At 52.1% G+C, this 115,343-nt stretch carries 98 protein-coding genes (2 of these 98 running past the window's edge); 38 read left to right on the plus strand and 60 right to left on the minus strand.

Translation table 11 applies throughout. The features are described from left to right. From bioD to bioB, 4 genes are all read right to left on the minus strand, one after another. Positions 1 to 466 carry the 5' portion of a dethiobiotin synthase gene (gene bioD / locus C4F51_RS16530; protein WP_193911685.1) on the minus strand. The gene continues 233 nt to the left of window position 1, outside the view, so the window shows 466 of its 699 coding nt (coding positions 1-466); its start codon is at positions 464 to 466; its stop codon lies off the left edge, out of view. Positions 467 to 493: 27 nt separating this feature from the next. Continuing rightward, entirely contained in the window at positions 494 to 2,104 is a 1,611-nt protein-coding gene (gene bioC, locus C4F51_RS16535) for a malonyl-ACP O-methyltransferase BioC (protein ID WP_328701406.1), read from the minus strand. Beyond that, a complete protein-coding gene (gene bioF / locus C4F51_RS16540) occupies positions 2,097 to 3,281 on the minus strand; it encodes an 8-amino-7-oxononanoate synthase (protein WP_193911687.1) in 1,185 nt (394 codons plus the stop codon). The genes bioC and bioF overlap by 8 nt, the downstream gene beginning before the upstream one ends. Before the next feature lie 71 nt (positions 3,282 to 3,352). Next, positions 3,353 to 4,411 carry a biotin synthase BioB gene (bioB, locus tag C4F51_RS16545; protein ID WP_193911689.1) on the minus strand — a complete coding sequence of 353 codons (1,059 nt, stop codon included), beginning with the start codon at positions 4,409 to 4,411 and terminating at the stop codon, positions 3,353 to 3,355. Positions 4,412 to 4,517: 106 nt separating this feature from the next. Between bioB and C4F51_RS16550 the strand changes: the two genes are divergently transcribed. Further along, positions 4,518 to 5,276 (plus strand): ComF family protein, encoded by a 759-nt coding sequence (locus C4F51_RS16550; protein WP_235992354.1) that lies wholly within the window; start codon positions 4,518 to 4,520, stop codon positions 5,274 to 5,276. A 111-nt stretch (positions 5,277 to 5,387) separates the two neighbouring features. Here the strand turns inward: C4F51_RS16550 and C4F51_RS16555 are convergent, their stop codons facing one another. Continuing rightward, positions 5,388 to 6,167 carry a ParA family protein gene (locus C4F51_RS16555; protein WP_193911691.1) on the minus strand — a complete coding sequence of 260 codons (780 nt, stop codon included), beginning with the start codon at positions 6,165 to 6,167 and terminating at the stop codon, positions 5,388 to 5,390. 175 nt (positions 6,168 to 6,342) lie between these two features. On the opposite strand from C4F51_RS16555, the gene C4F51_RS16560 reads away from it, so the two are divergent. The 3 genes from C4F51_RS16560 to C4F51_RS16570 all read left to right on the plus strand — a co-directional run bounded on the left by C4F51_RS16560 (position 6,343) and on the right by C4F51_RS16570 (position 8,713). Beyond that, positions 6,343 to 7,320: a serine/threonine protein kinase gene (locus tag C4F51_RS16560; protein ID WP_193911693.1), complete on the plus strand. Its 978-nt coding sequence runs from the start codon at positions 6,343 to 6,345 to the stop codon at positions 7,318 to 7,320. A gap of 74 nt (positions 7,321 to 7,394) precedes the next feature. After that, a complete protein-coding gene (cysE, locus tag C4F51_RS16565; protein WP_193911695.1) occupies positions 7,395 to 8,192 on the plus strand; it encodes a serine O-acetyltransferase in 798 nt (265 codons plus the stop codon). A 164-nt stretch (positions 8,193 to 8,356) separates the two neighbouring features. Then, complete coding sequence (locus tag C4F51_RS16570; RefSeq protein ID WP_193911698.1) at positions 8,357 to 8,713, plus strand: hypothetical protein; 357 nt, start codon at positions 8,357 to 8,359, stop codon at positions 8,711 to 8,713. Positions 8,714 to 8,828: 115 nt separating this feature from the next. On the opposite strand, the gene ptsP is transcribed toward C4F51_RS16570, so the two are convergent. Together ptsP and C4F51_RS16580 are read right to left on the minus strand one after the other, a co-directional pair. Further along, entirely contained in the window at positions 8,829 to 11,093 is a 2,265-nt protein-coding gene (gene ptsP, locus C4F51_RS16575; RefSeq protein ID WP_193911700.1) for a phosphoenolpyruvate--protein phosphotransferase, read from the minus strand. A gap of 11 nt (positions 11,094 to 11,104) precedes the next feature. Next, positions 11,105 to 11,626, minus strand: coding sequence for an RNA pyrophosphohydrolase (locus C4F51_RS16580; protein ID WP_193911702.1), 522 nt, complete (start codon positions 11,624 to 11,626; stop codon positions 11,105 to 11,107). A 273-nt stretch (positions 11,627 to 11,899) separates the two neighbouring features. Between C4F51_RS16580 and C4F51_RS16585 the strand changes: the two genes are divergently transcribed. Continuing rightward, on the plus strand, positions 11,900 to 12,589 hold the full coding sequence (locus C4F51_RS16585) for a histidinol-phosphatase (RefSeq protein WP_193911704.1): 690 nt from the start codon (positions 11,900 to 11,902) through the stop codon (positions 12,587 to 12,589). Positions 12,590 to 12,642: 53 nt separating this feature from the next. Here C4F51_RS16585 and C4F51_RS16590 read toward each other — a convergent pair whose 3' ends face one another. From C4F51_RS16590 to azu, 3 genes are all read right to left on the minus strand, one after another. Continuing rightward, a complete protein-coding gene (locus tag C4F51_RS16590; RefSeq protein WP_193911706.1) occupies positions 12,643 to 13,836 on the minus strand; it encodes a class I SAM-dependent rRNA methyltransferase in 1,194 nt (397 codons plus the stop codon). Positions 13,837 to 14,013: 177 nt separating this feature from the next. Further along, on the minus strand, positions 14,014 to 15,360 hold the full coding sequence (gdhA, locus tag C4F51_RS16595) for an NADP-specific glutamate dehydrogenase (RefSeq protein ID WP_193911708.1): 1,347 nt from the start codon (positions 15,358 to 15,360) through the stop codon (positions 14,014 to 14,016). 133 nt (positions 15,361 to 15,493) lie between these two features. Next, positions 15,494 to 15,946 carry an azurin gene (gene azu / locus C4F51_RS16600; protein WP_193911710.1) on the minus strand — a complete coding sequence of 151 codons (453 nt, stop codon included), beginning with the start codon at positions 15,944 to 15,946 and terminating at the stop codon, positions 15,494 to 15,496. A gap of 358 nt (positions 15,947 to 16,304) precedes the next feature. On the opposite strand from azu, the gene C4F51_RS16605 reads away from it, so the two are divergent. Together C4F51_RS16605 and C4F51_RS16610 are read left to right on the plus strand one after the other, a co-directional pair. Next, entirely contained in the window at positions 16,305 to 17,495 is a 1,191-nt protein-coding gene (locus C4F51_RS16605; RefSeq protein ID WP_193911712.1) for an NnrS family protein, read from the plus strand. A gap of 15 nt (positions 17,496 to 17,510) precedes the next feature. Next, a complete protein-coding gene (locus C4F51_RS16610) occupies positions 17,511 to 17,957 on the plus strand; it encodes an Rrf2 family transcriptional regulator (RefSeq protein WP_193911713.1) in 447 nt (148 codons plus the stop codon). Positions 17,958 to 18,026: 69 nt separating this feature from the next. On the opposite strand, the gene C4F51_RS16615 is transcribed toward C4F51_RS16610, so the two are convergent. After that, complete coding sequence (locus C4F51_RS16615) at positions 18,027 to 18,488, minus strand: hypothetical protein (protein WP_193911715.1); 462 nt, start codon at positions 18,486 to 18,488, stop codon at positions 18,027 to 18,029. Between the two features lie 395 nt (positions 18,489 to 18,883). On the opposite strand from C4F51_RS16615, the gene C4F51_RS16620 reads away from it, so the two are divergent. The 9 genes from C4F51_RS16620 (at position 18,884) to C4F51_RS16660 (ending at position 31,129) form a co-directional block, all read left to right on the plus strand. Further along, complete coding sequence (locus C4F51_RS16620) at positions 18,884 to 19,867, plus strand: flagella assembly protein FlgT middle domain-containing protein (protein ID WP_193911717.1); 984 nt, start codon at positions 18,884 to 18,886, stop codon at positions 19,865 to 19,867. 167 nt (positions 19,868 to 20,034) lie between these two features. Next, positions 20,035 to 21,324: a cation:proton antiporter gene (locus tag C4F51_RS16625; RefSeq protein ID WP_193911719.1), complete on the plus strand. Its 1,290-nt coding sequence runs from the start codon at positions 20,035 to 20,037 to the stop codon at positions 21,322 to 21,324. Between the two features lie 428 nt (positions 21,325 to 21,752). After that, entirely contained in the window at positions 21,753 to 24,311 is a 2,559-nt protein-coding gene (gene nirB, locus C4F51_RS16630; protein WP_193911721.1) for a nitrite reductase large subunit NirB, read from the plus strand. Next, positions 24,311 to 24,673, plus strand: a complete 363-nt coding sequence (gene nirD, locus C4F51_RS16635; protein WP_193911723.1) for a nitrite reductase small subunit NirD — start codon at positions 24,311 to 24,313, stop codon at positions 24,671 to 24,673. Before nirB ends, nirD begins: the two co-directional genes overlap by 1 nt. 35 nt (positions 24,674 to 24,708) lie before the next feature. Then, positions 24,709 to 25,521, plus strand: coding sequence for a formate/nitrite transporter family protein (locus tag C4F51_RS16640; protein ID WP_193911725.1), 813 nt, complete (start codon positions 24,709 to 24,711; stop codon positions 25,519 to 25,521). A gap of 7 nt (positions 25,522 to 25,528) precedes the next feature. Then, positions 25,529 to 27,295 (plus strand): bifunctional protein-serine/threonine kinase/phosphatase, encoded by a 1,767-nt coding sequence (locus tag C4F51_RS16645; RefSeq protein ID WP_193911727.1) that lies wholly within the window; start codon positions 25,529 to 25,531, stop codon positions 27,293 to 27,295. Positions 27,296 to 27,393: 98 nt separating this feature from the next. Beyond that, a complete protein-coding gene (cobA, locus tag C4F51_RS16650; RefSeq protein ID WP_193911729.1) occupies positions 27,394 to 28,152 on the plus strand; it encodes a uroporphyrinogen-III C-methyltransferase in 759 nt (252 codons plus the stop codon). A gap of 71 nt (positions 28,153 to 28,223) precedes the next feature. Continuing rightward, positions 28,224 to 29,525, plus strand: a complete 1,302-nt coding sequence (locus C4F51_RS16655; protein WP_193911731.1) for a nitrate- and nitrite sensing domain-containing protein — start codon at positions 28,224 to 28,226, stop codon at positions 29,523 to 29,525. Between the two features lie 227 nt (positions 29,526 to 29,752). Continuing rightward, complete coding sequence (locus C4F51_RS16660; RefSeq protein WP_193911733.1) at positions 29,753 to 31,129, plus strand: two-component system sensor histidine kinase NtrB; 1,377 nt, start codon at positions 29,753 to 29,755, stop codon at positions 31,127 to 31,129. Between the two features lie 417 nt (positions 31,130 to 31,546). Here the strand turns inward: C4F51_RS16660 and C4F51_RS16665 are convergent, their stop codons facing one another. Both C4F51_RS16665 and C4F51_RS16670 read right to left on the minus strand, forming a co-directional pair. Continuing rightward, positions 31,547 to 32,326 (minus strand): GIN domain-containing protein, encoded by a 780-nt coding sequence (locus C4F51_RS16665; protein WP_193911735.1) that lies wholly within the window; start codon positions 32,324 to 32,326, stop codon positions 31,547 to 31,549. Positions 32,327 to 32,960: 634 nt separating this feature from the next. Beyond that, positions 32,961 to 38,585, minus strand: coding sequence for an alpha-2-macroglobulin family protein (locus C4F51_RS16670; RefSeq protein WP_193911737.1), 5,625 nt, complete (start codon positions 38,583 to 38,585; stop codon positions 32,961 to 32,963). Positions 38,586 to 38,886: 301 nt separating this feature from the next. Between C4F51_RS16670 and C4F51_RS16675 the strand changes: the two genes are divergently transcribed. From C4F51_RS16675 to ubiB, 4 genes are all read left to right on the plus strand, one after another. Beyond that, entirely contained in the window at positions 38,887 to 39,492 is a 606-nt protein-coding gene (locus C4F51_RS16675) for an NUDIX domain-containing protein (RefSeq protein WP_193911739.1), read from the plus strand. 204 nt (positions 39,493 to 39,696) lie between these two features. After that, positions 39,697 to 40,446 carry a bifunctional demethylmenaquinone methyltransferase/2-methoxy-6-polyprenyl-1,4-benzoquinol methylase UbiE gene (gene ubiE, locus C4F51_RS16680; RefSeq protein ID WP_193911741.1) on the plus strand — a complete coding sequence of 250 codons (750 nt, stop codon included), beginning with the start codon at positions 39,697 to 39,699 and terminating at the stop codon, positions 40,444 to 40,446. Position 40,447: 1 nt separating this feature from the next. Further along, on the plus strand, positions 40,448 to 41,062 hold the full coding sequence (locus C4F51_RS16685) for a ubiquinone biosynthesis accessory factor UbiJ (RefSeq protein WP_193911743.1): 615 nt from the start codon (positions 40,448 to 40,450) through the stop codon (positions 41,060 to 41,062). A 69-nt stretch (positions 41,063 to 41,131) separates the two neighbouring features. After that, positions 41,132 to 42,793 (plus strand): ubiquinone biosynthesis regulatory protein kinase UbiB, encoded by a 1,662-nt coding sequence (gene ubiB, locus C4F51_RS16690; protein ID WP_193911745.1) that lies wholly within the window; start codon positions 41,132 to 41,134, stop codon positions 42,791 to 42,793. 404 nt (positions 42,794 to 43,197) lie between these two features. Here ubiB and C4F51_RS16695 read toward each other — a convergent pair whose 3' ends face one another. The 5 genes from C4F51_RS16695 to pip all read right to left on the minus strand — a co-directional run bounded on the left by C4F51_RS16695 (position 43,198) and on the right by pip (position 46,317). Continuing rightward, the gene (locus C4F51_RS16695; RefSeq protein WP_193911747.1) at positions 43,198 to 43,434 is read right to left on the minus strand and encodes a DUF2789 domain-containing protein; all 237 of its coding nucleotides are present in this window, start codon (positions 43,432 to 43,434) and stop codon (positions 43,198 to 43,200) included. 30 nt (positions 43,435 to 43,464) lie between these two features. After that, positions 43,465 to 43,905: a D-aminoacyl-tRNA deacylase gene (dtd, locus tag C4F51_RS16700; RefSeq protein ID WP_193911749.1), complete on the minus strand. Its 441-nt coding sequence runs from the start codon at positions 43,903 to 43,905 to the stop codon at positions 43,465 to 43,467. A 36-nt stretch (positions 43,906 to 43,941) separates the two neighbouring features. Further along, positions 43,942 to 45,048, minus strand: a complete 1,107-nt coding sequence (locus C4F51_RS16705; protein WP_193911751.1) for an RNA polymerase sigma factor — start codon at positions 45,046 to 45,048, stop codon at positions 43,942 to 43,944. Further along, on the minus strand, positions 45,045 to 45,248 hold the full coding sequence (locus C4F51_RS16710) for a hypothetical protein (protein WP_193911753.1): 204 nt from the start codon (positions 45,246 to 45,248) through the stop codon (positions 45,045 to 45,047). The genes C4F51_RS16705 and C4F51_RS16710 overlap by 4 nt, the downstream gene beginning before the upstream one ends. A gap of 97 nt (positions 45,249 to 45,345) precedes the next feature. Beyond that, the gene (pip, locus tag C4F51_RS16715; protein WP_193911755.1) at positions 45,346 to 46,317 is read right to left on the minus strand and encodes a prolyl aminopeptidase; all 972 of its coding nucleotides are present in this window, start codon (positions 46,315 to 46,317) and stop codon (positions 45,346 to 45,348) included. 186 nt (positions 46,318 to 46,503) lie between these two features. Between pip and C4F51_RS16720 the strand changes: the two genes are divergently transcribed. From C4F51_RS16720 to C4F51_RS16740, 5 genes are all read left to right on the plus strand, one after another. Continuing rightward, positions 46,504 to 47,262, plus strand: coding sequence for a helix-turn-helix transcriptional regulator (locus C4F51_RS16720; protein ID WP_193911757.1), 759 nt, complete (start codon positions 46,504 to 46,506; stop codon positions 47,260 to 47,262). Positions 47,263 to 47,277: 15 nt separating this feature from the next. Further along, the gene (locus C4F51_RS16725) at positions 47,278 to 47,859 is read left to right on the plus strand and encodes a DNA-3-methyladenine glycosylase I (RefSeq protein WP_193911759.1); all 582 of its coding nucleotides are present in this window, start codon (positions 47,278 to 47,280) and stop codon (positions 47,857 to 47,859) included. Between the two features lie 382 nt (positions 47,860 to 48,241). Beyond that, the gene (locus tag C4F51_RS16730) at positions 48,242 to 49,411 is read left to right on the plus strand and encodes a PQQ-dependent sugar dehydrogenase (protein ID WP_193911761.1); all 1,170 of its coding nucleotides are present in this window, start codon (positions 48,242 to 48,244) and stop codon (positions 49,409 to 49,411) included. Positions 49,412 to 49,607: 196 nt separating this feature from the next. Then, positions 49,608 to 50,672: a dTDP-glucose 4,6-dehydratase gene (gene rfbB, locus C4F51_RS16735; protein ID WP_193911763.1), complete on the plus strand. Its 1,065-nt coding sequence runs from the start codon at positions 49,608 to 49,610 to the stop codon at positions 50,670 to 50,672. A 110-nt stretch (positions 50,673 to 50,782) separates the two neighbouring features. Further along, positions 50,783 to 51,730 (plus strand): NAD-dependent epimerase/dehydratase family protein, encoded by a 948-nt coding sequence (locus C4F51_RS16740; protein ID WP_193911765.1) that lies wholly within the window; start codon positions 50,783 to 50,785, stop codon positions 51,728 to 51,730. A gap of 7 nt (positions 51,731 to 51,737) precedes the next feature. On the opposite strand, the gene C4F51_RS16745 is transcribed toward C4F51_RS16740, so the two are convergent. The 22 genes from C4F51_RS16745 to C4F51_RS16850 form a co-directional block, all read right to left on the minus strand. Further along, on the minus strand, positions 51,738 to 52,661 hold the full coding sequence (locus C4F51_RS16745) for a glycosyltransferase (protein ID WP_193911767.1): 924 nt from the start codon (positions 52,659 to 52,661) through the stop codon (positions 51,738 to 51,740). Between the two features lie 88 nt (positions 52,662 to 52,749). Beyond that, on the minus strand, positions 52,750 to 57,291 hold the full coding sequence (locus C4F51_RS16750) for a glycosyltransferase (protein ID WP_193911769.1): 4,542 nt from the start codon (positions 57,289 to 57,291) through the stop codon (positions 52,750 to 52,752). Between the two features lie 53 nt (positions 57,292 to 57,344). Beyond that, a complete protein-coding gene (locus C4F51_RS16755) occupies positions 57,345 to 58,172 on the minus strand; it encodes an ABC transporter permease (RefSeq protein WP_202987713.1) in 828 nt (275 codons plus the stop codon). Continuing rightward, a complete protein-coding gene (locus C4F51_RS16760; protein WP_193911771.1) occupies positions 58,172 to 59,524 on the minus strand; it encodes an ABC transporter ATP-binding protein in 1,353 nt (450 codons plus the stop codon). The genes C4F51_RS16755 and C4F51_RS16760 overlap by 1 nt, the downstream gene beginning before the upstream one ends. Positions 59,525 to 59,624: 100 nt before the next feature. Further along, complete coding sequence (locus tag C4F51_RS16765; RefSeq protein WP_193911773.1) at positions 59,625 to 60,017, minus strand: hypothetical protein; 393 nt, start codon at positions 60,015 to 60,017, stop codon at positions 59,625 to 59,627. Between the two features lie 30 nt (positions 60,018 to 60,047). Next, the gene (gspD, locus tag C4F51_RS16770; protein ID WP_193911775.1) at positions 60,048 to 62,231 is read right to left on the minus strand and encodes a type II secretion system secretin GspD; all 2,184 of its coding nucleotides are present in this window, start codon (positions 62,229 to 62,231) and stop codon (positions 60,048 to 60,050) included. 14 nt (positions 62,232 to 62,245) lie between these two features. Next, positions 62,246 to 62,923: a hypothetical protein gene (locus C4F51_RS16775; RefSeq protein ID WP_193911777.1), complete on the minus strand. Its 678-nt coding sequence runs from the start codon at positions 62,921 to 62,923 to the stop codon at positions 62,246 to 62,248. Further along, the gene (gene gspM, locus C4F51_RS16780) at positions 62,920 to 63,486 is read right to left on the minus strand and encodes a type II secretion system protein GspM (RefSeq protein WP_193911779.1); all 567 of its coding nucleotides are present in this window, start codon (positions 63,484 to 63,486) and stop codon (positions 62,920 to 62,922) included. The genes C4F51_RS16775 and gspM overlap by 4 nt, the downstream gene beginning before the upstream one ends. Next, on the minus strand, positions 63,483 to 64,517 hold the full coding sequence (locus C4F51_RS16785) for a PilN domain-containing protein (protein WP_193911781.1): 1,035 nt from the start codon (positions 64,515 to 64,517) through the stop codon (positions 63,483 to 63,485). The genes gspM and C4F51_RS16785 overlap by 4 nt, the downstream gene beginning before the upstream one ends. Beyond that, complete coding sequence (locus tag C4F51_RS16790; RefSeq protein ID WP_193911783.1) at positions 64,508 to 65,443, minus strand: type II secretion system protein GspK; 936 nt, start codon at positions 65,441 to 65,443, stop codon at positions 64,508 to 64,510. Before C4F51_RS16790 ends, C4F51_RS16785 begins: the two co-directional genes overlap by 10 nt. Then, the gene (locus C4F51_RS16795) at positions 65,418 to 66,008 is read right to left on the minus strand and encodes a prepilin-type N-terminal cleavage/methylation domain-containing protein (RefSeq protein ID WP_193911785.1); all 591 of its coding nucleotides are present in this window, start codon (positions 66,006 to 66,008) and stop codon (positions 65,418 to 65,420) included. Before C4F51_RS16795 ends, C4F51_RS16790 begins: the two co-directional genes overlap by 26 nt. Continuing rightward, positions 66,005 to 66,397: a type IV pilus modification PilV family protein gene (locus C4F51_RS16800; protein WP_193911787.1), complete on the minus strand. Its 393-nt coding sequence runs from the start codon at positions 66,395 to 66,397 to the stop codon at positions 66,005 to 66,007. The genes C4F51_RS16795 and C4F51_RS16800 overlap by 4 nt, the downstream gene beginning before the upstream one ends. After that, positions 66,394 to 66,897 carry a GspH/FimT family pseudopilin gene (locus C4F51_RS16805; RefSeq protein WP_268905063.1) on the minus strand — a complete coding sequence of 168 codons (504 nt, stop codon included), beginning with the start codon at positions 66,895 to 66,897 and terminating at the stop codon, positions 66,394 to 66,396. Before C4F51_RS16805 ends, C4F51_RS16800 begins: the two co-directional genes overlap by 4 nt. After that, positions 66,891 to 67,319 carry a type II secretion system major pseudopilin GspG gene (gene gspG, locus C4F51_RS16810; protein ID WP_328701410.1) on the minus strand — a complete coding sequence of 143 codons (429 nt, stop codon included), beginning with the start codon at positions 67,317 to 67,319 and terminating at the stop codon, positions 66,891 to 66,893. Before gspG ends, C4F51_RS16805 begins: the two co-directional genes overlap by 7 nt. Before the next feature lie 26 nt (positions 67,320 to 67,345). Beyond that, a complete protein-coding gene (locus C4F51_RS16815) occupies positions 67,346 to 68,557 on the minus strand; it encodes a type II secretion system F family protein (RefSeq protein WP_193911793.1) in 1,212 nt (403 codons plus the stop codon). Further along, complete coding sequence (locus C4F51_RS16820) at positions 68,558 to 70,246, minus strand: GspE/PulE family protein (protein WP_235992355.1); 1,689 nt, start codon at positions 70,244 to 70,246, stop codon at positions 68,558 to 68,560. It abuts the gene before it with no gap. Positions 70,247 to 70,321: 75 nt separating this feature from the next. Further along, positions 70,322 to 71,230 carry a peptidylprolyl isomerase gene (locus tag C4F51_RS16825; protein WP_193911795.1) on the minus strand — a complete coding sequence of 303 codons (909 nt, stop codon included), beginning with the start codon at positions 71,228 to 71,230 and terminating at the stop codon, positions 70,322 to 70,324. Between the two features lie 65 nt (positions 71,231 to 71,295). Then, complete coding sequence (locus tag C4F51_RS16830; protein WP_193911797.1) at positions 71,296 to 72,057, minus strand: hypothetical protein; 762 nt, start codon at positions 72,055 to 72,057, stop codon at positions 71,296 to 71,298. A 211-nt stretch (positions 72,058 to 72,268) separates the two neighbouring features. After that, positions 72,269 to 73,798: a hypothetical protein gene (locus tag C4F51_RS16835; protein ID WP_193911799.1), complete on the minus strand. Its 1,530-nt coding sequence runs from the start codon at positions 73,796 to 73,798 to the stop codon at positions 72,269 to 72,271. Between the two features lie 401 nt (positions 73,799 to 74,199). After that, entirely contained in the window at positions 74,200 to 74,934 is a 735-nt protein-coding gene (locus tag C4F51_RS16840; RefSeq protein ID WP_193911801.1) for a VTT domain-containing protein, read from the minus strand. Beyond that, complete coding sequence (locus tag C4F51_RS16845) at positions 74,924 to 76,528, minus strand: glycosyltransferase family 39 protein (protein WP_193911803.1); 1,605 nt, start codon at positions 76,526 to 76,528, stop codon at positions 74,924 to 74,926. The genes C4F51_RS16840 and C4F51_RS16845 overlap by 11 nt, the downstream gene beginning before the upstream one ends. 14 nt (positions 76,529 to 76,542) lie before the next feature. Further along, positions 76,543 to 77,295 (minus strand): glycosyltransferase family 2 protein, encoded by a 753-nt coding sequence (locus C4F51_RS16850; protein WP_193911805.1) that lies wholly within the window; start codon positions 77,293 to 77,295, stop codon positions 76,543 to 76,545. Between the two features lie 197 nt (positions 77,296 to 77,492). On the opposite strand from C4F51_RS16850, the gene C4F51_RS16855 reads away from it, so the two are divergent. The 3 genes from C4F51_RS16855 to C4F51_RS16865 all read left to right on the plus strand — a co-directional run bounded on the left by C4F51_RS16855 (position 77,493) and on the right by C4F51_RS16865 (position 80,991). After that, positions 77,493 to 78,758, plus strand: a complete 1,266-nt coding sequence (locus C4F51_RS16855) for a class I SAM-dependent methyltransferase (protein ID WP_193911807.1) — start codon at positions 77,493 to 77,495, stop codon at positions 78,756 to 78,758. A gap of 93 nt (positions 78,759 to 78,851) precedes the next feature. Beyond that, positions 78,852 to 79,856 carry a ferrochelatase gene (gene hemH, locus C4F51_RS16860; protein ID WP_193911809.1) on the plus strand — a complete coding sequence of 335 codons (1,005 nt, stop codon included), beginning with the start codon at positions 78,852 to 78,854 and terminating at the stop codon, positions 79,854 to 79,856. A 13-nt stretch (positions 79,857 to 79,869) separates the two neighbouring features. Continuing rightward, positions 79,870 to 80,991, plus strand: coding sequence for an acyltransferase family protein (locus C4F51_RS16865; protein WP_268905064.1), 1,122 nt, complete (start codon positions 79,870 to 79,872; stop codon positions 80,989 to 80,991). A gap of 10 nt (positions 80,992 to 81,001) precedes the next feature. Here C4F51_RS16865 and C4F51_RS16870 read toward each other — a convergent pair whose 3' ends face one another. From C4F51_RS16870 to C4F51_RS16900, 7 genes are all read right to left on the minus strand, one after another. Beyond that, positions 81,002 to 82,090 (minus strand): acyltransferase family protein, encoded by a 1,089-nt coding sequence (locus tag C4F51_RS16870; protein WP_193911813.1) that lies wholly within the window; start codon positions 82,088 to 82,090, stop codon positions 81,002 to 81,004. 245 nt (positions 82,091 to 82,335) lie between these two features. Next, positions 82,336 to 82,947: a superoxide dismutase gene (locus tag C4F51_RS16875; RefSeq protein ID WP_193911815.1), complete on the minus strand. Its 612-nt coding sequence runs from the start codon at positions 82,945 to 82,947 to the stop codon at positions 82,336 to 82,338. A 425-nt stretch (positions 82,948 to 83,372) separates the two neighbouring features. Next, positions 83,373 to 84,437, minus strand: a complete 1,065-nt coding sequence (locus tag C4F51_RS16880; protein ID WP_193911817.1) for a sulfate/molybdate ABC transporter ATP-binding protein — start codon at positions 84,435 to 84,437, stop codon at positions 83,373 to 83,375. A gap of 83 nt (positions 84,438 to 84,520) precedes the next feature. Continuing rightward, positions 84,521 to 85,417 carry a sulfate ABC transporter permease subunit CysW gene (cysW, locus tag C4F51_RS16885; protein WP_193911819.1) on the minus strand — a complete coding sequence of 299 codons (897 nt, stop codon included), beginning with the start codon at positions 85,415 to 85,417 and terminating at the stop codon, positions 84,521 to 84,523. A 1-nt stretch (position 85,418) separates the two neighbouring features. Beyond that, positions 85,419 to 86,243, minus strand: a complete 825-nt coding sequence (cysT, locus tag C4F51_RS16890; RefSeq protein WP_193911820.1) for a sulfate ABC transporter permease subunit CysT — start codon at positions 86,241 to 86,243, stop codon at positions 85,419 to 85,421. Positions 86,244 to 86,388: 145 nt separating this feature from the next. After that, complete coding sequence (locus C4F51_RS16895) at positions 86,389 to 87,405, minus strand: sulfate ABC transporter substrate-binding protein (protein WP_268905065.1); 1,017 nt, start codon at positions 87,403 to 87,405, stop codon at positions 86,389 to 86,391. Positions 87,406 to 87,491: 86 nt separating this feature from the next. Next, complete coding sequence (locus C4F51_RS16900; RefSeq protein ID WP_193911822.1) at positions 87,492 to 87,659, minus strand: YezD family protein; 168 nt, start codon at positions 87,657 to 87,659, stop codon at positions 87,492 to 87,494. A 302-nt stretch (positions 87,660 to 87,961) separates the two neighbouring features. Here C4F51_RS16900 and C4F51_RS16905 point away from each other — a divergent pair, with 302 nt between their 5' ends. Beyond that, the gene (locus C4F51_RS16905) at positions 87,962 to 88,696 is read left to right on the plus strand and encodes an RBBP9/YdeN family alpha/beta hydrolase (RefSeq protein ID WP_202987714.1); all 735 of its coding nucleotides are present in this window, start codon (positions 87,962 to 87,964) and stop codon (positions 88,694 to 88,696) included. A gap of 219 nt (positions 88,697 to 88,915) precedes the next feature. Here the strand turns inward: C4F51_RS16905 and C4F51_RS16910 are convergent, their stop codons facing one another. The 3 genes from C4F51_RS16910 to thiI all read right to left on the minus strand — a co-directional run bounded on the left by C4F51_RS16910 (position 88,916) and on the right by thiI (position 93,357). Next, complete coding sequence (locus C4F51_RS16910; protein ID WP_193911824.1) at positions 88,916 to 89,719, minus strand: sulfite exporter TauE/SafE family protein; 804 nt, start codon at positions 89,717 to 89,719, stop codon at positions 88,916 to 88,918. A 187-nt stretch (positions 89,720 to 89,906) separates the two neighbouring features. Beyond that, entirely contained in the window at positions 89,907 to 91,727 is a 1,821-nt protein-coding gene (typA, locus tag C4F51_RS16915) for a translational GTPase TypA (RefSeq protein WP_193911827.1), read from the minus strand. Positions 91,728 to 91,878: 151 nt separating this feature from the next. Continuing rightward, positions 91,879 to 93,357, minus strand: coding sequence for a tRNA uracil 4-sulfurtransferase ThiI (gene thiI, locus C4F51_RS16920; RefSeq protein WP_193911829.1), 1,479 nt, complete (start codon positions 93,355 to 93,357; stop codon positions 91,879 to 91,881). Positions 93,358 to 93,880: 523 nt separating this feature from the next. Here thiI and glnA point away from each other — a divergent pair. The 6 genes from glnA (at position 93,881) to C4F51_RS16950 (ending at position 101,020) form a co-directional block, all read left to right on the plus strand. Continuing rightward, positions 93,881 to 95,281, plus strand: a complete 1,401-nt coding sequence (gene glnA, locus C4F51_RS16925; protein WP_193911831.1) for a type I glutamate--ammonia ligase — start codon at positions 93,881 to 93,883, stop codon at positions 95,279 to 95,281. Positions 95,282 to 95,399: 118 nt separating this feature from the next. Continuing rightward, on the plus strand, positions 95,400 to 95,939 hold the full coding sequence (locus C4F51_RS16930) for a DUF4124 domain-containing protein (RefSeq protein WP_193911833.1): 540 nt from the start codon (positions 95,400 to 95,402) through the stop codon (positions 95,937 to 95,939). Positions 95,940 to 96,320: 381 nt separating this feature from the next. Continuing rightward, complete coding sequence (gene glnL, locus C4F51_RS16935) at positions 96,321 to 97,391, plus strand: nitrogen regulation protein NR(II) (protein ID WP_407926936.1); 1,071 nt, start codon at positions 96,321 to 96,323, stop codon at positions 97,389 to 97,391. After that, the gene (gene glnG / locus C4F51_RS16940; RefSeq protein WP_193911837.1) at positions 97,378 to 98,817 is read left to right on the plus strand and encodes a nitrogen regulation protein NR(I); all 1,440 of its coding nucleotides are present in this window, start codon (positions 97,378 to 97,380) and stop codon (positions 98,815 to 98,817) included. The genes glnL and glnG overlap by 14 nt, the downstream gene beginning before the upstream one ends. A gap of 320 nt (positions 98,818 to 99,137) precedes the next feature. Then, entirely contained in the window at positions 99,138 to 99,743 is a 606-nt protein-coding gene (locus tag C4F51_RS16945; protein WP_193911840.1) for an LPP20 family lipoprotein, read from the plus strand. 14 nt (positions 99,744 to 99,757) lie between these two features. Then, on the plus strand, positions 99,758 to 101,020 hold the full coding sequence (locus C4F51_RS16950; protein ID WP_193911841.1) for a flagellar assembly protein T N-terminal domain-containing protein: 1,263 nt from the start codon (positions 99,758 to 99,760) through the stop codon (positions 101,018 to 101,020). A 66-nt stretch (positions 101,021 to 101,086) separates the two neighbouring features. Here the strand turns inward: C4F51_RS16950 and C4F51_RS16955 are convergent, their stop codons facing one another. Both C4F51_RS16955 and C4F51_RS16960 read right to left on the minus strand, forming a co-directional pair. Beyond that, a complete protein-coding gene (locus tag C4F51_RS16955) occupies positions 101,087 to 102,565 on the minus strand; it encodes a mannitol dehydrogenase family protein (protein ID WP_193911843.1) in 1,479 nt (492 codons plus the stop codon). A 104-nt stretch (positions 102,566 to 102,669) separates the two neighbouring features. Further along, positions 102,670 to 102,837 carry a hypothetical protein gene (locus tag C4F51_RS16960; RefSeq protein WP_193911845.1) on the minus strand — a complete coding sequence of 56 codons (168 nt, stop codon included), beginning with the start codon at positions 102,835 to 102,837 and terminating at the stop codon, positions 102,670 to 102,672. Between the two features lie 159 nt (positions 102,838 to 102,996). On the opposite strand from C4F51_RS16960, the gene C4F51_RS16965 reads away from it, so the two are divergent. Continuing rightward, entirely contained in the window at positions 102,997 to 103,938 is a 942-nt protein-coding gene (locus C4F51_RS16965) for a sugar kinase (protein WP_193911847.1), read from the plus strand. A gap of 74 nt (positions 103,939 to 104,012) precedes the next feature. On the opposite strand, the gene C4F51_RS16970 is transcribed toward C4F51_RS16965, so the two are convergent. The 8 genes from C4F51_RS16970 to C4F51_RS17005 all read right to left on the minus strand — a co-directional run bounded on the left by C4F51_RS16970 (position 104,013) and on the right by C4F51_RS17005 (position 112,551). Next, on the minus strand, positions 104,013 to 104,405 hold the full coding sequence (locus C4F51_RS16970) for a VOC family protein (RefSeq protein WP_193911849.1): 393 nt from the start codon (positions 104,403 to 104,405) through the stop codon (positions 104,013 to 104,015). 140 nt (positions 104,406 to 104,545) lie between these two features. Further along, a complete protein-coding gene (locus C4F51_RS16975) occupies positions 104,546 to 105,844 on the minus strand; it encodes a TRAP transporter large permease (protein WP_193911851.1) in 1,299 nt (432 codons plus the stop codon). A gap of 99 nt (positions 105,845 to 105,943) precedes the next feature. Next, on the minus strand, positions 105,944 to 106,390 hold the full coding sequence (locus C4F51_RS16980) for a TRAP transporter small permease (protein ID WP_407926937.1): 447 nt from the start codon (positions 106,388 to 106,390) through the stop codon (positions 105,944 to 105,946). 84 nt (positions 106,391 to 106,474) lie between these two features. Further along, positions 106,475 to 107,476, minus strand: a complete 1,002-nt coding sequence (locus tag C4F51_RS16985) for a TRAP transporter substrate-binding protein (protein ID WP_193911855.1) — start codon at positions 107,474 to 107,476, stop codon at positions 106,475 to 106,477. Positions 107,477 to 107,771: 295 nt separating this feature from the next. Then, positions 107,772 to 109,175 carry an NAD(P)(+) transhydrogenase (Re/Si-specific) subunit beta gene (locus C4F51_RS16990; protein ID WP_193911857.1) on the minus strand — a complete coding sequence of 468 codons (1,404 nt, stop codon included), beginning with the start codon at positions 109,173 to 109,175 and terminating at the stop codon, positions 107,772 to 107,774. 12 nt (positions 109,176 to 109,187) lie between these two features. Then, on the minus strand, positions 109,188 to 109,472 hold the full coding sequence (locus C4F51_RS16995; protein WP_087466973.1) for a proton-translocating transhydrogenase family protein: 285 nt from the start codon (positions 109,470 to 109,472) through the stop codon (positions 109,188 to 109,190). Between the two features lie 13 nt (positions 109,473 to 109,485). Then, on the minus strand, positions 109,486 to 110,634 hold the full coding sequence (locus C4F51_RS17000) for a Re/Si-specific NAD(P)(+) transhydrogenase subunit alpha (protein ID WP_193911858.1): 1,149 nt from the start codon (positions 110,632 to 110,634) through the stop codon (positions 109,486 to 109,488). A 393-nt stretch (positions 110,635 to 111,027) separates the two neighbouring features. Further along, positions 111,028 to 112,551 carry a UxaA family hydrolase gene (locus tag C4F51_RS17005; protein ID WP_193911860.1) on the minus strand — a complete coding sequence of 508 codons (1,524 nt, stop codon included), beginning with the start codon at positions 112,549 to 112,551 and terminating at the stop codon, positions 111,028 to 111,030. Between the two features lie 795 nt (positions 112,552 to 113,346). Between C4F51_RS17005 and C4F51_RS17010 the strand changes: the two genes are divergently transcribed. Next, a complete protein-coding gene (locus C4F51_RS17010) occupies positions 113,347 to 114,759 on the plus strand; it encodes a glycoside hydrolase family 28 protein (RefSeq protein ID WP_193912647.1) in 1,413 nt (470 codons plus the stop codon). Between the two features lie 253 nt (positions 114,760 to 115,012). Next, positions 115,013 to 115,343, plus strand: the start of a protein-coding gene (locus tag C4F51_RS17015; protein WP_193911862.1) for a TonB-dependent receptor. 2,414 nt of this gene lie beyond the right edge of the window; 331 of the gene's 2,745 nt are visible here — the first part of the coding sequence; its start codon is at positions 115,013 to 115,015; the stop codon falls past the right edge of the window.

The raw sequence follows: 115,343 nt of genomic DNA on the forward strand, positions 1-115,343 counted from the left end.
GGTTAATGCAGCCCAGCCGAATACCGACCACCAGAATAACCGGTAATTGCAGCACCCGCGCCAGATCTGCCAGGGTTTCAAAAGCGTTGAGCGGCACTCGCCAGCCACCGGCACCTTCTACCAGAGTGAGATCAGCCTTGCCCAATACGCCACGGCAAAAACCGGCCAGCCGATCCACCGAGAGGCGGCGGTTTTCCCGGGCGGCGGCAATGTGCGGGGCGATGGCGGCTTTTAAGGCTATCGGGTTGATTTGTTCGTAGAGCAATGGCTCGGTGGTTACCGCCTGCAAGCGTAGCGCATCATCATTACGCAGGCCTTCGGGGGTTTGCTCGCAACCGGCAGCCACCGGTTTTACAGCGGCGGTGCGCAAACCGCGATCCAGCGCCGCTTGCAATAACACAGTGGAAAACAGGGTTTTGCCAACACCGGTATCCGTACCGGCAACGAAATAGGCGCGATGTCTCACAAATACTCTCCGGGTAACTCCCGCTGATTAGTTGGCGGCAATGGCTGAAATGTAAAAAACTTCATAGGTTGCCGGCAGCAGATTATCGCTGCGAAAAATGTCGTAGGCCGCTTCAAGCTGGCGCAACGATTGGCGACCGGTCAAACCCGGCGATTGCCCGGGGTTGGAGTTGTGCGCACCCAGGGCCTTCAGGCCGCGACTTAACTCCACCACCGAGCCGTACCACAGCGTACGTATGTCGGTTGTCCAGTTATCGATGACGAAACCGGCCTGCTGCAAGGCGGTGCGCAACAGCGCTTCGTCCGAAAAATCATTGACGTGTACATAATCATCTACCGAAGCCCATGCGGCGCGCAACTCTTTCAGCGTGGCCGGGCCAAGGGTACTGAAATGGAGGCGGCCACCCACCGGCAAAACCCGGCGCAATTCATTAAATAGCTGTTGCGGCTGCTCACACCATTGCAGCGCAAGGCTGGATACCACCAGATCAATACTCTGATCGGCAAAGGGAAGGTTTTCTGCATCGGCGACGACCCAGTCAGCATCAACCGCACGCTGCTGGCGCGCAAACTGCAACATGCCCAAAGCCAGATCGGCCGCCAGCAAGCGGCTGTTATTGGCATGGCGCTGCAAGGCTGGCAGGCAATAGCCGGTGCCGCAGCCGAGATCCAGCAGGGTTGCCCGATCAACAGAGGGCAAGGTTGCCAGTAGCGCGTCAGCGACATCCCGTTGCAGTGTTGCCACGCTGTCATAGCTGCCAGCGGCGCGGCTGAAAGCATTGGCAATACGCTGTTTGCTGCGTGCGGCGGCTCCTGGCACTGCTGGCACTGCTGGCACTGCTGGCACTGCTGGCAAAAAGCGTTGCAGATGTTGCAGTAATGTTTTTGGGCAGCTCCACGTCAAGGCATGAGCCGCCCCGTCTATCACCATGACTTGCTGCGAAGCATTCAGCGCTTGCATTTGCGGCGCCACGGCGGCTGGAACCAGCGCATCCTGTTCCGCCAGGATATGCAAACCGGGCACCACCAGATGGGCAAACGTTTCGCGATTATCCAAACTGGCCAACAGCGCCAGGGCCTGCTCACCTACTCCTGGCGCCATGCTGGCCGGCGCCTGCTGGCGCAGTGTTTTTAGCAACGCACGTTCCTGCTCATCCCCCTGAACTATCAGGCTGGTGAAACGTTTACGGGTGCTATCCGGGCTGGCGGCGAAGGCTTCGTTGAAGGCATGATTGACCGCAGGCGCCATCGCTTGTGGCCAGCACTCATCGGCGACAAATTTCAGGTTGGCCGCGAGGGTAATCAGTTGCTGTACCCGCCGGGGAAAACGTTCCGCCAGCGCCAGCGCCAACATGCCGCCCAGCGACCAACCTAACAGTACACATTGATCCGGCAGTATGTCAGCGAGCGCATCCAGCAGCGTGCTTTCATTAAATACCGGTAACGGCTGACTTTCGCCAAACCCGGGAAGATCCACAGCAATGACCGGCCCCAGCTGCAATAAACCTGGCAACAACGGCTGCCAGCAATGACTGTCGTTTCCCCAGCCATGAATAAGTACTATTGGCAGCCCGCCAGCGTTTGAGGACCAGCAATGCAAAGCCAGACCTTGCGGTGAAATTCGGAGGGTTTTATTCACTGGGGGGCAACTCTTGCAGAACTTCAACCAGAGCCGCCAGCAAGGCGTCCACCTGCTCGACGGTGTGTGCCGCCGACAGCGTAATACGCAAACGCGAGCTGCCGGCGGGTACGGTTGGCGGGCGAATGGCAATGACCAGAAAACCGCGCGCTTCCAGCGCAGCAGAAACCGCCAACGCGCGCGCTTCATCGCCTAAAATTACCGGCTGGATAGCGGTCATTGACGGCTCCAGCGCCAAGCCGTAACGGCTGGCACCTTCACGAAAGTGTTTAATTAATGCGTTCAGATGCTGGCGCCGCCAGGGTTCGGCCTGCAGCACCTTGAGGCTGGCGCGGGTTGCCGCCGCCACCGCTGGCGGCATCGCGGTGGTATAAATGTAGGGGCGGGAAAATTGAATCAGCGTTTCAATCAGCGTTTCGCTACCGGCCACAAAAGCGCCGGCAGTGCCCATCGCCTTGCCCAGGGTGGCCATCAACACAGGCACTTCATTCACCCCCAGACCAAAATGTTCAACCACACCGGCACCGCGCTCGCCCAGACAACCGAAGCCGTGGGCATCGTCAACCATCAACCAGGCCTGATGCGCCTGGCAACAGGTGGCGAGTTGATCGAGCGGGGCAAGATCGCCATCCATACTGAACACACCATCGACCGCCACCAGTTTGCGCTGCGCGTCTGTACGCGCCAGCCGCGATGACAATTGCTCAACATCATTGTGGGCAAAACGCTGAAAACGGGCGCCGCTGAGCAAACCGCCGTCCAGTAGCGAGGCATGATTCAGGCGATCTTCCAATACCGCATCACCGCGACCAACCAGCGCCGAGATCACCCCCATATTGGCCATATAGCCGGTGGAAAATAACAACGCCCGCTGGCGGCCACAAAATGCTGCCAACTCTTCTTCCAGCGCCTGATGTTCGGCACTGTGGCCGTTAACCAGGTGGGACGCGCCACTGCCCACACCATAAATCGCAGCTGCTTGCTGAAACGCCGCGATCACTTCCGGGTGGTTCGCCAGGCCAAGATAATCATTACTGCAAAATGCGATCCGCTGCTGACCATCCAGGCGCTGGAGTGGCGTTTGGGCGGTTTGCAAGGTGCGGCGGTGGCGATAGCGTTGCTCGGCCCGACGCTGTTGCAGCGCAGGCAAGAGAATGGAGTCAGGAGTGGTGGACATGAAGAAGCCCGGGCAGGAGATCAATAGCAAACAACCCCTGCCTGCCAGTGGCAGACCGGGGCTGAACAGAATTAACTGGCAGCGTTATAGAAAAACGGATCCATACGCGCCTGCTCTACTTTTACGCCCAGAGAAGATTCATATTCTTCTTCGGTTTCGTGCACTTCGTAAGCTTCCGGCTTGATGCCCAGACGCTGGAACAATTGCATGTCTTTGTTGGTTTCCGGGTTGGCGGTCGTCAGCAATTTTTCGCCGTAGAAAATCGAGTTGGCACCGGCCAGGAAGGCCATCGCTTGCATCTGGTCGTTCATTTGCTCGCGACCGGCAGACAGGCGCACATGAGAGCGCGGCATAATAATGCGGGCCACGGCAATGGTGCGGATAAAATCAAACGGATCAAGATCGGCCTGATCGGCCAGCGGCGTACCTTCTACTTTTACCAGCATGTTTACCGGCACCGATTCCGGATGCTCGGCCATATTGGCCAGCTGTAACAGCAAACCAACGCGGTCGCCTTCTTCTTCGCCCATACCAACAATGCCGCCACAGCATACTTTCATACCGGCGTTGCGTACGTTGGCCAGAGTGCGTAAACGGTCTTCATAGGTGCGGGTGGTGATAATGTCACCGTAAAATTCCGGTGAGGTATCCAGGTTGTGGTTGTAATAATCCAGACCGGCACTGGCCAGATCCTGCGCTTGCTGCTCGTCGAGCATACCCAGCGTCATACAGGTTTCCAGCCCCAGCGCTTTAACGCCTTTCACCATGGTGGTGACATAAGGCATATCGCGCCCTTTGGGTGAACGCCAGGCAGCGCCCATACAAAAACGGGTTGCGCCACCGGCCTTAGCCGCTTTGGCTTCTTCGATAACTTTTTCTACCGCCATCAGCTTTTCACGCTCAAGGCCGGTGTCGTAACGGGCAGACTGCGGACAATAAGCACAGTCTTCCGGGCAGGCGCCGGTTTTAATCGAACACAAGGTACTGACCTGCACTTCATTCGGGTTGAAGAAGCGGCGGTGCATGGTTTGCGCCTCAAACATAAGATCACTGAAGGGCAAGGCAAACAGAGCTTGAACTTCCTTGCGTGTCCAGTTGTGGCGGATCAGTTGTTGTAAGGTCGCATTCATGGATAATAACCACAGTAGAGATGAGGTCTCTATACTTGCTGAGCCAACCTTTGCTGTCAACCGGATTTTTATTTTTGGTTAACAACGAAAACATAAGGATATGTTGATGATACCGCCCTTCAAGCAACTCTATCGCCGCTGGCCATGGCGAAAACTGCTCCACCAGCTGATTCCTACCTATTGCTTGCTATGCAGCAGGCGCCTTGGCGAGCGCTTGCTGTGCGACGATTGCGAAATGGATTTGCCCTGGCTCAACCACCAGCGCGCCTGCCAGCAATGCGCCATTCCGCTGACAACCGACAGCCGTTTTTGCGGTCATTGCCTGCATCGCCCACCGGCATTTCAACGGGCGTTCATCCCGTTTTTATACGACTACCCGCTGGACTATCTGATCTCCAGCTTCAAGTACCGCCGCAACCTGACCAGCGGCAAAGCCCTCGCCAGCCTGTTAATTCCCTTTATGCAAAATGCCTATGACGACAGTGATTGCGAATGGCCGTCACTGATTTTGCCGGTACCGCTGCACTGGCGGCGCCGACTGGTGCGCAGCTTTAACCAGAGCAGCCTGCTGAGCGGCGCGCTGGCGAAAGGTTTACAGATAAAGAGTTTGGACAACGGCTGCAGGCGCCGCCGCCGCACGCCCAGCCAGAAGGGGCTTGATCGGCAACAACGTCAGAAAAATTTGCGCGGTGCTTTCACACTGCAACCCGCTGCGGCAGCCACCATTCAAGGCCAGTGCATTGCCATTCTTGACGACGTGGTAACCACCACCGCAACGGCACGCGAGCTGGCTAACCTGCTACTGAAAAACGGGGCGCGGGAAGTACATTTGTGGGCGGTGGCGCGAACCCCCGAACGGCGTTAGCGCCGAAGTTGCAGAAGCCGGAAGCGTGCGATTTACCGGTTTGTTTTTTTACGAACAATCCAACTTCCCGGCTACCCGCCCTCGAAATTTACCGTGTTCGGTCCAGCTGTATTACGAGCTTTTACCCTCGGTGCTGGCGACTTGTTCCGACTGACGCAACAAACGGGCAATCTCTTTCCACATAGCGGCATACGCCGGTGCGGCGCGGCCACTACCGGAATAGCTGGCTAGCGGCGCCTGGCGCAAAGCCATTTGCTCTACCGCTGCGTCGGTGGGAATCCAGGTTTTCAACATGGTCACCGGCATCTGACGCAGGCTTTCTATCGCCTGACGGTGCATGCGCCGCCGTAAATCCACCTGATTGAAAAAACCGACGATTCGCCGTGGCGCTTGCTTGCGACTCTCGAAAAAGTGGATGACCTGTTCCATCGCCCGGATGGATAACGGATTGGGAATCATCGGAATTAACAGAACATCGACCTCCGACAGAATCTGCTCCATCGCCGGCGACAAGGTGGGTGGGCAATCATAAATCAGTACATCGGCCTTTTCCGACAAGGACTTTTGCAGACCTTTGAACAACTTGCGACTTTCGCCAGCGCTGTTAAAAGTTTTATCCAGCTTGCGCAAACTGAGATCGGCGGGAATTACCGTGAGGTTGGCAAAAGGCGTGGCCAGAATCATCTCCGCTACCGGCTTGCCTTTATCGAGCAGTTTGATCGCCCGGTTGCTGTCGGTATTCTGCTGAAAAAACCAGGTAGCAGCCGCTTGCGGGTCGAGATCCCACAACACGGTTTTTTTATTCGCCGCAGCCGCCAGCCACGCCATATTGACCGCCGTGGTGGTTTTTCCTACGCCGCCCTTCAAATTGTAAAACGCCACGCTAATCATAGAGAGCTCCGCTCGCCGAAAGGAATGTCGTCAGAAGCGGTCAATAATGCCACAGTCTGTACACACTTTAGCGCTTTATGAGCAAAACCCGAGCAATCGCCACAGATGCTACCGATTGCCAGGCGCGCCAACCGCCAGCAGCGTACAATGAAGCGCTTACCAACAGGATGACGCTATGAGCCATGCTTACGAAGAATTAACCCCGGATCTGGTTCTGGACGCGGTGGAACAGGTCGGCTATTTAAGCGATGCGCGGGTGCTGGCCCTGAACAGTTACGAAAATCGTGTTTATCAGGTTGGTATCGAAGGCGCTTCGCCGCTCATCGCCAAATTCTATCGCCCCGAACGCTGGAGCGATGCGCAAATTCTTGAAGAACACACCTTCACTCAGGCCTTGTTTGATCTGGAAATTCCGGTAGTACCACCCATGGTGCACGGCGATAACCAGACACTGCTCAGTTACAAAAATTTCCGGTTTGCCCTCTACGCCCGACAGGGCGGACACGCGCCCAACCTGGACGATTTCGATACGCTGCTGAGCCTTGGCCGGGTACTTGGCCGTATTCATGCGCTCGGTCAGGTAACCCCCTTTCAACACCGCCCCACCATCGGGGTGCAGGAATATGCCATTACCAGCTATCAATTCCTGATGGAGAATGAATTTATCCCGAGCAGTTTGCGCGAGTCTTACCGCACCCTGGGCGCCGATCTGATTACCCGCCTCGAACATCGCTTCAGCCAGGTGCGCTACGCCAATATCCGGCTGCACGGCGACTGCCACCCGGGCAATGTTTTATGGCGTGGCGATACGCCGCATTTTGTTGACTTTGACGATGCCCGCAACGGCCCGGCAATTCAGGATTTATGGATGCTGCTGTCCGGTGACCGGCAACAGCAAACTGCCCAGTTGGCCGAAATTATTGACGGTTACCGGGAGTTTTGCGATTTCGAGCCAGCAGAACTGGCCCTGATAGAACCCCTGCGTACCTTGCGCATCATGCACTACAGCGCCTGGCTGGCAAGGCGCTGGAGCGACCCGGCATTCCCCCACCATTTCCCCTGGTTTAATACCGAACGCTACTGGGGTGAACACATTTTACAGCTGCGGGAACAGCTGGCAGCGCTGCAGGAACCGCCGCTGGTGATTTACTAAAGGGGTGGAAATTCCTGGCCGGCCACTGAATAATGGCCGCCTTTTGCAGTTTATAGTGATCAGGCAGGTTTCCCATGAAAGCATCGCTCTCCGCTTATCAGGCAGATGAACTCTGGAACACCATCCGCAGCCAGACACAATTACAGGCGCAGCAGGAGCCGGTGCTTGCCAGCTTTTTGCATGCGTCGGTACTCAACCACCATTCGCTGGAATCCGCGCTCAGTTTTCACCTCGCCAACAAACTGGACAGCCCGTCGCTGCCCGCCATGCTGCTGCGCGAGGTGATTAACGAAGCCCTGCAAGCCGATCCGTCCATCGCCCAGGCAGTACGCGCCGATCTGCAAGCGGTTAATGAGCGGGACTCGGCCTGCTGCTCGCTGGTCACGCCGCTGCTATATTACAAAGGTTTCCACGCGCTGCAATCCTTTCGTATCACCCACTGGCTATGGCAACAGGGACGCCGCTCGCTGGCGCTGTTTTTACAAAACCGTATTTCGTCGGTATTTTCGGTGGATATCCACCCGGCGGCACGCATTGGCAAAGGCATTATGTTTGACCATGCCACCGGTATCGTTATCGGAGAGACTGCCGTGGTAGAAGATAATGTTTCGATTATGCAGTCGGTGACTCTGGGCGGAACCGGCAAAGCCGCAGGCGATCGTCACCCGAAAATCCGCCACGGGGTATTGATCAGCGCCGGTGCCAAGGTGTTGGGCAATATTGAGGTGGGTCATTGTGCACGCGTTGGCGCTGGCAGCGTGGTATTGAAAGACGTTCCGCCGCGCACCACCGTTGCCGGCGTGCCCGCCAAAATAGTCGGGGATCACACCTGCCCGGAACCGGCTTCCTCCATGGATCATCGATTGGGCTGACCCGCCATTCACTGATACATTTTGTTGCCTGATCGCACTGATCTGGCGCACCTGCAACAAAATGTGCAGCACTTCACACCGCTATGCCTCTGATTTTGCAGCCATCTGCCGACCTGGCGGATTTATTGCTTTATTCCCCGATGATAAGACCAGGGGAGTAGCGTATGCAGTTCAGCAGACCAATGATCGAGCTGGTTTTCGAAATTCGACGACGCGTGGATTCAGCCATGAAACCCGACGTAAAGTTGGCCAATCCGCAAATGATGCAGGAACTGGCCGAGCTCTATCACCGCGGCCCTGACGTTATTATCCAGGCGCTTATCAAGGAGCTGTTTACACTGGCAGGCGAAGACTGGCTGGAGGTACTGGAGCACCCGGAAATTCAGGCACAAAAGCAATCCATGAAAATGTATCGCGGGCAGGCCGCGCTGACCGACCAGCCAGCCGCCGAAGCGACACCGGCGGAAGTTCGCACCCCCGCCAGACCGGTGCGTATTTATCGGGGGCAGATTATTGAGTAAACGCGGGTTAGCCAGAGTCAGGTTGCGAATAAATTCCGTTGTTTTTCAAAATCATGTGTCATGGTGCCATTCTGTCCGTTTGCCAACCCGAGATTGCTCAGCAACCTGTCACGAGTTAACCCGCGTTATCGAGTGGTCGGATGAGACGGGTTACGCCGGCTTCGCGCAATGCACGTTCTACGCGCTCACGAATCTGGTCGGCATCGGAAAGCGCCATGACTTCTGCCAACAACGCGCGCGACTGCAGCAAGGTGATGCCACGAATCACCGACTTCACCTTGGGCAGGTTGGTGGCGTTCATTGACAGCACATCAAAACCCATCGCCATCAACAAAATGGCCGCGCCAGGATCACCGGCCAACTCACCGCAAATACCGACGCTGACATTTTCTTTATGCCCCTCATCGACAATGGTTTGCAAGGCACGGAACACCGCCGGATGAAACGCCTGATACACATCGGCCACGCGGGCATTGTTGCGATCTACCGCCAGCAAATACTGGGTAAGGTCGTTACTGCCCACCGATAAAAATTGTACGCGCGATGACAGTTCGCGCACCTGATAAACCGCTGCCGGCACTTCGATCATCACACCGATGGGCGGCAGATGAATGTCATAACCTTCTTCACGCAGCTCATTAAAAACCCGGTGAATCAGCACCAGCGAGGCATCCAGTTCGGGCACGCTGGTAATCATTGGCAACAAAATACGCAAATTATCCAGCCCTTCACTCGCCTTCATCATGGCGCGGATCTGGGTGAGGAAAATTTCCGGGTGGTCGAGCGTGACGCGAATACCGCGCCAGCCAAGAAAAGGATTGTCTTCTTCAATCGGGAAATAGGGAAGCGCCTTGTCACCACCGATATCCAGCGTACGCATGGTCACCGGATGCGGTGAAAAAGCTTCCAGCTGTTCGCGGTAAATTTGCCGCTGCTCTTCTTCACCAGGGAAGCGATCACGCAACAAAAAGGGCACCTCGGTACGGTAAAGACCCACACCTTCTGCGCCCCGCTCCAGCGAGCGCACTACATCGGTCATCAAACCGGTGTTAACCCACAAGGGCACGCGGTAACCGTCCAGCGTTTCGCAGGGCAAATCGCGCAGCGCTTCGAGGCCTTTGACCAGCTGCTGCTCTTCGATATAAATGGCTTTGTAGTGTTTGCGCAGTTGCGAGCCGGGGTCGGTGTGCACCACACCTTTATAGCCGTCAACAATTACCGGGCGCTGATCCATCTGGGTATACGGCAGATCAACCGCGCCCATAACGGTGGGAATATCCATGGCGCGCGCCAGAATAGCGACGTGCGAGTTACTGGAGCCCTCAACCGATACCAGACCGGCAAGTTTTTCTCTGGGCACTTCTCCCAACATCGACGCGGTGAGTTCTTCACCGATCAAAATAGTTCTATCGGGATAGATGCGGCACTTTTGTGTGGACTCCTGCAAATAGGCCAGCACCCGACGCCCCAGGTCGCGCAAGTCAGTAGCGCGCTCCCGCAAATAAGGATCATTCATGCTGGTGAAGGTGCGCTCGTGTTCGAGAATCACCTCCGCCCAGGCATAAGGCGCGGTAACGCCCTTGCGGATGCGCTCGGACACTTCGCGCGCCAGCGAGGCATCGTCGAGCATCGCCAGATAGGCATCAAAAAGCGCCTGTTCCTCGCGGTTCAGGCGCTCTTTTAACTGTGAGCCAAGGCCTTTGATGTCTTCCCGCACCGCCATCAGGCTGCGCTGGAAAAAAGCCAATTCAGCGTCAACATCGTCGCAGGCTTTAAAAGGCACTGACTGTAAATCGGCCACCGGCGAGATAACCACCGCCTCACCGATCGCAATACCCGGCGCACCGGACACACCCACAAACTTTGCCTGGCGCGGCTTTTCGCCCAGCGTCAACAGATCACCGGTGGCTTCGGCATGGGCAATAACGGCTGCCAGCTGGGCAGACATGGTGACCAGAAAAGCTTCGTCGCCTTCATCAAAACGGCGCTGTTCAACCTGCTGAACAACCAGCACACCCAGTACCTGACGATGGTGAATGATCGGCACGCCCAGAAAAGAGCTGTAGCGCTCTTCACCGGTTTCCGGAAAATATTGATAACTCGGGTGCGCTTCGGCGTGTTCGAGGTTAATGGGTTCTTCCCGGACCACGACCCGGCCAACCAGACCTTCGCCCCGGCGCAAACGCACCTGACCAACCGCTTTGGGGTTTAACCCTTCGGTCGCCATGAGCAGGTATTCGCCTTTGTCATCGCGCAGGTACACCGAGCAAACCTGGGTTTGCATGGCATGTTTCACGCGCATAACAATAATCGCCAGCGCGGTTTTCATATCCCGGGCGGCGTTAACTTCCTGAACGATACTGCGCAGCGAATGTAGCATAGGATTCCGGATCAGGAGCGGCTGTCGGAGGACAGCAGGCGGAGGTGAGCTTCTTCCAGCTCACTGTGAGATAAAGACAGTTCTTTCAATGCACGGCGATACACATCGCGCTTGAAAGCGACCACTTTACCCAATGGATACCAGTAACTGACCCAGCGCCAGGCATCGAATTCGGCACGCCCGCCATTACTCAGGCAAATGCGGCCTTCATCGGTTTTCAGGCGCAATAAAAACCATTTTTGTTTTTGCCCCACGCACAAAGGCTGGGAATTGTGCCTTACCAGGCGGTTGGGCAAACGGTAGCGCAGCCAGCCGCGGGTACAGGCGAGAATGTCGACATCATCGGGATGCAAACCAATCTCTTCATACAATTCACGGTAAAGCGCTTGTTCGGGGGTTTCATGGGAGTTGATGCCGCCCTGGGGAAATTGCCAGGCATCCTGCCCGCCCACACGACGGGCCCAGAGCAACTCTCCGCGCTCGTTAGTAAGAATGATGCCCACATTCGGGCGAAAGCCATCAGTATCTATCACGGGGCTTGTGGTCCTTGGGAGCAGTTGCCAATGGTGTCAAAAAGACGGAAGGCAGGCGCTCTGATGAATAGGAAATTGAGGGGTATTGTTCCACAAACATACCGTCCACAGCAATTCGCCAGGGCGCCTTTCTGTGACGAATTTATTGAAGCATTTTTCAGACAAAATAATCGCTTTTCCCGCAGACTTATGGGTTTTTCAGCCGGTTGAGTAACATCCTGCCAGCCAGTATGCTGTGGCACCCATTTTATGAGTGCATATAAAGGTGACTGCGTGAAACTTGCCATTTTTGATCTGGACAATACGCTTATTGCGGGCGACAGCGACCACAGCTGGGGCGAATTTTTAACCGGCAAGGCGCTGGTAGATGCCGAGGAATATCGCCGGCAGAACGATCGGTTTTACCAGGATTATAAAAATGGCACGCTGAATATGAATGCCTACCTGGAGTTTTCCCTCGCCCCGCTTGCGCGGCATACGCTGGATGAGCTGCAAGTGTTTCACGATGAATTCATGCGCCTGCACATAGAACCGATCATGTTGCCCAAGGCGCAAGCTCTGCTGGCATTACACCGTCAGCGTGGCGATTACCTGCTGATTATTACCGCCACCAACAGCTTTATTACCCATCCGATCGGCGCACGCCTCGGTGTTGACCACATTATGGCAACAGACGCGGAGATGCTGGATGATCGCTACACCGGGCGCCCACTCGGCACACCCTGCTTTCGCGAAGGCAAAGTAACCCGCTTGCAGGCGTGGATGGCGCAACAAGGATTTTCACTGGAGGGCAGCTATTTTTACAGTGATTCGATCAACGACTTGCCACTGCTAAAAGAAGTAACCAGTCCGGTCGCGGTAGATCCGGATGATTTGTTGCGGGAAGAGGCCAACCGGCGCGGCTGGCCGGTGATCAGCCTGAGGGATGAACGGCCACTGACCCACCTGCCGTCAATCGCATAACCCCGCCGGAAACATACCGACGGGCCCATAGGCAAACAGATCAGTGAAGAACATCAGGGAATGTAAACCCGGGCGAATACCGCTTTCAGATAATCGGTTTCCGGAATAGCCGGGTGCACAGGGTGGTCAGCGCCCTGCCCGCCCTGGCCGATAATTTGCACATGACGGTCCAGATGGCGACCGGCAGCGCGCACAATATCCACCAGGGTATCTTTACCCAGATGCATGGAACAGGAACCGGCCACCAGCAAACCATCACGCCCCAGCAAGCGAATACCCAACTCATTGATATGACGGTAAGCCGCCTCGCCGGCCTTTTGATCCTTACGGCGCTTGATAAATGCTGGCGGGTCGAGCACCACCACATCGAAACGCTCGCCTTCGGCAATCAGGTGCTTTAACACGTCGATGGCTTTGCCATGAATGGCCGAGACACGATCTATCACGCCGTTCAATTCGGCATTGCGCTCAACACCTTCCAGCGCACTGGCGGAGGCATCCACACAAACCACTTCCGCAGCGCCGGCGACAGCGGCCTGCACGCCCCAGCCACCGATGTAGGAAAACACATCCAGCACGCGCTTGCCTTTAACATACTGCTGCAACTGCGCACGGTTGACGCGATGATCGTAAAACCAGCCGGTTTTCTGCCCGCCCGCTACCGGCGCCAGGAACCGCGTACCGTTTTCAACCAGCTCAACCTGGTCGGGAATGCTGCCGTAAGCCACTTCTACATATTCCGGCAACTGCTCCAGCGCACGGGCGCTGTGGTCATTGCTGAGTAAAATGCCTTCCGGCTTGAGCACTTGCACCAGCGCCTCAACCACCTGCTCTTTTACCCGCTCCATACCGGCACTGGCGATTTGCACCACCAGATAATCACCAAAACGATCTACCACCAAACCGGGCAACAGGTCGGAATCGCCGTACACCAGACGGTAATACGGCTGATCAAACGCCAGCGTACGCAAACCCAGCGCCTGCTTGATACGGTGCACCAGCAAGGATTTATCCAGCGGATATTGCTCATCACGACTGATAACCCGGGCGCAGATCAAACCGGCCGGGTTCATCAGGGCGATGCCAAGACATTTACCACTGGATGCTTCAATCCGCACCTGCTGACCGGCTTCAAAGTTGCGCAACGGTGACCGCTCCACATCCACTTCATTGCTATAAATCCAGAGATGCCCCAACTTGAGTCGGCGGTCACACTGGGGTTTGAGAATCAGGGAAGAGAGGGTCATAGAGAATCCGGTTGGCGGTCAGCTAAAACCGTCATTATAACGGCAAAACACCGGCGCACCGAGACAACTGCCAGGGCAGGGGCGAAAAAGAAAGAGGAGGAGAGAAAAGAGGGGAAACCGGGCAGCTACCTCGCCCTGGGCACGAGGCCCCGGGCGGAGTAACTTGCACCGATGTAGTTAAACTACACCAAATGCCAGCATCGCTTCAGCAACACGACGGAAGCCAACAATGTTTGCACCCAACACATAATTGCCTTTGCTACCGTATTCTTCGGCAGTGTCATAACAATTCTGGTGAATGTTCTGCATGATGACTTTCAGACGCTCTTCGCTGTATTCGAACGACCAGGAATCACGGCTGGCGTTTTGTTGCATTTCCAGCGCGGAAGTGGCTACACCACCGGCGTTGGCTGCTTTGCCCAGACCGTAAGCAATACCAGCATCCTGGAAGACTTTGATGGCTTCCGGTGTAGATGGCATGTTCGCCCCTTCACTGACTGCCAACAGGCCATTTTTAACCAGCGTTTGGGCATCGCCGCCATCCAGCTCATTCTGCGTTGCGCACGGCAGAGCCAATTCGCAAGGAATGTCCCAAATGTTGCCATTTTCGATGAAAGTAGCACCACCACGCAGTTTGACGTAGTCGCTGATGCGCTTGCGCTCAACTTCTTTCAGCTGCTTGACGATCTCCAGATCAATACCGGCAGGATCATAAATCACGCCGTTGGAGTCAGAACAGGCCACAACTTTGGCACCGTACTGTTGCAGCTTCTCAATAGCGTAAATCGCTACGTTACCGGAACCTGAAACCACGCAGGTTTTGCCTTCCAGGCCAATACCACGGGTTTTCAGCATTTCTTCCAGGAAGAATACTGCACCGTAACCGGTCGCTTCCTTACGCACCAGTGCGCCACCCCAGGCAGGGCTTTTACCGGTCAAAACACCGGATTCGTAACGGTTGGTAATACGCTTGTACTGACCGAACATATAACCGATTTCACGAGCGCCTACACCAATGTCACCGGCAGGGACGTCAGTGTGTTCGCCAATGTGGCGGTAAAGTTCGAGGATAAAGCTTTGTACGAAACGCATAACTTCAGCGTCTGACTTGCCTTTCGGATCAAAGTCGGAGCCACCTTTACCGCCACCAATGGGCAAACCGGTCAAGGCATTCTTGAAGATTTGCTCAAAGCCGAGGAACTTGATGGTTCCCAGGGTTACTGACGGGTGAAAGCGCAGACCGCCTTTGTAAGGGCCGAGGGCACTGTTGAACTCAACGCGGAAACCGCGGTTGATTTGAACTTCGCCTTTGTCATCTACCCAGGGTACCCGGAAGATGATTTGACGTTCGGGTTCACAAATACGCTCTATAATTTTGTGATCGGCGTATTCGGGATGCTTTCTCAGAACCGGTTCCAGGGTTTCAATCACTTCTTTCACCGCCTGGTGAAATTCGTGCTCGCCCTGGTTACGTTTAATAACCTGGTCAAAAATACCGGTTATTCTTTTATGAACATCACTCATTACGGCTCCTGACATTGGCTTGCGCCAGATTGAGATAGTAGGAATACATTTTCTTCAGCGATACACGATTTTTGTGTTCCAAACTGGTGCAAAAACAGTAAAAATCGTGCACCACCAAAAAAAATGCGCCCTATTATAACGCAATCGTCAGAGATCCTTGCATAATCGCGACGTGTCCCGGGAAAGAACAGAAGAAAGTATAAGATTCGTCAGCAGACAGTTTGCTGACCGGAAAAGTTACCGAGGTTGTTTCGCCGCCGCCGATCATTTCAGTGAAGGCAATGACGCGTGCATCATCCGGCTTCAGGTAATGATTATTCAAACCGGCAGCCATACCTTCCTGAGCGACAGCGCGCACGTCATCACTTTTGGTCAGCACCCAATTGTGCCCCATGACGTTCTTGGCCAGTTTTCCCGTGTGGTTCAGGTTAACGGTGAAGTTCTCGCAAGACTTGTTAACGGTCACTTCCTTGGTAGCAAATTGCATGGCATCGTTGCTGTCGATGGTGACAGAACAATCATCTGCCATGGCAAAACCGCCGGCCGAACACAGGGCAACTGCTACACATAATGAACGGATTTTCATAAAGCTCTCCAATAGATACAAGGGGTTACAACATTTATTCTGAAGCATTTTTCAGGCTTCTACTTTGCGCCAGAACAATATCTGGTCAATCAGGTTTTTTTGCACCAAAATTTGGCACGGTAAAACAGGCCATTTTTCAATGGCTACAACATACCGGATAGTCAGAGCGGATAACAGAATCAGATACGGTTGCTAACGAAACTTTATTTTCGCTTGCGAAAGCCGACAATTCAGCACCCCCACCCCACCCCTTATTCGCTTCACATCCTGGCAAAGCGGATAATTTTTATAACATGCATTCAAAATACATTTTATAAGGTATACACTGCAACAACGCAAGCCCCGAGAGAATTTTGCTATGTCCGCCTCCCCCCGGTCCGTACTCGCCTCGTATCCATTCCGTCTGTTCTTTCTATTAACCGCCAGTTACGCCATTGCCATTATCCTGCTGTGGGCGGGCGTACTTACGGGCCACATTGGGGTACCGGCAGGTTGGTTGCCATTGCATTGGCACAGCCATGAAATGCTCTTTGGTATGACCAGTGCCGCCATTGCAGGTTTCATTCTTACCGCGGTTTGTAACTGGACTGGCGCCCCACCACTGAAAAATGGCGGGTTAATTGCTCTCGCCGCGCTCTGGCTGGCCGGGCGGCTGGTCATGGTGATGGGCGCCGGTTTGCCGCTGGTATGCATTGCCATGGTGGATTTGCTGTTTCTATGGGCACTGGCGATTTTTCTCGCCCGCCTGCTGTTGCGCTACGGCAACCGTAAAAACCTGATGCTGGCCGGCATCATTGCGCTGCTCGGTGTCGCCAACCTTTTTATGCACATAGGCGCGCTGCAAGCGGATATTCGCTGGTCGCTTGCCGGAGAAAATCTGGCGCTGGGGATGGTTACCCTGTTAATGGTGGTTATTGGCGGCCGTATTATTCCGGCGTTTACCCGCAACTGGCTGCGCATGCACGGCGGCCGCGATGCCGAGGTAAAAACCTGCCCAAAACTGGAGGCGCTCACGCTGGCAACAACCGCCGCGCTGATTCCCGCCGAACCGCTGGCCACCTGGCTACAGCTTCACTGGCTGGTGCCAACCCTGGCATTGCTGGCGGCATTCACCAACGGCTTTCGGCTTTTCCGCTGGCGCGGCTGGCTTACCCATCGCGAACCACTGCTCTGGATATTGCACATTGGCTACGCCTGGGTAGCCGCAGCGCTGCTGTTTAAAGGGCTGGCAGGCTTGGGATGGGTGCCGGCATCGGCCTGGCAGCATGCGCTGGGCGCCGGCGCCATGGGCACATTGATCCTGGCGGTGATGACCCGGGTTGCCCTGGGTCACACCGGGCGGCCCATGAAATTACCGCGTTTTGCGGTGTTCATTTACATCGCTATTCTGGTCGCTGCGGTACTGCGCATGGCCACCGCGCTGCAATGGCTGCCGTTCGGCAGTGGCATCCTGCTATCGGTATTTGCATGGGCGCTTGCTTTTGGTGCCTTTGTCGTTATTTACTGGCCAATTTTATCTCGCCCCAGGGTGGATGGTCGCCCGGGATAGTTCTGGATATATGGCATGCAAATTACCCGTTACACCGACTACGCAATGCGCCTGATGATGTACCTCGCCACCCACGACCCAAGGCGGGTGACCATTGCCGAGGTGGCCGAGTGCTATGACATCTCTCGCAACCACTTGATGAAGGTGGCGCAGCTGTTGAGTAACGAGGGCTATATCACCGGAGTGCGGGGTAAAAATGGCGGCTTGCATCTGGCACAACCGGCCGCGACATTAAATGTTGGCGAGCTGGTGCGCCTTACCGAACAACACACCACGCTGGTTGATTGCTTTACCGGAGGTGCCGGTTGCCTGCTGACACCGGCCTGTCATTTGAAAAAAATATTTGCCGAAGCGCTGGAGAGTTTTTTTATAGCGCTTGATCAATACACCCTGGCGGATCTGGTCACACCGGAAAATCGCCCGATGCTGGTTCGCCTGCTGGGCAACAGCGAACTTGCCTGATTTTTACTAAAAATGAGCGCGCCATAAAAAGCCCGGCATTTGATGAAGCGCCGGGCACATCACCAAACATTAGCGCGGTGCGGTTGGCACCGTCAGGGTATTTTCCCGTCCGAAACGTTCAATATCTTCTGCCGTTGCACCTTCGCGGCACTCGCCCTTCAACCATAGATGGTAGCGCGATACCCGTTGATCCAGAGTGAAAAAACCCGTGCGGCAATAGCCAAGGTTTTCTACCACATAACCGGTATTTTCCAACAGGCGACGGCTGGTAGTGCGGTTGATTTCAATACCGGCACCCGCTGGCATCGCCCGAGAATTCCCCTGCACTACCCGTATATGGCTGGGCACTGCACCATCGGGCAAGCGCAGCCGGTAGGTAAACATTTTGCTGGTGTCCGGTAAAATTTCGGTTTCCAGCGTTTCCTGCAAACCGGTTTCGGTGTAATTACGGCCCGGTTGCGAACTGCACGCGGTCATTAACAACAGCCCGACCAACACACTTATTACCGCGATTGAATCCCTGTTATTCATAGTGAAAGAGAATCCTGCATTCGTAAAATAATCCGTGGAAGCGACCAAAAGCAGGCCGCTCAAGAAAACTGTTAAAGGCGCGCCGCTTTCCGCCGATGATAAAGATAATACCCGACGCACAGGTGCGCTCCAGGTTATTGACTAGCGCCTTTATTCATCGGGACCTATTTATCAGCACTGCAGGTTTATCAGGACCGGAGGGTCAGTGCCATTTGTCCGTTAGTTATTAACGGGAACAAGCGTCCTGACACCAAACGCGCATTGTGCTTACCTGACGTTTGTCAGCAGTCTGTAACCTTCGGGCTATTGCCTGTAAATACATTATCTTTACAGCGTGTTTCAGGCCATCATAACCTTTGACGACCCAATCAGCTTATATCTTCAGGGAGTGCCACGTGTCTTTAATTAAAACCCTGCTCGCCAGTGCTTTCATGGCTCTGCTGACACTACCGGCACTGGCGGCAGATACTACAATACCGGAACAGACCCGGGCTATTGACCCCGGACACTGCGCCGCAGTTTCCGCATCGCGCTATAAAAAATCGCTGATCATTACCCGCTTTCAACGGGTGCAAGCCGCCAGCAGCAACGCCGGTTATTTGCATGATATTGATGACGCGCTGCCGCAATGGCTGCTGGAAGATCTCGCTACACAACAAATTTCGGCACCCGCCAGTTTGATTACTCCGCCGCTGGAAGACCCGCAAACCAATTCGCCGTTTGAGCTGACTACCGTCACACGTCAGCAAGCGGCCAAACACCGGGCGCAACTGATTATCAGCGGCACCATCAGCGATATGTCCATGACGCCGACCAGCGAATACAGCGGCCTTTACACCCGCGTTGTAAATGGCGCCCGCGATACGTTCAACCTTAAAAGTAGCAAAGACAAACGCCAGCGACTGTTCAGCCTGTATTTACAGCTGCGCGATGGCATCACCGGCGAACTGCTATTTGACAACACCTACCGCACCACCGGCATCTGGCCGGCGCGGCGTTATGGCGATATCGGCTTTGATTCCACGCGGTTCCGCCAGTCAGATTACGGCGAGCAAGTCTGGCAATTGCTGCAACACGCCCGCGATGAGCTGGTAACCGCCATTCGCTGCCAACCGCATGTGGCACCGGTCGAATTACGCGAGGGACAGGCGACGCTGGTGGTGCACAGCGGTGCCAACCACGGTTTGCGCAACGGCGATATTCTCAACCTCTACCAACTGAGCCAATACCCCATTACCGGCGTTTACCAGCATTACGATGTACGACTCATCCGTCAGGAAATACCGGTGCAACTGGTTGAGGTTTATCCCTCTCACAGTATCGCCCGCATAGAACAACGTGGCCCGCTGACCGGCCGGTTTGTGGCTATCTCCCCCTGATCGCCGTTATCCGACCAGCCGCTGCCGATTGCCATAGAGAAAATTTATCGCAGGCGCCCGAAAGCACGTTTTAAGCTGCCGGACGCCGGTTCCTGCGCACCAGGGCCACCGGCAGCATTTAATAACTATAACCAGGGTCGCTGCCCCTTCATCGGACACGTCATACCATGTCAATTGCACAACTCTCGATAACCTTCTTTTTGCAGATGTTCTTCATTTTGCTCACCTGCCGCACGGTGGGCTGGATAGGCCGAACATACTTTAAACAACCCCAGGTGGTTGGCGAGATGATCGCCGGCGTTATTCTCGGGCCATCGCTGTTCGGGTATTTTTTACCGGAAATTCAGGCGTACATTTTCCCACCGGAAAACAAAGGCACGCTTTATGTAGGCGCTCAATTAGGCGTTGGCCTGTACATGTTTCTGGTGGGTCTCGGTTTTAACACCGCACATTTCCGCAGTAACGCGCGTAGCGCCATGGCGGTTTCTGTCTCGGGTATGGCGGTACCTTTTCTGGTCGCCATCGCCATCACACCCTGGCTGATGACGGTGCCCGGATTGTTCTCCGATAGCGCCACCCGCTTTAACGCCACGCTGTTTATGGGTGCCGCTATCGCCATTACCGCCTTCCCAATGCTGGCGCGCATTATTCATGAACGCGGCTTGAGCCATACCCGGCTGGGTACTTTGACGCTCTCCGCCGGTGCCATTGACGATGCCGCCGCCTGGTGTGTGCTGGCGATTGTTTTGGCCAGCTTCGGTGCCGGCAGTAGTGTTGCTATTGCAGCCATCGGCGGCGGTATTTTATTTGCCGGCTTTATGATTTTACTCGGCCCGAAATTGCTGGCTCCGCTGGAGCGTCTCGCCGCCAAAGAACATGCTGAAGGCAAACCACTCAGTTCAACACTGCTCTCTATTGTGTTGATGCTGTTTATGTTGTCTGCCTGGGTTGCAGACTACATTGGTTTGCATGCGGTGTTCGGCGGCTTCCTGTTAGGCGCCGTCATGCCGCGCGGTGTACTGAGCGCCCAGGTAAGGGAAAAACTGGAGCCATTCGCGGTCGTGGTGTTGCTGCCGATGTTCTTCACCTACTCAGGCCTTAACACCCAGCTGACCATGGTCAACAGTATCGAATTGCTGGCCATCGCCGGTGTGGTTTTGGCGGGTTCTGTTTTAGCCAAATTTGGTGCCTGCTGGGCGGCGGCGCGTTTATGCGGTGAAGACAATCGCACCGCACTGGGCATTGGCGCACTGATGAATTCCCGTGGTTTGATGGAGCTGATTATTATCAACATCGGCCTGCAAGCCGGGGTGATTGGCCCTGCACTTTTCTCCATGCTGGTGCTGATGGCCATTGTTACCACGCTGATGGCATCGCCGCTGTTTGAAGCCGTATACGGCAAAAAGGCGCGCGCTTCCGGCGAGCTGGACGCAGTACCGCAACATTCCAGCAGTTAAACCTGCTTTGCTTCCCGGTATCTGCCTCTGTGCAGTTACCGGGAGTCTTCCGTAAGATTGTCTGCCCTTCACGATAACGCGCTGCCGCCCTTCAGTTACGCCGTTCGCCGGTCTCATTGCGATTCAGCAATCTCTTTCCAAAGGCAAAAAATTCTTCCAGCTTCAATCAGGTGCAAAAACCGCCTGGTCTGCACTGATGTGAAGCGATTCACTGACTGATTTTTCGCTGCAAGGTGCTTTTCTCTGGCGAAACAACCGGCAATGCCTTTTAGTTACTGACAAAACCATTTCTGGCACACCGCTTGCTAAATACCCTTTGTGTCGAACATCACTCGGCACGACAGATTGAGATACCGGCAATGGCGCCCTGACCGAAAGGTCAAGGCGCCTTTTTTTTGCTTAAAAAAACCGGAGAACCGTGGAAAACCATGAAAACAAATACAACAAATTCGTCCCTGCCGGTGCTGGCCATTGTTGGTAATGGCATGGTGGGTCATCACTGTGTCGAGCAACTTCTGGCACAGGGTGCGCTGCAACATTATCAAATCCATGTCTTCGGCGAAGAAAGCCGCAGAGCCTACGACCGGGTACACCTGTCCGAATATTTCAACGGCCGCGATGCAGAATCGCTGGCGTTGAGTGACGCGTCGCTGTATCAGGCTCCAGGCATCACGCTGTTTTCCGGCTTGCAGGTACAGGAAATTGACCGTACCGCCAAACAGCTGATTACCTCGAAAGGAAATTTCGCTTACCACACCCTGGTGCTGGCCACCGGTTCCTATCCTTTCGTGCCGCCCATTGAAGGTGCCGAAGGTGATGCGCGTCTGGTGTATCGCACCCTCGATGACCTCGACAGCATTCGCGCCGCTGCCAACGTTTCGCGCCGTGGCGTGGTGATCGGTGGTGGTCTGCTCGGCCTCGAAGCCGCCAATGCCTTACGCAGCCTCGGCCTTGAAACCCATGTCGTGGAATTTGCTCCGCGTTTGATGCCGGTACAGTTGGATGGCGAAGGCGGTGGCGCCCTGAAAGCGCGTATCGAAGAACTCGGCGTATCGGTGCATTTGAACAAAGCCACCCAGGCGATTGTTGCCGGCAACGAATACCGCTACCAGATGCAATTTGCCGACGACACCTTGCTGGAAACCGACCTGATTGTTTTCTCCGCCGGTATTCGCCCGCAAGATCATCTGGCTCGTCAATGCCATCTGGACATCGCGCCCCGTGGCGGTATCAGCATCAACAACGATTGCCGCACCAGCGATGAATCCATTTACGCGATTGGTGAATGTGCGGCCTGGAACGAACGCATTTTCGGACTGGTTGCACCCGGTTACCAAATGGCGAGAAACGTGGCGGCACTGCTGTGCCAGCAACCGTCTTCGCCTTTTACCGGTGCCGACATGTCCACCAAACTGAAATTACTCGGTGTAGACGTAGGCTCCATTGGCGATGCGGCGGGCAACACCCCCGGCTCACGCAGCTACCGTTTTATTGACGAAGCCAACGCCTGTTATCGCCGCCTGGTCGTTTCTGCCGATGGCAAAAAAGCGCTGGGCGCTATTCTGGTTGGCGACAACAGCTACTACGACACCTTGTTGCAATACGTGAATAACGGCATTGATTTACCCGCCGACCCGGCCGGACTGATTTTGCCAAGCAACAGTGCAACACCGGCATTGGGTGTTGATGCGCTGCCCGCCACCGCTACCATTTGCTCTTGCCACAACGTTAGCAAAGGCGCGATTTGCGATGCAGTTGATGCCGGTTGCCAGGACATTGCTGAATTAAAAAGCTGCACCAAAGCAGCCACCGGTTGCGGCGGCTGTGCGGCTTTGTTGAAGCAGGTTTTTGAACACGAACTCACCGCGCGCGGCGTGGAAGTTGATAAAAGTTTGTGCGAACACTTCAGCTACACCCGCCAGGAGCTGTACGACATTGTGCGCGTGGAAGCCATCGAAAGTTTTGATGAACTGCTCGCTCGCCACGGCAAAGGGCACCTCGGCTGCACCATTTGCAAACCTGCCGTGGGCTCCATTCTCGCCTCTTGCTGGAACCGCCCGATCATGAACAGCGCGCTGGTGCCTTTGCAAGACACCAACGACACCTTCATGGCCAACATGCAGAAAAACGGTACCTACTCCATCGTACCGCGTATTCCCGCCGGAGAAATTACTCCGGATGCGTTAATCGCCATCGGCCAGGTGGCCAAAAAATACGATCTCTACACCAAAATTACCGGTGGCCAGCGTATCGATTTATTCGGCGCGCAATTGCATGAACTGCCGGACATCTGGAGTGAATTAATTGCCGCCGGTTTTGAAACCGGCCACGCCTACGGCAAATCTACCCGCACCGTTAAATCCTGCGTCGGTAGCACCTGGTGTCGTTACGGTGTGCAGGACAGCGTGCAAATGGCGCTGGACATTGAGCACCGCTACAAAGGTTTGCGCGCACCGCACAAATTGAAATTTGCCGTGTCCGGTTGCACCCGCGAATGTGCGGAAGCGCAGAGCAAGGACATCGGCGTGATTGCCACCGAAAATGGCTGGAACCTGTACGTGTGCGGCAACGGCGGTATGCGCCCGCGTCACGCCGAATTGTTTGCCACTGACCTCGATGATGCAACGCTGATTCGTTACATCGACCGCGTGCTGATGTTCTACATTCGCACTGCCGACAAATTGCAGCGCACTTCGGTATGGCGCGAGTCGCTTGAAGGCGGCCTCGACTACCTCAAAGCGGTTGTCATTGATGATAGCCTCGGCCTTGCCGCCGAGCTGGAAGCACAAATGCAACTGATTGTTGACCGTTACGAATGCGAATGGACCAACGCCATCAGCGACCCGGAAAAACTCAAGCGCTTCCGCACCTTTGTTAACGACCAGGCCGCCGATGATGACATTCGTTTTATCCGCGAAAGAAATCAACGCCGCCCTTTACCCGCCTATGAACCGCAATTGATCGCCATTGCCGAGGAGATTGTTTAATGCAAAACACAGCTTCTGCAAACCTGCCCCGCTGGAAAACGATTTGCAAACGCGATGATCTGGTCGCCAACTCCGGCGTGGTTGCCCGCGTTGAAGACCAGCAAGTCGCACTTTTTTACTTGCCGGGATTAACTGAACAAAATGTTTTTGCGGTAGGCAACCGCGACCCGAAATCCGGAGCCAATGTCATTGGCCGCGGTTTGACGGCGCATATCAACGGCGAAGTGGTAGTCGCATCGCCTTTGTACAAACAACATTTTTGTTTGAGCAGTGGTCGCTGCCTGGAATATCCCGAGCAGCAACTACCGGTGTGGCAAACACGCATTAACGGCGAGCATGTAGAAATCTGCCTGGCAGATTGATCAAGGCGCGTTTACTTTTTCCTGAGGAGTTTTCCATGTCCTATGTCGTTCCCTCCGAATTCGTCACCAAAATGGTGGATGCCGGTGAATCCAAAATTTACATGGCAACCCGCGATGTGGTGATCCGCGCGTTTATGGCCGGTGGCATTCTCGCGCTGGCGGCAGTATTTGCGGTCACGGTAACCGTACAAACCGGCATGCCGATTCTCGGTGCTATTTTGTTTCCGGTCGGTTTTTGTATTTTGTACCTGATGGGTTTTGATTTATTAACCGGTGTTTTTGTATTAACACCGCTGGCCTGGTTTGACAAACGCCCGGGAGTAACAATCAAAGCTATTTTGAAACACTGGGGCTGGGTTTTTCTCGGTAACTTTTTGGGTGCCTTTCTGGTTGCGGTACTAATGGCCATTGTATTCACCTACGGATTTTCTACCGACCCCGGCATCGTTGGCGAAAAAATTTCCCACATCGGTGAAGACCGCACCCTCGGTTACAAGGAATATGGCGCAGCCGGCATGCTGACGATTTTTATTCGCGGCGTACTGTGCAACTGGATGGTATCGCTCGGTGTGGTCGGCGCAATGGTATCTACCACCGTTGGCGGCAAGGTTATTGCTATGTGGATGCCAGTGATGTTGTTTTTCGCCATGGGCTTTGAGCATTCGATTGTAAACATGTTTTTGTTTCCTTTTGCGTTGCTGATGGGCGGCGATTTTTCGGTGATGGATTACATCATCTGGAATGAAATTCCGGTGGTACTGGGCAACCTGGTGGGCGGTTTGACACTGACCGGACTCACGCTTTACACCACCCATATGAAAACCGGTTCCAAACGTCAATTCAGTTGATCTCTGTATGAACAGTTTGCACTCACCACTTGCTCCCGCTGCGACTCGCTCGCAGTTGGAGGTTAACGCCGGACAATGTTCCGACCGCGGCCGTAAACCCTCCAACCAGGATTTTTACGGCTTGCGTGTGCCTGGCGAACCGCTGCTGTCTACCAAAGGCATCGCCATCGCGATTGCCGATGGCATCAGCAGCAGCGATGTCAGCCACGTGGCCAGCGAAACCGCTGTCGCCAGTTTTCTGGAAGATTATTTTTGTACGCCGGAAACCTGGTCGGTAAAAAAATCGGCGCACCGGGTGTTGAGTGCAACCAACAGCTGGCTGCAAGCGCAAACACGCCACGGCCCGCACTACGGTGATAACGACCGTGGTTATTTATGCACGTTCAGTGCACTGATTTTAAAATCGGTTACTGCTCATATTTTGCATGTGGGCGATACCCGTATTTACCGCCTGCGCGACCGGCAACTGGAACAAATTACCAGTGATCACCGGGTGCGTGTTTCGCACAGCCAAAGTTACCTGGGCCGTGCGCTCGGCCTCGACTCTCATGTAGAAATTGATTACCACACCCTGACCCTGCTGGAAGGCGATACGTTTATTCTGGCAACCGACGGTATTTACGAATTTGTTGATAAAGCGCTGCTGATCAGCACCGTACAAGATCACAAGGCCGATCCGGAAGAGGCTGCCCGTTTACTGGTCAGCCATGCACTGGAAAGGGGCAGCGATGACAACCTGACGGTGCAAATTGTTCATATTGAATCCTTGCCGGTGCCCGACGCTGAAGAAATGCGTCACTACAGCACCAGCTTGCCCTGCCCGCCCTTGCTGGAAAAAAACGCCCTGTTTGACGGCTTCAAAATTCTTGATCCGCTCTATGCCAGCAGCCGCAGCCATGTGTATCTCGCACGCGAAATTGCCACCGATGCCCAGGTCGTTTTAAAAATCCCCTCGCTCGATTTACGCCACGACCCGGTGTACCTGGAGCGACTGATGCTGGAAGAATGGATTGCCAGACGCATTCACAGCCAGCACGTTATTCAAGCCTTTACCAAACATGAGCCACGGCAATTTTTGTACACCATCAGTGAGTTCATTGACGGTATAACCCTGACGCAATGGATCCAGGAAAACCCGCGCGCGCCACTGGAAACGATGATGTCACTGGTGCAGCAGATTGCACGCGGCTTGCAGGCGTTTCACCGGCTGGAAATTTTGCACCAGGATATCCGCCCGGAAAATATTCTGATTAACCGCGATGGCGTGGCCAAGATCATTGATATGGGTTCGGCCAAAGTGGCCAGTATTTCTGAAACAGCGGCACTGGATATCGCGCCGGAATTTCCCGGCACACTGCAATACATGGCGCCGGAATATTTTCGTGGTGATGAAGGTATTTATGCGTCGGATATTTTTTCCCTGGCGGTTGTTATCTATCAGATGCTGACCGGAAAATTGCCTTACGGAACTGACGTAGCCCGCCTCAGCTCCCGGTCAAAAGTCAATAAACTGGTTTATCAACCGGCGCGACTGACTCGCCAGGACCTGCCGCCCGGCATCGATACCATTTTGCAAAAAGCCTTGCATCCCGATCCGCACAAGCGCTTCCCGGAGCTGTCAGAGTTTATACACGCCCTGAACCATCCGCATGCCAGCGAATGGCAATGCACATCCATACCCTTGATTGAAAGAAACCCGCTGATTTTCTGGCAATGTTTAAGCGTCAGTTTGTTAATTGCCTTGCTGGTGGTACTGAATTTGCAACTGAACTGATAATTGGATTTATAAAAGAAAAATAGCCGCCCTCTCGGCATTGCACTGGCGAAATGGCTTCTATAACGCAACCCTGATTGATGACACCGGAGACATGTATGAGCACAAAAGTATGGCTGGTTGGTGCCGGCCCTGGCGATCCGGATTTACTGACATTAAAAGCGGTAAAAGCGCTGGCGCAAGCCGATGTGGTGCTGGTGGATGATCTGGTCAATCCGCAAGTGCTGTCGCACTGCCCCAACGCTCGCATTATTCACACCGGCAAACGCGGCGGCTGCCGCACCTCCACGCCGCAGGACTTTATTCAACGCATGATGCTGCTCTACGCCAAACAGGGTTTGAATGTGGTGCGTTTGAAAGGCGGTGATCCGTGTATTTTTGGCCGCGCCGGCGAAGAAGCCCAATGGCTGGCAGACAACGGTATTGCCAGTGAAATTGTTAACGGTATTACCTCCGGTTTGGCGGCTGCCACCAACTGCGGCATTTCACTGACCCATCGCGGTGTGGCCAGCAGCGTAACCCTGGTAACCGCACACGCCGAAGATGGCAGCATGCCGGATCTCGCCGGGCTGGCACAGCAAGGCGGTACGGTGGTGGTGTACATGGGCATCGCCCGTTTGTCGCGTATCGCTCAACAATTACGCGATGGCGGACTGCGCGCTGACCTGCCGGTTGCTATGATTGGTAATGCGACCCTGCCCGACCAATATCAGATTATTTCCACCCTCGCCACCATGGAAGATGACGCCAAACGCGCCGCCCTGAAAAGCCCGGCGATCCTGGTATTTGGCGATGTTGTCGGTAAACAAATTTCCGGTACAGCTTTTGCTTCTGAATATCGGTACGCACAGTCGTAATTCGATACTTACAAACCGGTTGCCGGTCACCCTGGTGATTGGCAACCGGTTTATCACCAGAGCATGTTGTTATGTCCAGATCCGCTGCCGCCGAGTCCTCTTCCAGCCTGCACTTTTTTCTCGCTGCCCGCCGTAGCGAACTGCACGGGCTGGAACACCTGCAAGCCATTTGCGAACTGGTCACCAACGTCTGCCAGCTGGTGCACGTGCTGCAAAAAGAACGTGGTTACTCCAACCTCTATTTAAGCCGCCGCCACCAACCGCACCACCCGCTGCTGGGCGAATTGCAGGAACAATCGCAACACAAGGATTTGCTACTGCGCCGCTTGCTCGAGCGCATGGACAAGGAACTCACCGAAGGCGCCGACCGCGCCCGCCTGCTGAACTGCATCGCCTGCGCGCTTTACCGCCTCGAAGGTTTGCAGCCATTGCGCTGGCAAATTCGCGAATGCCGTACTTCTACCGATGAAGCCGGCCGCGAATTCACCCGTCTGATTGGCAGCTTGTTATCGGTGGTATTTGAAGCCGCCGACAGCGCCCTGGACGCCGACATCACCCACAGTCTGGTAGCGCTGTTCAACTTTATGCAAGGCAAGGAACTCAGCGGCCAGGAACGTGCGCTCGGGGTGATGGGCTACATGGCCGGTCACTTCAATCAGGATTTTCAACAACAACTACGAACCCTCACCGACGCCCAAACGCGCAGCTTTGCCCTGTTCAACCAACATGCCCCAACGGCAGTGTTACCCGCCTGGGATGACGTGCAACATTACACCGAGCAGGTACAACGGCTGCGCGCCATTGCATTGAATACCCGCCCCGGCGACCTGCTGGATCATGGGCTGGCAGAAGTCTGGTTTGAGTTATGCACCTTGCGCATTGATGCCATGCACAAAGTGGAGCACGCCCTGGCGTCCCATATTGAGGTGCAATGCCAACAGAAAATCGATGCCGCCAGGCTGGAGATGGACAACCATCAATTACAGCTGCATCGCCTGAAAGACAAAGCCGATACCCACGGCAATAGCGCGAGAATTTTTAACATCCAGACCCGCCCTTTCGACTTACCGGTACAGGACGGCATCACCGAAGAATTGGAGCGCTCGATGCTGGATATCTTGCAGGAGCAACAACTGCTGATTCAAACCCGCGATGACGCACTGCTCCAGGCAAAGCGTGCACTGGATGAACGCAAGGATATCGAAAAGGCCAAATGGCTACTGGTAAAACACCATCACCTCACCGAAGCGGCCGCCCACGACCGCCTGCAACGCGCGGCCATGGAAAACGGCATCTCGCTGGCTGACGTTGCCCATCAGTTTCTCGAGCAGCTGGCGAAACAAAAAGGCACGGATAAACCTGCCAGGCCCTGATGCGCCGGTGTCATCACCGCAATACCGACGCATCGAACCGGCCAGGCAAACCGCTTAAGACGTCCGATATCAGCGGCTTACCTGGCCGCCCACCTCACGCCCGCCCACCCTCCTGATAATAGCGACGGCATCTGCTATCTTGTAGAATGCCCCATCAGTTACAGATTAATACGCCAACTTGCCATCAAAAAGCGATTAATGCCCCTTGCTTGTACGAGACAGAATTCATGAAATACGCTTTGCCACTGATTGCCCTCGCCAGCCTTAGCCTCAATGCTCATGCGGATATTTTCGCTGTTTTCCGCGAGGAAGATGGCAGCACCAAATGGCAGTATGTTGCCAATACCAGTGCCAGTATTTTGATTTTAACCCTGTTGGTTGTGCTGTTTTTTCTGATTCGTGCCCACCTGCGCGCGGTGCGTTCCAACCACGCGCTGACTGAAATCAAAGCCACCCTCGAAGATCGGGTAACCCGTCGTACCGCAGTACTGCAGGAAACCACCGAGCAATTGCGCAAACGCGAGGCCTACATTGCCAGCATCGTGGGTTCCATGCCGGTTATGCTGATCGGCTTGAACCGGCAGCTGCAAGTTACCCAATGGAACAAAACCGCTGAAACCATCACCGGCCGCCCCTTCAAAGATGTGGTGGGTAAAGACCTGTGGCAGGCCTATTCTTCTGTCACCTTGACCGCGGAACAAATCGAGCAGGTATTCACCACCGGTGAAACGCTTGACCTGAACTACACCCAGCAAGGCCAATACAGTTTTAACATTACCGTGTACCCGGTTGATAACGACAACAGCACCGGTATTGTGATTTTGATTTCCGATGTCACCAAACAGGTCAAGGCAGAGAATAAAGTTGCTGAGCGCGACAAAGCCTCTGCCATGGGTGAGCTCGCATCGGCCATGGCGTATGACATCAGCCTGCCCATCAATACCATCTTTAACCGTGTTTCAAGCGCGCGGGAGAAAATCGAAGCCGCCGACCTCGCTAATGCCAAAGAATTTTTATTACAGGAAGTGGAAATCGTTCGCCAAAGCGCACACCAGGCAACGGCCATTGCACAAAACCTGCTTAATCTGGCGCGCAGCCATCGTGATGTAAAACAAGTGGTGGATATCACACCCATCATGGATCGCAGTATTGAACTGGCCACCCACTTGTTTAAAAGCTCGGACGGACTCTCCTTCAGCGATATCGATATTCGCCGCGACTACACCTCGCCCTTACCGCAAGTGCCCTGCTTCCCTGCTGAACTGGAGCAGGTTTTTGTGCGCTTGTTCCGTAATGCGTTTTACGCAATCAAAGCTGCCCCAGGCACCGCCAACAGTCATCCATGGATCAATGTAGAAATTGGCGAGTTTGTCGATACCGTCTGGATAAAAGTGGAGCATAACGGCCAATGTTTAACACCCGAGGAGCAACTCGACATATTTGAGCCCTTCTTCGCCCTCTCAGCCCAACCAACCACCTGCCCGGTTGAGCAGCGGTTGTCTTACTCCTATTTTATTATTACCAATCACCATCGCGGTTACATGTCAGTAACCTCTGACGAAAAACACGGTACCTGCTTTAATATTCAGCTGGCTCTGGTATAAGCGGAATGACCTGTAAACTTGCCGATGACAAACATCGACCTATAAGACCGCAACAAATACAGGGAAGCCCACGATAGAAAAAAAGCCCTCCGCAGGAGGGCTAAAGTCGCATGATAATTTAGGGAGAGCTCATGCAGAAGGAATCTATAGCCTGGCTTCTCATCTGCACATGCGGTCTTTTTTCTTTGCTGTTTTCGCATTCAAGATGTTTTATTTTCTGGCAAATATCGTCTTTATCCTGAGCTACCAACCACCAGCAACCTTGCCGTTTGACACCCTTCGCCTTCCCGTCCTGAACTGGCGGCCACTCACTGAAACACTATTATCTTTAGCATGTTCGATCTATTTTTTCAGGTTTGAGAAACTGACCCATCGCTGGCTAACCAGAGAAATTTAGTGACAGCAAAACCAAAAAAACTAATTATTCGTGCGTGCGTTAATACTGCTTGCACCAGTCGCTTTATTGGTGGTTTGCGGATTGCCATAGTAATCAATTTTTGAAGCGCCACTGGCGTCCGCGCGGAGGGTTTCGGTTACCGTAGCGCTGGCATAGGATGCGCCGCTAACCTTGAGGTCAGCTTGCTTTGCGATAATTTTCTTTCCGCGAAATTTGCTGGCACCGCTGGTGTTAACGTTCAGCAATTCACTACTGCTGGCGTTTTTGATCTCTATATGCGAAGCGCCGGAAACTTCATAAAACTGCTCACCAACAACAGCAGATTTAATACTCACATCACTCGCGCCCGATACATCGACCTTTACTTTATCCAACGTCAATTTGGCGAAATTCACATCCGCTGCACCACTGGCCTTGATGACAAGCTCGCTACCAGTCAAGTCGCTCACAGATGCCTGCGCACCGCCGGCAAGCTCCAGATAATCCAGTTGGTTAACATGCAAGGTGACTTTTACCGCATCGTTACCACCAAACAAGCGGAAAAAACCGCTGCCGGAGTCTTTTAATTTCAGCGTCACCCGCCCGTCAGTTTGATCAACGTCAAGCCGTTCCATCACCTCCGCATCGGCCTCTATTCGCAAATACTCGTCATCCTTTTGTACAATTTCAATATTGGCCTGGCCACCACTGACGAACTGGGTAATGTCCTTGACGGGATAGACTTTGGATACGATGTCAGCCAATGCCAAAGGCGCAGCGCAACAGAAGACCAACGACAAAAGACTTTTACGAAGCAACATGTTTTTCTCCAGCGAGATAGATATAAATCAGGCATTACCGATACCTGCTATCCCTTATGACGCAGAAGATGCGCCGCTGGATTCACCTTTATGAAAAAAATTTTAACAACAGGAAAATACCCGAACGGGAAGCCACCTCACGCGAAGAGATTATCAAATGCAGGGGAGATAGCAGAGCGCGTACATAGACGAGAAGGAAATCCCTGACTGGGCAGCTGTTATCAAATGCAGGAGAGATGCAAGAGCGCGCACCGGGAAGAAAAGGAAAATCCCTGACTTGGCAACGACTTCACATGAAGCAATTCTCGGGAGTATGGAAATACGCAAACGCGTACTTTGGAGGCTCAACGAAATTGGCAGAACTGATTTCTGATTAAATAGCGCAGCTATTTTGAACCTGATCGAAGCTCAGTGCGGCACGATGTGAGTTTGACGTCAGGATGTTTGCTCCAAAATTGTCGAGTCAGGGATGACTCGTCAGAGCTACAGGGAACGTATTAATGCGATTTTGGAGCAAACATCCTGATGGCAAACGGACAGACTAAAGACGGACACAAAAAATCAGCACTTTGCACCGCCCATAAACTAAAACCGAAGTGGCAATCCAACCACTTCGGCTTTTTAAATCCGTAGCTCAATTACTATCTGTAGTTACCTCAACCCAATAACCTTTACCACGCGCCTGAATACGCTCGTCGTACATCGCTGAAACCTGCCAGCCGGGCAAATAGTACTTGCCAGCAAACGACGCATTCAACACCACGCGCAGCGTCACGGTATTTTGCGTGCGGTCTTTGTAGCGCCAGCTCCATGAATGGTTCTGCCACAGACTGAAATAACCCAGCACACGATCATCGCGAATATCCACGTAATCAAACCCGGCAGGCAAGCGGTCATCTTCCATGCGCTCGTTACGAATTTGCCAACCGCCCGGCATGATCATGGTAAGGGCAATATCTTCAAGGCGAGACACACCCAGGCTATCAAAATCGCCGGTGATATCCACCTCGGCAACAAAGTCAGTGCCTTGCGCCAGCTTTTGTACATCCAGCGGTTTATTGTCCAGGGTCATAAAATGCACGCGCATCGACAAACCTTGCTGTAACTCGTCTTCCTGCATCGGCGGCGGTGTGCCACGGTTGCTGACCAGCACACGCAATGGCCCCTGACTATCGTTGCGGATGGTTACACCGGTATTGTCCAGCGCCTGGCGGAACACATGCCGCGTGCTTTGTTGTTCTTGCCATTGATCACTGCCGGCCTGGCGCAGAGCGAAATTCATGCCCTGTTTTACGTCGCGGCTTTCGGCAAAGCGGCTCATGGCAACCAGACTCCAGGCGGTACTTTGCGTGCTTAACCAGCGGTCGCTACCCAGCTCGCTGGCTACTTGCTCGGCCAGTTGCCAGATGCGCTCTTCGTCATTGCTGGCCAGGTTCGCCAGTAATAAAAGGCTGCGATCACGCAGGGCTGAACCGTAGGTGTAATCCGGTTCCTGCGCGGTTGAGCCATCCGGCGCACGACGACCGGCGGTGGTATTGAGCAATTCATTGGCAACATCCGGCAGGCCGACATGTTGATAGGCAAGCGCCAGCAGCCAGTTGGCACGCGGCGATAGCGCATTGTCGGCCAGCAGGTTTTCGCGCAACCGGTTCATGGCTGGCAGCTCGGCGCTATCGGCCAGTGCCAGGGTGTACAAACGGTAAGCGGCCACATCGCGTTCGTAACCGGCGCGGTGAGTGTTATTGCTACGCGCCAGCTCGCGTTGGTAACGCGTCCAGTTTTCCAGCAACTGTGGTGGTACGCCATAACCGGCGCGCTTCGCTTCTACCAGAAAATGCCCGGCGTAACTGGACGCCCAGTCATTCACGTAACCGTTACCCGGCCAGTAGCTGAAACTGCCATTCGCTTGCTGCAAGGTACGCAAGCGACGCACGGCGACATCAATGTGCTGGCTGATCTCCGCTTTTTGATCCGGGTTCAAGTCGATCAATTTATCGAGATACAACTGCGGGAACACTGCCGACGTCACCTGCTCCAGGCAACCGTGCGGGTAGTTGAGCAAATAGTCGAGGCGCCGATCCAGATTCATCGGCGGCAAGCTACTGACTTCCAGCGAGGCTTCGTTGGTGCCAGTCAGACCATGCGCTTGCAAGTCAGACGTCCAACTTTCGCCCGCCGCAATGGTGTGGCTGCGCCAGACTACGCTCGGCGCATTGGCGGCACGGCTGTCGATAAAAATTTCCTGGCTGGCACTTTCATTGCCACGGCGAGCGGTAATTTTTACACGGCCTTTGCCGATGGTGTCATTTACCTTGAGGCGCACCCCGGCAATGGCATCGCCCGGTTTATCGAATACCAGACGGGTTTGCGCATCGAGCACGGTAAAAATCTCATTGGTTTCAACGGTAATATCTACCTCGCCAAGCGCAGCATCGGTAACAAACACATTGACTGGCAACATCACTTCTTCACCTGGCCCGACCACGCGCGGCAAGGTCGCCAGCAACACCAGCGGCTGGGTGACAGTAACGGTTTGCTCAACCTTGCCGTAAGCCTGGGTTTTGCCGTGATCACCGGCAACCACCATTACCCGCACCGCGCCCATATAGGGTGGCAAGGTAATGTCGTGGCTGGCGGTTTCGCCAGCGGCCAGCTGAAATACACCGACAAATTGCACAATCGGCGGGAAGCGGCGTTCGCGGCGCTGCCGCTCGGCTTCCTGATCGGCATCGGAACCACCGATAGCCAGCACGCGCTCCAGAGCCGCGCCATAGGCACCGACCACCTGATCAAACAAATCCCAGGTATTCACCCCCAGCGCTTCGCGACGGTAAAAATGGGCGTGGGCATCCGGCACTTTAAAACCGGTAATGCCGAGCAGGCCTTCATCAACAATCGCCAGGGAATAGGTCATCGGGCGCTGCTGCTCTTCTTTTACCTGAATGGTAAATGCCGTTTCCGGGCGCACTTCTTGCGGTAAGGTGAGCTGCGGTTGCAAGCGCGTTGCCGGGTCTTCCACGACCAGCGGAACAATGCCGTAAAGGCGCATGGGCGCATCCGTTTCGCGCTGTTGATGTGGCAGCAACAAGGTCATGTGGACATACACATTGGGAGCCATCGCTGCGGTTACCGGCAACTCCACCACGCGCTGACTTTTACCAAGGTCCAGCCAGCGACGCTCAATAATGCCACTGCCATTTTCCAGGCTGAGCAAAATACGCCCTTGCGCGGTTTCGGGTAATTGCACACGGGCGACATCACCCACCTGATAATTTTCCCGGTCAGTGGTGAGCATCAATTGCGTGGCCGACTCCGGGTTGGTGTTGGCGGCGCTGCTCCAGCCGAGATACACCACCGTGCCGCTGCAATGGTTGCTGGCGGTGTCGCACACCCGCACCAGATGACGACCCCAGTCGTAAGTGTCTTTGGTTAATGTCCAGGTAGCGCGACCGTCGTTACCGCTTTTTACGGTGGCTTTGGCAACCGGCGTGTGATGCTGGCCGCCGACATAACTGGCGAGGTCTTCGCCGCTATCGTCCCACCACCAGCGCCAGCCGATGGAGTAAACGTTAATTTCCAGATCGCGGTTGGCGGCAGGTTTGCCATCGCGATCCAGCGCAAGTAGCGTTACCGGATGATCGCTGTCACGATCAATCGCGTTGAGATAACCCTCGCCCGCCGCAATATAAACACCGGCCCAATGGTCGTAAGGCTGCAATTCAAACACGCGCATGATGGTGCTGAAATTGCCGCTCTCTTCAAACACCCGCACATTGAACAAGGCCGTTAACGCACCCGGCGGCGGGTTTTCCAGAGTGGGCTGAACCGCAAACTGCGCTTCGCCCTGATTGTTCAAAGTGCCTTCAAATACTTTTTCTGTGGTGCCCATAAAGATGCGCGCCGGATCATCAAATACAAACTGATCGAAACCGGCAAACTTTGTCGGGCGGGTAAACAGTTTTAATTCGGCATCGGCTTTTAAACCGGCAGCGCTGGCACCGTGCAACCATTGCGCTTCGAGATCAATGCTGACCGCCTGATCGGTTTGCAGCGGCGTGGTTTGCGGGGTTATTTCCACTTTCAAACGGTTGGGCGTAATGGTTTCGACCTTGAGAATTTTGTCGAAGTAGCGGCTGCCCACGTGCACCACTGCACGCCAATTGCCGGTGGGGGCATCTTCAGCGGTGGACAGCGTGAAGGTGTGGAAATCACCAGTGGCCTGCACGCTGGTGCGGCTGGCAACCTTGGTGCCACGCGGGTCAAACAGGTCAAGCGTGACCGGATGGTTGTCCGGCACACGCTGTTCGCGGTCTTGCAAAATAAAGGTCAGGTGAATGTCATCACCGGGCCGCCAGACATCGCGCTCGCCGTAGATAAAACCTTTCAGGCCGCCCTGGGTGTGTTCGCCGCTCACATCAAACTGATTGACCGGCAAGGCTTCGTTGCGGGGCACGCGTAAGTAGCTGCGAGATTTACCGTGTTTTGCCTGCACCATAAAAGGCGTGCCGTCGGTGGTGATATCCACCATGCCATGCTGATCGGTTTTACCCTCACCAATGCGTTGCTGCTGGAAGTTGAAAACTTCAATGTCTGCGCCCGACAGCGGTTTGCCATCGGTCAGGCCGGTGGTGACCACCAGCAGTTGATCATCAACACCGCGTTTGGCCAGCAGGCCGATATCGGACACCAGAAATGTGCGCGAATCCTGAGCGCTTTCACCGTAAAAATAATAGGCATCGTGGCAGGGGTTATTGCGTTCGCTGTAGTTGTAGTAACCGCTCGACTGGTAATACTGGTTGTACCAGGCCGGATAATTATTGGTTTCGTAATAATCGCCGCCTTCGTAGTTGGCGGCCAGCTCTTTAACCGGCTCACGCGGGCGGTCGCCATCGCATTCAAACGTTGAATTACTGCGGTCAATGCTCAGCTCCAGACGCACCAGACCATCCGGGTACTCGGCCATCAATTCGGTTAAATCCAGGTGATAACGCTGCTTGCTGGCGCCCGGCACTTCGGGCAGCGGCCAGGTTTTGCGCCACAAATAACGGCCGCTGGTGGTATCGGCATAGTTGGCGTGCAGGCGGTTGCGCTGTAAATATTGCCCGACATTGTTATCAAAAATACGGAAGGCGGTGATTTGCACCGAATCCACGCCAGCGGCCTCAAAGGGCACCGACAATTGTTTGGCTGGTGGCAGGATGCTGGCCGAGCGACCAATAAATTTCACCATCGGTTTCACCACATCCAGCACCAGCGACTGGCGATAATCATTCGCGAGGCTTTTGCCATTACTGGCCTGAATGCCGGAGGCAACAAACAGCTCTACGGGTTCGGAACTCAACTCGGGCGGATAAATACGCAGCGCGCTGCCATCGACCCGCGCCGGCAGTTCCTTGCGATCCAGCGATACCAGACCACTGCGGTTTTGCCGGGCGTTAAGCGGCGCCGAAAAATTCACTTCGACATAGGTTTCCGGCGAGCGCACCACTCGCACCCCGGTAATTTCAAAAGCGCTTTGCGCCGGAATCGTCAGCTCGCGCTGGCCTTTGGCATCGGTACCCAGCGCTTTGCCGTCCCATTCCAGTACCAGCTTGCCAGCACCCTCGCCGCGCACAATGTCGGGCAGGGTGAAACGGTAATGTCGATCGCTGTCGCCGCGCGTCCACACCGGCGTTGCCAGTTCGCCATTAACTTTCACCTGCAATACCTGCCGCACCACAGCGATGTCGGCCACGTCCATCAACGACACTTCACCGTTCAACACCATCGCATTGGCCTTGTCAGGCTGAACGCTCAGTGCATCCACGCGCAAATCAAAATCCTGTTGGATGCTTTGCACTTCAAAAACAAAGGGCGGCAAATTCTGCTCTACCAGCAGCAAGTCTTTTGGCAGCAGGCGCACTGTCACCGGCGTATCCGCCGGGAAGCGATCCTTTGGTGTAATGCGCAATTCGTTGTCGGCAACAAACACCGCCGTGACTGCAACCGCCGGTTGCAACTCCACCAGTGAGCGAAGCGGTTTGTTCAGCTGATCCGCATTGACCACAGGGTGGCGAAACCGCACCGTGAGTGGTTCGGTAGCCGGCACCCAATGGCGCGGCCATGTTTCAAGATGCGCCTCCCAACCAGTAGCATCCGTGGCCACAGTTTCTGCCTCACCAACAGCGTCAGCCTTATCGCCAGGCTCACAAGCACTGAGCAAAGTGAGTAACACCATGAGGCAGAAAAAGAAGAAGGGAGTACGACGAAAGCGTTCCATGAAAATATTCCCGATGAATTATGACGTTAAGTATTTTTCAAATTTCCAGGATGAGACGCATAGGTTGCAGATCCCATTGGATATTTATCGTAATCTGTTGATGTAAGTTATTAATTCCATGTTACGGATCTGTTTCGCTGTTGCTGCCCTACTCTTCATTGCAACCTTCTGACCTTGAAGTATCGGGCAGAAATCACAGATTTCAAAACCGCGTAATGCCGAATTGAACCTGGCTGACCATCAACGCAGGATGATGCCGGCCGGACATCCCACTGCAAACCTGCTGCAAACGGTAAATGCCATGACCAACACCCGCCACACCCCCATCCCGACCACCGCCGTAGTGAATGACCGCAAGGTGCTGGCCAATGACTGGGGTTCGCTGACCAAATACGATGTTACCTATACCCGCTCAAACGGACAGCAACAACAGTTCAACCGGGAAGCCTACGACCGCGGCCACGGCGCGACCATTCTTTTATACAACCCGGATTTGCGCACCATCATTCTTACCAGTCAGTTCCGCATGCCCGCTTTTCTGGTGGGCCATCATTACGAGCTCATCGAAGCCTGTGCCGGCCTGCTGGACGAGCGCGACCCGATACAGGCCATCCGCAAAGAGGCTGAGGAAGAGACCGGATACAAACTGAATGACGTAACCAAAATTGGCGAAATCTTTATGAGCCCGGGTTCTGTTACCGAGCGCCTGCATTTCTTTATTGCTCCCTTCACGCATGACATGCGCATCCATGAAGGTGGCGGTGTTGAAGCAGAGGGTGAAGATATCAAGGTTCTGGAAATCCCTGTGAAAGACGCACTTGAAATGATTGACGATGGCCGGATTGTGGATGCGAAAACCATCATTTTAATACAGCATCTGGTTATTAAAGGCATTTGCCTGCCTTAACCGCTGCCAGGCTATGGTTTGAACGCAGCGGCCATAGCCCGTTGATTATAGGCAAAAGCGGCAGGGTGAACTGTTAACATCCGCCACTTTCGCGCCGGAATCCCCCTTGCCGTTTCGACTATCCCGTCGGTTTTTGACCCGCCTGCTGGTGTTCAGCAGGGAGCGGGTTACAATAGCCCACTTTCAGACTTCCGAGGCAGTCCCATGAGCGACAAACAGACTACGCACTTTGGCTATGAGCAAGTGACCGTTGACGAAAAGGCCGGGCGCGTTGCCGACGTTTTTCACTCGGTTGCCTCCCGCTATGACCTCATGAACGACCTCATGTCCGGTGGTGTTCACCGCCTCTGGAAGCGCTTTACCATCGAAGTTTCGGCGGTGCGCGCCGGTCATAAAGTGCTCGACATAGCCGGCGGCACCGGCGACCTCAGCTACCAGTTCGCCAAACTGGTGGGCGCAGAAGGTCAGGTTATCCTGGCCGACATCAACGCCTCGATGCTGAACGTCGGGCGGGATCGCCTGCTGGATCGCGGCCTGTCCGGCAATATCCAGTTTGCTCAGGCCGATGCCCAATACCTGCCCTTCCCGGACAACACCTTTGACTGCATTACCATCGCCTTCGGCCTGCGTAACGTAACCGACAAGGACATGGCACTGCGCTCCATGTTGCGAGTCCTCAAACCGGGCGGACGTTTGCTGGTGCTGGAATTTTCCAAACCGCAAAACATCCTGCTGGAAAAAGTTTACGACACCTATTCCTTCAAGGTTTTGCCGTTTATGGGCAAGTTGATTACCAACGATGCTGACAGTTACCGCTATCTCGCCGAGTCGATTCGTATGCACCCGGACCAGCAAACGCTGAAGCAGATGATGCAGGAAGCCGGTTTTGAAAATACCGAATTCCACAATATGACCGGTGGCATTGTTGCCCTGCATAAAGGCATCAAACCCTGATATGGACGGCACCCTGAAAACCGCCGGGCTGGTCAGCCTCGAAACGCTGATCAACAAAGCGCTGCAATACGATCCGGGTACGCGGCTGGCGCTGGCACAACTGCAAGGGCAAGTGCTGGCGGTGCAAGTCAGCCAACCGGCCTTTACCGTTTATGTGCAAGCCGACAGCGACGGTTTACGCCTCAACGGTTACTACGAGGGCGACGTCACCACGCGCCTGCGCGGATCACTGCCAGCGCTAATGAAACTGGCGAGAAGTTCACGCACCAGTTTTGCCGATACCGGTGTAGAAGTGATCGGTAATACCGCTGCGCTTATCACCTGGCAAAACCTGCTGCGCAACCTGGATATCGACTGGGAAGAAGCCCTCAGCGGCGTGCTGGGCGATATCGCCGGCCCGAAACTGGCGGCCGGTTTGCGCCAGCTGGTGAGTTACAGCACCGGACGCAGCAGCGGTGTAACCCGCTTGACCGGTGAATACCTGACCGAAGAATTGCGACTGCTACCTTCGCGCCAGGAGCTGGACGTGTTTTACGAGGATGTCGACGAGGTGCGCTTGCATCTGGATCGACTGGAAGCCCGGTTGCAACGTTTGCAGCAAAACCGGCCGTCCTGAAGCGAACCACTCAACGGGGCAATGGCCACCGGAAACGCAACTTATTGATGCCAAAGGATTCACCCACCCGTGACCGTATTGTTTCGACTCATTACCATTTTTCGCGTGTTTGCACGCTACCGTCTCGATCAGCTGCTGCCAAACCAGCCGCGTTCCTGGCGAGCCCGTCTGGCGTTATTGCCCTTCAAATTATTCCCTACGCCAAAGATGAATGCCGGCGAGCGCCTGCGTCGCAGCTGTGAAGACCTCGGGCCGGTGTTTGTAAAATTTGGCCAGCTGCTTTCCACCCGCCCGGATCTGGTGCCCGGCGATATTGTTCTCGAACTGAATCACCTGCAAGACAACGTCGCCCCCTTTGACAAGCACCTGTTCAAAGCACTGGTAGAAAAAGCGCTGGAAGCCCCGGTAGAAACCCTGTTCGCCAGCTTTGAAGAAGACCCGCTGGCCTCCGCGTCTATTGCCCAGGTGCACGGCGCGGTATTGAAAAACGGCCAGCCGGTGGTCATTAAAATTATTCGCCCCGGCATTGAAAAAACCATCGCCGACGATATGCAGCTGCTGGCACTGGTTGCCCGCCTGGTAGAAAAGCACACCCAGGACGGCCGCCGCCTGCGCCCGGTAGAGATTGTGCGCGATTACCGCAATACCATATTTGATGAGCTGGACCTCCAGCGCGAAGCCTCCAATGCCTCGCAACTACGCCGCAACTTTGCCACCTCCACGTCGTTGTATATTCCGGAAATATTCTGGGATTACTGCCGCAAAAACATTCTGGTGATGGAACGCATTTACGGCATTCCGGTAACCGATATTGCCGCCCTCGAAGCGCAGCAAACCAATATGAAACGCCTGGCCGAACGCGGTGTGGAAATTTTCTTCACCCAGGTGTTCGAGCACAATTTTTTCCACGCCGATATGCACCCCGGCAATATTTTCGTCTCCCGTGAGCACCCGCAGCTGCCGCAATACATCGCGGTGGATATGGCCATCGTCGGATCACTCACCCGGGAAGATCAGTATTATCTGGCACGCAACCTGCTCGCCATGTTCCGCCGCGATTATTTACAAGTGGCCGAGCTGCATATCCAAAGCGGCTGGGTACCCGCCGACACGCATATTGGCGAGCTGGAATCTGCCATTCGCAGCGTTTGCGAACCGATTTTTGAAAAGCCGCTGCGCGATATTTCCTTCGGGCATGTGCTGTTAAATCTGTTCCAGACCGCTCGCCGTTTTAATATGGAAGTGCAGCCGCAACTGATTTTGCTGCAAAAAACCTTGTTAAATATTGAAGGCATGGGGCGTCAGCTGTATCCGGATTTGAACCTGTGGGAAACCGCTCACCCCTACCTTGAACGCTGGATTGAAAAGCGCTTCCACCCGATGACCTTGTGGAAAGAATTGCAACGCTACGCACCCGAATGGCTGGAGAAATTTCCGCAGGTGCCGCATATGGTGTTTGATTCGCTGCAACAAAGCCGCGAGCTCGGCGGGGTAATCCCGGAGCTGCAACGCTTGCGTGAACAGCTGGACGACAATCAGCGCAATCAGCAGCGGCAGTCACGACGCAATGTTATCGCCCTGCTGGCATTTTCCGGTGCAGCTATTCTCGCCTGGCCCGGCTTGCACGGCACGCTTGCCCCCTGGGTTGGCAATTTATCCTGGAGCGAATTGCCGGGCAGCGTTTACTTGTTACTGGGCATCGGAGCGGGTGCATTGTTGTTACGGAAATAATAAAAACCCTACATCTATGATGTGGCAGGTTATCGACCAAGTACCTTATTTTTCCGGACTGTACAGCAAGTGCCACCCTGTCCGTTTGTCATTAGGATGTTTGTTCCAAAAACGCATGAATACGTTCCCTGTAGCTCTGACGAGTCATCCCTCGCCGGGCGCCCCTGACTAACAGTTTTGGAACAAACATCCTAACGCCAAACTTGCATTGTGCCTGCATGGGATTTGTCAGCAGCCTGACACATCTATGATGCGGGGTGTCAGGTAATTGCTATTAAAGAAATGTCGCTCTGAAGTCGGTAAGATGTCGTGGTTCTGAAATTCCCCGGATAAATCGCTACCAACCGCGTGAACACAAGCGTCCTCTGCGTTCACGCGGTTTCAGCATCAAACATCAGCGGTTGTTAATGCGGTTCGTGCAACGCTTCATTCAATTGATCTACCACCACCGCCCAGCGGGCATCTGCTTTCAATAATTCATCCAACAGCTGGCGTTGCGCGGCATTCCAGAAAGGGGCATCAGACAAATACACCTCGGGTGGCAGCGGGTTATTGGCAATAAAATCAGCGATGCCCTGTTCGCTGGAATCCAGCCCCAACTGGTTAAATAAATTGGTCATACGTACTTCGCTGGTATCCATAATCGACTCCTGAAGATTGACGTTAAAAAATTAGTCGGCCTGCAACATAAAAGTTACCGGTCCATCGTTAATCAGACTGACTTGCATATTGGCCGCAAAAATACCCGTCGCCACCGGGCTGTGGCGCTCGCGCAAACGGCTGACAAAATAGTCGTAAAGTTCTTCTGCCAGCGCCGGAGGTGCTGCGGTAGAAAAACCGGGACGCGTACCTTTGCGCGTGTCAGCAGCCAGGGTAAATTGGGAAACCACCAGAATACCGCCGCCGATTTGCTGAACATTGCAGTTCATCTTGCCCTGCTCATCCGCAAAAATTCGATAGCCAAGCAACTTGTCCAACAGCTTGTCAGCCGCCGCCTGGCTATCGTTTTTTTCTATTCCCAGCAGCAACAAAATGCCCTGATCAATCCTGCCCACTTCCTTTTCTTCTACGGTTACCGAAGCGCGACTGACGCGCTGAATCAAACCCAACATATTTTTTCCGACGATGAAATTTAAATAATAGCGCAACTAGAGTCGGCCACTGTTGATTAGCCCCATAATCAGCCCGGCAAAACCAGCACCATATCCCAAAACTGAACCGGCGATACCCCAGAATAACTGTTTGCGGTAAACGCTTCGCTCTCCGGCTTTTAATTCCGGAGCCAGAATTCTCCACACCCGACGACTCAGCCACAACATACCGCCAATAAAAATAGTGAAGACGCAAATGGGCGCCCAGCCACTCGAGGTAAATTCATAGGCCGCTGCTAATAAAAAACCACTGGCAATTACCCATAAAACGCTGCGATTCCTCAAGCGCAGCAATTGTTGCTTTTGCTCTTCGGATGAGGCCAGTCTGATGGGCTGCTGCATGCCGAGCAAAACACCAATTACACCAGCCAGCGCTCCCAACATGGCGCCACCGAGCAACAAAGCCAGCTGGGGAATACCTGATATCTGGCTGGCAATTGTCGCGCTGGCCGCTGCCACTGGCGGGCTGGTGGTTACCAGTGCAGTGCAAATCGCGGTACTTAAGCTCAGACCCGGCGCAGTACCGAGAATGAGTTTTCCATATTTTTCCAGCATCTGTTCTTTAAGTAATTCACGGACACGCTGCAGTTTTTTTCGTACGTTGGCTTCGCTTAACCCAAGCAGCTCCGCGACTTGCCGACTGTTTTGTTCCTCCCGGTAATACAACACTACGATCTCCCGGCTATCAGGCGGCAGTTGCTCAATAAAATAAGCCGCGATGGTATTTTGTTGGGTTTTCTCCAGAGTTTCACAAGGCATTTCATGGGTGCTGAATTCTGCCAGCAGACGCTCTGCATCCTCGCTATTAAGGCGTTGCTTTACCCGATTATCCCGCAGGTAACTGAAAGCGCGCTGACGGGTTATCTGACGAGCCCATGGCAGGAAGCTGGCTGGATTCTGTAAAGCCGGAAGTTGCTGCCAGATAGCTATAAATACCTGCTGGGTAATATCTTCGCTGGCATCCAGGTCTTTGACGATGGATAGCGCAATACTGTTAATACTGCACTGACAACGTTTGATCAAACGTTCAAATGCATTGATGTCGCCCAGTGAAGCGGCCTGAACATCCGGCACCAGCAGTTGCTCCGTTACAGAAAAGCTCATAATCCTGCCTCCTGCAACGCACCAACAACAGGTTTTGCCAGCTGTGGCGCACGATCAACCGTCTGACCGGGAATTTGCAACACCGGCTTGCCGCTATCAATAAAGCTTGCAGCTTTTGCAAAGCTTACGCAAAACAGCTGGCAAGAAAGTATCAAGCGAAGAACAAAATACAGAGGGCGATTGGGTTGCTGTGTTTTCATAACGATGTCCGATAATGTTGAATAGATTAACAAGTACCGGCAAAGGCAGGGAGCGTGACAATAACAACGGAAATAATTTTAGAAGGCAGACGCCACCTCAAGCGGTGGCGTCAGTTTTGTGCAGGAGTTTTTTTGCGATCATGTCGGTGGCTTTTACCAGTGCATCCACAATGCCAGGCTCGCGGGAGCTGTGTCCGGCGTCGCGGATTATTTGCAATTCGGCGTCCGGCCATACCTGATGCAAAGCAAAGGCGTTATCCAGCGGGCAAACCATGTCGTAACGGCCATGCACAATCACCCCGGGAATGCCGGCCAGCCGGTCGGCGTTGCGGATAATCTGGTTATCATCAAGAAATGCTTTGTTCACAAAATAGTGCGCTTCGATACGCGATAACGACAAGGCACGGTGCGGATCGGCAAAGGATTCCACCACATCCGGGTTGGGCCGCAAGGTGGCGCAACGCCCTTCCCAGATTGACCAGGCTTTGGCAGCCGCCATTTGCTGGATTTCGTTATCACCGGTGAGCTGCCGGTAATAGGCCGCCATCAGGTTGCCGCGCTCGTTTTCCGGAATCTGGTCAATAAAATCCTGCCAGTAGTCCGGGAATACGTGGCTGGCACCGTCCTGATAAAACCAGTGCAAATCTTGCGGGCGGCAGAGAAAAATGCCGCGCAGGATCATCGCCAGAACCCGCTCCGGCCAGGTTTCGGCATAAACCAGCCCCAGGGTTGACCCCCAGGAGCCGCCAAAGATAACCCAGCGCTCAATGCCCAGTTTTTCACGAATCACTTCGATGTCGGCAACCAGCTTGTCCGTGGAGTTACTTTCCAGCGCCGCATGCGGTGTGGAGCGGCCGGAGCCACGCTGATCAAAAATAATAATCCGGTAAAGCTCCGGGTCGAAAAAACTTCGATCCCCGCCACTGCATCCACCGCCGGGGCCACCGTGAATAAACAACACCGGGATGCCTTCGGGATTACCCGATTCATCCACATATAGAATATGCGGTGGCTCCACCGCGATGTGATGCCGCTGCCAGGGTTTGATATCCGGATACAGGGTTTGCATGAACACCTCTTGCTGATGAGACTTATCACAATAGCACCTGCCGATAGATCGGCCATCGACAGTTCCACAATACGACCTTTTTCATTGCCTGGCACCTACAATGTTAGCCTCCTGACATAAACTGTCAGGGCAGTCACAGTAAACTGCTTCGCTTGTAACTTTCAGTATCCGACGGATGAATTTGCCATGCAGCGTGCCGAGCGCCTGTTTCAACTCATGAACCTGCTACGCAACCGTCGCACGGTGATGACTGCGCGTCAAATGAGCGAGCATTTGCAGGTGTCCGAGCGCACCGTGTACCGCGATATTCAGGCGTTGAGCCTTTCAGGGGTGCCGGTAGAAGGCGAAGCCGGGGTCGGTTATCGCTTGCAGCGACATTACCAGTTGCCGCCGCTGATGTTTGATCGGCAGGAGGTGGAGGCGCTATTACTGGGCGCGCGCATGGTCAGCGGTTGGGGCGATGAGCAAATGGCACGCAGTGCCAAAAATGCTATCCAGAAAATTCTTGCTATTGTCCCGGATCATTTACGCCACAGCGATGAGAACCTGCCGCTGCTGGTGCCGTCTTACGATGATTATCAGAAAATTTATACCGCTCACAGCGAAAAAATTCGCGAGGCCATTCGCCTGCGTCGGCTGGTGCGGATTGATTATGTGCGTGCCGACAATGAATTTTCCTGCCGCCACATTGAACCGCTGGGGCTGATTTTCTGGGGCAAGGTGTGGACGCTGGTCGCCTGGTGCCAGCTTCGCGACGATTACCGGGTGTTTCGCCTTGACCGCATCCGCTCACTGGCCATCAGCGAAACCGGTTTCGACGTGAAGGACACTAAAAACCTGAAACATTACCTGGATTTGATGGCAGCACAATACGGCCAGCAAGTAGCCACGAACGAAAAAGCGCAACAGGCCAATTGTGAACAATTCCATCCTGACGAACCCTGACACCAAGGAAACTCTATGACCACCGCCACAGCCTGCCCATGGTGCGGGGATGACCCGCTGTACCGCCATTATCACGATACCGAATGGGGTGTACCGGAATACGACCGACGGGCACTGTTCGAATGCCTGATGCTGGAAGGCGCCCAGGCCGGTCTTTCGTGGATTACCGTGTTGCGCAAGCGCGACAATTACCGCGAGGCGTTTCACGGTTTTGATCCGGTAAAAATGGCGAAATACGATGATCGCTACCGGGAAAAACTGATGGGCAATGCCGGTATTATTCGTCACCGGTTAAAAGTTGAAAGCGCCACGCGCAATGCGGTGGCGTTATTGAAAATGGAAAAAGAAGGAGAGGATTTCTCAAACTTTCTCTGGCAATTTGTCGGTGGCAAACCCCAGGTCAATCGCTTCAGTGCCATGCAACAGGTGCCCGGCCGCACCGACACTTCAGATGCGATGAGCAAGGCGCTGAAGAAAAAAGGATTTACCTTTGTCGGTACCACCATTTGCTACGCCTTTATGCAGGCCACCGGCATGGTGAATGATCACCTCATCAGCTGCCCCCGTCACAAGGCTGTACAGCGTAAACCGGTTTGACCCGGCGGCGCTGGCCACTACAGCAATAAAGCCGCTTCGCTATCCCATCCTTAATATTTGTAAAGAATTCTCTTTTTTGCCATCAAAACGACCATAACGGCCAAGAATCGCCGCGCGCGTGGCGCGGCAATCTTTACTGGAAAAGCGGTTACAGGTACAGTGGAAACCTGCAATGTTGAGGCTTTCCGCTTTTTTGGACCGGTTCACAAGCGGTACAAAGCCGAGGAACTTCAGGAAATTGCATGGGTCTTCAAACAATATTATATCGAGCAAGGCCCTCTTTAACCTGAATGGCGAACCGTTACTCCTCTGCGACAAACGCGGTTAGTCTTTTCTTTTTCCAGAAATCGCAATGCCGTCAGTTGGATCGGAGAATTTTTTTATGCTTGCATCGCTTTGCCGCCCGCGCTCGTGGGTTATCGGCCTTACCCTTTCCTGTAGCGCGCTTACCGCTTTCAGCGATCCCGTAAAAATTACCAGTGGCGAAGTACCTTTTCAGGTAACCACCTACGCCGAAGGTTTGCAAAATCCCTGGGGTATGGCATTTCTGCCTGACCAACGTATTCTGGTTACCGAGCGCGTGGGTAGCATGCGTATCGTCGGCACCGACGGCAAACCGGGCGAGCCACTGAAAGGCTTGCCGGAAATTTTTGTTCGTGGTCAGGGCGGCTTGCTGGATGTGGTGGTAGCGCCGGACTTTGCCGAGAGCAAGCGCATTTATTTCAGCTATTCCCAGCCGGACCCCAAAGGTAAAGGCAATAGCACTGCCGTCGCTCATGCGGTACTGGGCGAAAATGAAATCACTGACGTTACCCCGATTTTTGTCCAGCAGCCCAAAGTTAACTCCAATGCTCACTTCGGCTCCCGTCTGGTGTTCAACCCGGATGGCACCTTGTTTGTTACGCTGGGCGATCGCTACTCGCGCATGACCGATGCGCAAACCCTGGATAACCACCACGGTAAGGTCGTGCGCATCAAGGCTGATGGCGGCGCACCGGAAGATAACCCCTATGTAAAAACCAATGGCGCACTGGCAGAAATCTGGTCTATTGGCCACCGCAACGTACAGGGTGCAGCATTGAATCCGGTAACCGGTGCGCTATGGACCGGCGAGCATGGCCCGCAGGGCGGTGATGAAATCAATATCGATGAAGCCGGTAAAAACTATGGCTGGCCGATCATCACCTACGGTGAAAACTACGGTGGCGGGAAAATTGGTATTGGCACCCACAAAGAAGGCATGGAGCAACCGGTTCATAAATGGGTACCGTCACTGGCCACCGCGGGTATGACGTTTTACACCGGCAAGGCCTTTCCGGAATGGAAAAACAACCTGTTTATTGCCAGTCTCGCCAGCCAAACACTGGTGCGTCTGGTTATTGAAGACGATAAGGTCGTGAAAGAAGAGCGTCTGCTGAAAGAGGATATTGGCCAGCGCTTGCGCCACGTTGTGCAAGGGCCCGATGGCTTGCTGTATTTGCTGACCGATGAGGGCAAGGGTCGAATTCTCAAACTGGAGCCTGTGAGCGAAACTGCATCAGAAGAATCCTGATCTACAAACGCTCACAATTCTCACCAGGAGGCATTCCACCCGTCAGGGTAGAATGCCTTTTTTTGCATTTGCGGCGCGCCTTTTCTGAAAAAGATGCAACCGGGATCTCATGTACACCCCTTCCAATTTGGCAATGGCTGATAAATCAACCGCGCCAGGGTAAACTGTCCCGCTTTTGACCCTATAAAGGACTCCTATGAAAATCCTTGTTACCGGAGGAGCCGGCTTCATTGGCTCGGCGCTGATTCGCCACATCATTACCAACACCAACGATAGCGTGGTGAATGTGGATAAATTAACCTACGCAGGCAACACCGAATCGCTGTCCAGCATCGCTGACAGTGACCGCTACGCCTTTGAACAGGTCGATATTTGTGATCGCACCGCTCTGGATAAGGTTTTCAATGCACACCAACCGGATGCTGTCATGCATCTGGCAGCCGAAAGCCATGTCGACCGTTCTATCGACAGCCCGGCCGCCTTTATGGAAACCAATATTATTGGTACCTACAACCTGCTGGAAGCCGCCCGTGCCTGGCGCGACAGTCTGTCGGAAGCACAGAAAAGCGCTTTCCGTTTTCACCACATTTCTACTGACGAAGTGTACGGCGATCTCGAAGATGATGAATCGCTGTTTACCGAAACTACTCCTTATGCACCCAGCTCACCCTACTCTGCCAGCAAGGCAAGTTCGGATCACCTGGTGCGCGCATGGCATCGCACCTATGGCCTGCCGGTTGTGATTACCAATTGCTCGAACAACTACGGGCCTTATCATTTCCCGGAAAAATTTATTCCTCACGTCATTCTCAATGCCCTGCAAGGCAAACCCCTGCCGGTTTATGGCAGCGGCAATCAAATCAGAGATTGGTTGTACGTTGATGACCACGCCAGAGCGCTGTATCAGGTAGTCACTCAAGGTGTCGTGGGCGAAACCTACAATATTGGTGGGCACAACGAGCAGCGCAACATTGATGTGGTTCATGCGGTGTGCAACCTGCTGGAAACGCATGCCAGCGACCGCAAACCTGCGGGCGTTACGCATTACCGCGATTTGATTACCCATGTTACCGACCGCCCTGGCCACGACCGTCGCTACGCCATCGACAGCAGCAAAATGGCACGCGAACTTGGTTGGACCCCGGAAGAAACCTTCGAAACCGGCCTGCAAAAAACCCTGTTGTGGTACCTGAACAATGAAAACTGGTGGCAGCGGGTTTTGAATGGCAGTTATCAGCTGGAGAGACTGGGCAACCACTGATTTGTTGCTCTGAGAACCAACGGGAGGGCGTACTACCTCCCGTTCATGTGACCCATAGCAGGATGCATAAGACCTACAATCAACCCTTCTGCCATTTGACAGCCCACACGATGAAAATATTGATTACCGGCGCTACCGGCTTTATAGGCAAAGCACTTACCGAATACCTGTTTCAACAGGGTGAGCAGCAATTGATTCTGTCATCCCGTGAAGACTTTGCCAGCGGCGTACCGGAAATACATAAAGTGGTCACTGGCAGCATTGACGCTAACACCCAGTGGCAACCCGCGCTTGAAAAGACCAATATTGTTATTCATACCGCAGGAATAGCTCACCAGAAAAATATTCCGGCCGATGAATACCATTTGACGCATGTTATTGCGACAAAACATCTCGCGTTGCAAGCGATTAAAGCAGGCGTTAAACAATTTATTTATTTAAGCAGTATTGGCGTTCACGGCAGAACAAGTCACTCCGGAAGCTTTTCAGAAAGCAGCCCTTACCAGCCAGGGAATGATTACGCCACCAGCAAGTTGCGCACAGAAGAAATGCTTAAAGAAGTCTGCAAGAACTCAAGCATGCAACTCACCATTGTTCGCCCACCGCTGGTTTATGCCGCGCATGCACCAGGAAATTTTGGTCGACTGCTTTATTCCACCTATCAAGGAATGCCTTTACCGGTAGCCGGCATCAATAACAAACGCGGTATCATTGCGCTCGAAAACCTATTGGATTTTATAAAGTCTTGTATTGATAATCCCAACGCCATGAATCAAACATTTCTGGTTGCTGATACAGACGCACACTTATCAACGCAAACCATCATAGAGCACCTGGCCAACGGCATGAAAAAGCCGGCAAGAACCTTGAATATACCTACCCGGCTGCTCAATATTGTGGCGAATTTAACGGGACAAAAAGAAAAATATATTCAGCTGTGTGGCAACCTTTCGATTGATACCAGCAAAGCGCAAAGGCTATTGGGCTGGCAAGCGCCTTTTAGCACCGGCGACATGTTGATCAAAGCAGGCCGTAACTACCCGGCGAGCAACCACTGATACATTATTACGACGGGAACAACACACTTAAAATACACAATAAAAAGAAGTACAGCTGCTCACGTTTGTGGCGGCGACACTGCCTCGCATGCAGTGCCAATTTTAAATAGCCATAACGCGTTCTTGCAGACCACAAGCGCACAAAAGGCTCATTATTTAAACCTAACAAACGTGTTAACAAAATAGCTTGTGAAAAACCGCCACCACGCAGTACATACCGCGCTCTCGACCAAAAAGCCCCGAGGCCAGTATTGGCGCCCACCACGTTGCGGGCATGCTGCCGATATAAAATGCCGGGCTGCTCATCAATAATCCAGGTAAAGCCGTTAGCTCGGGCAAATGCATAAACAAACCAGTCGTGGTAATCAAAGCCTTGCAACGCGGTCCAATTCTGCTGCACACAACGCTGCAACTGGCTGACAAAGCTGGCGTTCATAACAAAGGTACAACCTGGCCCTGGTGACTCAAATAAAAAATCCCATCGTTGTTGTGGCTGGGATTTTTTAATCAATTTCTTGCGGCCATCCGGCCAGAACGCAGTTACATCACTGGAATATCCGTCATAGCCTTTTTGCAAACATTCAACAGCACGACTTAATTTTGTCGGCAGCCAGATATCATCCTGATCAGCAAAAGCCACATAATCATATTGAGTGATATCGACATCGCGAAGCAGCCTAAAAAAATTTCGCGCAGCGGAGCCCATGCGACCATTATCGACAAGCAGCTTAAGCCGGGGCTCTGTTAATGCCAACTGCGACAACCACTGGGCGGTGCCATCACTGGACTCGTCGACACTGACAAAAATAGTTACCGACACTGCACGTTGCTGAAATAAGGATTCGAGTTGTTCGGCAAGCCATTGGCGGCCGTTATAGGCCGCTAACAAAACAGCAACAGAAATAGCAGAGTTTGGCAGCGATATTGACATGATTCATCTTCAGAAAAGTCGATATTTTCCGTAAAAATGCCCGATACCTCTGCCAGAGAGCAGATCAAGGTAAAAGGAATTGATAACACTATCCAGTATGGAGAATTCTCTCCAGAGCTGGCAACGCCGCCGCCGGCGAGAAATGTTTTTTAACATTATCCACCCCGGCCTTAGACAGTTTTTGCCATAAAGCTGCATCCTGGTAGGCAGCCACTATTGCTTCGGCAAACTCCTGAGCAGATTCCGCAACCATGACTTCGTCGCCAGCGCGCAAGTGCATACCCTCCACCGCACAGGCTGTCGCAACGACCGGAATTCCATAATTCATTGCTTCATTCACTTTGCCTTTAACACCGGCACCGTAGCGCAAGGGGGCAATAGAGATGCGTGCGGAATATAACAAAGGGTCAATATTTTCGATAAACCCCAACATTTCCAAATCAGCAGCAGCCAGATTACGAATGCTATCGGGCATGTTGCTGCCGACTACCCGAGTGGTAACTCCCGGTAGCAATTTGCGCAACAGCGGTAGAACGTCAGTGGCGTACCAGGTAATCGCATCAATATTAGGCGGATGCCGGAAACCGCCAACAAAAATAATACCTTCCCGCTCATGGTAAGAAGGGCGTTGTGGTTCATGGTTGTGAATATTGGAGATAATTTCTACTTTCGCTTGCGGCAACAAATCTGCCAGCAGTTTTTTCTCGAACTCGCTAACCACCACTGTAACATCACTTTTAGCAACCAATGCCAATTCCTGACGGCGAGTTATCTGGGAGGCACGCTGCAAAGCACTGTTCTGATGCAGCTGGGCTTCACGCTCTTCGCGTACAAAGTGCAAATCGACAGTATCGAAAATAATTTTTGCTTTCGGCGCCAGTTCACGCAACAAATCAATATAGTTTTTGAGGATGTAATGACGACATACAAAGACCGCATCAAGATCACTACCCAACTGTTTCAGAACGGATTTCACGCTACCGTGAGCCCAGTCGGTGTGATAAACCTCAATGCCTTTTTGCTGCAACTGGTGAACATATTTTCCAATGTACTCCAGATTATCCGCCACAAAGGTTACGTGATAACCCTGGTTGCGAAGCAGATCCAGCAAATTCAGCATGCGAATCGAACCTGAGTCCTGATCCGGCGTAATCATGCAAGCTTCAATAATCAGGATATTACCGCGTGTTCCCCGGTGAGCTTCCAACTCCGGTTGGTGAGCATTTTCACGGTGACTGGCTAACACCGGCTGCCAACGCTGATAGAATTTTTCAGCGTTAACCACTTGCCATGCCTTCATGCCGGAATTGGTATCACGCCCGTGACTCACGCCTTCAAGGTGATAAACCTCTGCCGCCGGCTGATAAAGCACGCGCAGCCCACGCTCACGCATACGGAATGCAAGATCGGTATCTTCATAGTAGGCTGGCGCAAAATGCGTATCAAAACCGCCCATATCGGTAAAAAGATCACGACGCATCGCCAACACCGCACCCGAACAGTAATCTGCATCACGTACGTAATTAAGACGGGGGTCATCACGATGCTGGTTACGGCCCCAGTTCCAACCACTGCCATCACGCCAGATAATGCCACCAGCCTCCTGAACGCTACCATCTGCATTTAATAATTTTGCACCAACAAGACCGGCAGACGGATAGTCACGGAAAGTATTGAGTAGTGCATCAAAGGCATCACGACAAACCAGGGTGTCGTTGTTTAGCAATACCAGCCATTCGCCTTTGGCCGCAGCCACACCCGCGTTGGAATTCCCCAAAAATCCCAAATTTTCGGGATGGCGAACAATTCGAATGCCTTGCACCATCGCCAGCGCATCGGCAGCCGGTGCAGGAGAAGCGTCATCGGCAACAATCACTTCGTAACTGACCGAAGGTGGATTGGCTGCAATGCTGGCAAGGCAATTGTAGGTGGTGTCGTGCTGACCATAGACCGGGATGACGATTGATAACACCGGATTTTCGCTGGTGATTAATACTAACGGTGTAAAAACCGGATGCTTGTTTAATAGCAAGTGGGTTTCCACATGATCCTGACGCAATACCGGTGCAGGTGCGGTAGCCGTACGAACCTCTTGCCGAAGACGCTCGCGGAGTGCCGTCAGTCCACCGCGGCGATAAAGGTGCAAGCCACGCTTGATCGCGGCAGGAGAGCGAGCCAATGCAATCGACCGACGCAAAATCGCAACGGATTTTTTGCCCCCCCGCACAAGAACACGAAAGGGACGCGTGATTTTCCAGGAGGAACTGTTCAACACATCATTGAACTCTTCATTACGTTTTTCCAGCGCTTCACGGTATTGCCGGAGTGCATCGCGAGTACCGCAATGAATCTGTTGCTCCTGCTCAAACGCTTCACGGTACTGACGAAGACCGTCCAGTGCTTCGTCCAGCTTTTGCTGATTAGCGCTCAACGCGCCACGATATTGCTCAAGAGCATCCAGCGCACCAGCCAGCTTGTCAGCGTTTTCCTTGAACTCACGCCAGGATGCAACTGCAACTTCATCATCCGGCAGCGAGGATAAACACCGCTCTACCTCTCTGAGTGAATCGCGATGGCCACCATAAGCACCTATCTTTAAAAGATTTTTTAAAGGGATAGCTGGCTCAGGGATAGCCGCCGGAGATGACATCAATAATCTGGCAAATAACCCGGATGTGGCCGAACCACTGACCTTACGATGAAGCTGCAAATAAAAATTGCGATAGTTCGCCAGGGAGCGAGGCGTAAATAAAGCGGGCAGATCGCTTTCCCCCGCGGCGCATTGAAACGCGTGCAACCATTGTTCAACAGACGCGTCTACCGCTAACAGCTGTGCATTGGAAACATCTTGCAGGCGCTCCCGAAAAGAACCCACATCAGTAGCCACAATAGGCTTACCGAAAGTCAGCGCCGCACTCAGGGTATAACTGAAAGTTTCGTGCACCTGAGAGGCAAACCATATAACGTCCGGGCGCTCCTGGGCCAGCAATGCACCCAGCTGATCCGCCTCGTAGGTGCCTGTTGCAGTAATTCCCTCAGGGAGAGGCTCCGCGCTGTGCCCTATCAAACGAAAACAAACAGGTAACGCACGTGCATGCACCTCACGGGCAAGCCGGAAAACCAGCTCCATCCCTTTTGCATGGGACAACCCGCCCAGCAATGCCACTTTGATAAGTGACGGCACCCTGAGGGGATGCTCGGGGTGAGCTTCAACTTGCATGGATATTTGCGGGAAAACAGCTTGCACCCGCCGGGCAACATCTTGCGAGGGTGCAATTACACGCTCTGCCTGACTCAGTATCGGGAGAAATAACGCTTGCCAGGCCTGCGCATTAACCGGCCACCCATCGGCATCATCTGTGCGAGCCTCGCTAAGGGTTTTTTCATTATCTTTTGGCCCGAGATGGTAACTAGGCGAAATGGCATAATAATCATGCAGCGTAATATCCAGTGGCAACGCCAGCGACTGTAACAATTTCAGTATTTTTGGCGACCAGCCATGTACGTGATGGAGATGGACGCGATCAAATCCTATCGCTTCGAGTGCGGCAAGCCAGGGGCTGAAATTATTATCAAAACCACCAATAGACTGTTTGAAACCGCCCTCACCCACCAGCTCAATAGCAACCCGACCTTTGCTCTGGCCGCGCAAAACAAGCACTCTTGCAGAGCCATCCAGCAGTTCAAGCAAATCTTGCAGATGCTGTTCAACCCCACCGCCCCACTGATGAGAGATCATCAAAATTTTTGGTAAATCAGTGGCAGAGAAGGCCGCAAGTGCTTTGATTAGCAGGGCGTTTTGCACACGCGTGCGCAAGAACGCCAAGGGATCATCAGTAATAAATTGGCGAACCGTTTGCTCATAGTGAGGATAGCGGGCAGAAAGCAGCGCACCGCCGCGCGCCATAAGTTCATGTCGATCCTCACCAAAACTGACTGACCCCTCATGCCATACAAAAACATTATCCGCTAAAATATTTTTCCAACCGGCCTCCCCGGCTCGCAGGGAAAAATCATTTTCTTCACCATAGCCACGACCAAAACTGTTTTCGTCGAAATAGCCAACCTGATTCAGACAATCACGACGAATGTACATACAAAAGCCGACTGCCGTAGGTAGCTCGGTCGCAACACCCGGATTAACCTCGGCAAAGAGCTGATCCAATGCAGGCAAATCATAACCTGCCGGTAACGGGTTGGCCTGATGTGGTAAAGGGAATGAACAAATACTGGCGTTATTTGAAAATGGCGTTACTGAGGCTATTTTTTCTTCAGACCAGGCAGCAGCCTGCAGTCTTTGCAGCCAATCGTTAGCTACGCGGGTATCACTGTTCAGCAAGACGACATCGCGATGCGGATGCAGGCGCATGCCCTCGTTTACGCTGACAACAAATCCCCGATTTTTTTCATGATGAATAACGGTAATAGCCGGGTTACTTGTTAGCGATTGGCAATACTCTCCAAGCTCTGGCTCAGGAGATGCATCCTCCACCACAATGATATGTACCGTTTCTGGCAAAGCCGATGCCAATACCGACTCAATACACGCTTGCGTAACAGCAAGATCACGATAGACCGGAATAATAATATCGATCAGAGGAAGTGGCGCTGAAGAACCCGCTGTTACCATTACAAATGCCTGACTATTGATTTGTTTTGCAGACGCTGACAAGTCCACATCTATTACAACACATCGGCGAAACCATGCCGCACACGATTAAAAAACAGGTAACCCAATATAAAAATCACCACTGATATTACCAGGGCTACCGTATAGGCGCTCCAATCAGGCATTACCCCCAAAACGACGACATCACGCATCGCGTCAATATAAAAAGTAAGGGGGTTGATACGCATCGCAGTGGCGAAACTATCCGGCACAGCAGACATCGGGTAAAACACCGGGCTTAGAAAAATCAATGCGGTCGCCAGAAAATTACAAACGTATTGCAAATCACGCAGGTACACCCCCATGGAGCTTAGCAACCACGAGAGACCTATTAGCAATATAACCAGGGGCAATAAAATTACCGGCACCAGTAAAATAGTCCAGAAAAGGCCGTTTGCCCAAATGAGCACAAACCCGAAAAGTATGACCAGAGAGATACAAAAGTGAAACAGCGCAGAGAAAGTCGTAGTCCATGCCAGAATATCAAGGGGAAATACGACACGTTTAACATAGTTGCTGTTTTCAACAATTAACCGGGGTGAGCGCGTCATTACCTCGGCAAAAAAACCGTGAATAATGATGCCGCAGAATAATAAGGCAGCAAAATTTTCATCCAGCCCGTTTGACGATGGCCAACGCGCCTGAAATATCACACCAAAAACAAACGTATAAATAGCCAACAGCGACAGAGGGATCAACAAACTCCACAATGCGCCCAACCAGGAACCGCGATACTTTCCCTGAATTTCACGGCGAGTAACCGCTGCAACCAATTGTCGATAACGCCAGACATTCATTGGCAGACGGTCCAGAAAAGATTTTTTCCCAACAGCGTGCATCATTAACGTACGTCCTGCCCAACAGGTTTGATATCACAGGAGCGCAAAGGCAATCCCATCAGACCATGTACTACATGGCTGGTTGTTACAGTAAACACGAATGCATCGTGCCGCCAGCAATGCTGAACGTGTTCAGCCTGGGTGCCGGACGCGATACCTACACTGGCAACATATTCACCATTGGGTAAATACGGCAGCATAAAGCCGTACACGGCTTCATAACGTTGCCCGGCTTTTACCGCCACCGGGTTGTTGTAATTGAAAACGCAGTTATTATCACCAAACAGCACCTGCCCGAGGCGATCTTTAACCAGAAATCCGACGATAAAAGAGTCTATATCTTCAAGCGGTGTGCACTGCACACAAAATTCGATATAACTACCACCAATAGCCCAGGAGAGACGGCGCCCCTCTTTATCTTTTAGATAGACATCGTGCAGAACCACTTTACCAGTGCCAAACGATGAACCGTCCATGGTGAACCGGTGCAACTGAAAATCGTTACGTTCGGTTGAGTTAAGTAGCAACTCCTGACGGGCATCAACCCAAAGTGCTTCATCATCGATATCTTCAAAACCCTGCCTCGACATTCCCTGCTTCATCGAAACGTCTTGCTGGGTTGAATAGAGGTGCTCAAGATACATTTCGGCGGTTTTGCGGGCATCGCCATCAACTTGCATTTCGCCATGATTTAACCAAATGGCTCTGTCACAAAGCTTGGTAATAGCACCCGAGTCGTGGCTGACAAAAATGATGGCCCCTTTTGCTTTGAAGTCTTCAAGAAAGCGCATACATTTTTGTGCAAAGAGCGCATCGCCTACTGCAAGCGCCTCATCAACAACCAGGATGTCCGCATCGACATGAGCAATAACCGCAAATGCCAGACGCACAAACATACCACTGGAATAATGCTGCACCGGTTGATCAATAAAATCACCAATCTCTGCGAAACGAATAATGTCATCCAGCTTTGCAGCGATTTCTTCCTGACTTAAACCATAAATGGCCGCATTCAGGTATACGTTTTCGCGGCCGGTAAATTCAGGGTTAAAACCAGCCCCCAACTCAAGCAACGCCGCGATACGGCCATTCACTACCACCGAACCACTCGACGGCGTTAAGGTGCCACAAATAATTTGCAGTAAAGTAGATTTGCCAGAACCGTTTCGGCCAATAACCCCGACGGTTTCACCCTTTGAAACGTTAAAAGAAATATCTTTCAGGGCATGAAATTCCCGCCGGGCACGCCGGGCACGGGCAGAGAAAAAGCCGACCAAACGTTTGAATGGCTGATCGTACATGTCATAAGACTTGCAGACGTTTTGAATTTGCAGGGCGAAAGGCGATGTATTCATGAAGGCATATTAATCAAGGCGACAACCGGAATGCGTAAAAAAATGTGTTTATAAATCAAAACGCCAGCTCAAGGCTGGCGTTTTCAGCTGTGCCCTGCTATCAGCGGCGGTGAAAAACCCACCACTTCCCATCTGTTCTGATCCAGACGTCGGTTAGTGTGATGGTGTTCTCCAGTTTCATTCCTGGAACATTATAAGAAACCAGGCCTGAAACCTCACAACGGTCTTCTTCGCAGGTTACGCGGCTTACTTCGGCTTTAGTCCAATTACCAACACCACCCATGACAGAAGCATAACCTTCAGCGCTTACTCGCTGACGATAGGTAGGAGCAGTAAGTCCCCAGGCTTTCTTGATATCACCGCTAAGAAGTGCATCATAACGAGCCTGAGCACGTTCTTTTACTACGTCCTCATCACTTTTGTTACCCAGAGAAGCGCAGCCAGCCAAAATCCCGAAACCGAGCGCCAATGCCAATACAGAAAAATATTTCATGGTTCACCTGCCTTACTATCTATCAAGAAATCAATTGTCAGTGACAGCTTCCAATGCCGGTTCAGTTTCATCAACAAGCTTCAGACCTTTCAAGCGATTACGCATTTCACGGCTGACATCGCGCAAATCCTGCTCGTTATTTAATACTCGCGGCGTAATCATCACCAGCAGCTCTGTACGGTTTTTCGTCTTGCTGGTACTGCCAAAGAAATTACCAAGAATAGGTAAATCACGCAGCACAGGAATACCCGCTCTTCCATCGCTGGTATTTTCACGAATCAAACCGCCTAACACCGCCGCTTCTCCGGAGCGAACTGCAACTTTGGTAGAAAGATCGCGATTCAGGAAAGGACGCTGGCCGGTTGCGGCTTCAATTTCACCAACATCGGTAATAGATTGCTTAACCGTTAATGTCACCATACCGCCAGAATTTACCGAAGGGGTAACATCCAGCACCACGCCTGTATCTTTGTAAGTAATCGAGTTTGATACCACACCACCGTCTGTCACGGCAGATCCGGATTGCACCGGTTGTTGCTGACCCACCTGAATATTTGCAGGTTCATTGTCCAACACAGTTACTGTGGGTGACGACAGAATATTAACCAGAGACTTACTGGCAAGCGCATTGATAATAGTACGCAGATCACCCACTGAATCGTAAATCGAATAAGCCAAACCGGAGACAGCACCCGTCGTGCCGGTAGAGGTCAGTGGTCGACCGCTTGCCGGAGCACCGCCCTCACCAACACCACGCCAACCATTGCCCAGATTGTTGTTCAAATACCATGAAAGCCCGTAGGTCAGCTCTTCGGTCAGAGTCACCTCCAAAATCGTGGCCTCAATGTGTACCTGAGTAGGCATAATATCCAGCTGCCCCAGCGCTGCCTCAATTTTGCGATACTCATTGCGGGTGGAATAAATGAGCAGCGAATTGTTTTTCTCATCCGCTACCATACGAATCTTGCCAATACTCACATTGGCAGATTCCCCGCCAGAAGAATTGCGATTTGTCGTTGAACCGGTACCGGAAGATGTGCCGGAACCACTGACGCCATCGCTACCTTCTCCGATACGGGTAGGCGTCAAGCCGGGCGCCACGCCACCGCCTGAGCCACCCCCGCTTTGGGTTCCGCTACCGCTACTATCGCTGAAAATGGTACTCATCATGCGAGCGATATGGGCAGCCGACGTATTTTGTACCGAGTATACAAACAGGCGCCGCTCATTATTATCATCAGGCTGTTGATCTACACGATCAAGCCACTCACGAACCTTCTCGAGATAATGAGCTCGCGGCGTAATAACCATCAAGCTATTTAATCGCTCCATGGGAACAATACGAATCAGCGAAGACATACCGCTCTCCGCCCCCAAAGCTGTTTCCATAATGGCTTTTAGTGTCGCTTCGGCTTCGGTTGGATTACTCTCTTTGAGCGGGAAAAGCCCAACTGACATCCCCTTCAACATATCAATATCAAAGGTTGAAATAATATCCAGCCAACCATCAAGCTGATTGCGGCGGCCTGCAAGCACTAACAAATTTCGCGCCGGATCAACACGGACAAAAGAATTTTCATCTGCAACCGGTCGCAATATGTCTGCCATCTCGGCCGCGCCAATATACTGAAGCGGTACAATAATATTGGAGAAACCGGCACCCCGGTTTGCCGCACTGTCAAAAGCTGGGCGCAGCTTACTCATAGCGGGTGAGCTACTTACTACAAAGCGATTATTTTTATCACGCAGAATGTAGGCATTATTCGCTTGCAGCAAAGATTCGAGTATTTCCAACAGCTGATCACGTGGCACCGGCGTTTTGGTTCGCAGGGTTATCTGGCCCTCAACAGGATGCTCGATCATGTAATCAAGCCCCAGAATATCGCCTAAAACAGCGTGTACCACCTCGGTCAGCGGTGCCTCTTCAAAGTTGAGTGTGACTGCATCGCCGGTCAAGGCGACTGACTGTCTTGCCGCGGGCAAATTGATCTGCCGATCCGTTCCTTTCAACAAAGTCGGTTCAGAACGCTCAAGCGCTGGGGAACGAGTATTTTCAGACTGAGCCTTCGCGGCCACTGCGGTGGGAGCGGCTACAGTAGCGGTTTCAACCGCACCGTCGTCTTTTGGGGAATATAACCCTGCACAACCGGAAAGCGTCAAAACCATTGCAAGACCGGAGCCACCAATAACACGGGAAAAAAGCGTTTTTTTCATAAATATCTCAACCATTATGGCTCTTGGGCACGGTTTGAAGCAGGTTTACCGGCAGACGAAGGTGCCATGCGCGAAGCTGCCGGAGTGTAATCAGACACCCCTGCATGTTCAAGCTGTATAGTTTTTTCCTGGTCTGCACTGACAAAACGAACTTCCGATCCATCAACAGATTTCAGTTTCCATCCCATCAGCTCTTCACCCAGAGCGACTCGCATACGCTTGCCGTCAAGCCGGACGATGACGCCGGAAGCATCACCGGCAAAATAGACGCCTGACAGCTCTACATTATCCAATTCATTGGCTTTCGCTGAACTTCGAGTATCTTCAACTGTGTCAATTTCTGACGCATCGATGATGACCGGTCGCCGGCCAGCCCAAAAAAGGGGTCTTGATGCCATGAGGGAAAAACCTTCCGCCCCTTCGCTGGCCTCCTGCGAGACTGCCACATCAGTATCGGAATTCACTACAGGTACTAAGCCATCAAGGTAATGACTTTCAACATCATCTGCTGACAAAATAACCGGCGTTGCTTGCAGTGCCTCGGGAGATGGGTGCACGATCGGAGCTGGAGGCAATGTTGCAGCCCATACCGCACCGATGATCAGCAATAAAACCAGCAACCCCGCCAACATAGCCGCAACCAGTTTTACCCGCTGGTAAATGCTGAGTCGTTTAATAAATTCAGCATTCATGGCTGCAACCTCAATGACGACAGGCGAATACGCAACGTCAAGGCCTGTTCAGGTGGGGATGTGTCACCTCGGCGAACACGGGTACGAACCGGTTGCGCCTGAAGAGAATCCACCATCACCAGAGGCCTTAGGTCCCGCAATTCCTGCAAGGTTACTTCAAGCGCTTCGATACTGCCGGTGGCATTGATATCCAGTTGCAAGCGAGTAAACAACGATTCAACCCGCGGAGTGAGAATTTGGCTACCGGCAACCGTCAAACCTGCTCGCTCCATCACCTGCCGCACCTGTTGTTGCATCATGGCGCTGGCATCCCCGGCGTCGCCATATACCAGCAGTTGCAATTGCCCATGAGCCTGTTCACCGGCGGCCTGTAGCATGGCTTCACTTTCAGCCAATCCTGCCAGACGGGCAATACGAGGAATTAAATCCTGCGATTGCTGGTGTAAACTGCGATAGTGCCCCCAAAAAGACAAGGCAGTCCAAAGCCACACAAAAACAATAACGGCAAGGCTAACTGCGACGATCCATTGCGCCCGGGTGATTTTTTTCAGCCAGTTACTCATTGTGCAACCCCCGAATCCAGCGTCAGATCCAGCACAAAGCGCTCCATTTCGATACGACCTTCCCGGCGAATCGCCGAGGGCGCTTTGACATCGACATACCAGGCCGTATCCGATAATAAACTCATCAGTTGAGCAGCATTTACCGCCATGCCATCAATACGAATGCGCGATGTTGTCTGCTCATAAGAGTTCAGATACACCGTATCATCCAGCAAGGCAGTGAGGCGTACCAGCTCGCGATGGGGATTATTGGCCAGCAAAAATTGACGATTTACTTCTGCGATCCGCTCATTGTCACTTGCCAGAGCATTGCGAAAACGGACCGCTTGCGTGGACGCCTGCTGCACACGAGCCAGTTCGCTCTCGTAATGATCCAGCTGAATGGCACGCAAGCCCACAGGTACAGCCATCAGCGCGATGGATAGAGCAAGAATGCACAACCCCCACAGCCCCAATCGTTTTAATCTTGCGGCATAACGCTGGTTACGCAAATCCTCGGCAAAACCTTGAAGCACCACCGGGTGCCCGTCAACTTCAGCCCATATTTCAGTTTTTTCAGCTTCTTCCAGCGGGAGATGGCGATGCAACCAGGCGTTCACCGCACTGTGCGATGCAATACACAAGGAAACGCGCAACACGCCGCCGGTCCGGCCCGCAATACGCCAACCACTCACGGTATCGTCTGCGGGAAAAGGGCTGCGGGCGCGAACTTCAAGTTCAATAGCCGATAATAAATGCCCCTCTGCCTTTTCCGGTAAATTAAGCCAGCAGGAGAGCACCATATCGTCTGGCAAAATACGGGCAACCGCAATCACATCCGACGATGTGCCGGCAGAACTTCCGACAATTCGGGAATCACTATTTACGCCTTGCTGATATCGCGAACCATGCACGCGCACGGGCTCATCGAGCCACCGGCGAACCGGTGCCTCTTCACTCCACAACACCTCACGCCAGGCAGACAGCCATAGCGAAGGCAGAGTACGCAAGTCGTACCCGAACAAATTCCACTGTTGCCCCGTCAATGCCACTGAGCATCCTCATCATTCATTAAAAAATCGGTCGAATTTACCATAATGACCGGCTCCGTGCGCAAGCGACGCCATGGTAAGCCATCACGACCAAATCCGTCCGTTAAAACCCAACGACTGAACTGTGCCGCCTTGCCATCCGGTTGGGCGATACGCACATCAATACGCACCAGACTGGATGGAGCCATATCGGCCGCCAGCAGAAGGGGTGCAATCATGGCATGCCCTTGCTCTCCGGTAGCAGGGTTTGCTTGCCGCTCAGCTAAAAATTGACTGGCGGCAGCGACATCATCATTCATCAGCATTCTGATTATTGCCGGGCTGGCAGCGCGCAGTGCGATACCGGCGCTCCCTGTACGAGGGTTTATCAACAAGCGAATACGCTCAAGAATTTCGCGGTTTATACCATCAACCAGCAGTAAATCCTCCACAGCCATAAACCGGCCTCGCCTTAACGGCTGATTGGTAGCGCTGAAACTTTCTGCGCCGGGTTGCAACCATGCTTGAATATTGGCAACCAGCTCATCCGCGTGCGCAGCGTCCAACCCCGCACCAAACACCAGTAACTGATGCCATAGCTCGGGGGAGGCTTCATTCATCGCCACCAAACCGGCTGCGGGCACTACCCTGGCACTGAGAGACTGCTCAAATGCTGAAAAATTCAACACCAGCGCATCGCCGGACATGTATTCACCGTTTCCCTGGAGAACTAACAAATGACGCATGACCAGATTCACAGCACCATCGCCAAATGCTTTTGTCCGAGACTCCACAGTCTGTTGTTGCGCCAGTTTTACATCAACTCGAGCAGCCAGCACTATGCCAGCAACCATTAAACTCAGTGCAGCAATAAACCACAGCAGTACCGCCAGCGCAACGCCGCCCTGGCGGCGACGCCCATCAAAAGAAATTGTCTTCAGTATCATTGAGCCTCACGATTATATCGGGCCAGTAGCGGCCATTGGCAGCAATGCTGATGCGTATACGGTCAGGGTTAACCTGAAAGGTATGCCATTCGTTAACCCAGGCCCCCGAAGGCGCATCAAAATAAGTCAGCGTTAATTCATCCAGCTGTGGCACCACGGAGAACACTTCGGCGCGCTCCCACTGCATCTCCTGCTGGGCATCGTAAAAAGGCAGTAACTGCATTTTCAATCCGCCCTCAGCAGCAAACAGACGGATGATCATTACGCCTCCGAGGCGGCTTGAAGCACTGAAGGGAGCAGCCCAGATCAGTTCCGTGCTACTACCCTGCAAAAGAGAAGCAGATCCTGCAGCATCACCGCGCATCAGCGGTAACGCATCAACCAGTGCCCGGTTCAAAAAACGGTTTACGGTGCGCATTTCCGAGGTACGGGATGACACGTCATCCAGTCGCTCCTGGGTCATGGCAAACGTGCGTAGCGCCGTCACCACCGCCAGGCTGATCAGCGAAAGAACGGTGAGGGCAACAACGACTTCAATGAGGGAGAAACCGCGGGATGACTTCATTGCGGAACCACTCCTGCAACTACAGAGCGCAGTTCAAACGTTCGTGAGCGGGTTTCACCCCAACTGACCTGCACCCGGATGTCCATCAGCAGCGCTAACGGTGGATCATTGTCATCCGGTAGCGGTACAGCCGTTACCTGCCAGGTGTAATCGCCACCGGTTTCCCCACTGACATCCAAACCGCTGTACGGCACTACCGAGTATTCAGCGAGCAAGGACTCCGCGATGCTTACCGCGTAAGCATAACGTTCGCTGGTTTGCACAATACGCGATGCCCCACCGGCTGCCTGATAGAGTGCCCCGAGAGAAACCCCGAGAATGGCCAACGCAACGATCATTTCCAGCAAGGACAGGCCTTTTTGTCGCCCGGCAATAATGTGCTTCATCATTGACTATCCAGCCTGCGCTGGCTGATGCGTCCCATCAACCAATCTACATCCAGCACAACCCCGCCGCCACGTTCCCGCTCAATGGCAATGTTGCCGCCGCTGCTGCTGCCATCGGGATAGAAACGAATCACAGCAGTCTGCCGATTCGGGCTTAGTTCACCCGCGGCAATAACGTTGAGAGAGATTTTTTCAGACAGGGATTTGTATTTTTGCTGCCCCACCCGGAAACGCCGCTCATCGGGCAGCAACTCCAGATCGACAGGCTGGCCCCGAGCAATCGCCTGATAGCGGGCAGTCGCCAGCGCCGCATTTAACTCGCCGACTGCCGAACGGTATTGGCTACTTTCGTAGAACCGAAAGGCGCCCGGCGTAGCAACAGCAACCAGCAGTGCAGCTACAGCAAAGGCCACTATCAACTCCAATAAAGAAAAACCGGCCTGTGCAGACCGGCTTGTATTGAAGTGTCGCTGACAGGATGTAAAAGGTTTGCTAATTACCAATTGCCTACGTCTGCATTCTCGCCATCACCGCCGGGAGTCCCGTCAGCACCGAGGGAATAGATATCGATATCGCCCCGCTCACCTGGAGAACGGTATAAATAAGCACGGTTCCAGGGATCATTGGGGATGGAGTTACCCCGTAAGTAAGGCCCGTTCCAGCCAGTCAGATTGCCCGGCTGGCGCATCAGCGCTTCAAGACCTTCTTCACTGGTGGGGAAACGTCCCACATCCAGTTTGAACACTTCAAGTGCCGATTCAAAATCACGGACTTGCACAGCCGCAGCTTTGGTTTTAGCGCCGCCCAGCGAGTTCAATACGCGCGGCCCTACAAGCCCGGCCAGCATACCAATAATAGCCAGAACCACTAGCAGTTCTACCAGGGTGAAGCCTTTGGCACCATTCTGTTTACGTCTGTTTAACACGGAACACCTCAACAAATAAAAAGACATTATGCCGCCAGGTCATTGACTGACAGAATACCCATTAAAATTGCAATAATAATGAACGCAATCACAACGCCCATACCCAATATCAATAATGGCTCAAGCAGTGTCAGTGCCCGCTTGATGCCCGATTGCACTTCATCGTCATACACAGTTGCCAATTCCAGCATCATAGCATCCAGACTACCGGACTCTTCGCCGACACGTACCATTTGGATAACCAACGGAGAAAATACGCCAGCATCTGCCAGCGCCGTAGAAATACGCCCGCCCTGCTTGACTGCAGGGGCAAGACCGGCAAATGCCTGTTTGGCCGTCTGGTTTTCTACGGTATCGATAGCAATGGAAATTGCCTGCAGCAAAGACACGCCGTTATTCAACAAGGTTCCCATCGTCCTGGCAAAACGACCGGTTTCATATTTGAACAACATGGCGCCGACCAGTGGCAGCTTTAACATTTTGGCATCGCGCCAGCGCCGACCTTCGGCGGTTGCCAACCAGCGTCGAATGCCCCAAACCACAGGCACCATCAACACCACAATCAGTAAACCCCACGCCTGAATAACATCGCCTGCCGCAATGACCATACGCGTGAGGAATGGCAGCGCATCTCCGAGGTCTTCAAATAACGCCTCAAATTGCGGAACGACATAACCCAACATAACAAAAATAGACAGCGCGGCAACCACGGCGAGAATGATCGGATAGACCATGGCAGACACAACACTGGAGCGCACCGCTTTGGAGCGGGTCAGATAATCGGCAAGACGGGCCAACACCTCGGATAACTTGCCACTGGCTTCGCCGGAACGAACCATATTGATATAAAAATGACCAAACGCCGCCTCGTGCGCCTGCATGGCCTGACTTAACCCCTTGCCGCCTTTGACCGTTTTCAGCAGGTCATCCAGCAACGCTGTCATCGCCGGGGTGCCGCTCATATCAATAAGCACCTTCAGTGCCCGATCAATCGGTAAACCCGCCCGCAAGAGCACCGATAATTCATTGGTAAATGAAAGCACCTGGTCGCGAGTGACCGCCTTGCCTTTAACCGCCACCGGCTGCAGCGAGAAATTTTTACTCGCAGGAATCAGTTGAACCAACACAAGCCCCTGGCCACGCAGCTGACGGGAAGCGCTGTCGGCATTATCCGCCGTGTGTACACCTTCTATCATTGAACCGTCACGGCGAACCGCTTTATAAAAAAAGTCGGCCATTTAGTCTTCAGCCTGATCCTGGGTTACACGCAATAACTCTTCCAGTGAAGTTTCACCCTTCACCACTTTACGCAGGCCATCTTCATAAAGGGTCAACATGCCCTGCTTGCGCGCCTGTGTGTGCAAGCCGGTCGCATCGGCACCGGACAGAATGGATTGCTGCACCGCGTTATCCAGCACAAACAATTCGTGAATCGCGGTACGACCACGGTAGCCGGTCTGTTTGCACTCCACGCAGCCATCAGCGCGCTGAATATGGGTTTGCCCTGGCTCCAGAAACCGTGCAAGTCCGCTTTCCGCAATCAGCTCAGGAGTTAATGCCACAGGTACCTTACAGTACTTACATAAGCGGCGAACCAGTCGCTGCGCCAAAACACCATTCACCGAAGAAGTAATGAGATAGCGCTCGATACCCATATCTTCAAGACGGGTAATAGCACCGGCAGCGGTGTTGGTATGGAGCGTAGAGAGAACAAGGTGACCCGTAAGGGCAGACTGCACAGCAATCTGTGCCGTTTCGCCATCGCGCATTTCACCGATCATGATGATATCCGGATCCTGACGCAGAATAGCGCGTAAGGCGCGGGCAAAGGTCAGCTCGATTTGTGGTTGCACCTGAATCTGATTAACACCATCCAGCTGATATTCCACCGGATCTTCTACGGTGATAATTTTCAGCGCTTCTGAATCAAGTGTCGCCAGGGATGCATACAAAGTCGTCGTTTTACCGGAACCGGTAGGGCCGGTAAGCAACAGAACGCCATGCGGACGCAACAGTAAGTCTTTGTAGCGCGACAGCGTATCTGCAGAGAAACCCATCGACTCAAGACTGAGCTGAATACTCTCACGATCCAGTACCCGCATCACGATACTTTCGCCATGCACGGTCGGAATGGTAGAAACCCGGAGATCAAGCTCATGCCCCTTAACCCGGGTCATGATCCGACCATCCTGAGGCAGACGGCGCTCGGCAATGTTCATTTGCGCCAACAACTTCAGACGCGAGGCAATCGCTGGCGCCAGACTGGCTGCCGGTGGATCAGGCACTTCTGCAATCACACCATCTACGCGATAACGCAAGTGCAAGCCATCATCAAATGGCTCCACATGAATATCGGACGCGCCCAGATCGAGCGCGCGATGAATAATCTGATTTACCAGACGAATAACGGGCGCTTCACTGGCAAGGTCTTTCAAATGCTCAACAAACTCGGCGTCACCCTCAAATATTTGGGATGCGGATTCAGCCTGGTCGGCATCCGGCTCGCTTTGATCAAGATACTTGGTAAGCGCTGTCGAAATGTCCGCCTCAAGCCCAAGCATCATTTCGATACTCTTGCCTGAAGCCATGCGCAGGGCTTTTTGCAAAAAGACATCCTGCGGCACCAAGCCGACAACACGAAGCGTCTCGCCATCAGAAGACAAAGCGACAGGAACAAGATGGTTGCTGAGCAGAAATTCCTGGGAAACCCCGGAAACAACAAGCGGTTGCTCCGGATAATCCGCAGCAACCGCCAAAGGCAGGTTCAATTGCTTTGAAAGGGCCTGACAAACATCAAGTTCAGAGACAAGACCCAGCCGTACCAGCACCTGGCCAAACAAACCACCCATTTCAGATTGGGCAAGCAAGGCGCGCTCAAGATCACGCGCTCCCAGCTTGTTTTCACTTTGTAGCAGTTCACCTAACATTAAAGATATACATCTCTATCAATATTTCCGGAATTTTCCAGAGGTTGCCAAGTGAGAAATGAAAATCCTGTTTCCTCACTGCTCAAGAAGTTTCTTTTCGAGTTTTTTCAAAGCCTCTTCATTAATGACAGCAGCATCTGCGGAAACAGAACGGGCTTCCATCGTCAAACGACTTCTGATCGTTGAGGGCACTTTCGATTGCAACTCCGGAATGATTTGCTTTTTGGCTTCGTCAAAGGTCAGTTTTCGTGGAGCTCGTTTATCGATGAATTTGATGATATGAAATCCAAATTCAGTTTCTACCAGATCACTAACAGGCTTCGCTTTGGACAAATCAAATGCAGCAGCTTCGAAAGCAGGTACCATTTGTCCTTTCCCAAAGAAGCCGAGATCGCCTTTGTTTGTTTCAGCAGACGGATCATTGGAATACTGTTCCACCAGCGCCTCAAAATCGGAGCCTGATTTCTTCACTTCTTTAAGCACTTTTTCAGCAAGAGATTTCGCCTCTTCTGAAGATCTATCGTCCGTGCCAATCAGAATGTGTGATACACGAACCTGATCAGAGCCGATAAAATATTTTTCAGAATTGGCAATGTACTCTTCTCTGGCAGCAGCATCCCAACTTGTGGAAGAGATTTCTTTATCCACCAGACTTTTAACCCATTCACGATATTGCAGACGCTCACGGTACAACGCCACTTCCCATTCAATTTGCTCACTGGAGACAAATCCGGCATCACGAGCCATTTTTCCGAGGCGACGCAAGCTTAATATATTCTCAACAGACTGTGTAATTCCCTTTGAAGACGCAAATGCATCAGGGCTTACACCCGAGGCCAGCCGCTCTTCCATATAGTGACGAACGTCATCTGTGGTAATCCGAATATCATCAACTGCCACTACCACATCATCAGACTGAGCCTGAGCAAAGCTCGCACCGGCCACAACCGAAAACAGATAAACACTTAGTATTTTTCTATACATTCGAACCTCACAAAAAAAATCGCAGCCAAAGGCTGCGATTTGGACATCTAAAACAACAAAATGTTTTACTGGATAGAGCGATAGAAACCGCAATTTCCTGATACACAAGTAGTATTTCTTACATTAATAAAATACTGCTTATTAGGTTCCAACTGACAGTAAGCAGCTGAACCTGGAGCCTGCATAAGGCGTACGGATACGTTTTCAGTACCAGTTCTAGAGCAGCGACCAGCATTACTCAGCTCTGGGCCACCCGGGCATGCTGATACTGTAACATCACGAACAACTCCTAATGTATTGGAAAGTCCTGCTAACATAAAGGTAGAAACGTGACCTGCATTCAAAGCTTGAACAGGAAAACTGATGGTTTGATTAGCCTGCAACGGCTGGGAAATCTGGGAAGTCCCCACCAAACTCATTATTGAGCCTTCAACAATATTATTGGGCCAGACGCCGCCACAAGCACTTAAGTCAACACCTGGACTCGGCGGTGTAGTACTACTTGAAGATGAACTTGATGACACGGAGGATGAAACACTTGATGCAACCGAAGACGAGCTGGATGAGACAGGAGGCAACACAGTTCCACCGCCACAAGTAAACCCTGCGGAGCCACTGGTGGTAATATTAATGAGTTTTTGAGCACCACTGTTAGTAATTTGAACCGATGCAAGCGAAGGATTGCTGGTTCCACTAAGCTGGCAATTAACCCCGTTCACACTTAGAACCAGATTATCGGCGTCATTTAAAGTCAGATCATAAGCGAATGCAGACGCTGCTGAAAAACAGGCCAGCACCATGCACGCGCGGGAGAATATTTTTTTCATGATTTTATCCTGATAAAAATCCATTAAAGTCGCAGCTTTCCAGAAAAAAGTCTGGCTACCTGGACTGGTCACCCTATAACAGCGTAACACCATCAGGGTCGAGCATAAAATACTCGAAAACGCACCAAATAAAAACCTTTAAATAAAAAAAACGCGGCCCGAGGGCCGCGCTTCACTACTTTGGTGACGCTTCAAATAACAAAGCTGCCAATCAAGGAGTGTTGGTAGTAATTTGACGAGTGTACTTGTGCTCAACTACGCCAGCGTAGTTAGACAGAACACCACCAGCCAAAGCACCATTGGAGTACTTGATTACAGCAAAACCAGCAACTGGCAGGCCAGCGTAGGTGTAAGCATCACCAATTACGGTACGTGGGTTAGCAGTAGCTGATGCGGTTTGGGTGAAGTCAATAGTAGCCCAACCGTTATCGAAACCATCTTCCAAAGACAGACCATAACGCAGGCTTGAACCCAGGATATTGCTGTCGTTGAAAGTAATTACGTTAACTTCAGAGCACAGCTCCCAAGAGGTAGAACCAGTAGGTGGTGCTGGAGAGAAAACAGGCTCAGTAACGATATTTACGCTACCTTCTTCACGATCGTAGTAGCCTACTTCAATGTGCTCACACGCCATGTTAGCGGTAAACTCAGAAGTAAACGGACGACGCAGAGCTTGGTTGCTTGTAGTTACAACGCCAGCAGCATTACGCACATCATCAATCATGTAGAAACGCTTGGTTGGGAAAGTAACAACCCAATCAGTTTCTGCATTCAAGCCAGCATCAGTAACGTAATCATTTTTCAAGGTAGCACGAGTCAACAACGCACTCACTGGATCTGCTTCGTTGGTAGAAGTCACATCAAATGAATCGTTAAAAACAGAAGCGCCATCTACAACAGATACGGTAGTTGAACCAACTGCAGTCGGAATACCGATGTCGATCAGAGAAGGACGAGTATTACCAGTAGGTGCGTGCAGCACATCCAGAGTGTTGAAGTTAGCAATAGCAGTTGCACTGTAAGTTGCAGAAGTACCTTCAGCTACGTTAAACACAGATGCAAAACCGTACAGACCGCCAGTACCCGGCTGAATGTTTACGGTAGTAGCGTTAGCGCCACCCAGCCACTGGCCGTTACCGTTACCGCCAGCAGTCCACGCTTTTACCAGCGCAGAACAGTCTTTCGGTACACCGTTGATGTGCTTAGCAGCGTGAGCCGGATCGAAGTTGGCAACACGTACACCGTATTCGGTTACGTTACCAGCGTCGTCTTCTTCACCCAACTCACCCATTTCGATGATTTCAACATAACCTTCCAGAGTACGGGACAGAGAGTTAGTGCCCTTGTCTGAGGTGTATGCGATGTTGGTGAAAGGAACACCAGCCTGAGGAATAGTAGGAACGGTACAGGAAGTATCACCAGTTCTGAACAGAGCTACTTTGCTGTCACCTTCACCAGTAGAAGTGATTACACCGGACCAATGGTCGTATGCAGACAAGTACAGGTGGAAGTCACGAACTTCACGGCTGTTCTGACCTTCCAGGAAGCGAACTTTGATCGCTTTGGTTTTGTTGGTGGTGTTTACCAAATGGATGTCAGTGTGCTGACCGTCCAGAGTGGTGTAGTAAGGATAAATCAATACCTGACCCAGGCCATCCGGATTAACGTGAGCAGCCTGCGCAGTACCCACTGCACCAGCCAGTCCTGCCAGCATTGCCAAAGGTAGAAGTTTTTTCTTCATTATCTAGCTCCTAGATTTACAAGTTTCATACTGCTTTCTGCAGCGGGGTTGCACAATGCAGCCTAGTTGACCGATTCAGTTCCAGCATTACTGGAATGTCCGACGCCCGACGAACACTCAATCGTGCGGCTAAACTAACATACCGCACCAGCCTAGACAACATCAAATATAACCCGAACTGCAATTATTGTTAACGGGAAGCAAAGAATTTCCCATATCGAAGTTTTGGTGTTTCCACCAGCTGAGAAATGCTTTGAGCGCCCCTGAATATTTCAAGCCGGGTAGCAAAGCTTGTTTCGTCGCGAAGTCTAACCCCGAAATGTATTTCAGGGAAGCGTCTTGACAGTCGGCGCAACAAAACATGATGCCTCTCAAAGAAAGCATTCCGACTCGCTCACTTTTCACTCAGCCTGTTGCAACCTGACGCGCTTCCAACAATAGCCCACAATCGTCAGCCCCGCCAATATCACCCACGAAGCAATAAACAAAGGCTGAGAAAGCAAAAGACGCATGGAAAGCTGCTCGCTTTCCAACCAGACATTCATATTATTACCCAGCACAACCAGCGCCAGCACGCCCGGCAAGGCGCCCGCCAAGGCTGCAAACAGGTAGGAACCCCACGCCTGCTTCGTCAAGGAGAAAACCAGGTTCAACCAAAAGAAGGGAAATACAGGCACCATTCTGATCAAAACAGGAAATATAAGAGGATTTTTTTCTGTGCTGATTGCAAACCAGTCCGCAAGTTTGCTTCCCCTTTTTCGATCAATAGAGAGACCGCTTTTCAGGGTAATAACACGCACCACGACAGCACCGCAGGCAAGACCACATAGAGCCAGCAACAACCCCTGTGCCATACCGAACAAAAATCCGGCGAGTAATGCAAATACTGCCCCGCCGGGAACGCCGCAACTTAACGCCAACCCGTAAACAATAACGAAAAGCAATGCGGATGCCACCGGGTAAGCCGTCACATAATAGCCGCTTGCACTTTGGACACTTAACAGCCACTGCAGCGGCTGCCAGCCAATCAAGGCAATAAGAAAGAAAATGCCCGCACATGTCACTATTAGAAATAGAAAAATGCGCCAACCTTTCATAGCGGAGCCATTGTTCGCAATTCCTGCATCAGGATTCATCAACAGACTCACGACGCAAATCAAATACCTCAATCTGTTCATCACGGTACACAGGAGCGCCAAATAATAAATTCAGCTCACCGAGGCATTTATCAAAGACGGTAAATCGCCCATCACCCGAATCCCAGAGTGTGTAAACCAGATAGTCCGCATTAAGCTTTGAGGCTGGCGCACCTTTTATATGCATCACGTGCGCAAAATTGACTCGATTCTCGGCAGCAGGATATTCACCAAAGAAACCGCCGCCACACACACCATCCAGAAAACCCGGCACAACATGCTGCTGATGCACACGCTGCTGTAAATACCAGGGGTTGTAGTGCCACTCCAACAACCAGGGTGCCATGATGAGCGTTTTTGAGGCCGGCGGCTGCTTTGCCAATTGTTCGAAAAAAGGAGATGCCGGTAAATGCTGCCACTTCTGGTTATAGACGTTAGCACGCCAGTCATAATCAAACTGATAGCCCATATGCCCGGTAAATTGATTGATGCCTTTATATTGTCCGGGAACAGGCCCCGCCAGAAACAGCAGCAACGGAAGCAGGAATATCACCCCATACTGCACTTTGCCGGGAAGCCACTGCACACAGGCAACTGCCCCCAAAGCAACGCACAGCAGAGCCCATGGCAGCACCGGCAACAAATAACGGGCAGGCACCAGCGGATGATGTAACCATGCCCCGCCACTGAGCGCCACGAAGACTATAGCGATGCCGGCACAAAAAGACAGATACATCATTAGTAGCGGTTGCCGGCGATATAAAACAACGCCTCCGACAAGCATCAGCAACATCCAGACAGCGGCCAGCCACGCCCATGAAGTACCCGCATAGAGTTTAATAACCGCACCGACGGTTGCCAACGACATAAAATCCACACCGGACTTGGCAGTAAGCGATTGAATGTCATTAAAGATGGGAGGCCCCACAAGTAACAATAACCCTGCCAGAACAGGTAAACCCAGCATAAACAGCTGTAAAACATCCTTTGCATGGCCATTCTGCCGCCAGGATATCAAGGCATGAATACCGAAAAACAGAAAGGGCGCCAGTACCAGGGGAATAGTGACGAGCTGAAGCCACACGGTGAGCGGCGCAAGCACCCCATATAGCACGCCCCAACTCCATTTGCGCTCAACCCACCAGCGGTAGAAGGCAAACAATGCAATCGCCGCCAGCAAAGTCGATAGCGCATAAGGGCGAGCAGTACGGCTGAAATAGATCAATAAAGGAGACACAGCCAGCAAAACCGTAAACAGCCAATACTCCGACCCTTGCAGCCAACGCCTGACAAGCAGGGGTAAAGTTATCACCAAAGCGATGCCCGCTATCAATAGAGGAAAGCGCATACTCCATTCAGTAAGCCAACCCTGATTAGCGAGCCAGGCATAGAGCAATGTCAAAGGGATGCAATGATCTGCCAGACCAAAACTGGTGAAAATATCCCGATATCCTTCTGCTGACAGCAGCTTGTTTACGGCATGCCATTCATCATCAGCCAGCAGTTGTTGGGGCAACTGCCATAGCCGCAAATACAGGGCGGCAGACAAGGCAACCACCCAGCTCAGATAAACAGGCAGACGGGACCGAATCAAAAGAGCACGCCTCGCTATGGGTTATCGGATTTGAACAAATCGGATTTTCGAAGACCTGAGCGATGCAGCAAGTGTATCAAAGACACTTTAACCACCCCCAAGCCATAAACTGTGCTGGGCCAGATACGAATAGATGAAGCTTCAGGAAAGTATTTGGTAGGGCAAGTAATTTCGGCGATATCAAATTGACGTTCAATAATTTGCGCCAGCATCTGGTTGTCAAAAATAAAGTTATCGTCATTTCGCTCAAGATCCAGTGACCTCAAGACGTCGGCAGAAAAGGCACGGTAGCCAGTGTGATATTCAGACAATTTAGCACCGGTACAGAGATTCTGGAAAGCCGTCAGGAAGCGATTGGCAATGTACTTATATAAAGGCATGCCGCCACGCAGCGCACCGTTACCCAAAATCCTTGAACCCAGCACTACCGGATACAAGCCTTCGCCAATCAACGACGCCATAGCAGGTATCAGTTGCGGTGTATATTGATAGTCCGGGTGCAACATAATGACGATATCGGCATTCAGCTCCAGCGCCTTGCGATAACAGCTCTTCTGATTGCCACCATAGCCGCGATTTTTTTCATGGCGAATAATATGCTGAATACCCAACTGCTCAGCTAACGCCAATGTATCATCCCGACTGGCGTCATCAACCAGCACCACCTCATCAACCAAAGGCCGGGGGATTTCATTCCAGGTTTTTTCCAGCGTTTTGGCAGCGTTATAGGCGGGCAGCACGACTACCACTTTATGATCTTTATACATAATCAGGTCAAAGTTTGTTACTTACAGGGTTAGAGACATCAGTTTACGCGAGGGCGTAACAAAGTCCTATAGAAAACCTGCCTCCCACCACATCGCCATCAAGACAAACAGGGCACTGATTCAGTGGTGTTTTTACTGGCAGCTACCCGGTGACTATGTTTGAATTAAACCCTTTTACGCGAGCGGCAGGTATGGCAATGAATGACGAACTCAAGCACCTTCAGGAAGAAGCCTTCAAATTGTGCAACTCTGCGCACTTTCAGCAGGTTGTGATGGATCATTGTAATCTTGAAAAATCGGCTTTTGTTCGTCAGCCGGATATCACCATCCACCCGAGAGACCAGATGTTGCTGCACTCCCTGTTTCATCATCAGGATGCCAATGTCGGTTTTAGCCAGTACTACAATGTTGCGCTGCAACAGTTTTATGCGGCCAATCAAATGGTGCAGCGAATGTTTCCCCATACCGAAAAGGGGGATCTGAAAATCCTGGATTTTGCCTGCGGTTTCGGACGCTTGCTGCGCTTCCTGACAGCCGCCTATCCGGCTGGCTGCATTACAGGCAGTGAAATTCAAACAGATGCCCTCGAATTTGTCGGAAGCACCTACAATATTCCCACTGTTCCGTCCTGCGCCAACCCGGAGGATTTTAATCCTCAGGAAAAATTTCACGTTATCTGGGTCGCGTCACTGTTTTCCCACCTGCCTTCCGGATTGTTTCATCAATGGTTGAAGAAGCTCCACAGCTGCCTCACACCCGATGGCGTGCTGTGCTTCAGCGTGCATGATGCCTGCCTGTTGCCCGAAGGCCATGTATTCCCGGAAGACGAGGGGATTTTCTTCTGGCCAGGCAGTGAAAATGAAGATCTCGAAACCAGCATTTATGGCACCACCTATGTTAACGAGGCATTTGTAAGCCAGGCAGTAACCATAACCACCGGCCGCGCCTCCAATTACCATCGTTTGCCCAGAGCACTGGCTCACGAGCAGGATATCTATATCGTTGCGGCCAACCCGGATACCGACTTAACACCCCTTGCCGGTTTCCGACGAGGCGCCTGGGGCTGGGCGGATGAACGCTACCTGGCAGACAATGGCGAGCTTTATCTGAGGGGCTGGGCAGCATCTGTGGATGACGGGCGTCTTGATCACGTGGATATTCAGGTTGATGACCAACATTTTCGCGTTCCCACCGGAACGGGCATTTCACGGGAAGACGTAGGATTGTTCTTTAACGATGACCGATTGAATAACTCAGGCTGGGAATTCCGCTACACCATTCCCGCAGGCATCGGGCCGGTTCGTGTCACCGCCAGCGCAAGAACTTCCATAGGAGAAAAAGCGCTTTTATTTACCGGCGAGTTTCCACGTCCGGCATCTGTGACGCGGCCCATCGAAACGACGCCGCCAGCTGCCTGTAATACCTTCTGGAATAAAATGTGTTCATTTTTCAGAAAGCCTTGAGCGCCAGAATCATCAACCGCCAAACAAGGATGTTTGGGTTGATACAATGACTGTTGCTTTCACTGATTGTTTTCTTCCCTCAACAGGAATGCCATGAAATACCGTTCTGTACCTTGCGACGCGTCTGTTTTAAGTCCCTCTAAAACCGGCGTACTCCTGGTTAATCTGGGCACTCCGGACGCGCCGGATACGCCATCACTGCGACGCTACCTTGCCGAATTTCTGTCAGACCCCCGCGTCATTGAATTACCGCGCCTGCTTTGGAAAATTATTTTGCACGGCATAGTACTGCGCACCCGCCCCGCCAAATCAGCCAGGGCCTATCAATCGGTATGGACAGATGATGGCTCGCCGCTGCTGGCGATCAGCAAGCAACAACAACATGCGATTAAAAACGCACTGGGCGCTGATGTGCCTGTTGCTCTGGGAATGCGATACGGCAACCCTTCTGTCAGCCATGCGCTGCGAGAGCTGCAACAACAAAAAATTGATCGGCTGATTGTATTACCGCTCTACCCGCAATACTCCGGCCCGACAACCGGCTCCGTTTTTGACGCGGTCACCGAAGAACTGCGTACATGGCGTTATGTCCCTGAAATACACTTTATTCAAAATTACATGATGGAGCCGCGTTACATTAGCGCACTGAGTAACAGCATTCAGGAACATATTCAAACTTATGGTTTGCCACAAAAATTGCTGTTCTCCTATCACGGCATGCCACAACGCTATGCCGACGCCGGTGACCCTTACTATCAATTGTGCGTAAGAACCACGCAGCTGATCGAAGCACAACTGGGGTTGGATGAAGGCATTTGCATGACCACCTTTCAATCACGCTTCGGCAAAGAGGAATGGTTAAAACCTTACACAGACATCACCCTTGAGCACTTACCGGCTCAGGGCTTCAAGCATATTGCGATCGTGTCGCCAGCCTTCAGTGCCGATTGCCTGGAAACGCTCGAAGAACTGGCCGTAGAAAATCGAGACTTGTTTATGGAGAGTGGTGGCGAACAATATCATTACATTGCTGCACTCAATGACCGGGCGGATCACATGGAAGCGCTGGTTCATCTGTTAAAAATCTATTTGCGATAAACACCATCCTTGTATGAACACCTTTAACCCGACACTTCATGGATTGCGCGGTTTGGCCGCACTTGCTGTTCTGATTTTCCATTGGGGCGAAACATTTCCTGCATTTCGTCAGGAGATCAGTGCGAACTGGGGTATCGTCGGCAAGATAGTTTCCCAACTGATCGGTTTTGGATGGGTCGGGGTTTTACTTTTTTTTGTGCTTTCCGGTTTTTTATTAACAACCAGCAATGGCCACATGGCATTTAATAAAAAAGCACTGGGTGTATTTTGGGCACGACGCTTTTTAAGAATTTACCCGGCTGTGTGGTTACAGCTGATAATACTGAGCAGTTTGCTGGGCGTATTACACGGATTAAATGTGCCGGCAAGTACCGGCCAGTGGCTAAGCAATATCACATTATTCGTTAACCTGCCCCCCTACCTGCCCTATCCGGTCAATGCGGTGTGGTGGACCTTACCGATCGAGCTAAGCTTTTACCTGATTTTCCCGCTATTGCTTTTGTTTGCCAAACGCCATAGTTTTTTAACCTTATTAGTCACCGCAGTGGTTATAACACTTGCATGGCGAATCGCCGTTATGTGGTACTTCAGGGAGGAGCCGGGTTATGGCCCGGTACAACCCTACCTGGACTTACTACCGGGTTGCCTCGCAATTTTTGTGATGGGCATGTATGCAGCCCACCAATCAATGCAATTGTCGGCCATACAACAAAAATTGGTGATCACTCTGAGCTTGGCTGCTTTGGGGACGCTCATGTATTGGCTTACCAGCAATGCATCTCATTACTGGAACGGCCATTGGATGCTGGTAATCTGGAATTTTTCCGTGTCGATTGTGCTTGCCACTATCGTATGGGTAACAGGGAAAAATCCGGAGATCAGGAAAACAATGCTCTCCGGAAAACTGACAGTTTTTTTCGGAGAGGTCAGCTTCGGAATATATTTATGGCACTTTCCGGTTTTACTGGCATTTCACCAATGGACCAGTGGCTGGCAAAATAATCCATGGATCAGCTTGCTGATTTTGCCAGGAATTTTGCTACCTACGCTGATACTCGCCAGCATCAGCTATTACTGCATCGAACGCCCCGCCATGCAGCTGGGCAAGCGCCTCGGAAGCACACCTCGCAACTGAATCCAAACCGCTAACCGACAAAGCGGCGGCGCCCCCACTGTATCAATGGCGCTTCGACATATTTGAAACTTAAACCCGCCAGGGCAAATGTCAGCACCATGCTCAGTAGCAACCACTGTACATTTTGCGCAAGGGAGCCATCTGCTGAATAAAAATAACGGTGAACCACCAGCATGACAGGAAAGTGCCATAAATATATTCCAAAGCTGGTATCACCCATCCATTTAAAGGGTTGTCGTGCCAACCACTGGTAACCAGTAAGAGGTTGCCGGAGCGCATAGACCAGCAGCGCAATGCCGGGCGCGCAGAGCAAAGGCCAAAAGAGCAACAACCAATGGCCGGCCCAATATTTATCGAGAACAACCACCAGATAAAAAAGCAGCGCAATAATTAGTGCAAGACCGAGCAGAGTGGACTGGTAGGCTCTGGAACGCTCGGGTTGCGCAGCATGTGCCACAAGGATACCGGTACAGAAATAAAAGATACTGGAAGGTAAAGCATCCAGATATACCTGATAGGGGGCGTAACTCTCGGTATTGAAATAATAAAAAACCCCAAGGCGCCAGGAGATACTTAACAGCGCAGCAAGGACCAGCAATCCGACAGCGCCAATACGACGAAAAAGTAAAAGAATAAGAGGGAAGCAAAGGTAAAACCCCAGCTCGACTGGCAAGGTCCACCAGACACCGTTTAAGGGTTTAACATGGCCGGGGGGTAAATGAATCCACAGCAAAAAGTTTGCGATCAGATCAGTGCCCCACTGCCAGGCGGGCAACCCCAGGATCCAGAAGCTTCCCACCATCATCACCAACAACTGTAACCATACAGCAGGGTAAATTCTTAACAAGCGGCGCAAGTAAAAGGTCGAAAGAACCGGTGTCTTTCCGGATAGATAGGGCGTAGACAACACCGTTCCGGAAAGCACGAAAAAAACCATGACGCCTACCCAGCCCGAACCGATAAAAAACGATATCCACCACCAGATGCTGTAGATTCCGCCATGTTCGTGAAGCTGAGGATGAATACCAAAGAGCGCTCCCCAATGAAAGATCAATACGCCCAGCGCAGCCAGCGCTCTCAATCCGTGAAGTTGGTGCATGTATTGATTTGACATAGGCGGGGCATAACTCAAAGGCGGCTTGATTGATTCAGAAGACGGGAATTGTCTACCAAAACACGGGTGGCGTCACCCCGGAGATTTATTTGCGGATTGCGGATTGCGGATTGCGGATTGCGGATTGCGGATTGCGGATTGCGGATTGCGGATTGCGGATTGCGGATTGCGGATTGCGGAACAGAGTAAACAAAACAGAGAGAAGGCAATGCCTTCTCTCCGGTGAAACATTAACCAACCGCTTCTTCGTAACGACGGGCAACTTCGTTCCAGTCGATGACGCTGTAGAACGCGCCGATGTAGTCCGGGCGACGGTTTTGGTATTTCAGGTAGTAGGCGTGTTCCCATACATCCAGACCCAGAATCGGGGTATTACCGTTGAGCAACGGGCTGTCCTGGTTAGCGGAGCTTTCTACAACCAGTTTGCCAGCCGGTGTTACTGACAGCCATGCCCAGCCACTGCCGAAACGGGTCAGTGCAGCAGCGGTGAAGGCTTTTTTGAATTCTTCAAAACCGCCCAGTTCGCTGTTGATCGCATCAGCGACTTTGCCGGTTGGCTCGCCGCCGCCGTTAGGAGAAATAACGGTCCAGAACAGGCTGTGATTGTGGTGACCACCACCGTGGTTACGCACCGGGCCTTGCAGTTTTTCCGGCAGTGAAGAGAAGCCTCTCAACAGCTCTTCCAGAGATTTGGACGCATGCTCGGTACCCTCTACCGCCGCATTCAAACCGTTTACGTAGGTTTGATGGTGCTTGGTGTAGTGGATTTCCATAGTAGCCGCATCAATGTTTGGCTCCAGGGCGTCGTACGCATAATTCAGAGGAGGAAGAGTAAACGACATATCCGATTCCTTATGTTAATTAACAGTTGATTGAAGTGACAGCGAAGGATAAGCAACATGGCCGCCAATACGCCCTGCACCGAAAAGAGACCATACCCGAAAAGAGCGATGGCTTCATCAGCGTCCGGCTTTGGCGGGTGCTTTCAGTCACCGGAAAACACGTCATGGAGATGCATTATAGACAATTCACTCCATAGAGTTTGAGACAATCATAACTATCGGCCGCAATAAAAAGAAGCTATCGATGCCATTGTGCTTATTTTCGGGTTAATGCTTAACCACCCGGCCCGTCACCAAAAATCGCTCAACGCTACATTCGACAGTTTCAACAATGGCCCAACCCGCGGATGGCAGGTCATAAAAAAGCCCGCCCTTCCTGAACAGGAAAAGACGGGCGGAGACAATCAGCGTTTCATCAATCAGGATCAGGCCTGCTTCAAAAACACGCGCGATTGGGTAGGACGGGCATAAACCCGCGAACCAACAGCCAGCGGCAGGTGTCGCTCCTGGGAGCGCGGCAGCTCTACGTGAAGAATGTTATCGCCCAGGTTATGGGTCAGCTCAAGACGCAGCACCGCGCCGGCGCTGTTTACCGTATCAATGGTAGCCTCAATCAAATGCTCACCCTCGGCAGTCGCCAGCAATTCAATGTCGTGCGGGCGAATGTAAGCAATAGCATCCTGATTGACGATGTTGCTGTGCTCGGGAGCCGGTAAACGGTATTCACCAATGTGCGCCCAGCCCTTGTCAACGCGACCATGAAACTGATTGACCTGACCAATGAAGTCGTACACAAAAGGACTGGCCGGATTGTTGTACACCTCGTCCGGCGTACCGATTTGTTCGATGCGCCCCTTGTTCAGCACCACAATGCGGTCGGCAACTTCCATCGCCTCTTCCTGATCGTGGGTTACAAAGATAGACGTGATGTGCAATTCATCGTGCAAACGACGCAGCCAGCGGCGCAAATCTTTACGCACCTTGGCATCCAGCGCACCAAAAGGCTCATCCAGCAATAACACCCGCGGCTCTACGGCCAGGGCGCGAGCCAGTGCAATACGCTGGCGCTGACCACCGGACAGCTGATCCGGATAGCGATCTGCCAGCCAATCCAGTTGTACCAGCTTCAACAATTCGTGCACACGCTCGCGAATTTGCGCTTTGCCCGGGCGCTTGTCTTTCGGACGCACCGTCAGACCGAAAGCGACGTTGTCGAAAACGGTCATGTGACGGAACAACGCGTAATGCTGAAATACGAAACCGACCTGGCGCTGACGAACGTGAACGTGCGTGGCATCTTCACCATGAAAATCCACGTTACCTTCATCCGGCTGTTCAAGCCCGGCAATGATGCGCAACAAGGTTGTTTTTCCACAGCCGGATGGGCCAAGCAATGCCACCAGTTCACCGGAGGGAAAATCGAGCGAGACATTATCGAGCGCGGTAAATTGACCGAAACGCTTGTTGATGTTTTTTACATTAATACTCATAAAACGATTCTCTGTTGAGGCACTGTCTCTTTATTTTTGCGATCACCGTGATGCGGAAAATAAAGAGACAGCCCGAATGACATTCAGCTTTCCTGCAATGCTGCGCGAATGGATTTTTCCCGTTCCTGAGTATGACGCCACTCCAGAAGGGACTTCACCAACAGCGTAATAAGTGCCAGGCCGGCTAACAGGGACGCAGCAGCAAAGGCGGCCGCAAACTGATACTCGTTGTAAAGAATTTCAATATGCAATGGCAAGGTATTGGTTTGGCCGCGAATATGACCCGACACCACACTCACCGCACCGAACTCACCCATGGCACGCGCATTACACAAAATAATGCCGTACAACAAACCCCATTTGATGGCAGGCATGGTCACCCGCCAGAAGGTTTGCCAACCACTGGCGCCGAGCGTCAAGGCGGCTTCTTCATAAGAAGTACCCTGCTCTTCCATCAAGGGAATCAATTCGCGGGCGATAAATGGAAAGGTGACAAAGATGGTCGCCAACACAATACCGGGCACCGCAAAAATAATCCGGATGTCATTTTCAGCCAGCCACGGACCCAACCAACCCTGCGCACCAAACAGCAACACGTAAATCAGGCCCGCCACCACCGGTGATACCGCAAAGGGCAAATCAATCAGAGTGATCAATGCCTGCTTGCCACGAAACTGGAATTTGGTAATCGCCCAGGCCGCCGACAAACCGAAAATAACATTCAACGGCACTGCAATAGCAGCCGCGAGCAATGTCAGCTTGATCGCATGCCAGGCATCCGGTTCGACAATAGCCGCCACATAAACTTCCCAACCGCGCGAGAAGGCTTCAGTAAATACAGCAACCAGAGGAATCACCAGAAACAACGCCAGAAAAATCAGCGCTATCGCGATTAGCAATGCTCTTACCCATAAAGGCTCTGTGGTTGCTTCTGTAACGACCACTTCACGCCGAGCCAGCGTGGAAACTGCTCCACTCATATCAACCTCCCGCCCTGCGAGTACTCCAGTGTTGCAAGATATTAATCAGCAACAGGAGGACGAATGAAAACACCAGCAACACCACCGCCAGTGCTGCAGCGCCGGCATAGTTGTATTGTTCCAGTTTGGCAACGATCAACAAGGGCGTGATTTCTGTGCGGAAGGGCATATTGCCACTGATAAAAACCACCGATCCGTACTCACCAATAGCACGAGCGAATGCAAGAGCAAAACCGGTTAATAAGGCGGGCAACACGGCCGGAAATAAAATGCGACGAAACGTATTCCAGCGGCTGGCACCCAGGCTCGCGGCCGCTTCTTCGATTTCTTTTTCCAATTCTTCCAACACCGGCTGTACGGTACGCACCACAAATGGCAAACCAATAAAGGTTAAGGCTACCGCCACACCAAGCGGGGTGTACGCCACCTTGATACCGAGCGGGGTGAGATATTGACCGATCCAACCTTGCGGCGCATAGAGAGCAGTTAATGCGATACCCGCTACCGCCGTTGGCAAGGCAAAGGGTAAATCCACCAACGCATCGACGACTTTTTTACCGAAAAAATTGTAGCGCACCAGCACCCACGCCACGATAAAACCAAATACGAGATTGATAGACGCACCAATAAAAGCTGCACCAAAACTTAACTTGTAACTGGCAATCGCCTGCGGGTCGAGAACGGTTTTCCAGAACTCTGCCCAGGTCAGCGAGAAGGCTTTGGCGAACAGTACCGCCATAGGAAGAAAAACAATCAGACTGGCATAAAACGCGGCATAACCCAGCGACAAACCAAATCCGGGAATGACTGAGGGACGACGACTCATAACATACCTTTTTACTTTGCATACAGTAAAAATGTTGAAGGCTTTTCTTTATCTGTCAGGACTGATAAGGATTCACCTTCAACATTTGCGGTTAAACACCGAAGGTATATTCATCACCTTCGGCATTCACGTTAGTCATCAACCATTAGTTGCCTGGCTTGTAGATCTGATCAAATACGCCGCCATCGTTAAAATGGGTTTCCTGGGCTTTCTGCCAGCCACCGAAATCATTATCAATGGTCACCAGCTTGATTTCCGGGAAGAGATCTTTGTACTGGGCAGCAACTTCAGCATTACGCGGACGGTAGTAGTGCTTGCCAGCCAGCTCCTGACCGGTTTTGCTGTACAGGAACTCCAGGTAGGCTTGAGCTACTTTACGGGTGCCGCGCTTGTCTACGTTCTTGTCAACAACCGCTACTGACGGCTCGGCCAGAATGGAGATGGACGGTACAACAATTTCAAATTTGTCTTTGCCCAGTTCGTTCAACGCCAGGAAGGCTTCGTTTTCCCAGGAAAGGAATACGTCACCCAGACCGCGCTGTACGAACGTGGTGGTAGCACCGCGAGCACCGGAGTCCAGCACCGGAACGTTTTTGAACAGCTTGGTAATGAAGTCTTTGGCTGCATCATCCGAACCGTACTTGTCTTTCGCGTAAGCCCAGGCCGCCAGGTAGTTCCAGCGAGCGCCACCGGAAGTTTTCGGGTTAGGCGTAATAACTTCGATGCCTGGCTTGACCAGATCGTCCCAGTCTTTCACATTTTTCGGGTTGCCAGTTCTTACCAGAAACACGATGGTAGAGGTGTAAGGCGCGCTGTTGTCCGGCAGGGATTTAACCCAGTCAGCATCAATCAGACCCGCTTCCTGACGCAACGCGTCAACATCGTATGCCAAAGCCAGTGTTACTACGTCCGCTTCCAGACCGTCGATAACAGAGCGTGCTTGCTTGCCGGAGCCGCCGTGAGATTGACTGATGGTAACTTTCTGACCTTCGGTTTCCTGCCAGTGTTTGGCGAAGGCACGGTTAAACTCTACATAGAGTTCACGAGTCGGGTCATAAGACACATTCAACAGCTTTACTTCTGATTGTGCGAGAGCACCGGTGCTGGCGGCCAGCCCCAGTGACAAAACCAGTAAGGATTTTTTCAGGTGTTTTACAAACATGATGGGTATTCCTTGTATTAATAATGTTGTCAAAGCTTCAGGGGTAAAAAGGTAAATCTGCAGGGCGATGCACTAACTGCGATACATCACCCCGATTTGGTAAATCGTCTTTTCTCGCGGCACTCCACCTGAACGATCTGGCCGTTGTGTACAGAAACTTCCAACGAGCCAAATCTGATCTGGGTCAGCAAGTGCTTTATTTCCTGAAAGACGGCTTCCTGCTCTGCCGTCAATTCAATTTCCTGCTGGGTCATATCACCTTCCCGATTACGTTCAGCCGGTTGTGATCACCAGCAATGGCGCAATACTAATCAAGGATTTATATGCCGAAAAATATTTGTTTATTCTTAGCTTATTACTTTAAAAGCTATAAGAACCTCGCATTTTGTAATAAGGCTCTTTCAAGGCGTTTGGCATAAGAACAGAACAAATCAATCCTTCGATTAACACCGGGGAGACACTATGATTTGGCGGAAGAGAAGATGGCTATCAAGGCCGATTCGTCACGGTGCTAATACCGGACTGCCAACACCGGATTGCCTCAAGGGGGAAATACATGGGACTTTTACAGAGAAGACACGCACACACCGAACAAAGTCGTGTGTTATCGGAAGAGTATCCAGTAGCCGGGCAGGCACCTTTTGCAGCCGCAAACCGCCCGTTGTTACACCGTATTCAGCAACACCTGCAAAACACACCGGTCGTGATTGTGCCGGGGTTGCGCAATAGTGATGAGCGACACTGGCAAAGTGCCTGGCAAAACCTGTTACCGGGCAGCCAGCGTATTGAGGTCATCGACTGGCATCTGGCCGACCTGGAAAAATGGCGGAATGCCATTTTGAAAACACTGACAAGCCTTGAACAACCGGTCCTGCTGATTGCGCACAGCTTTGGCTCGCTCGCCAGCGCCTCCATCGCTCACGATTACCCGTCACTGGTCAGAGGCGCATTATTAGTTGCCCCCGCCGCTCCGCAAAAATTTGGTATTGAAGAAAGATTACCGCAAACAGAAATCGCCCGCCCCCTGCGCCTGATTGGCAGCGACTCGGATCCCTGGTTGGCAGAAACAGGCGCAAAACAACTTGCTCATCAATGGGGAGCTGACTTCCATATCAGCAAAGGAAAAGGACACATCAACAGCGAGTCGCAACTGGGCGTCTGGACGGAAGGTTTGTTTGAGCTTGAAAAACTTTTACAGCAAATTGACAAGCACTTAGTGCAATCAACAGCCGGACTGAGCAAAACTCACCCCGGCGTACTTCATACTGTTTCGCTCGCCCATAAAAAATAAATTTGGTTCAGTGGCGAAAAAATTATTACTGCCGCAAGCCTATTTCAAGAAAATCTTACAGAGTTCCCCTGCCCCGTAATAACTATTTTTCTTCACTGTTAATGAATGCCAGCGCCTGTATGTACAGGATGACACTCATTAATAAATGCAAAGTGAAAAATAGACCCTTCGATTGAGCACTTATCTTTTACCGAAGTTGCTGAGCCCGAATGGCTTACCTTAGAAAAATAAGACCGCCAGCATTTGCACCGACAAACCAATCAACAATACTGCAAATAATTTTTTCAGTACCGCCACAGGTAAGCGGTGCGCCAGTGATGCGCCCAGCGGGGCGAAGATGAAGCTCATCACTGACATGGCGATTACTGCAGGCCAATAGATGTAACCGAGGGTGAGCTCCGGCAGGCCGGCAACGCCCCAGCCATTGATCAAATAGCCGAGAGCACCGGACAAGGCGATAGGCAAGCCGATAGCCGCCGAGGTACCGATGGCGGTTTGAATGCGCACGTTACACCAGGAAAGAAAAGGCACTGTCAGCGAGCCGCCGCCGATGGCGACCAATGCAGACACAATACCGATGCCGGTACCTGCACCTGTCAGGCCAACCTTACCCGGCAGTTCCCGCGAGGGAGCAGGTTTTTTGTTAGCGATCATCTGGAAGGCAACAAAGGCCATAAAGCAGGAAAAGAAAATAGCCAGCGGTGCCGCTGATAAATAACTGGCAAGAAAAGTAGCACCAAAAGTACCGACCAGAATACCCGGTGTTATGGTCCACACCACCGGCCACAGCACCGCCTGGCGCTTGTTGTGGGCGCGCATGCTGGCGATAGCGGTAGGAACAATGGCTGCCATGGAGGTCGCCAGGGCGATGTGAACCGTGTGCTCTGCAGGAAATTGCTGCGCCGTAAACATCACCGTCAGCACCGGCACCATAATGCCACCGCCACCGATGCCAAACAGCCCGGCCATAAGGCCCGTTACTACTCCCAAGATTAAATAAGCGATCAGCCAGACCAGCTCCATACCTATGCTCCCGGCACGAGTAAAAAAGCACGCATTATACGCATAATCACCAGGCCCGCCGATGGCGACACGCTTCATGCGCCACATTTAAGTGCACAAATTTTGATTCAGGTTATTGGCAATTTGCAGACAAAAAAAATCCCCCTGCCGTGTAACCCGCAGGGGGATTTTCAATTACCGATGAAAATTATTTAGCGCGCTTGCGCTCATTTTCATTGAGCAATTTTTTACGAATACGAATGCTTTTCGGTGTAACTTCAACCAGCTCATCGTCTTCAATAAATTCCAACGCCTGCTCCAGCGTATGACGAACGGGCGGAGACAGGGTCAGCGCTTCGTCAGTACCGGAGGCACGCACGTTGGTCAATTGCTTGGCTTTGGTAGGGTTAACCACCAGGTCGTTGCTGCGGGAATGCAAACCAACGATCTGACCTTCGTACACTTCGATACCGGCACCCAGGAACAAACGGCCACGGTCCTGCAACGGGTACAAACCGTAAGCCAGGGTTTTACCTTTTACCATGGATACCAGCACGCCGTTCTGACGCTTGGCCACTTCACCTTCTTTAATCGGACCGTAATGATCAAAGATGGAGGTCATGATGCCACTACCCGACGTCATGGTCAGGAAGGTGCCACGGAAACCGATCAAACCACGTGACGGGCACAGGAATTCCAGCTTGATGCGGCCTTTGCCATCCGGCTCCATGTTGGTCAGCTCGCCTTTACGCAGGCCCAGCTCTTCCATTACAGAACCCTGGTGACGATCTTCAACGTCGATAACCACTTGCTCAAAGGGTTCGTGTACTACGCCGTCAACGATTTTCTTAACAACTTCCGGACGGGAAACACCCAGCTCGAAACCTTCACGACGCATGTTTTCAATCAATACCGACAAGTGCAATTCACCGCGACCGGAAACGATAAATTTGTCCGGCGAGTCGCCTTGCTGTACGCGCAATGCAACGTTTGCAATCAGTTCCTGATCGAGGCGATCTTTAATATTACGGCTGGTAACGTACTTGCCTTCTTTACCGGCAAACGGTGAATCGTTTACCTGGAAGGTCATGCTGACGGTTGGCTCGTCGATAGACAGCGCCGGCAGTGCTTCAACGGCATCCGGGCTGCACAGGGTATCGGAGATACCGAGCTTATCTACACCGGTAATACAGACGATGTCGCCAGCGAAAGCTTTATCGGTTTCGATACGTTGCAGGCCGTGGTAACCCATAACTTGCAGTACTTTGGCTTTACGGGTGTTGCCTTCGTGATCAACCACAACCACTTGCTGGTTGGGCGACAGCGAGCCGCGGGTAATACGGCCAATACCGATAACACCCACATAGCTGCTGTAATCCAGAGCAGATACTTGCATCTGGAACGGGCCTTCGCTGTCAACTTTTGGCGGTTTTACTTTATCAACGATCATTTGGAACAACGGGGTCATATCGTCAGCGATATTTTCCGGGTCCAGACCTGCCACACCGTTCAGTGCAGAAGCATAAATAATCGGGAAGTCGAGCTGCTCATCGGTAGCGCCCAAACGGTCAAACAGGTCAAACACCTGGTCAACAACCCACTCAGGACGCGCGCCCGGACGGTCGATTTTGTTGATAACAACAATCGGGTTCAAACCCTGCTCAAAGGCTTTTTGTGTTACGAAACGCGTTTGCGGCATAGGGCCGCCAACCGCATCAACGATCAGCAACACCGAATCTACCATCGACAATACACGCTCTACTTCACCACCGAAGTCGGCGTGACCGGGGGTATCCACGATATTGATACGGTATTCGTTCCAGCGGATGGCGGTGTTTTTTGCAAGAATGGTAATGCCGCGTTCACGTTCCTGATCATTGCTATCCATAATCAGATCAGCGCTGTCATCGCGACGATCTAGAGTTCCGGATTGACGCAATAACTGGTCGACCATGGAGGTTTTTCCATGGTCAACGTGGGCAATAATGGCGATATTGCGCAAGTTCTGGATAGCAGATTGATCACTCACAATAAAATTCTCTTAAGCATGTAAATACGAAGGGCGCGAATTATACCCGCGTCTTGATGTCAGCGATATGACCAGAGCGAAAAAATTGGCGATTTTTTGTCCGGCACCTGGCAATCACCCCGAAAAAGCGGCCGTTCGGCGCCGGACAAAATCAACCGATAGCACAGGCGCTCACTGGCTCGGGGCGATAAACACCAATATTGCCATGCCCGGCATCTTTCAAATTGGCAGCATGCAATTGACTCATGACCCCTTTCTGGCAATACAACCAGTAGGTTTGCTCCTGAGGCAGATTGGCGAAACGGTTGTTGAGACTATAGAAAGGTATTTTCAATATGGTGACACCTTCCACGCGCAGTGGACGGGTTTCTTCTTCGTCGGGGTGGCGAATATCAATAATGGTATGGCTGGCATCAGCAAAACCGATCACTGGCACCGACAAATCGGCATTGAGATCATCCACAACTTCATCAATATTCTGCGCAACCCGCTCGGCAATGGCACGCTCCAGCACCGCAAAATCAAAGCGCGACTCTTCCTTTTCGACCCGGTGCAACTTGGCGCGGGTGGTCGGGTTTACCGAGATCACACCACAATATTCCGGCATGCTGGCAGCAAAGGTTTCGGTGCCGATCTTGCGCGACAAATCAATAATCTCGCCCTTGTCCATGGTCGCCAGCGGACGCAGCACCACCATATCGGTCACACGATCAATCATATTCAGGTTGATCAGCGTTTGGCTGGATACCTGAGCCACACTTTCGCCCGTCACCAGCGCCGGAATCTCCAGCGACTCGGCCACCTGCTCTGCCGCACGCAACATCATGCGTTTCAGGATGACACCCATATAAGCGTTATCCACTTTCTCCAGAATCTCGCGCACCACATCTTCAAAAGGTACGGAGACAAATTTGACCCGGTGAGAAGCGCCATATTTATTCCACAGGTAATACGCCACTTCTTTTACGCCGATTTCATGTGCCCGACCACCGAGATTAAAGAAGCAATAATGCGAGCGCAGACCGCGACGAATGGATAAATAAGTAGATACCGTAGAGTCAAAACCGCCGGAAATCAGCGATAGCACGGCATCCTGCGCGCCCAGCGGATAACCGCCCAGGCCTTTAAATTTACTGCTGATAACAAACAGCCGGTCGTGCTTGATCTCAAGAGGAACGATAATATCCGGATTATGCAGGTCAACCGCCCGCGCCGGCGTATTGTGCAGCAAGCCGCCGCCCACATAGCGCTCAACATCCACCGAGCTGAATACGTGATTGCCGTTGCGCTTTACCCGCACGCAAAAACTCTTATCGGCCAGCGCTTCTTTCCAGTGCGGCAACACTTTCTGGAAAATATCGTCCAGATCACCGAGCGGGTAAGCCGTGATCAGTGAGTAATTACCAATACCTGGCGTGCGCGAAAGGATGTCGGCAACCTGCGCGGTAATCAGCTCGTCAGCGCCCGGTGACAATACTTCAAGCTTCTCCCAATCGCTTTTCACTTCCACCTTTGCATCTACCTGTACCATCAGACGGCGCAGATTGTCCCGCAGATGTTTGATAAAGCGTTTACGCACCGGAGCGCTTTTGACAAAAATCTCGGGAAAGACCTTGATGATAAAATGCATGAGGAAAGCCTGTCAGATAACGCAGCAACAACCGCAGAGGTTAAAAAGGCGGCGATTATACCTCAGCCGCTCCCGGCGCGGTGAGCTTGCAGACAGGTCATAAAACCGTTAAAAAAACGTCGCTAATTTGCGTTACTATGATCGCACCGAAAATTGCCCCGCAAGCCGTCGAGGGAAAGTCGCTTTAAATAATGTAAATGGCGACAGCACGACAGAAGAAAAAGCAATGTGCGCTCTTGATAAGCATAAAATTCTGACAAGCAAACCAAAACGGTGCACAGCGAAAAAACAGGCACCAATTTGGTGCGCAAAGCAAATTTTTCGCTAGCGTTTTAATGAAAAAGCCCTTATTTAATGCGGCTGGTTGCTATTTTTGGGAAATGGCATATATTTTGCCACTTTCAAAATACCCTGGTTCTCGCCCGGCTCGCCTGCAAGGGTGGCGAGCGCTGATCGGGCTTGAGAAAGAATCAATTTAAATTATATTTCCGGCCGTCAAGGCTGCTCTTACTGGAGGCATTCAATGTCTAAAACTCTGGACCTGATCAAAAAGCACGAAGCGCGCTGGGTTGATCTGCGCTTTACCGATACCAAAGGTAAAGAGCAACACGTTACTTATCCGTCCAACGTAGTTGACGACGATTTCTTCACCGACGGTAAGATGTTCGACGGTTCTTCTATTGGTGGCTGGAAAGGCATTAACGAATCCGACATGATTTTGATGCCGGATGACGCTGCTTCTGTTCTTGATCCGTTCTCTGAAGAAGCCATGATCATCGTGCGTTGTAACGTGGTAGAACCTGCCACCATGCAAGGCTACGACCGCGACCCGCGCTCCATCGGCCTGCGCGCTGAAGAGTACCTGAAGTCTACCGGTCTGGGCGACATCGCTCTGTTTGGCCCGGAGCCGGAATTCTTTATTTTTGACAGCGTCCACTACGCCAGCACCATGGGCGGCGCTTTCTACAAAATCAAATCTGAAGAAGCTGCATGGTCCTCAGGTGATGACGTTGAAGGTAAACACGGCCACTCACCACGCGTAAAAGGCGGTTACTTCCCGGTTCCTCCGGTTGACTCATTGCACGACATCCGTGCTGCCATGTGTAATGCCATGGAAGCTATGGGTCTGGAAATTGAAGTTCACCACCACGAAGTGGCTAACGCCGGTCAGTGTGAAATCGGTGTTGGCGCCAACACCCTGGTTAAAAAAGCGGACGAAGTACAGATTCTGAAGTACTGCGTACACAACGTTGCTCACCAGTACGGTAAAACCGCTACCTTTATGCCGAAGCCACTGATCGGTGATAACGGTTCAGGTATGCACGTTCACCAGTCTTTCTCCAAAGGCGGTGTTAACCAGTTCGCCGGTGACTCCTATGCGGGTCTGAGCGAAATGGCTCTGTTCTACATCGGCGGTATCATCAAGCACGCCCGTTCTCTGAACGCTTTCTGTAACGCTTCTACCAACTCTTACAAGCGTCTGGTTCCAGGCTACGAAGCCCCGGTAATGCTGGCTTACTCTGCTCGCAACCGCTCTGCTTCTATCCGTATTCCTTACGTAACCAGCGCTAAAGCCAAGCGTATTGAAGCCCGCTTCCCGGACCCAACAGCTAACCCGTACCTGTGTTTCGCAGCGCTGCTGATGGCTGGTCTGGACGGTATTCAGAACAAAATCCATCCGGGCGAAGCTTCCAGCAAGGATCTGTACGATCTGGAGCCGGAAGAAGAAGCGTTGATCCCGACTGTTGCCTCAAGCCTGGAACAAGCTCTGGAAGCTCTGGAAGCCGATTACGAATACCTGACCAAAGGCGGCGTATTCAGCAAAGACTTCATTGATGCTTACATCAAGCTGAAAAAGCAGGAAATCGAGCGCATCAACATGACTCCGCACCCGGTAGAATTCGAGCTGTACTACAGCGTGTAATTCGCCCGCACGATCCTTGTGTTGCGATTGTCGAAAAGCCCGACCGGTTATCCGGTCGGGCTTTTTCTTTGGGCAACGAATAAGGTAATCTGCGGTCTCAGCGAGGGAGGAAGACCGTATGCTGCTACGTTATCTGGCTGTTTTCATCGGAGTGTTGGCACTGCCGGCCATGGCCACCGATATCTATAAAACCCGCGACAAGGACGGCAATGTTGTTTATACCGACAAGCCGCTGGCTGGCGACAGCGAGCAGGTGAATCTGCCACCTATCAATAGCCTGTCTTCCGGCAATGCCCCATCCATACCGGAGCGCGTCAAACCACAGCAACCGCAACTGGAGCGCTACGACATCAATGTGCTCAGCCCGCGAGAAAATGTCACTATCCCGCCCGGTCAGCGCGATCTTGCTATCGCGGTTGGCCTGAGCCATTCGCTATCTGAAAATCACTGGATTTTGTATTTCATTAACGATGAGCTGATCGAAGAAACCAAATCGACCAGCATTGTTATTCAGGATATTCCCCGCGGCACCCACCGCATTACCATTGATGTCATCGACAACGATGGCAACATTCTCGGGCAATCCGATGCCCTGGAAGTGAATGTGATTCGCCCCACCGTCAAAAGGAACGCAACGCCGCAACCTTCACCGCGATAAGCGCTTGCACCAAAATTGAGCACACCTATACTCTGGGTGATCTTTTCGGGATAAAAATGCTGCACCATCGCGCCTTCCGAAAGGTCGGCGTGGTTTTGGTGCGTTATTTTTCCCGCTGAACTTTACCTGCCCGCCACATACAACTTCGAATTGACCGTAAAAATGCGGGTCTGACACATCATTGTGCACGCGCCTTTTCAAAATACGGCTTTTTTTGACTTATTTTCTCTCAAAGCTATCGCGACTGGTTTGCTTTTTGCAATGACAACGACAGTAACCCGAGCCTCTCAGCCAAGCTATTGAGATGCTTGTAAAAAATGGCATCCATACGATTCATGTGGCTCAATCTGGCCACTCTGTTCAGAGGACTGACAACCGGTGATTACCCGGGACATTTTCAAACCCATACTCGACAGCCTGAACACCGCGATTGTTCTGGTTGATAGCAACCTGTTGTTGCACTACATGAATCCGGCGGCGGAAGTGCTTCTGTCCGTCAGCTTTGACCGTAGTGCCGGCGAGCCTATTACCCATTTTTTTCATGAAGCAACGGAAACGGTAAAACAGCTCAAGCAGGCAGTGATTCAGAGCAATCACTACACCAAGCGCCATACCGAATGGCAATTGCTGAGCGGCGGCCACATTACCGTGGACTATACGGTGACGCCGTTTGGTGAAAAGGAAGGGTTGATTCTGGAGATCCAGCCCATCAATCGCTTGCTGCGCATCAGCCGCGAAGAGATGCTCAACACCTCCCATGAAACCACCCGCAATCTGGTACGCGGCATGGCTCATGAGATTAAAAATCCGCTCGGCGGTATTCGCGGCGCGGCGCAATTGCTGGCGCGCGAACTGCCCGACAGCGGCTTGCAGGAATACACCAACATCATCATTGATGAAGCCGACCGCCTGCGTAACCTGGTTGACCGGATGTTGGGGCCAAACCAGTTACCGCGCCACAACCAGCTGAATATTCACGAAGTGCTGGAACGGGTTGCAACCATTATTCATGCCGAAAGCAAAGACGCTATTACGCTGATTCGCGATTACGATCCGAGCATTCCCAACATCCTCGGCGACAAGGAATTGCTGATTCAGGCACTGCTGAACATTGTGCGCAATGCCATGCAATCGCTACTGGAATCTTCAACACCCAAGGGTGTTATTCGTTTGAAAACCCGCATCCAGCGGCAATTCACCATCGGCAGAAAACACTACCCGCTGGTGTGCCGTATTGATGTGCTGGATAACGGCCCGGGCATTCCCGCGCGGATGATTGAAAATATTTTTTACCCGATGATTTCCGGCCGCGCCGAAGGCACCGGCCTCGGGCTGACCATCTCACAGCACCTGATTCACCAGCACAACGGCCTGATCGAATGCCAGAGTGAGCCGGGGCAAACCCGTTTTACCCTTTACCTACCTATGGACAAATCTCATGCAGAAATCTAATCAGGTATGGATCATCGATGATGATCGTTCAATTCGCTGGGTATTGGAAAAAGCATTGCAGCAGGCGCACATTGACACGCGCGTATTCGATTCCGGAGACAGCGCGCTAAAACAAATGGAGCGCGAAACCCCCGACGCGATTATCAGCGATATTCGTATGCCGGGTATGGACGGGCTGGAATTGCTGGCCACCCTGCATGCCAACCAACCGCGCATCCCCATCATCATCATGACCGCCCACTCGGATCTCGACAGCGCCGTAGCGGCCTATCAGGGTGGTGCTTTTGAATATTTGCCCAAACCTTTCGATGTTGACGACGCCGTAGCCGTTACCCAGCGTGCGCTGGCACACGCCGAAGAACAGCGTCGCGACCACCGCAAGGAAGCAACGCTTGAGCTGAACACCGAAATCATTGGTGAAGCACCGGCCATGCAGGAAGTTTTTCGGGCAATTGGTCGGCTGTCGCAATCCAATATTACAGTGCTGATCAACGGCCAGTCCGGTACCGGTAAAGAGCTGGTAGCCCGCGCCCTGCATCGCCATAGCCCGCGCCGCAACCATCCGTTCATTGCATTGAACATGGCAGCAATTCCGAAAGATTTGATGGAATCGGAATTGTTCGGTCATGAAAAAGGAGCATTCACCGGCGCCGCTTCACAACGCCAGGGTCGCTTTGAACAAGCCAACGGCGGCTCATTATTTCTCGATGAGATCGGCGATATGCCCGCCGACACCCAAACCCGTTTGTTGCGCGTATTGGCAGACGGCGAATTTTATCGCGTAGGCGGACACACCCCGGTAAAAGTGGATGTGCGCATTATTGCCGCAACGCACCAGAACCTTGAAACCCTGGTAGCAGAAAACCGCTTCCGGGAAGATTTGTTTCACCGCCTGAATGTTATTCGTATCCACATTCCAAAACTGGCCAATCGCCGCGAAGACATTCCAAAACTGGCGCGCTTCTTCCTGCACAAAGCGGCTACCGAATTAAACGTTGACCCGAAAGTATTGTTGCCGGAAACCGAAGAGTTTTTCTGTTCACTGCAATGGCCAGGCAACGTTCGCCAGCTGGAAAATACCTGTCGCTGGATCACCGTGATGGCCTCCGGTCGCGAAGTGCATATTGAAGATCTGCCACCGGAATTGCTTGATCACAAGGAAGAAAACACCTCAGCCGGCGATTGGGAAAAAGCCCTGCGCCATTGGGCAGACCAGGCACTGGCACGCGGCCATCATCAGTTACTCAGCGAAGCGGTTCCCACCTTTGAGCGCGCATTGATTGAAACCGCGCTCAAATACACCGCAGGCAGAAAGCGCGACGCGGCCAATCTCCTCGGCTGGGGGCGCAATACGCTGACCCGCAAATTGAAAGATTTGGGCATGGCCGGCGGAGATAACGACAATGATCCGGATAGCGACGACTGATTGGTTAAATTTCGCGCTTGCCGGAGCCATCTCATCCCAAGCAACATCCACATCTCTTCAAGCCTCTCTGCCGCAACCAAGGCAGAGAGGCCTCCGCTACAAGATCTTTTCTCAACTTTTAAGTAACTTATAAGCCACCAATGCAGACAGCGGCGGCTTCGCTCTCGTGCGATTTAAATAACTTTGGGCACAGCTCCCGAAACAGAATCATTTTTAAATTCTATATAAGAATAAATTTAAACAACTTATAATTATTTCAGAGCTAAACATTTATAAGAAATGCCGATAAAGGATATGTATTCATTAAAGGAAATATTGGTATGAAAAACTCTCTGCTGCGTGCGACATTTCTCGTCGCATTATCGGTATTTGTCGTGACTTCAAGCGGTTGCGGAATCATCAAATGTAAGTTGTGCCCCCAGCCAGATGATGGTTACGGATCAAGCAACCAATCAGCCACGACATGGCAGCAAATGTCCGGCGCAGAGCCGGTAACTATCTCTGTGACCGGTTATGGCGCTCCCGATGATCGAATTAAAAACAGACCACAACAAATACTGATGGCACTGAGAGCATCCGAAGTGGACGCTTACAGAACTCTGGCGGAAAGAGTAAGAGGTGTACAAATATCGGCCACCACCAAAGTATCCGACTTCATAACCGATTATGATCATTTGCGCGCGGTTGTTGACACCTATATACAGCGAGCCAGAGTGAGCTCCCAGGGCGTAACCAATCAGGGATATTATGAAACCACACTGTCCTTGACGTTGGACCAACATTTCTTCCAGACTTTTTTTGTAGAGCAAAACCCGGGAACGGCATCCTACTACCGCACTAATGACGGGATTGGTGTAAGCACGTTATCTACCTCTGCCTCCCACTACGATACCCACAGTCGCCAAAGCTGGGCCCGGCCCAGATAAGTTTGCATAAAGTAATGAAATACGCATTACAGATTGCCGCCTGCCTGGCCATGTTACTAGGCAATTGGAGCTACGCCTCGGGAACCACGATTACCGCCGAGGGCCGCAGCTCTATTGGCCAGGATACTCAGGCCGCCCGGCAACAGGCTATTGAGGACGCAATCCGAAATGCGCTCATTAAAGCCGGTGGCCAGGTCGATAGTACTACGGACATTAATAACGGTATGTTAATTAATGATCGAATCCGTTTACGAGTATCCGGACGGGTGAGCAATGTCGAAGTCCTCGATGAACATCAGCGCGATGGTGTTTATGTAGTAAATATTCGAGCGCTGGTCGTTGAGGGATACGATTGTCGTTCCCAACAAAGCAATCACTACAACAGAGATGTATTGATTACCGGCTTCCCCCGAGAAAAGCCGCAATCCTCGCAGGTAGGACAACTGCACAACATTGACACCGATTTTTCGACAGAAATCGCACGACGTCTTTACCCTGCCCATCAGGTTCTTATACAGGATGAACCTTCTCTGTCGCTGACAAGCCGTACCCGGTATGCAAGCCCTAGTGTTCAGGCATCCGAAGCAGTGAAAAGCCTGGCCAGTAAATATCAGGTGCAAATGGTGATTGCCGGTTCCATCGTGGATCTGTCCATGCTCTACCCGGAAGATTACGCCCGTCAGACTCAGGCCAGCAAAACCATCCGAAAAATTGGCAATCTGTTCGCCGGTAAAGACTCCAACAAGCTGGCAACGGATGTGCGTGCGAGACATTTTGCCTTGCGACTGGTTGTTTATGATGGCATATCCGGCTCGCCTATTTTTGATAAGGACTACGCGGATATTGGTATATGGGATGCCCGATTTACGGAAATTACCGGTTTCGGTAGCCCACGTTTTTGGCAAACGGCTTACGGCAGAAAGGTCAGCGAAGTAATTAACGAGGCTGTTAATGATGCCGGGAAAAAGATCAATTGCCAGCCATTTATGGTTACCGCAAGGCTACACGGTCAGGCACCTGGTAACCGGGTATATATTTTCGCAGGAGCCAATCATGGTGTAAAAATCGGCGATGCTTTTGATATCAATCACCGAAGCGGAACACAGTTTCCCGGCTTGAACACCACCGCAGACACTTGGCCCTATCCTGTCGAATACAGAAGCATGCATACAGAAAAAACGCATCTGACGATTACCGAGGTTTACCCTGGTTATAGCATTGGAACATCTACCGCTCCGTTAATGAATGGACAACACTACATTGCGGTATCCTGGTAATTTCACATCAAAAAGCGTGAAAATAAAAACGGCGACCAATGGTCGCCGTTTTTTGCTACGGGGTACTTATGCAAAGCTGGTTTTGATGCTTGCCAATACGCCTTTGTCGTAGAAGGAAGTTAACCAGCTGGTTACACCGTCGATAAAGCGTTGTTCATTGATCAGGTCTGTACCGAACACCTGCGACAAAGACACAACAGCTTTTACCGTCGCAGCCGGATTGCCAGCATTGGCATCAGTAATTTCGCGCAGTTTCGCAGCCAGAGGATCGGACACTTCAATCGCATTGCCTTTTTCATCGACACCGGAAACATAGCGAATCCAGGCAGCGACGGCGAGGCAGATAATCTCGATGTTGCCGTTACCACGCAATTGCTCACGCAGTGTTTCCAGCAAACGTTGCGGCAACTTCTGGGAACCGTCCATAGCGATTTGCCAGGTGCGGTGCTTGAGTGCTTTGTTGAAGAAACGATCGCGCAATTGGCGCTTGTAAAACTCGATATCAAATCCGGCAGGCGCGGTAACGGTTTCACCGGCTTCTCTGGCCATGTACAAGGTAATCATGTTAACGAAAGCCGGTTCGGCCATCACTTCGCTGATGTAATCGAAACCGGACAGGTAACCGGTGTAGGCCAGCGTAGAGTGCGCACCGTTTAACAAACGCAGTTTGATTTTTTCAAACACGCGCACGTCATCAACCAGCTGCGCGCCCACTTCTTCCCAACGCGGACGGTCATTATCAACAAACTTGTCTTCAATAACCCATTGAGAGAAAGGTTCGGCAACCACCATACCTTCATCGCGCAAACCCAGGCGCGCTTCAATTTCTGCACGGTCGCTATCGGTGGTTGCCGGCACGATGCGGTCAATCATGGTGGCCGGGAAACGCGCATTGCTGCGAATCCAGGTGGCGAGTTCCGGCGCTACGCGCTCGGCAAATTGCAGAGTCACTTTTTCCAGAACCAGACCGTTATCCGGCAGGTTGTCGCAACTCATCACGGTGAAGCTTTTGTGGCCTTGCTCGAAACGCAGTTTCAAGGCCGCAACCAGATAGCCAATCGCCGATTTTGGTTGGTTAAGGTTTGCCAGGTCGTGAACGATATCCGGATGCTGTACGTTCAAATTACCGGTAGCCGGGTCGTGGCAATAACCTTTTTCGGTAATGGTCAGAGAAATAATTTTAATACCGGGGTCGGCCATCAAGGCGATCAATGCAGAAGGGTTTTCCGGCCCTACCAACGTGCCAACTACAGCGCCGATCAATTGCAAGTTTTCGCCTTCACCGGAACGCTCAACCAGCGTATACAAATTATCCTGTGGGGCCAGTTGTTCACGCACGGTGGGCGAGCGCAGGCTGCAACCAACAATACCCCAATCACCGCCAAATTTATTCAGCACAGCTTCGGTGTACCAGGCCTGGTGGGCGCGATGGAATGCACCTATGCCGAGGTGGACAATACCGGGCTTTAATTGCTGACGGTCGTAGGCGGGCAAGGCGACATCGCCTGGCAATTGGGACAAGGTTTTCGAGTTCAGCCTGTTCATGTAATAAGTCCTGCTGGTTGATAAGGTACGATCTGCCGTTATTCATGGCATCGTCGGGTATTACGGTTGTCATCTATGAATTGTTGTCATCTCTCTCGGCGAAATTATACCCGTGCGGGCTTCTGCCAGACCAGTAAAAAGGCACCTTTTACCGAGCTATTACCGGTGGAGTCTGGCGAGTCCGGCTTTTTTACTCGCGTCACCGGCGCGGCAGTGGAAAAATAAACAGCCGGTTTTTCAGAGGCTGGCGCCAATAAAGCAAAGCGCAACACTGTTTCAACCGGATGGATGCCACTTCGCTGGAAAAATAACCGCCTGAATGGTATATTTTTGCCCGGTTTCCATGGCAAATTGCCATCGCCTCCCAAACAAAAATTACAAGTTACTGATACAAAACAATCAACCAACGGATCTATCCCAGGCACTCTTTTATGGCACATATAGCAGCAATCGGTGAAGTGATGGTGGAGCTCTCCCCATTTCCCGTCAACGACGCCAACGGGCGCGACGTCATGGCATTGTCTTTTGCCGGTGATACTTACAATACTTCTGTCTATATGGCGCGCCTCGGCTTGCAAACAGATTATGTTACGCAATTGGGCGATGACCCTTACTCGGCGCGCATTCTGGATGCCATGAAGGCTGAAAATATCAGCACCGGTTTTATCAAACAATTGCCAGGCCGCTCACCGGGTCTTTACATCATCCGCAATACGCCGGATGGTGAGCGTGAATTTTTCTACTGGCGTAAAGAAGCGCCCGCTCGTGAATTGTTTTCCAACCCGGACACCACCCGCGAACTGACAGAAAAACTCAGCAAGGTTAATTGCGTTTACCTGAGCGGTATTACGCTGGCCATTATTGGCGAAGAAGGCCGCAAGGCACTGTTGCAAGTATTGCCACAACTGCGTGAAAAAGGTGTGCAGATTGCCTTTGACAGTAATTTCCGCCCGAGACTCTGGGCAGACCGTCAGCAAGCACAACAAGCCATGCGCGACATTCTGCAATTTACCGATATCGCGCTGCTGACGCTGGACGATGAAGATTTACTGTGGGGCGACGACAGTGTTGAAGGTTGCATTGAGCGCTATAAAGATGTGGCCATTAAAGAACTGGTATTAAAGCGCGGCGCCAGTGACACGATTATTATTCAGCAAGGCCAGCAAACCCGCGTGCCGGTACCACCCGTGAGCAATATCGTCGATACCACCGGTGCAGGCGATACTTTCAATGCCGGTTATCTGGCGGGCCGTTTGAATGGATTGTCACCGGTAGACGCCGCCAAACAAGGTACTCGTTGTGCTGCCGCGGTCATCCGTCATCGCGGCGGTGTTATTGATAAAGCCGTTTTTCACAAGGAAATTCAGGGCTGATTATTGAGGGGCGTTATTTAACCCGCCCCATATTTCAACACCCATAAAAAAGCCGCACTTGTGCGGCTTTTTTATTAGCGACTTTGCAACATGGGATGCGCACGCTTGCAAAACTGCAACGAAAATCCCCAGGGGTCGCGCAACATCACCAAATGCGTTCCATCATCCAGTTTCACTTCTTCCGCAAAAGTCGCGCCCACCTTTTCAAGATCAGCACGGGTTTGCTCCGGGTTTTCACACACAAACGCCAGATGCAGCAACAAAGGATTCATGGATGCATAATCAGGCACCTGATCTACCGGATTGCAGTAAATCTCGACCATCACCTGACCGCTGTTGTCCGCTAAAAAATGGGTGAGCGCACCCGCTTCCTGCTTTCTCACTACCGTCATACCGAGATTGGCAACATACCAGGCAGCAACCGCAACCGGATCAGCAACATTAAATGCAAAATGTTCAATTTTCATTGAGATACCTCTTTAAAATCCGACGCCCGGTTAAAATCCGATGCCCGGAGAACCGGCAAACACGACCGACGAGTTCAGAAAAACAAAATGCCGACCCTGAGGCCGGCATTGGTGCCTGTTCGTCAGCACACAAAAAATTATCAATAAAGCCCGAAGTAACGCGGCAGGAATTCACTGATGGCCGGAATATAAGTTACCAGCATCAATACCACGAACATCGCGAAGTACATCGGCAACAAAGGCTTAACCATTTGCTGGATGGTCGTTTTCGCAACCGAACAACCTACGAACAAAATAGCGCCCACTGGCGGAGTACACAGACTGATCGACAGGTTCAGGATCAGAATCATACCAAAATGCAGCGGCGACATGCCCATCTCGGTCACCACCGGCAGGAAGATCGGCGTGAAGATCAGTACCGCCGGAGTCATATCCATAAACAGACCCACCAGCAATACGATCAGGTTGATGGTCATCATAATGACATAAGGATTATCACTAAGACCAACAAGCCCCTGGCTGATGGCTTGCGGGATGTTTTCATAAGACAGCATCCAGGACATTGCGGTAGAGGTGCCGATCAGCAACATTACGATTGCTGTTGTTTCAACTGACTTGACCAGAATGCCGGGTAAATCGCGAAGGGAAACTGCGCGATATACCACCATGGAAAGGAACATGGAATAGAGCACCGCAATAACGCTCGCCTCGGTTGCGGTAAAGAAACCGCCGATGATACCGCCAATAATGACAACGACGAGCAGCAAGCTTGGAATAGCATCCAGAGTCTTTTTCACCCCATCACGGAAGCCAACAGCTTCACCGGCCGGGAAACCTTTTACCTTGGCATAAATGCCCACAACAACCATCAGTGCAAACAGCGTCAGGAAACCTGGCAAATAACCACCAACGAACAAGGCAGCAATTGATACGCCACCACTGGCAAGAGAGTAAACAATCAGAATATTACTCGGCGGTAATAACATACCGGCCGCAGAAGCCGTTACCGTTAACGCACCGCTGAAATTTTTGTCGTAGCCTTCTTTTGCCATGGTCGGCAACATAAAACTACCGATCGCGGAGGTACACGCTACCGCTGAACCGGAAATAGAACCGAACAACGCACAACTGATGACGTTTACGAACGCAAGACCACCCGGTACACGCCCCAGCAACACTTTGGCGAACTCAATCAAACGGTAAGCAATACCGCCGCGGCCCATTAACAAACCGGACAGAATAAAGAAAGGAATTGCCAGCAAGGCGAAACTGTTGATGCCACCGGCCATCCGCTGTGCCATGGTAATAGCAGCGGGGCCGAAGTCGATGGTGAGCAACATGGTCAGTAAGGTTGCAAAACCGATACTGATAGAGATGGGAACATTTATGGCCATGAGCAGAAAGAAACTGCCCAATAAAACAATGAGAGATAATGCCATGTTTTTTGCCTCAATTATTGAGTCATTAACTCGCCCGAAAGCGGCTATGTGTTAATTTTTATCTGTCGTATGACTGCTGCACAAATTTCTTATGACTGATCAGTCATCACCGTCCGTTTTGATAGTGATATCAATACCGTTCAACGATTTATAAACGTTGATCAAGGCATAGATGCAAATCAAAACCCCGCTGATAGGAATAACACTGTAGACATAACCGATTTTAATTTGCAGCGCCGCTGACAACTGGCCGAGATTGAGCACCAGCGCAACCAGTTGCGCACCGCCATACACCATCACCAGCGCGGCAAAAATAAACACAAACGAATTGGCGACTACCGCAGTACGCAACTTGATGGGCAGCGGCAGATTGGAGGTAAACAAATCAAGGCCAAGGTGGGCGCCACGACGAAAGGCGTAAGCAGCACCGAGAATGCCAATCCAGATTAACTGGAATCTCGCCAGCTCTTCAGTAAATGAACTCGGGGAGCTTAATACGAAACGGCTCAGCACCTGCCAGGTCACACCGACGACCATGGACGCCATAATAAAGGCAAGAAACCAGGCGAACCATTTATCCGTGACAGCCAGGGTTTTATCGATTGAGTTGAGCATCATCTTCTCCGTCACTTATTGCATCGACATAATGTTTTGCATCAATTCATAAACCGGCTCGCCGCGATAGGATTCATGCATACCTTTCACCTGCTCTATAAATGCCGCTTTATCCGGATAGATGACTTCTACGCCCGCTGCTTTTACCGCCGCCAATGCTTCATTGGTGGAAATTTCCCAAAGCTCGCGCTGATGATCAACCGACTCATCCACCGCCTGCTGCAACCAGGCTTGCTGTTGCGGATTGAGGTTATTCCAGATGTGGCTGCTGATCAGCAGAACGTCCGGTACATAGGTATGTTCGTCGAGGGTGTAATACTTGCTAACTTCAAAATGCTTGGAGAGGAAGAAGCTGGGCGGATTGTTTTCAGCACCATCAACCACACCCTGGGACAGCGCGGTGTACAACTCACCCCATGAAATGGGAGTAGGTGCACCACCCAGCGAACTGACCATGCGCATGGAGGTCTGGCTTTCCTGAACGCGAATTTTCAAACCGGAAAGATCTGCAGGTTTGTGAATCGGGCGGTTCACGGTATAAAAGCTGCGGCTACCGGCATCGTAATAGCCGAGGCCTCTCAGCCGGACATGATCACCGGCCTGCAACATACTGCGCCCGATATCGCTTTCCAAAACACGCCAGAAATGCTCCTGGTCGCGAAAGATGTAAGGAATGCTGAATACCTTCATCTGCGGCACGAAACCTTCCAGCGGGCTGGCCGATACTTTGGTCATCGCCAGACTGCCAATTTGTAACAATTCCAGCAGTTCACGCTCGGTTCCCAACTGGCCGCTGGGATAAACGTTAACGTCCATGGTACCACCGGACAATTCATGCAAACGCACGCCCATAAAAACCATTGCCTTGTGTACCGCATGGCTTTGGTCAAGGTCATGAGCAAGTTTGAGAACCTGGACATCTTGCTGTTTTGAACAACCGACAGCGGCCATCAAAAACAGGGATGCGAGCGCTACGCGCCCCAGAGAAAAAAAGCGGCAGGATATGGTGCTTTTCATAATAAAACTCTCACTGCTACCTCAAGCAAAAAAACCGGTTTTGCGTTTCGGATATTCAGGTTATAAAAAGCCGATAGCATTCGTAATTTTTTTACTTAACAGCATTGTGGGTTGATATTCTGGTTATTTTTGCGCGGTCATCATACACGCCACCATCCCTGCACTCAACACTGAGTGGCCCGCGGCCGGTGAAAATAAAATAATCTTCGCCGTATGTTGCTGATCTTGCAAAACACTACGTCCTTATAAAAATATCCCGGCCGACACCAACGTCGACCGGGATATTTTCAAACCATCAATCCAGATTTCTGACGATGGTTTCTACCATTTTCTTCGCGTCACCAAATAACATCATGGTGTTGTCTTTGTAGAACAATTCATTTTGCACCCCGGCATAGCCGGAAGCCATACTGCGCTTCACAAATAGTACGGTTCGCGCTTTTTCCACATCCAGAATAGGCATGCCGAAGATAGGGCTGGTCGGGTCGGTTTTCGCCGCCGGGTTGGTGACATCGTTGGCGCCAATAACGAAAGCCACATCCGCCGTCTGGAATTCATTATTAATGTCTTCCAGCTCAAACACTTCGTCGTAAGGCACATTGGCTTCAGCCAACAATACGTTCATATGGCCCGGCATACGCCCCGCTACCGGGTGAATAGCATAGCTGACTTTTACACCGGCTTTTTTCAACTCGTCACACATTTCGCGCAAGGCATGCTGCGCCTGCGCAACCGCCATACCATAACCGGGAACAATAATGACCGAACCGGCATTTTTCATAATAAAAGCCGCATCTTCGGCACTGCCCTGCTTGACCGGACGATCATCAACCGCGCCCGAAGCACTGGCAGCCGCATCGCCGCCAAAACCGCCGAGAATAACGTTGAAGAAAGAGCGGTTCATCCCCTTGCACATAATGTAGGAAAGAATGGCACCGGACGAACCGACCAGCGCACCGGTAACAATAAGCGCGTTGTTATGCAACGTGAAACCAATACCCGCCGCAGCCCAACCGGAGTAGGAGTTCAGCATCGACACCACTACCGGCATATCGGCACCGCCAATAGGAATAATCAACAGCACACCGATAACAAACGCCAGTGCGGTCATAGTCCAGAAAACCCAGGGCGACTGATCAAAACAGAAGTAGGCAACAAACCCGACGATAACGGCACCGATCAGCGCATTAAGAAAATGCTGCCCGCCAAATTTAACCGGCGCACCGGACACCAGCCCCTGCAATTTGGTGAAGGCGATAATAGAGCCGGAAAAGGTAATCGCACCGATCACCACACCCAGCCCCATCTCAATACGGCTGGCAATAAAAATTTCGCCGGACGCATCCAGTAAACCAAACGCTGCCGGATTACTGAACGCAGCACCAGCCACCAGCACCGCCGCCAGGCCAACCAGGCTGTGAAACGCAGCGACCAGCTGCGGCATTGCTGTCATGGCGATACGGCGAGCAGTGACCACACCGATCACCGCACCGATGGCCAGCGCCAGCAAAATCCAGCCGTAGGATTCTACTTGCGGACTGAGGATGGTAGTCACCACCGCAATCAGCATACCGGCCATACCGAAGTAATTTCCGGCGCGGGAAGACTCCGGAGACGAAAGACCGCGCAACGCCATAATAAAGAGCACAGCGGCAACAAGATAAGCAAACGCTGTCAGGTTTTCATTGAGTTCTGTCATGGTGGTCCCCGATTATTTTTTCTTTTTATACATGGCAAGCATGCGATGGGTAACAGTAAAACCGCCGAAGATATTGATCGCCGCCAGCACCATGGCGCCAAAGCCAAGCACCTTGGAAAGACTCATTTCAGCAGGCCCCACAGCAATCAGGGCACCTACAATAATGACCGAGGAAATGGCATTGGTTACTGCCATCAAGGGCGTATGCAACGCCGGCGTTACACTCCAGACCACGTAATAACCGACAAAGATGGCCAGAACAAAAATGGACAACTGGGAAATAAAATTCGCTTCCATAAATCCTCCGCTGTTATGACTGAAAGTTGGGATGAACAATCTGTCCATCGCGCGTCAAGGTAGATGCCGCCACAATTTCATCCTGCCAATTCACAGCAAGTTGGCGGGTTTCGGCATTGAATAACGGAGTGAAATAATTCAGCACATTTTTTGCGTAAAGCGCACTGGCATCGGCTGACAAACGACTCGGCACATTGTAGTAGCCGATAATGCTGACACCGTTGATCTCAACCACTTCACCAGGACGGGTCAGCGTGCAATTACCGCCCTGCTCTGCCGCCAGATCAACAATGACTGAGCCGGGGCGCATGCTATACACCATCTCGTCGTTGATCAGCGTGGGCGCCTTGCGACCGGGAATTAACGCGGTACAAATGGCGATGTCCTGTTTCTTTAAAGTTTCGGCCACCAATTCGGCCTGGCGACGCTTGTAGTCGTCGCTCATTTCCCGCGCATAACCACCGGCCGTTTCGGCATTGGCAACCTCATCACTTTCGACCATGACAAATTTGCCGCCCAGGCTTTCTACCTGCTCGCGGGACGCAGCGCGCACATCGGTTGCAGACACAATCGCACCCAGACGTTTCGCCGTTGCAATGGCCTGCAAACCGGCAACACCGGCGCCCAGCACCATCACGCGCGCCGGCGCGATAGTGCCGGCAGCCGTCATCATCATCGGCATCGCGCGATCAAAAACATTCACAGCTTCCAGTACAGCACGATAGCCGGCGAGGTTACTTTGCGAGCTGAGCACATCCATACTTTGCGCGCGGGTAATACGTGGCACAAATTCGAGGGAGATGGCGGTGATACCCGCCTCGGCATACTGGCGCAGCGCATCGGGGTTGGCGTAGGGCGATAAAATGGCAATCAATAATGTGCCCGGCTTGAATAAGGAGAGTTCATTTTCTCCCTCTTCACCGGCAAGGATGGGACGTTGCACTTTAAGTACCACGTCAGCGTCGGCCAGCAAGGCCGCAGGGCTATCTACAATAGTCGCACCAGCCGCCTGATAAGCAGCGTCAGGAATTCTGCTGGCTTCGCCTGCGCCGCGTTCCACGGCAACCTCTATCCCCATAGCAATGAATTTTTTAACCGTGTCGGGCGTTGCCGCCACACGACGCTCATGTGCGCGCCGCTCTACCGGTATGGCAATTTTCATGAAGCACTCCCTTTTATTAGTTCGCCGTGTATTACCCCGAAAGCAATGCCCGAACAAACTGCTCGGGCATTGACAGGGCAATCAGCGTTTATCGTCATGGCAATGGGATCAAAAAACACATCCGATCGCCAAACAGGGTTCGAGCGTTTGATCGTATTTTTTGTCTGATGCTGCTGGTTGATCGGCTGAACTTCGAGGTTCAGCTCGCTCTCTCACCGTCGGTCTTGCAAAGAAACAGGGTATTGGTTGATACCCGATATTGATTTCCAGGTGATCGGCAACGGCTGATATCTCTCACAACATCAACCGCTACAAGTCGGAAACCGGAACACTATCGCCACCCGCGGATTATTCGACTTATCCGCTTCGGGGGCGATACGAATCTTCTAACAATTAAACAACTGCACCGATTTTCCACGGCGTAAATTCATTATCGCCGTAACCGAGCAATTCGCTTTTGGTTTTCTCTCCGGAAGCGACTGCAAGTACCGCAGCAAAAATTTGCTCGCCACTTTGTTGCAGGGAATACTCGCCATCAAGAATGCCGCCGCAGTTCAGGTCGATATCTTCCTTCATGCGCTCAAACAACGGGGTATTACTGGAAAGCTTCATGCAAGGCACCGGTTTGCCACCAAAGGCTGAACCACGACCGGTGGTAAAGCACATAATGTTGGCTCCGGAGGCAACCTGGCCGGTGGCAGACACCGGATCAAAGCCCGGGCTGTCCATAAATACCAGCCCTTTTGCGGTGATCTCTTCGCCGTACCAGAAAGTACCGTTAAGACGGGTTGAACCACTTTTGGCTTGCGCACCCAGGGACTTTTCCATGATGGTGGTCAGGCCGCCCGCCTTGTTACCAGGCGATGGGTTGTTGTTCAGCTCAAAACCGTTACGGGCAGTATAGTCGTCCCACCACTTGATGCAATCGAGCAGTTTTTCAGCAACGTCCGGCGTAGAAGCGCGCTGGGTCAACAAATGCTCGGCACCAAAAATTTCCGGTGTTTCGGACAAAATGACGGTACCGCCATGGCGCACCAGAATGTCCGCTGCAATACCCAGAGCCGGGTTGGCGGTAATACCGGAGAAGGCATCCGAACCACCACACTGCATCGCCAGTACCAGCTCACTGGCCGGCACGGTTTCACGCTCACAGGCATTTACCAGCGGCAGCATTTCACGCACCGCGGCGATACCTTTTTCAATAGACAAGCGGGTACCGCCGGAATCCTGAATGTTGTAAGCGCGGAAGGTTTTGCTATCACTCAGACCACTTTCCTGCATAACGCGGGCGATCTGCATGGTTTCGCAACCCAGGCCAATCATCAACACGCCACCAAAGTTGGGCTGACGGGCATAGCCATTGAAGGTACGACGCAACACTTCATAGCCAACACCTTCAGAACGCATGCCGCAGCCAGTCTCGTGGGTGCAGGCAAATACGCCATCAATGTTCGGGTACTGCTCCAGCTCACCCGACCAGGTGAAATGGTTGGCAATAGCTTTGGCTACGGTGGCCGAGCAGTTAACCGTGGTCAAAATGCCCAGATAGTTACGGGTTCCCACTTTGCCGTTGGCACGACGGTAACCTTTAAAGGTGGCCTGCTGCTCGGGTGATACATAATCGGTGGGCACGGCGTTACGGCAAAAACCGTAGTCACGCTCGAACTCCTCACCCATTTCGCAGTTCTGGACATGGACATGGTCGCCGGCAGCAATATCCTTGCTGGCAAAACCGATGACCTGGCCGTATTTGACAATGGCTTCGCCCTTGGGGATGGCCACCAGAGCCACCTTGTGCATGGCCGGAATGGCATTGCGCAAGGTTAAATTGTTCTCGATTAAAGTGATGCCTTCCGGAAGTGCAGCCTTGCACACACCCACGTTGTCACTTTCATGTAAGTGAATAATGCTGCTCACGATTGCTACCTGATAGGGTTGTCCAATCAACCGGTTGTTGATCGGGATACCTGAAAATTCTGATGATTTTTTTGATTGGATGACGTTGGCTGATAAAAAACAGGCGCCTTGCGGCGCCTAAAATATCGGCAATGGTATTCGGTCAATACCGATTTAAATCTACCATCGAATCAAATTGCATCGCAATAACGTACGCCAGGGTGCAGTTGCACCTATTTCCTATTAACAACAACCAACCGGCTTGTTAGCGCTGTCAAAATGCACAAATTCCCGCTAATTGAAATCACCTGTAACCTCAAAAACGGAAACTGTAGGAGCAACCTTTTTGCAAAATAAATTCAACTTTTTTGTAAATTTTTCCAAACAAATCGAAAAAAAAGGAAAATAGCGCAAAATGAAACCGGTTTCAACACAAAATATAATTACATGTAACCGTTTTCAGGCGAAAAACCGGGACGTAGAAACTAATAAATAACGTCAAAGTAGAATTTTTACACTACAAAAGTATTGCAATTCCTGGCAGCCGAATTCACAATCGCCTCACGGTGCATATCAGAGATTATTTATCCTGAGACCCGAACAGGAACCCTTGAAGCTACTGCTGTGATCCGGCAGTCAAAACAAAAGGAAGATCAAGGGGGAATACAGGTGATATGCCAGTCCGGAGATCCTGGACAAAAAACATAACGACTCGAATTTTTCAGGCACGCTGTTTATGACACAGCGGCGAAACCAAACAAAAAAAGAGAGAGACAGGTGAGAGAAGATCTAACCAAGATCAGTCGTCGTGGTTTTATGGCTATCACCGCCGGTGCTGCTGCAGGCTGCGCACTTCCTGATCAAAATCAACCTGGTGCCGCCCGGGCCGCTGATGATGCACATCATCAAGCCTGGGAGATGGCATCGACCATTCGCAAGCAAACCATCGTTCCTGTATTCCCGGACAAAAGCTTTCCTATCACCGACTTCGGTGCCGTTGCTGACGGCAAAACCGACGCCAGCGACGCTTTTGCCAAAGCTATTGCTGCCTGCCACAACGCAGGCGGCGGCAAGGTTATCGTGCCGGCCGGTCGTTTTCTCACCGGTCCGATTCACTTGAAATCCAATGTGAATCTGCACCTGCATGACGATGCGCATATTCTGTTCATTACCGACCCCAAAGCCTACCTGCCACCCGTGTTGACCCGCTGGGAAGGTGTTGAATTGATGGGCTACTCGCCCTTGATTTATGCCCACGGCGAGAAAAATATCGCGGTTACTGGCAAAGGCAAGCTGGACGGTCAGGGCGACCGTCAAACCTGGTGGCCCTGGAAAGGCGGCCGCTGGCAGGGTGGCACCGATTGGAGCGTAGATGGCGTCCCTACTCAGGACGACGGCCGCGACAAGCTGTTTGCCGATGCTGAAAACGGCGTTCCGGTAGAGCAACGTATTTACGCCGAAGGCGCCTATTTGCGCCCGCCGTTCTTCCAGCCCTACTCCTGTGAAAACGTGCTGATTGAAGACGTTACTATCACCGGCGCACCTTTCTGGCTGATCAACCCGGTACTGTGTCAGAGCGTAACCGTACGTCGTGTTACTTGTGCCAGCCTTGGCCCCAACTCTGACGGTTGCGATCCTGAATCTTGCAAGAACGTTATTATTGAAGACTGTTTCTTTGATACCGGTGATGACTGCATCGCGATCAAATCCGGCCGTAACGCCGATGGTCGCCGCCTGAACGTCCCGGCAGAAAACATTGTGATCAGCGGCTGCAAGATGCGCACCGGTCATGGTGGCGTAGTAATCGGCAGCGAAATTTCCGGTGGCGCACGCAATATTTTTGTTGAGAATTGCGAGTTCAACAGCCCGAAATTGTTACGCGGTATTCGCTTCAAAACCAACTCGATTCGCGGCGGCCTGATTGAAAATATCTACTACCGCAATATTGAAATTGGTGAAGTACAAAACGCGCTGGTTATCGACTTCCATTACGAAGAAGGTGACGCCGGCAAGTTTGACCCGATCGTACGCAACATTGAAATTCGCGATCTTATTTGCCACAAAGCAAAACGCGTGTTTCAGGTACGCGGCTTCGAGCGTGCACCCATTAAAAATCTTCGCCTGATCAACGCTACGTTTGAATCAGTTGAAGAAGTGGGCGACCTGGAGCACGTTGATAATTTTGAAGCTAAAAACGTAACTATCGCAGGAAAACCTTTCAGCGTTTAAAAAGCCGGAAATACTCTCTCCCTCTCGATGTTTTTGCAGGAAACGTTGATGAGGGAGAAATTTTAATAAATGGAACTTTATCAAAGATTTTCTCAAGGCCAGCTCTGGCGTACTCGTCCAATACTACAAGATCGAGTCACCTTGATTACACCACTCTCTGGCCTTGATATCAGAATTGTTTGCACTTTTCCCACTACCGGAAAAAGTCTGACATAGAGTGTGTTTTATCAAAAAATAATACAGGGGAAAGATAATGAAAACGTTTAAGATCAACCCGCTGGTGCTCGCCGTAGCCATGGCGCTGCCCTCAGCAGCAATGGCACAAAACTCCCAGGATGGCACGGTAGAAGAAATTCTTGTTACCGGCAGTTACCGTGCAAGCCTGGCAACCGCATTGGATACCAAACGTTCCGCCGCCAATGCTGTTGACTCAATCAAAGCAGAAGACATCGCCGACTTCCCGGACAACAACCTCGCAGAATCCTTGCAGCGTCTGCCAGGTGTAGCGATCAGCCGTTCCGGTGGTGAAGGTAAAGGTATTTCTGTTCGTGGTCTCGGTCCGGACTACACCCGTGTTCGCATTA

Source organism: Cellvibrio polysaccharolyticus (assembly GCF_015182315.1).
GTDB lineage: Bacteria > Pseudomonadota > Gammaproteobacteria > Pseudomonadales > Cellvibrionaceae > Cellvibrio > Cellvibrio polysaccharolyticus.

What these genes read in the sequence shown, in the direction of transcription:
- C4F51_RS16710 (WP_193911753.1), bottom strand. Translation starts at nt 45,248, where the DNA reads ATGAAAACACAGCAACCCAATCGCCCTCTGTATTTTGTTCTTCGCTTG.
- C4F51_RS16670 (WP_193911737.1), bottom strand. Translation starts at nt 38,585, where the DNA reads ATGGAACGCTTTCGTCGTACTCCCTTCTTCTTTTTCTGCCTCATGGTG.
- C4F51_RS16640 (WP_193911725.1), top strand. Translation starts at nt 24,709, where the DNA reads ATGTCCTATGTCGTTCCCTCCGAATTCGTCACCAAAATGGTGGATGCC.
- C4F51_RS16745 (WP_193911767.1), bottom strand. Translation starts at nt 52,661, where the DNA reads ATGTCAATATCGCTGCCAAACTCTGCTATTTCTGTTGCTGTTTTGTTA.
- C4F51_RS16755 (WP_202987713.1), bottom strand. Translation starts at nt 58,172, where the DNA reads ATGATGCACGCTGTTGGGAAAAAATCTTTTCTGGACCGTCTGCCAATG.
- C4F51_RS16970 (WP_193911849.1), bottom strand. Translation starts at nt 104,405, where the DNA reads ATGAAAATTGAACATTTTGCATTTAATGTTGCTGATCCGGTTGCGGTT.
- hemH (WP_193911809.1), top strand. Translation starts at nt 78,852, where the DNA reads ATGAAATACCGTTCTGTACCTTGCGACGCGTCTGTTTTAAGTCCCTCT.
- dtd (WP_193911749.1), bottom strand. Translation starts at nt 43,905, where the DNA reads ATGTTGGGTTTGATTCAGCGCGTCAGTCGCGCTTCGGTAACCGTAGAA.
- bioB (WP_193911689.1), bottom strand. Translation starts at nt 4,411, where the DNA reads ATGAATGCGACCTTACAACAACTGATCCGCCACAACTGGACACGCAAG.
- C4F51_RS16550 (WP_235992354.1), top strand. Translation starts at nt 4,518, where the DNA reads ATGATACCGCCCTTCAAGCAACTCTATCGCCGCTGGCCATGGCGAAAA.
- C4F51_RS16875 (WP_193911815.1), bottom strand. Translation starts at nt 82,947, where the DNA reads ATGTCGTTTACTCTTCCTCCTCTGAATTATGCGTACGACGCCCTGGAG.
- C4F51_RS16830 (WP_193911797.1), bottom strand. Translation starts at nt 72,057, where the DNA reads ATGAAAAAAATATTCTCCCGCGCGTGCATGGTGCTGGCCTGTTTTTCA.
- C4F51_RS16820 (WP_235992355.1), bottom strand. Translation starts at nt 70,246, where the DNA reads ATGTTAGGTGAACTGCTACAAAGTGAAAACAAGCTGGGAGCGCGTGAT.
- rfbB (WP_193911763.1), top strand. Translation starts at nt 49,608, where the DNA reads ATGAAAATCCTTGTTACCGGAGGAGCCGGCTTCATTGGCTCGGCGCTG.
- C4F51_RS16695 (WP_193911747.1), bottom strand. Translation starts at nt 43,434, where the DNA reads ATGGATACCAGCGAAGTACGTATGACCAATTTATTTAACCAGTTGGGG.
- C4F51_RS16615 (WP_193911715.1), bottom strand. Translation starts at nt 18,488, where the DNA reads ATGAATAACAGGGATTCAATCGCGGTAATAAGTGTGTTGGTCGGGCTG.
- C4F51_RS16900 (WP_193911822.1), bottom strand. Translation starts at nt 87,659, where the DNA reads ATGACCCAGCAGGAAATTGAATTGACGGCAGAGCAGGAAGCCGTCTTT.
- C4F51_RS16725 (WP_193911759.1), top strand. Translation starts at nt 47,278, where the DNA reads ATGACCACCGCCACAGCCTGCCCATGGTGCGGGGATGACCCGCTGTAC.
- C4F51_RS17010 (WP_193912647.1), top strand. Translation starts at nt 113,347, where the DNA reads ATGGCTATCACCGCCGGTGCTGCTGCAGGCTGCGCACTTCCTGATCAA.
- C4F51_RS16655 (WP_193911731.1), top strand. Translation starts at nt 28,224, where the DNA reads ATGTCCAGATCCGCTGCCGCCGAGTCCTCTTCCAGCCTGCACTTTTTT.
- C4F51_RS16590 (WP_193911706.1), bottom strand. Translation starts at nt 13,836, where the DNA reads ATGACCCTCTCTTCCCTGATTCTCAAACCCCAGTGTGACCGCCGACTC.
- cysW (WP_193911819.1), bottom strand. Translation starts at nt 85,417, where the DNA reads ATGAGTGGAGCAGTTTCCACGCTGGCTCGGCGTGAAGTGGTCGTTACA.
- gspD (WP_193911775.1), bottom strand. Translation starts at nt 62,231, where the DNA reads ATGAAAAAAACGCTTTTTTCCCGTGTTATTGGTGGCTCCGGTCTTGCA.
- C4F51_RS16990 (WP_193911857.1), bottom strand. Translation starts at nt 109,175, where the DNA reads ATGACAGAACTCAATGAAAACCTGACAGCGTTTGCTTATCTTGTTGCC.
- cobA (WP_193911729.1), top strand. Translation starts at nt 27,394, where the DNA reads ATGAGCACAAAAGTATGGCTGGTTGGTGCCGGCCCTGGCGATCCGGAT.
- C4F51_RS16740 (WP_193911765.1), top strand. Translation starts at nt 50,783, where the DNA reads ATGAAAATATTGATTACCGGCGCTACCGGCTTTATAGGCAAAGCACTT.
- glnG (WP_193911837.1), top strand. Translation starts at nt 97,378, where the DNA reads ATGCAGAAATCTAATCAGGTATGGATCATCGATGATGATCGTTCAATT.
- C4F51_RS16930 (WP_193911833.1), top strand. Translation starts at nt 95,400, where the DNA reads ATGCTGCTACGTTATCTGGCTGTTTTCATCGGAGTGTTGGCACTGCCG.
- gspM (WP_193911779.1), bottom strand. Translation starts at nt 63,486, where the DNA reads ATGAGTAACTGGCTGAAAAAAATCACCCGGGCGCAATGGATCGTCGCA.
- C4F51_RS16660 (WP_193911733.1), top strand. Translation starts at nt 29,753, where the DNA reads ATGAAATACGCTTTGCCACTGATTGCCCTCGCCAGCCTTAGCCTCAAT.
- C4F51_RS16840 (WP_193911801.1), bottom strand. Translation starts at nt 74,934, where the DNA reads ATGAATCCTGATGCAGGAATTGCGAACAATGGCTCCGCTATGAAAGGT.
- C4F51_RS16790 (WP_193911783.1), bottom strand. Translation starts at nt 65,443, where the DNA reads ATGATACTGAAGACAATTTCTTTTGATGGGCGTCGCCGCCAGGGCGGC.
- ptsP (WP_193911700.1), bottom strand. Translation starts at nt 11,093, where the DNA reads ATGCTACATTCGCTGCGCAGTATCGTTCAGGAAGTTAACGCCGCCCGG.
- C4F51_RS16965 (WP_193911847.1), top strand. Translation starts at nt 102,997, where the DNA reads ATGGCACATATAGCAGCAATCGGTGAAGTGATGGTGGAGCTCTCCCCA.
- C4F51_RS16570 (WP_193911698.1), top strand. Translation starts at nt 8,357, where the DNA reads ATGCAGTTCAGCAGACCAATGATCGAGCTGGTTTTCGAAATTCGACGA.
- C4F51_RS16795 (WP_193911785.1), bottom strand. Translation starts at nt 66,008, where the DNA reads ATGAAGTCATCCCGCGGTTTCTCCCTCATTGAAGTCGTTGTTGCCCTC.
- C4F51_RS16815 (WP_193911793.1), bottom strand. Translation starts at nt 68,557, where the DNA reads ATGGCCGACTTTTTTTATAAAGCGGTTCGCCGTGACGGTTCAATGATA.
- nirB (WP_193911721.1), top strand. Translation starts at nt 21,753, where the DNA reads ATGAAAACAAATACAACAAATTCGTCCCTGCCGGTGCTGGCCATTGTT.
- C4F51_RS16610 (WP_193911713.1), top strand. Translation starts at nt 17,511, where the DNA reads ATGCAAATTACCCGTTACACCGACTACGCAATGCGCCTGATGATGTAC.
- bioF (WP_193911687.1), bottom strand. Translation starts at nt 3,281, where the DNA reads ATGTCCACCACTCCTGACTCCATTCTCTTGCCTGCGCTGCAACAGCGT.
- C4F51_RS16560 (WP_193911693.1), top strand. Translation starts at nt 6,343, where the DNA reads ATGAGCCATGCTTACGAAGAATTAACCCCGGATCTGGTTCTGGACGCG.
- C4F51_RS16995 (WP_087466973.1), bottom strand. Translation starts at nt 109,472, where the DNA reads ATGGAAGCGAATTTTATTTCCCAGTTGTCCATTTTTGTTCTGGCCATC.
- C4F51_RS16880 (WP_193911817.1), bottom strand. Translation starts at nt 84,437, where the DNA reads ATGAGTATTAATGTAAAAAACATCAACAAGCGTTTCGGTCAATTTACC.
- gdhA (WP_193911708.1), bottom strand. Translation starts at nt 15,360, where the DNA reads ATGAGTGATGTTCATAAAAGAATAACCGGTATTTTTGACCAGGTTATT.
- C4F51_RS16705 (WP_193911751.1), bottom strand. Translation starts at nt 45,048, where the DNA reads ATGAGCTTTTCTGTAACGGAGCAACTGCTGGTGCCGGATGTTCAGGCC.
- thiI (WP_193911829.1), bottom strand. Translation starts at nt 93,357, where the DNA reads ATGCATTTTATCATCAAGGTCTTTCCCGAGATTTTTGTCAAAAGCGCT.
- C4F51_RS16835 (WP_193911799.1), bottom strand. Translation starts at nt 73,798, where the DNA reads ATGAAGAAAAAACTTCTACCTTTGGCAATGCTGGCAGGACTGGCTGGT.
- C4F51_RS16985 (WP_193911855.1), bottom strand. Translation starts at nt 107,476, where the DNA reads ATGAAAAGCACCATATCCTGCCGCTTTTTTTCTCTGGGGCGCGTAGCG.
- C4F51_RS16750 (WP_193911769.1), bottom strand. Translation starts at nt 57,291, where the DNA reads ATGGTAACAGCGGGTTCTTCAGCGCCACTTCCTCTGATCGATATTATT.
- C4F51_RS16800 (WP_193911787.1), bottom strand. Translation starts at nt 66,397, where the DNA reads ATGATGAAGCACATTATTGCCGGGCGACAAAAAGGCCTGTCCTTGCTG.
- glnA (WP_193911831.1), top strand. Translation starts at nt 93,881, where the DNA reads ATGTCTAAAACTCTGGACCTGATCAAAAAGCACGAAGCGCGCTGGGTT.
- C4F51_RS16625 (WP_193911719.1), top strand. Translation starts at nt 20,035, where the DNA reads ATGTCAATTGCACAACTCTCGATAACCTTCTTTTTGCAGATGTTCTTC.
- C4F51_RS16825 (WP_193911795.1), bottom strand. Translation starts at nt 71,230, where the DNA reads ATGTATAGAAAAATACTAAGTGTTTATCTGTTTTCGGTTGTGGCCGGT.
- C4F51_RS16850 (WP_193911805.1), bottom strand. Translation starts at nt 77,295, where the DNA reads ATGTATAAAGATCATAAAGTGGTAGTCGTGCTGCCCGCCTATAACGCT.
- C4F51_RS16765 (WP_193911773.1), bottom strand. Translation starts at nt 60,017, where the DNA reads ATGAAATATTTTTCTGTATTGGCATTGGCGCTCGGTTTCGGGATTTTG.
- C4F51_RS16645 (WP_193911727.1), top strand. Translation starts at nt 25,529, where the DNA reads ATGAACAGTTTGCACTCACCACTTGCTCCCGCTGCGACTCGCTCGCAG.
- C4F51_RS16950 (WP_193911841.1), top strand. Translation starts at nt 99,758, where the DNA reads ATGAAATACGCATTACAGATTGCCGCCTGCCTGGCCATGTTACTAGGC.
- C4F51_RS16955 (WP_193911843.1), bottom strand. Translation starts at nt 102,565, where the DNA reads ATGAACAGGCTGAACTCGAAAACCTTGTCCCAATTGCCAGGCGATGTC.
- C4F51_RS16895 (WP_268905065.1), bottom strand. Translation starts at nt 87,405, where the DNA reads ATGTTTGTAAAACACCTGAAAAAATCCTTACTGGTTTTGTCACTGGGG.
- nirD (WP_193911723.1), top strand. Translation starts at nt 24,311, where the DNA reads ATGCAAAACACAGCTTCTGCAAACCTGCCCCGCTGGAAAACGATTTGC.
- C4F51_RS16555 (WP_193911691.1), bottom strand. Translation starts at nt 6,167, where the DNA reads ATGATTAGCGTGGCGTTTTACAATTTGAAGGGCGGCGTAGGAAAAACC.
- C4F51_RS16865 (WP_268905064.1), top strand. Translation starts at nt 79,870, where the DNA reads ATGAACACCTTTAACCCGACACTTCATGGATTGCGCGGTTTGGCCGCA.
- azu (WP_193911710.1), bottom strand. Translation starts at nt 15,946, where the DNA reads ATGAAAATCCGTTCATTATGTGTAGCAGTTGCCCTGTGTTCGGCCGGC.
- C4F51_RS16980 (WP_407926937.1), bottom strand. Translation starts at nt 106,390, where the DNA reads ATGGCGTCCATGGTCGTCGGTGTGACCTGGCAGGTGCTGAGCCGTTTC.
- C4F51_RS16855 (WP_193911807.1), top strand. Translation starts at nt 77,493, where the DNA reads ATGAATGACGAACTCAAGCACCTTCAGGAAGAAGCCTTCAAATTGTGC.
- C4F51_RS16760 (WP_193911771.1), bottom strand. Translation starts at nt 59,524, where the DNA reads ATGAATACATCGCCTTTCGCCCTGCAAATTCAAAACGTCTGCAAGTCT.
- C4F51_RS16870 (WP_193911813.1), bottom strand. Translation starts at nt 82,090, where the DNA reads ATGCACCAACTTCACGGATTGAGAGCGCTGGCTGCGCTGGGCGTATTG.
- C4F51_RS16605 (WP_193911712.1), top strand. Translation starts at nt 16,305, where the DNA reads ATGTCCGCCTCCCCCCGGTCCGTACTCGCCTCGTATCCATTCCGTCTG.
- cysT (WP_193911820.1), bottom strand. Translation starts at nt 86,243, where the DNA reads ATGAGTCGTCGTCCCTCAGTCATTCCCGGATTTGGTTTGTCGCTGGGT.
- pip (WP_193911755.1), bottom strand. Translation starts at nt 46,317, where the DNA reads ATGCAAACCCTGTATCCGGATATCAAACCCTGGCAGCGGCATCACATC.
- C4F51_RS16665 (WP_193911735.1), bottom strand. Translation starts at nt 32,326, where the DNA reads ATGTTGCTTCGTAAAAGTCTTTTGTCGTTGGTCTTCTGTTGCGCTGCG.
- C4F51_RS17000 (WP_193911858.1), bottom strand. Translation starts at nt 110,634, where the DNA reads ATGAAAATTGCCATACCGGTAGAGCGGCGCGCACATGAGCGTCGTGTG.
- cysE (WP_193911695.1), top strand. Translation starts at nt 7,395, where the DNA reads ATGAAAGCATCGCTCTCCGCTTATCAGGCAGATGAACTCTGGAACACC.
- C4F51_RS16730 (WP_193911761.1), top strand. Translation starts at nt 48,242, where the DNA reads ATGCTTGCATCGCTTTGCCGCCCGCGCTCGTGGGTTATCGGCCTTACC.
- C4F51_RS16685 (WP_193911743.1), top strand. Translation starts at nt 40,448, where the DNA reads ATGGACGGCACCCTGAAAACCGCCGGGCTGGTCAGCCTCGAAACGCTG.
- C4F51_RS16675 (WP_193911739.1), top strand. Translation starts at nt 38,887, where the DNA reads ATGACCAACACCCGCCACACCCCCATCCCGACCACCGCCGTAGTGAAT.
- C4F51_RS16910 (WP_193911824.1), bottom strand. Translation starts at nt 89,719, where the DNA reads ATGGAGCTGGTCTGGCTGATCGCTTATTTAATCTTGGGAGTAGTAACG.
- C4F51_RS16945 (WP_193911840.1), top strand. Translation starts at nt 99,138, where the DNA reads ATGAAAAACTCTCTGCTGCGTGCGACATTTCTCGTCGCATTATCGGTA.
- C4F51_RS16905 (WP_202987714.1), top strand. Translation starts at nt 87,962, where the DNA reads ATGGGACTTTTACAGAGAAGACACGCACACACCGAACAAAGTCGTGTG.
- ubiE (WP_193911741.1), top strand. Translation starts at nt 39,697, where the DNA reads ATGAGCGACAAACAGACTACGCACTTTGGCTATGAGCAAGTGACCGTT.
- C4F51_RS16975 (WP_193911851.1), bottom strand. Translation starts at nt 105,844, where the DNA reads ATGGCATTATCTCTCATTGTTTTATTGGGCAGTTTCTTTCTGCTCATG.
- C4F51_RS16775 (WP_193911777.1), bottom strand. Translation starts at nt 62,923, where the DNA reads ATGAATGCTGAATTTATTAAACGACTCAGCATTTACCAGCGGGTAAAA.
- C4F51_RS16720 (WP_193911757.1), top strand. Translation starts at nt 46,504, where the DNA reads ATGCAGCGTGCCGAGCGCCTGTTTCAACTCATGAACCTGCTACGCAAC.